The organism is Streptomyces tropicalis (genome assembly GCF_029269835.1).
Taxonomy (GTDB): Bacteria; Actinomycetota; Actinomycetes; order Streptomycetales; family Streptomycetaceae; genus Streptomyces; species Streptomyces tropicalis.
This window is the reverse complement of record NZ_JARJBB010000012.1, coordinates 1-112339: the sequence shown is the minus strand read 5'-3', so window position 1 is coordinate 112339 and position 112339 is coordinate 1. Positions and strand designations below refer to the sequence as shown.

Genomic DNA, 112339 nt, shown 5'->3' with positions numbered 1-112339 from the left:
CCTCACCAGCACCTTCGGCAGCGGCCGGGTCGCCTTCTGGGGCGACAGCTCCCCGATCGACGACGGCACCGGGCAGTCCGGGAACACCCTGTACGACGGGTGGAACGACCCCACCGCCACCGACGCGCCCCTCGCCCTCAACGCCACCGCGTGGCTGGCCGGTTCGGGAACCACCGGCGGCGGCGGAGGCGGCACCTGCACCGCCGCACAGCTCCTCGGCAACAACGGCTTCGAGTCGGGCAACACCGTCTGGAACGCCTCCAGCGGCGTCATCTCCAACGACACCGGAGAGGCCGCCCGCACCGGCTCCTACAAGGCGTGGCTCGACGGCTACGGCGCCGCCCACACCGACACGCTCGCCCAGACGGTGACCGTCCCGTCCGGATGCACCAGCGCCACGCTCAGTTTCTACCTGCACGTGGACACGGACGAGACGACCACCTCGACGGCCTACGACACCCTGAAGGCACAGGTGCTCGACAGCAGCGGGACGGTGCTGTCGACGCTCGCGACCTACTCCAACCTCAACGCGGCGAGCGGCTACACCCAGCGCAGCTTCAACCTCTCCGCGTACGCGGGCCAGACGGTGACGGTCAAGTTCACCGGCACCGAGGGCTCCACCCTCCAGACGTCGTTCGTCGTCGACGACACGGCGCTGAACGTCGCCTGAGGCACCCCCGGGGCGGGCGCGCCCGCGCCCGCCCCACCGGGGCCCGCCCGCCGTGCGGCCGACGGTGTGTCAGAGGGCCGCCGTCCGGCGCTCGAACACCACGTCCCGCGCGGTGTCCAGTGCGGTCGCCACCGGGCCCAGCAGCACCGCGTCCTCACCGAGCCGGCTCGGGGCGACCTCGGGCCGGAGCGGCGTGAGCGTGCGCAGGTGCCCTCCGCACCGGCCGCAGCAGCAGGTCCGGGCTGCGGCCCAGCCCACCGCCGAGGACGGCGAGGTCCGGGTCCAGCACCGCCGCGGCCGCCGCGACCGTGTACGCGATCCGCTCGCCCTCCGGCCGGAGGGCCTCCCGTGCCGCCGCCTCGCCCCGGCGGGCGGCCCCGAAGACGTCCTTCGCGGTGAGCTGCCCGGTCATGCCGAACCGCCGCGCCGACTCCACCACGGCCTCCCCGGACATCGCGTCCTCCAGCCGCGCCGGCGTCCGCGGTCCGGGCGACGGCGGGAACCCGATCTCCCCGGCCGGCCCGTGGGCGCCCGCGAGCAGCCGCCCCTCGCTCACCACGCCCGTGCCGAGGCCGGTGCCGATCATCAGGCGGACGAACAGCCGGCTGCCCGCGCCGGCGCCGTACGCGTGCTCCCCGAGCGCGGCCAGGTCGGCGTCGTTGTGCACCTCCAGCGGCACGCCCAGCTCGTCCCGGATCCGGTCGACGAGGCCGGCGCGGCCCCAGCCGGGCAGGTGCATCGTGTACCGCACCCGCCGCTGCCGCTCGTCGTACACCCCGGGCGTGCCCGCCACCGCGTGCACCACCTCGTGCGCGCGGGCGACGGACCGCGCCGTCCCGACCACCAGGTCCGTCAGCACGCCCGAGCCGCGCACCCGGTTGGGCACGTCGGGGCGGGCGACGACGGTGCCTTCCAGGCCGGTGACCGCGACCCGCAGCCGGCCGCGCCCGATGTCGATCCCCAGCACCCTCGTGGCTCCACCCGTTCCCGGGCGCCGTGGCCTTCGGCGGCTGGTCCGTGATCTACGGCTGCGCGGACCGCAACTCCCCGGGCCGCCACCCCGTCGAGTGGTCGCCGGCCCGGCTGGCCCTCGGCTGCGCCGCGTTCCTGGTCTGGGCCCGCCGGGAGAAGGTGTGGCCGTTCGGCCCGAAGGAGATCACCGAGGAGTACCTGTCCGCGCCCGCCCCGCACGCGGAGCCCGCGGCCACTTGAGGGCCCCAGCCGCCGCATGACGACCTGACGTCGATGCGCGGCAGCGGGCGTCCGTTCCCGCCAGGGGCCGGGGCTCGCCGGCCGCCGGCCCGGCCGGGCCGGTCCGCCGTGCGGACCGGCCCTTCGTGCGTCCTCCCCGGCGAGCCGGGGGCCGCGGACTACGGCCGCGGCGTGCTCCGTGCCACCGTGCCCGCACACAGCAGCCCCAGGATCAGGGCCAGGGCGCCGATGACGATGTTGTTCACGACGACGCCGGTGTCGGGGCGGGTGCCCACGATCCACGGCGCCACGACCAGCCAGATCCCCATGGCGCACATCGCCCAGCTCAGGCCGTACATCCGGGCCGGCGCGGTGGTGAAGCCGAGGGCCAGCAGGCCGATCGCGATCCCCATGATCAGGTTGTGGGTCGCGAGCGCCGGCTGGCTCGCCGTGTAGTGGAGGATCCACGGGGATGCGGCGCAGTAGAGGCCGAGCAGGAACACCGGTCCGTCCACGAGTGCCACATCGCGGCCGCCGAGCATGCGGGCGTACCGCTCCCGCATCTCGGTGACGTCGGGATGGGTGCTGATGTCACCTCTGCCGTGCGAGACGTTGGCCATGGTTCGTCTCCTTCTGAAGTGCAGGCCTGACCGCTGGTGATGCGGTGTGCGGTGAGCGCCGCGCATCCCTATTTTGCTCTTATTTCCCTTTTATGTGTAGAGGTCGGCGAGGTTCCCGCCTCCCGAGCCGGAAACACGGCGGCCCGAGCTGCCACGGCGTCAGCAGCCCGCCCGCCCGGACTCCCGGCCCCCGCCCGGCCGGACCCCGGCGAGGAGCCCGAGGAAGATCGATCCTGCGCCAATCCGCGCCCGCGGCAGCCACGGATTACCCCCGACAGGCCCGGTTCGTGGAGGAGACGCAATGGCTCATACGGTGAGGAAGGGCCCGCACGGCCCGCAGGGGCGCCCCGGCGACGAGGGCGGCACACGCCGCCGCACCGCCGTGGTGGGCAGCGGGGTGGCGGGCCTGACCGCCGCGTACCTGCTCGCCCGCACCGGCCACGTCACGCTCTACGAGGCCGACGGCCGCCTCGGCGGCCACGCCCACACCCACGCCCTGACCTCCGCCGACGGCCGCGTCCACCACGTCGACTCCGGCTTCATCGTGCACAACCGGCGCACCTACCCGCACCTGCTCCGGCTCTTCGCCGAACTCGGCGTCGACACCCAGGAGTCGGAGATGAGCATGTCGGTGCGGTGCGAGGGCTGCGGCCTGGAGTACGCGGGCGCCCGCGGCCCCGCCGGCCTCCTCGCCCGGCCGCGCAACGCCCTGCGCCCCGCCTACCTGCGGATGCTCACCGAGGTCCCCGCCTTCCACCGCGCGGCCCGCGCGCTGCTCGCGCGCGGCGCCGACGACACCTACACCCTCGGCGCGTTCCTCGACGACGAGGGCTTCTCGCCCTACTTCCGCGCCCACTTCATGACCCCCGTCGTCTCCGCCGTCTGGTCCTGCGACGCCGCCACCGCCGCGCGCTACCCGGCCGCCTACCTGTTCCGCTTCCTCGACCACCACGGCATGCTCTCGGTCACCGGCTCACCGGCGTGGCGCACGGTCACCGGCGGCTCCCGCAGCTACGTGGACCGCATCGCCCGGCGTCTGCAGACGGTGCGCACCGCCGCCCCCGTCCGCGCCGTCCACCGGCATCCCGACGGCGCCACGGTCACCACCGGCGACGGCACCACCGCCGACCACGACGCCGTGGTGATCGCCGTCCACCCGGACCAGGCGCTCCGGCTGCTGGCCGACGCCACCCCGCTGGAGAAGGAGGTGCTCGGCGCCTTCCGGTACTCGCGCAATCCCACCCTCCTGCACACCGACACCGCCCTGCTGCCCCGCGCCCGCGGCGCACGCGCCTCCTGGAACTACCTGATGCCGTCCTGCGGCGCCGACGCCGGGCACGTCCGGGTCAGCTACGACATGAACCGCCTCCAGCGCCTCGACGCCCCCGAGACCTACGTCGTCACCCTCGGCGGCGAGGACCGCGTCGCACCCGACCGCGTCCTCGCCCGCATGACGTACGAACACCCCGTCTACACCCCCGAGTCGGTCGCCGCGCAGGCGCGGCTGCCCGAACTGCACACCGCCGTCACGGCCTTCGCCGGCGCCTACCACGGCTGGGGATTCCACGAGGACGGCTGCCGCTCCGGCGTGCGGGCCGCCGAAGCGCTGGGGGTGCGCTGGTGACGGCCATACCCGCGCTCTACCCCTGCACCATCGCCCACGTCCGCACCGCACCCCGCCGGTACACCCTGCGGCACCGCACCTACCTGTGGCTCGTCGACCCCGACCGGCCTCCGCGCCTTCCCCGGCTGCTGCGCCCGCTCGCCCGCTTCGACCCCCGCGACCACTTCACCGGCGACGGGCCCACCCTGCGCGCCGGACTCGACGCCTTCCTCGCCGGACACGGCGTCCACCTCGCGGGCGGACCGGTCGCCATGCTCACCCACGCCCGCGTCCTCGGGCACGTCTTCAACCCGCTCACCCTGTACTGGTGCCACGACCCGGAGGGCGCCCTGCGCTGCGTCGTCGCCGAGGTCCACAACACGTACGGCGAACGCCACGCCTACCTGCTGCACCCCGACGGGGCCGGGGCCGCCCGCACCGACAAGGAGTTCTACGTCTCGCCGTTCTTCCCCGTCGACGGCCACTACCGCATGCGGCTGCCGCTGCCCGGGGACCGGCTGGACCTGACCGTGCACCTGGACCGGGAGGGCGGGCGCGCCTTCACCGCCACCGTGCGCGGCACCCGGCGCGCGGCGACCCCCCGCTCCCTGCTCCGTCTGGCGCTGCGCCACCCCTGGTCCACCGCCGCCGTCTCGGCCGGCATCCGCCGCCACGGCATCCGCCTGTACCTGCGGGGACTGCCCGTGCAGCCCCGCCCCCGCCACCGCACCCCGGAGAACGTGACATGACGACAGTCGAGCCCCGCTGCAGCACCGACGGACCGGTCGGCGCCGTGGACCCGGCCCGCTGGCCCGACGTGGCCGCGCCGCCCGCGTCCTCCCCGCTGCGCACCGCCGTCACCGCCGCCGTCGTGCGCCGGGCCCTGGAACGGCTGCCCCTGCGGGTGCGCTTCGCCGGCGGCGGCACCGCCGGAGCCGGCGGCCCGCTGCTGGAGGTGCACGACCCCCGGCGCTTCCACGGCCGGATCGGAGCCCACGGCCTGATCGGCTTCGGCGAGTCCTACATGGCCGGCGAGTGGGACGCCCCCGACCTCGTCGGCGTCCTCACCGTGCTCGCCGCGCACGCGGCCGACCTCGTCCCGGCCCCGCTCCAGCGGATGCGCGGACTGTGGGCGCAGCGGCAGCCGGCCGCGCAGCGCAACACCCCCGAGGGGTCGCGCACGAACATCAGCCGCCACTACGACCTGTCCAACGACCTGTTCGGGGTGTTCCTCGACGACACCCTCACCTACTCCTCCGCCGTCTTCCGCGGCTTCCCCGCCGACCAGGACCTGCTCGCGGCCGCCCAGCACCGCAAGATCGACCGGCTGCTGGACCTGGCCGGGGTGGCCGAGGGGACCCGGCTGCTGGAGATCGGCACCGGCTGGGGCGAACTGGCGATCCGGGCCGCCGCCCGCGGCGCCCGCGTCACCTCGCTCACCCTGTCCCGGGAGCAGCGAGCCCTGGCCCTGGAGCGGGCCCGCGCGGCCGGGGCCGCCGACCGCGTCGACGTCGCCCTGTGCGACTACCGCGAAGCCCGCGGCACCTACGACGCCGTGGTCAGCGTCGAGATGATCGAGGCGGTCGGCGCCGAGTTCTGGCCCGTCTACTTCCGCACCCTCGACGAGCGCCTCGCCCCCGGCGGCCGCGCCGCCCTCCAGGCCATCACCATGCCGCACGACCGCATGCTCGCCTCCCGCGACACCCACACCTGGATCCAGAAGTACGTCTTCCCCGGCGGGCTCCTCCCGTCCGTCGAGGCCGTCGCGGAGACCGTCCGCGACCACACCCGGCTCACCGTCGCCCGCCGCGACGCCTTCGGCGCGCACTACGCCGAGACCCTGCGGCTGTGGCGGGAGCGCTTCACCGAACGCGCCGACGACGTCGCCGCCCTCGGCTTCGACGCGACCTTCCGGCGCCTGTGGACCTTCTACCTGGCCTACTCGGAGGCCGGGTTCCGTTCCGGCTACCTCGACGTCCAGCAGTACCTGTTCACCAAGGAGGACTCCGCCCGATGACCACCGCCCGCACCCCCCGGCCCGACGCCCCCCGTGGTCTGCGCCCGGGAGCCGCCCACCGGCTCGCCACCCTCGCGCGGGACGCGCTCGGCGGCCCCCTCCCGGTCCGGCTGCGCGCCTGGGACGGCAGCGAGGCCGGACCGGCCGACGGCCCCGTGGTCGTCCTGCGGTCCCGGCGCGCCCTGCGCCGCCTGCTGTGGGAACCCGGCGAACTGGGCCTGGCCCAGGCGTACGTGACCGGCGAGATCGACGTCGAGGGCGACCTGGCCGAGGGCCTGCGCACGATGTGGGCGGCAGCCCGGGAGCGTGGCCTGCACGCCCCGGCGCCGTCCGCCGCCCGACGGGCCCGCGCCCTCGGATCCGCGGTGCGCCTCGGCGCCGTCGGGCCCCGCCCGGCCCCGCCCGCCTCCCAGGCCCGCCTGCGCGGCGGCCTGCACAGCCGGGCCCGCGACCGGGCGGCGATCAGCCACCACTACGACCTGTCCAACGACTTCTACCGGCTGCTCCTCGACGAGTCCATGGCCTACTCGTGCGGCTACTGGACGAGCGAGGACCCCGGCCTCGCCCCCGCCGAGGCGCAGCGCGCCAAACTGGAGCTCGTCTGCCGGAAACTGGGCCTGGAGCCCGGCGCCCGGCTGCTCGACGTCGGGTGCGGATGGGGCGCGCTCACCCTGCACGCCGCCGAGCACCACAAGGCACGCGTCACCGCCGTCACCCTTGCCGCGGAACAGGCGGCGTACGTCCGCGACCAGGTCCGCGCACGCGGCCTGGAGGACCGGGTCGAGGTGCTCTGCCAGGACTACCGGGACATCACCGGCGGCGGCTACGACGCGGTGTGCACCATCGAGATGGGCGAGCACGTCGGCGACGCCGAGTACCCGGCGTTCGCCGCCGCGCTGAGCCGGCTGGTCCGCCCGCGCGGCCGGGTCCTGGTCCAGCAGATGTCCCGGGGCCGGACCGCACCGGGCGGCGGTGCCTTCATCGAGGCGTACATCGCTCCCGACATGCACATGCGGCCCCTCGGGGAGACCGTGGGACTCCTGGAGGACGCCGGTCTGGAGGTCCGCTCGGTGGAGTCCCTGCGCGAGCACTACGTCCGCACCGTCCAGGCGTGGCACCGCACCCTGGAGGAGCGCTGGCCCGAGTTCGTGGCCCTGGTCGGCGAGGAGACGGCGCGGGTGTGGCGGCTGTACCTGGTCGGCGGGGCGCTCGCCTTCGAGGAGCGGCGCATGGGCGTCGACCAGATCCTCGCCGTCCGCCCCACCCGCGAGGGCCGCGGCGACCTGCCCGCGCCGCCCGCCGGCTGGTACACGGGGCTGGAGGAGCGGTGACCGGCTTCCCCTGGGGCGCGTTCGCTGCGAACCTCGCCTGGGCCGCCGCGGCCGCCCTCGCCGTCCTCCTCGTCACCTTCGCCGTCGCGGTCCGCAAGGGCGTGCACCGGGTGGTCGACACGGCCTGGGGGATCGCGTTCGCGGCCGTCGCCCTGGTGACGTACACGGCCTCGGCGGGCCACGGAGACAGCGGGCGCCGCATCCTCGTCACCGTGCTGACGGCCGTGTGGGGGCTGCGGCTGGCCGCGCACATCGCGCGGCGCGGCCGCGGCCACGGCGAGGACCCCCGCTACGAGGCGATGCTGGCGAAGGCCCCCGGCAGCCGGAACCTGTACGCCCTGCGCATGGTGTACCTGCTCCAGGGTGCCCTGGTGTGGGTGGTGTCGCTGCCGGTGCAGGCCGCGCAGTACGTGCCCGGACCGCTCACCGGCGTGGCCGCCGCCGGGACCGCGCTGTGGGCCCTCGGGCTGGTCTTCGAGGCGGTCGGCGACGCCCAGTTGGCCCGGTTCAAGGCGGATCCGGCGAACCGGGGCCGGATCATGGACCGCGGGCTGTGGGCCTGGACCCGGCATCCGAACTACTTCGGCGACTTCTGCGTCTGGTGGGGCCTGTTCCTGATCGCCTGCGAGTCCGGCGCGGCCGCCGCCGTGTCCGTGGTCTCGCCCCTGGTGATGAGCTTCCTGCTGATCCGGGGGAGCGGCAAGCAGTTGCTGGAGCGCCACATGGAGGACCGTCCCGGGTACGCCCAGTACGTGGCCCGGACCAGCGGCTTCCTCCCCCGGCCGCCCCGCCGGACCACCTGACCGGAGCGCCCGGCACGACGGAGGGGCCCGCCGCAGTCCGCGGCGGGCCCCTCGCGTCCCCTGCCGGGTCCGGGGCCGGCCTGCCCGGCCCGTACCGGCTCAGGCGGGCAGGTTCATCAGCGCCAGCGGCGCGGACGTCGGCGCTCTCGAACCACCCCGCGGCTCCACGGTGATGCCCATGGCCGAGGCACCGTCGACCGGGCCCTGCATCACCACCGTCTGGCTGGCCCGCTGCGGATCCATCAGACCCGCGGAGCGCATCGCCCCGCCCTCGGCGAACCACAGCTGGTACACCTTGCCCGGCGGCGGCGCGGCCATGTCGGACGCCACGAACACCGCACGGTCGCGGCTACGGGACACGACGACCGTCCCGCCGGCGCCGCCCGCGAGACGGGCGGTGCGGGAGCGGGCGTCGGGCGCCGCGAGCACCGCCGCCACCTCGTCCGCCCGCTGCGTCTCCTGTCTGGCCGCGGCGCGGGCGTCCTCCGCCCGCTGGTGCTGCCACACCGCGGTGCCGCCGAGAGCCGCCGCCGCGGCCACGCACGCGGCCAGCGCCCATCCGGACAGCCGGCGCGCCCGCAGCGCGGCGCGGGCCGAGCGGACGGCGGGCGACGTGTGCGGCGCATCCTGCCGGACCCCGCCGATGCGCCGGAGCACCTCGTCCTTCATCGCGGGCCGCGCGGGCGCCGTCACGGCGAGGCCGAGGCGGGCCGCGGTGGCCGCGAACTCCTCGACCTCCCGGGTGCAGGCCTCGCAGTCGGCGAGGTGCCGCTCGAAGGCCACCCGCTCGTCGTCGGGCAGGGAGTGCAGGGCGTAGGCACCCGTCAGCGTGTGCAGATCGGCCGTGATCATGCGGTCACCCCCAGGCAGTCGCGCAGGCGGATCAGCCCGTCCCGCAGGCGGGTCTTGGCCGTGCCGAGCGGCAGCGCGAGCGCCTCGGCGACCTCGCGGTAGGTCAGCCCCCGGTAGTACGCCAGGGTGACGGCCTGCCGCTGGATCTCCGTCAGGGTGCGCAGGCAGCGCCGCACCTGCTCCCGCTCCAGGTGGGCCTCCACCTGCTCGGTGACCTGGTCGTACTCGGGGGTGCGGTCCAGCAGGGCGGCCTTGTGCTCGCGGGCGGCCGCGGCCTCCGCGGAGCGGACCCGGTCCACCGCGCGCCGGTGGGCGAGGGTCAGGATCCAGTTGATCGCGGTGCCCCGGTCGGCACGGTACCGGGCGGCCGTGCGCCACACCTCGACCAGCACCTCCTGGGCGACCTCCTCCGACTGGGCCCGGTCGCGCAGCACACTGCGCACCACGCCGAGGACGGGGCCCGCCACGACGTCGTAGACCGAGGCGAAGGCTTCCTGGTCGCCCAGGGCCACACTGCTCATCAGTTCCTGCAGATCCGGCTCGGACGCCGGATTCCTGCCGATGTACACGGCTTCCTTCACGAGGTGGGTCCTTCGGGTGTGCGACATGGCCGGGCGTAATCCGAGGCCGCGGGCACGGCGGATTGGTCCGGGAGGGAAGAGGACGCAAGGGTGACCGTCCGCCCCTCGTCCGGTCCGTTTCCCTGGCGGCGGGCCCGGTGGATGCACCGGCCGGGGTCCTCCCGCCAGGGAATGGTCGCGCACGGGCCGCGCGGCACGTGTGGTTCCTCCCGCGCCGGGTAACCGGCGGGGGCGATTCCCGGACTCGCATCGATTCTGCGTCGTACAGTCGGCGCCATGGAGGTGCCTCCCATGCAGCAGACCGCCGCGGACCGGCCGGCCCGGGCGGACAAGCCGCCGCCGGCCGGCGAGGCGGGGCTGACCACGGGTGCGCTGGCCCGCCGGCTCGGCGTGTCGCCCACCACCCTGCGCTCCTGGGACCGTCGTTACGGCATCGGCCCGGCGGTGCGTGCCGACGGCCGCCACCGGCGCTGGACGCCGCGGGACGTGGAGACGCTGGAGGCGATGTGCCGGCTCACCGCCTCCGGGGTCCCGCCCGCCGAGGCGGCCCGCGCCGCCCAGCGGACGGCGGCACCCGCGGCCCCGGAGACGGCCCCGGCCGTCCCGGTCGCCCCCCGGCCGGTGGCGGCGGCGCGCTCGCGGGCGGCGGGCACGCTTCCCCTGGGTGACGTGCGCCAGGAGTGCCGGGGCCTGGCCCGTGCCGCCGTACGGCTGGACGCACCGGCCGTCGAGCAGCAACTGGGCGCCGCGGTCGAGGAGTACGGCGTCGCCGTCGCCTGGCAGGAGGTGATGGTCCCGACCCTGCACGCCGTGGGCCGCAAGTGGGCCTCGTCCGGCGACCGGTACGTGGAGGTCGAGCACCTGCTGTCCTGGCACGTCTCCACCACGCTCCGCCGCTTCACCCCGCCCCCCGCTCCGGCGGGCGACGCGGCGGCCGACGGCCCGGTGCTGCTGGCCTGCGCCCCCGGCGAACAGCACTCCCTTCCCCTTGAGGCGCTGAACGCGGCACTCGGCGAACGCGGGGTGCCGACCAGGATGCTCGGTGCGGCCGTCCCCGCCGAGGCGCTCGCCGCGGCCGTGCAGCGCCTGGGCCCCCCGGCCGTGGTGCTGTGGGCGCAGGCCCGCTCCACCGCGAGCCTGCCGCTGGCCCGGTACGTCGCCGGGACCGAGTGGGGCGTCAGGGGTGCACGCCGGCACCCGCTCGTGGTCCTCGGCGGACCGGGCTGGACCGGCCGTCCGGTCGCCGGTCTGCTGCGGCCCGGCACCCTGGCGGACGCCCTCGACGCGCTGTCCGCCGCCCGGGCGTCGGCATCCGGCGGGGCGCGCTGAGCGGACGCGCCACCGCCCGGTCCGGCCGCGCGCCGTCCCCCGACGCCACCCCGGGTACGCCACCCCGGCGACCGGCGACCGGCGACCGGCGACCGGCGACCGGCGACCGGCGATCGGCGACCGGCGACCGGCGATCGGCGACCGGCGACCGGCGGGTCGGAGGTCCGGCGGCCGCGCGACGGGCCGGTGCTCCGGCGACCGGACCGCCCGGCATCCACTCGGTCGGCGCATCCGGGGCGCCGCCCGGAGGGGAAACGATCGAGAAACGTGCGCCGCGGCGCACGAGAGCCCTCGCCCCGCGTGCCGCACGGGGCGCCCCGCACACGAAGGGTGGACCCCGTGCCCGCGACCGATTCCCCCGTGGACGTCCTGGTGATCGGAGCGGGGGTCGCCGGGCTGGCCTGCGCCCGCGACCTGCTCGGCTCGGGCCTCACGGTCCGTGTGCTGGAGGCGTCCGACGGGGTCGGCGGGCGGATGCGCTCCGACCGCGTCGACGGCTTCGTCGTCGACCGCGGCTTCCAGGTCTTCAACACGTCCTACCCGCAGGTGCGCCGGCGCCTGACGCTGCGCGACCTGTGGCTGCGGCCGTTCACGCCCGGTGTGCTGGTGCACACCGGCCGCGGGCGGCTGCGGTTCACGGACCCCACCCGCCGCCCGCGGACGCTGCCGGACCTCCTGCCCGGACGGCTCGCCGGCCCGCGCGACCTGGTCGCCCTCGGTCTCCTCTCCGGCCGGGACCTGCTGGCACCGGTCGACCGGATCAAGCGGGCGGCGGACCGCACCACGCGCACCGAGCTGGCCTCCGCCGGCTTCTCCGACACGTTCGTCGAACGGTTCTTCCGGCCCTTCCTGTCCGGCGTGTTCCTGGAGGACGAGCTGGAGACGTCCGGCCGGTTCTTCCACCTGGTGTGGCGCAGCATGCTCCGCGGCACCCTCTGCCTGCCCGCCGCGGGCATCGGCGCGGTGCCGCAGGCGCTCGCCGCGGCCCTGCCGTCCGGCACGGTGCACACCGGGGCGGCCGTCGAGCGGCTCACCGACGACGGGATCCTCCTGGCCGGCGGGGGGACGGCGGCAGCGCGCGCCGTGGTGGTCGCGACCGGCCCGGGGCCCGCCGCCGCGCTGCTGCCCGGCCTGGAGGTGCCGGCCACCCGGGTCGTGACGACGTACTACCACGTGGCGCCCTCCTCGCCGCTGGGCGAGCCCACGCTGCTCGTCGACGAGCAGCGCCGCGTGCTCAACACCTGTGTGCTCAGCGACGTCGTCCCCGGGTACGCGCCCCGTGGCTCCGCCCTCGTCGCGACGTCGGTGCTCGGCGGGGACGGCGAGGGCCGCGAGGGGGCGGTGCGGACGGCGCTCGCCGACCTGTACGCCACCGACACCGGCGGCTGGGAGCTGCTCACCGTCCGCACGGTCACCGACGCGCTCCCGGCGATGCCGCCGCCGCAGCCGCTGCTGCGCACCTCACGTGTCGCGCCGGGCCGTTACGTCTGCGGCGACCACCGGGCCACCGGATCGGTGCAGGGTGCGCTGGCCTCCGGGTCGCGGGCCGCCCGCGAGGTGCTGCAGGACCTGCGGCGCTGACCGCCGGACCCGCCCGCGCCGCGGGACCGCCGGACCGGGCCCGCCGGTCACGGCGGGCCGTCGCCGCGCTCCTTCTCCTGCCGCAGCAGCTCGTCGAGGTCCGCCAGGCGGTCCAGGCCCCGCACCGGACGCGCCGTGCGCGGATTGCGCTCCAGCCGGGCGCGGTGCCGGTGCAGGAAGGCCCAGTACCCGGCGGTGAAGGGGCAGGCGCGTTCCCCGACCCGGTCCGCCGGCCGGTACCTGCACCCCCCGCACAGGTCGCTCATGCGGTGCACGTAGGCGCCGCCCGAGGTGTACGGCTTCGTCGTCATCCGCCCGCCGTCGGCGTACTGGGACATGCCGACGACGTTCGGCACCATCACCCAGTCGTAGCCGTCGACGAAGCAGCGGTGGAACCAGTCCGTGACCGCCTGCGGGTCCCAGCCGCGCTGCAGGGCGTGGCTGCCGAGCAGCATCAGCCGCGGGATGTGGTGCGTCCAGCCGGTGTCGCGGACCTGCGCCAGGACGGTCGCCAGGCACCGCGCGCCGACCGCGTCGGCGTCCAGCTCCAGGAACCACTCCGGCAGCGGCTCACGGTGCCGCAGCGCGTTGCGGTGGCGGTAGTCGTCGCCGAAGTGCCAGTACAGCTGCCACACGTACTCGCGCCACCCCGCGACCTGCCGGACGAACCCCTCCACGCTGTTGAGCGGCGCCCGGCCGGCGCGCCAGGCGGCCTCGGCGCGCTCCACGCACTCGGCCGGGTCCAGCAGCCCCAGATTGAGCGAGGACGACAGCAGACTGTGGCTCATCACCGGATCCGCGGCCAGCATCGCGTCCTCGTGCGGCCCGAATCCGGCGAGCCGGTGCTCCACGAACCGGCGCAGCGCGGCCAGTGCCTCGCGGCGCGAGGCGGGGAAGATCCGCGGACCGTCGCGCCCGACGAACCGCACGCCCTCGTCGCGCTCCCACCGGTCCAGGTCCTCGCGCACCCCGGCGTCGATGTCGTCCTCGCGGGGTCGGTACGGCTCCGGTGCCCCCAGGGTGCGGGCCCCCCGGGGCGGCGGCTCCCGGTTGTCGTGGTCGAGGTTCCAGCGCCCGCCGGCCGGCGCGTCGCCGTCCATGAGCAGGTCGTGCCCGCGCCGCACCCAGCGGTAGAAGTCCTCCTGGAGCAGCCGCCGCCCACCGTGCCCGCCGGCCCAGGCACGGAAGTCGTCGAGCGGGACGAGGAAGCCGCGCGCGGGCAGCACGGTGACACCGTCGAGCGACCGCACGAGACGCAGCGCCGCGTGCGAGGTCGGGTGGTGCACCGTCAGCGGGCCGTCCCCGACGGCCTCCCGGAGCCCCTCGCGGTAGGTCTCCGCCCGTACGTAGCGGACCCGGTCGCCCAGTTCGGCGGCACGGTGGCGCATCGCGGACAGCACCAGGTGGGCCTTGGCCCGGTGGAACCGGCGGCGGCGGAGCACCGAGCGCGCCTCGATCATCACCACCGGTGCGTCCCGGCCGGGGCCCCCGCCGCCCGGGGCGAGGAAGTGGGGGCCGAGCTGGTCGCCGAAGAGCCAGTGGGGGACGGTCATCGGCGCTCCTCAGTCACGGCCGCGGGCCCGCTTGAAACGGGTCAGCCCCTCGGACAGGTCCACGACCGGCTCCGGGTAGCCGAGCGCCTCCAGGTCCGGTCCGCGCAGTTTCCACGGCTCGTGCACCGCCGGCCCCTCGACGGCGGCGAGTTCGGGCACCCAGCGCCGCACGTACGCCCCGTCGGGGTCGTGGCGCTTGGCCTGGGCGACGGGGTTGAGCACCCGGTTCGGCCGGGTGTCGGTGCCGGTGCCGGCCATCCACTGCCAGTTGAGCTGGTTGTTGGCGACGTCGCCGTCCACCAGGTGGGCCAGGAAGTACCGGGCGCCGACGCGCCAGTCCACGTACAGCGTCTTGGTGAGGAAGCCGGCGGTCAGCAGGCGGCCGCGATTGTGCATCCAGCCCTCGTGCAGCAGCTGGCGCATGGCCGCGTCGACGACCGGATAGCCCGTCCGGCCCTCCTTCCACGCCTCGACGTCCTCGTGCGCGGACCGTTCGGAGCGCCAGCGGTCGTGCTGGGTGCGGTAGTCGTCGGCGGCCGCGGCCGGCCGGGCGGACAGCACCTGCCGGTGGAAGTCGCGCCAGGCGAGCTGCCGCACGAACGCCTCCGCGCCCGGCCCGCCCGCCTCCCGCGCCCGGTGCACGAGTTCGACGGGGGAGAGCGTGCCGAAGTGCAGGTGGGGGGAGAGCCGGGAGGTGGCGTCGCCCGCCAGGTCGTCGTGGCGGTCCTCGTACGCGGCGATGCCCGAGCGCAGCCACGCGCCGAGCCGCTTCCTGCCCTCCGCCTCGCCGCCCCGGGCCAGCCCCTCGGCCACGCCGGTCAGGCCCGCGCGGGACGGCAGCTCCTCGGAGCCGACGCCGTCCGGCACGCGCACGGTCCGCGGCGCGCCGAGGGGGTCGCGCAGCTGCTGCTGCGCCCATTGGCGGAAGTACGGCGTGAACACGGCGAAGTGGTCCGAGGCGGACGGGGTGACCGCGCCGGGCGCCACGGCGGTGGTCACCGTCTCGTGCACGTGCAGCCGACGCCCGTCCGCCTCCAGGGCGCGCCGCAGCCGCTCCTCGCGCCGCTGGGCGTGGCGGCTGACGTCGGCGGCCAGGTGCACCTCGTCGGCGTCGGCCTCGGCGGCCACCCTGCACACCTCGGTGACGAGGTCGCCGGAGCGGAGCACCAGGCGGCCCCCGCGGCGCCGCAGTTCGGCGTCCAGGTCGTGCAGGCAGTCGGCGAGGAACGCCAGCCGGTTGGGGGCGGCGAAGCCGGCCGCGTCGACGGCCCGGTCCCGCACGAACAGCGGGACGACACGGCGCGAGCCGTCGAGCGCGGCGCGCAGCGGCGGGTGGTCGTGCACACGCAGGTCGGCGGTGAACAGGACGACCGAGACGTTCATGGTGCGGTCTTTCGGGGCGGTGGCGGACGGGGCGTCGGTGGGGTTCGGGTGTGCGGGGCGGACGGGCGGCGGGTCAGGGGACCGGTGTACGCGGTGCGGTGCGGGCCCGCGGCGCGGAACGGGCGGCCGCCCGCGCGATGTTGCGGGCCATGCCGCCGAAGACGACGGCGTGGAAGGGCGAGATGCTCCACCAGTAGGCGTGGCCGAGCAGCCCGTGCGGATGGAACAGCGCGCGCTGGTGGTAGCGGGTGCGCCCGTCGTCGTCCGAGACGGACATCTCCAGCCAGGCCAGCCCGGGCAGCCGCATCTCGGCGCGCAGCCGCAGCAGCCGGCCTGGCTCGATCTCCTCCACCCGCCAGAAGTCCAGCGAGTCGCCGACCCGCAGCCGTTCGGCGTCCCGGCGCCCCCGGCGCAGTCCGACCCCGCCGACCGCCCGGTCGAGCCAGCCGCGCAGCGCCCACGCCAGGGGGAAGGAGTACCAGCCGTTGTCCCCGCCGATGCCCTCCACGACCCGCCACAGGGCGTCGGGCGGGGCGTCGACGGCGAGTTCGCGCAGATCGGTGTAGAGACTGCCGCCCGCCCAGTCCGGGTCGGTGGGCAGCGGGTCGCTGGGGGCGCCGGGAACGGACGCCGACGACCACCGGGTGGTCACCTGCGCGTCCCGGATGCGCTGCAGGGCGAGCCGGACCGCGGTGTCGAACCCGAACGGGTGCCCCGGCGGGTCGGGCACGTACCGGACGATGTCGCGTTCGTGGCACACGACCTCGTGGCGCAGCGACTCGGTGAGCGGCCGGGCGATCGACGCGGGCACCGGGGTGACCAGGCCGATCCAGTGGCTCGACAGGCGGGGCGTGAGCACCGGCACGGGGACGATCACCCGCCGCGGCAGGCCCGCCACCGCCGCGTAGCGCAGCATCATGTCCCGGTACGTCAGCACGTCGGGCCCGCCGATGTCGAAGGCGCGGTTGACTCCGGCCGGCATGCGCGCGCTGCCGACCAGGACGCGCAGTACGTCCCGCACCGCGATCGGCTGGATCCGGGTCCGCACCCAGCTCGGTGTGATCATGACGGGGAGGCGTTCGGTGAGGTACCGGAGCATCTCGAACGACGCGGATCCGGAACCGATGATCACGGCGGCCCGCAGCACGGTGGTGGGCACCCCGGAGCCCAGCAGGATCCGCCCGACCTCCGCCCGGGACCGCAGGTGCGGGGACAGCTCCTGCTCCGGTACTCCGGTCGGGGTGAGGCCGCCGAGGTAGACGATGCGCCGGACGCCCGCGGCGCGGGCCTGCTCGCCGAAGACCCGCGCGGCGCGCCGGTCGGTCTCCTCGAAGTCGTCGCCGGTGCCGAGCGCGTGCACCAGGTAGTAGGCGACGTCCACGTCCCGCATCGCCGCGGCCACGGAGTCGGAGTCCGTGACGTCTCCGCGGACCACCTCCACGTCCGGTGCCCAGGGGTGGTCGCGGAGCTTGCCGGGGGAGCGGGCCAGGCAGCGCACCCGGTGCCCGGCCGCCAGCAGCTCCGGGACGAGCCGGCCCCCGATATAGCCCGTGGCACCCGTCACCAGGCAGCGCAGCCCCTCTCCCGTGTCCTCACCGTTCATCGGTCCCGGTCCTCCGCGTGTAGGCGCCTTTCGTGATCTCTTCCACCACGACCGTGCCCGCGGATGCGCGGACCGGCGCTTCTATAGGCTGATCGCGTGGCCACAGCAGACGACGCGCGGCGGAGCGCGGGCGGACCGGACGCCGGGGCGGGCGCGGTCGCGACCGGCCTCCCCTCCTTCGCGGTCCGGCTGCGCCGGATGAACGGCGAGATCAACCGCCTGGTGCAGGGGTTCGCGGGCGAGCACGGGCTGCACCCGACGGACGTGCAGGCGCTCGCCGCGATCCTCGACGCGGACGAGCCGATGACCCCGGGGCGGCTGCGCGACCGGCTCGGGCTGACCTCCGGCGCCGTGACGGCCTGCGTGGACCGGCTGGAACGGGCCGGGCACATCCGGCGGGTCCGGGAGAGCGCCGACCGCAGGGTGGTCCATCTGCACTACGCGCCCGAGGCGCGGGCGGCGGCCCGGGACCACTTCCGCCCCCTCGCGGAGGCGACGCAGGCCGCCCGGTCCCGCTTCACCGAGGTGGAGCTGGCGGTCGTGGTGCGCTTCCTCGACGCGATGAACGACGAGCTGACGCTGCGGCCCGGGTGCATCCGGCCCGCGGTCCCCACGGGAAGAGCCGGTGTCCTCTACGATCGCAGCCGAGATGTATCTCAATCATTGAGATTCTTTTCATTTGAGATGTCTGGGAACACGTGAAGGACGCATGTCCACCGGAGTCTGGAGAGAGATGTCCACCACCGCCCGTCGAGCCCGCTGGCTCCTGCCGTTCGTGCTGCTCGCGCTCTGGCTGGGAATCGGAGCCACCTTCGGCCCGTACGCGGGCCGCCTCGGGGAGGTCGCCACCAACGACCAGGCCGCCTTCCTGCCGCGCAGCGCCGAGTCCACCGAGGTCGCCGCCCAGCAGAAGGCCTTCCGCCAGGGCGGGACACTCCCGGCGATCGTCGTGTGGACCGCCGGCGGCGACGCCCCGGTCCGCGGCCGCCGGACCGCCGCCACCGCTGCCCTCGCCGCCCTCGACGGGTCCGCGGACGTCGCAGGCCGGGTGTCGCCCGCCCTGCTCTCCGCCGACGGCCGCGCGCTGGAGGCCGTGGTCCCCCTGCGCCCCGGCCTCGGCGACCGGCTCCCCGGCGCCCTCGACCGGATCCGCGCCGCCGCACACGTCCCCGGCACCACCGTCGTGCTGGCCGGGCCCGCCGCCACCCAGGCCGACCTCGGCGACGCCTTCGCCGGCATCGACGGCCTCCTGCTCGGCGTCGCCCTGGCGACCGTCCTGGTGATCCTGCTGCTCGTCTACCGCAGCGTGCTGCTGCCCCTGGTGGTCATCCTCGGCGCCGTGTTCGCCCTCGGTGTGGCCTGCGCCATCGTCTACGTCCTCGCCCAGCACGGCGTGGTGCGCGTGGACGGCCAGGTCCAGGGCATCCTGTCCATCCTCGTCATCGGCGCGGCCACCGACTACGCCCTGCTGATCACCGCCCGCTACCGCGAGGAACTCGCCCGCCGCGCCGACCGGTTCGCCGCAGCCCGGGCCGCGCTGAAGCAGTCCTGGGGCCCGATCGTCGCCAGCGCCGCCACGGTCGCCCTCGGCCTGCTCGCGCTGCTGCTCAGCGACCTCACCAACAACCGCGCCCTGGGCCCGGTCGGCGCCGTCGGCATCGGCTGCGCGGTCCTCACCGCCCTCACCTTCCTGCCCGCCGTCCTGGTCCTGCTCGGCCGCGCCGCCTACTGGCCCGCCCGGCCCCGCCCCGCCGAGGACCGCCGCGACGGCATCTGGCAGCGCGTCGCCCGGCTCGTCGACCGCTCCCCGCGCCGGGTGTGGGCCGTCGCCCTCGCCGGACTGCTGGCCTGTGCCGCCTTCGCCCCCACCCTCGCCTCCCGGGGCGTGCCGCTGGAGGAGATCTTCGTCAACGACGCTCCGTCCGTGGCCGCGCAGCAGACACTCGGCCGGCACTTCCCCGGCGGTTCGGGCAATCCCGCCGTGGTCGTCGCCGACGCCGGCCGCCTGGACCAGGTCCTCGCGGCCGCCCGGCGCACCGAGGGGGTGGCCGCTGCGACCGGCGTGACGGCGTCCGGGCGTCCCGGCGCCGCCCCGCTCGTCGTCGGCGGCCGGGCGCAGATCGACGTGACCCTGCGGTCCGCGGCGGACAGTGACACGGCCCGGCGGACCGTCGCCCGGCTGCGCACCTCCGTGCACGCCGTCCCCGGCGCACACGCCCTGGTCGGCGGGTACACCGCCCAGCAGTACGACACCCTGCGCACCGCCGAGCGGGACCGCACCGTCATCGTCCCGGTGGTCCTCGCCATCATCTTCGTCATCCTGACGGTGCTGCTGCGGTCGCTGCTCATGCCCGCCCTGCTCGTGGCCACCGTGGCGCTCAACTTCGTGGCCACCCTCGGCGTCTCCGCCCTCGTCTTCCGCAACGTGTTCGGCTTCTCCGGCACCGACCCGTCCGTACCCCTCTACGGCTTCGTGTTCCTGGTCGCCCTCGGCGTGGACTACAACATCTTCCTCATGTCGCGGGTACGGGAGGAGTCGCTGCGGCACGGCGTGCGCGAGGGGGTGCTGCGCGGGCTCGTCACCACCGGCGGGGTGATCACCGCCGCGGGCGTGGTGCTCGCCGCGACCTTCGCCGCCCTGGGGGTGATCCCGCTGGCGTTCATGGTGCAGATCGCCTTCATCGTGGCGTTCGGCGTGCTGCTCGACACCCTCGTGGTGCGGTCGCTGCTGGTGCCCGCCCTGGTCCGCGACATCGGCGCGCGCGCCTGGTGGCCCGGACGCCTCAGCCGCCCCCGCGGGACACCGGGGCACGACCTCGGGGAACGCGGTACGGCCGTGTCCGCCTCCGCCCCGGGAGGAGCCGACCCCGCGCGCTGAAGCTCGCCCAGGGAAGCCGCTCGTGTGCAGGAGGCGCTGTGCGTGGGCATGTTCGCGCCTGCCGAGGGCAGCCGGAATATACACGGTGCAGGGCGTGAGTTCCAGAGCACGGCCGAAGGCGGAGGTGGCGGGCGGTATGAGCGCGAAGGTGTTGGAGCGATTCCCCGCGGGAGCTCCCCGTGGATCCTGGCCGGCCGAGGAGTTCGCGGCACGGCGCCGGGCGGAGGGCGAACCCGCCACAGTGGTGATGGACTTGAAGGAGGACGCCTTCCTGGTCGTCGTGCCGGCTCCCGAGGACGACTGACCGCCCGGTCCTCCGGGGCGGCCGCCGGGAGGACCCGGCCGCCCCGGACCGGCATGCGAACGGGCCCCTGCCGGGGGCCCGTTCGCATGCCGGGCGACAGCGCGGCGCAGGAGGCCCCCGCCGAGCGCCCGCGACCGGCCCCCGCTCAGTCGCCCAGATGGGCGAGATGTGCCCGGCGGACCTCCGCCGTCTGGCCCTGCACCAGCAGGAACAACCCCTCGCGGGCCAGCCGCTGGGCCCGGCTCTCCAGAGCCATGGCGCGGCCGCCTCCGGCCACCAGCGCCGCCGTCGTCGCCGCCCGCATCAGGTCGTAGGACCGGGTCTTCAGCGCCAGCCGCTCCTCGATACGCTCGTGCGGCACCGGGTGGTCCGCCAGCGCGTACGCATCCTCCCGCACCGCATCGAGGCGGGCCCGCAGCGCCCGGGCCGCACCCGCCGCCTCCGGGACGTCCTCCACCAGGCCGAGCGCCGCGGACGCGACGCCGAAGACGGCCGGCGAGGCGTTCGTGTTGCGGGGCCGGTCGAAGTGGGCGAAATCCTCCTGCGGGGTGCGCAGCACCACCGAGTCCTCCGGCAGCCACAGGCCGTCGAGGCGCAGTGACACCGTGCGCGCGGCACTCAGCGCCGCGAGCCGCATCGGCTCCGAGGCGGCGAGTCCCGGCTGCTCGCGCGCCTCGCAGAACGCGAACACCACCTCGGCCGCGTCCGTCACCCCGGCCAGCAGCACCACGTCGTTCAGGCCCCACCCCGTGCACCAGGGCACCGTGCCCTCGAAGCGCCAGCCGCCGCGCTCGGCGATCGCCCGCACCGGCACCCGCGGGAAGGCGCGGACGTGCGCGAAGGCGATCCCCGACAGCAACTCGCCGGTCGCCAGCGGACGCAGCAGCCGCTCGCGCACGGGCCCGCCCGACGCCGTCAGCAGTTTCACCGGGGTGTGGTGCTGCGTCTGCACGAACCACGTCGAGCAGCACGCCCCGGCCAGGATCTCCGCCGTCTCGCGCACCACGGCGGCGGGCGTCGCGGACCCGCCGTACTCCACCGGCGCGCCCACCCCGAGCAGCCCGGACCGCTTCACCGCCTCGATGTGCGAGGCCGGTACGCCCTCCTGGTCGACACGCTCGGCCGCGGGGGCGAGCAGATCCGCGGCGAGCCGGCGGGTGCGGACGACGAGCGGATGCGCGGCCGGGGTCGCGGTGGCCGAAGAGGGCGAAGAGGTCATGGAGGGAATTCTCCCGATCGTGTCGGGCGAGGTGTCGATCCGGGGCCGCGCCGTTCGTGTAGGAGGTGGAACGACGGTACGACGCCGAGGAGGACGTCATGAAGCACTACCTGCTGAGCGTGATCCAGCCGAGCGAGGCCCGGCCGCCCTCGGCCGAGGCGCTGGCCAGGATCATGGGGGACGTGGAGGACTTCCACCGGGCCCTGAAGGAGGCCGGGGCCTGGGTGTTCGCGGGCGGCCTGGACGGCCCGGAGACCGCGACGGTGCTCCGGCCCGGGGGCGCCGAGGTGCTGATCACCGACGGCCCCTACGCCGAGGGCAAGGAGTACCTGGGCGGCCTGTGCCTGATCAAGGCTTCCGACCTGGACGCGGCGCTGGAGTGGGGCCGCCGGGCCAGCCGGGCCACCACCCTGCCCATCGAGGTGCGGCCCTTCCTCCACACGGCCGAGGAACAGGAGGAGGCGTCCCGCTGATGCCGGACGTCCAGGACGTCGAGGCCGTCTTCCGCAGCGAGTACGGCCGTGCCGTATCCGTCCTGGTCCGCTTCCTCGGCGACATCGACGAGCCCGTCCGGCAGTGCCCGCGCCCGGGCAGGCCGGGGCGTACCGGATCCAGGCGGCCATCCACGCGGTGCACAGCGACGCGCCGACGGCCGCCGCCACCGACCGGCACCGGATCCTGGACCTGTACGACCAGCTCACGGCGCTGGACCCCAGCCCGGTCGTCGCCCTCAACCGGGCGGTCGCCGTCGCCGAGGCCGAGGGCCCCGGCCCGGCGCTCGACCTGGTCGACGCCCTCGGCCTCGACGGCTACCACGTCTTCCACGCCGTCCGGGCCGGCCTGATGCACCGGCTCGCCCGGAACACCGAGGCCGTACACGCCTACGACGCGGCGCTCGCCCTGACCGGAAGTCCGGCCGTCCGCGCCCATCCGGCGCGCAGACGACGGGAGATCGAGGACCAGGGCGGCATCGCGGGGGCCGACGCCGCGGTGCCGGGCGGCGCGGGCGAAGCACGCGGCCGCGGTCCGGGGGCGTGCGACACTCCCGGGATGAGCGAACAGACGATCACCGCACAGGCCGCCGGCACGTGGACGCTGGGGGACCTGCCCGTCCGGCGCGTCGGCCTCGGCGCCATGCGCCTGACGGGCAGCGCGGCCTTCCACCTGGGTGTCCCGAGCGACCGCGCCCGCTCGCTCGCCGTCCTGCGCCGGGCGGTCGAACTCGGCGTCAACCACATCGACACCGCGGCCTTCTACTTCTCCGCGCTGCGCTCGTCCAACGAGCTGATCAACACCGCGCTCGCGCCGTACCCCGAGGACCTCGTCGTGGTCACCAAGGTCGGCCCGCACCGCGAGTTCTCGGGAGAGTGGGGCACCGCCGCCCGGCCGGAGGACCTGCGCGGCCAGGTCGAGGAGAACCTGCGCCAGCTCGGCCGCGACCACCTCGACGTGGTCAACCTGCGCCGGATGCGGCAGGACTCGATCGCCGAGCACTTCGGCGCCCTCGCCGACCTGCGCACCGAGGGCCTGATCCGGCACCTCGGCATCTCCGAGGTGGAGCCCCGCCACCTGGCCGAGGCCACGGCGATCGCGCCCGTGGTGTGCGTGCAGAACCGCTACGGGCTCGGCCTGCACTCCCCGCAGGGCGAGGAGGTGCTGCGGCTGTGCGGCGAACAGGGCATCGCCTTCGTGCCCTACTACTCGGTGGCCGGTCAGGGCGGCCCGCACGGCGCGACCGGGGAGCACGACGCGGAGGTGGCCGCTGTCGCCCGCGCCCACGACGCCACCCCCACGCAGGTCCGCATCGCCTGGACGCTGGGACGCGGGCCGCACGTGCTCGCCATCCCCGGCACCGGGGACCCGGACCACCTCGCGCAGAACGTCGCCGCGGGCGCGCTCCGCCTCACGCCGGACGAGACGGCCCGGCTGGACGAGCTGCACCGGGCACCGGCGGCGGTCGCGCGGGCATGACCCCGGCGGCGGGCGCCGGCGCCCGGGCGTGACCGGGGCGCCGGGAGGGCATCGACGTACGCTTGTGCGAATCGGGGCCGTCCTCGGCGGCGGCCCCTTCCATACTGGGCGTGCGGACCCGGCCGGGGATGCGGGCCCGGGTGACTACTATCGTGTAGACGGTCCGTGGGCCGTGGACGATGACGGGGTGAGGACATCCATGACCGACGCCAAGGACGAACGCCGCCCGGCGGGCGAGCTCGAAGCCAGCGTCATGGCCGTCCTGTGGGCCGCCGGCGCCCCCCGGACCCCCGGCCAGGTCCAGCAGGGCCTCGACGGCGGCCTCGCCCGCACCACGGTGACCACGATCCTGACCCGGCTGCACGACAAGGGCGTCGTGGCGCGCCGCCGCCAGGGCCGCGGCTACGCCTACTACCCCGTCCAGGACGCCCACGGCCTCACCGCCCGCCGCATGCACTCCGAACTCGACCGCGACACCGACCGCGAGCGGGTCCTGGCCCGCTTCGTGGCGCAGCTCAGCCCCGACGACGAGCGCATCCTGCGCGACCTGCTCGAACCGGGTGAGCAATGACCGCGCTGCTCCTCCTCCCCCTCCTGCTGCCGATCGCGGTACCGGCACTCGCCCGGCGCGCGCTGGACCGGCTCACCCCGGCGGCCGCGCTGTGGGTGATCACCGCTTCCGCGGTCGTGCTGGCGGGCTGCTCGCTTGCGGCACTGGGCGCCTTCGTCCTCATCGGCCTGCTCAAGCTGCCCGTCTTCGCCGCCCTCGGTGAACTCGTCCGCCCGCTGCCCACCGCCTCCGACCTGGTGGTCGTGCCCGCGGCCGCAGTGTCCGTCGGGGCGCTCGCCGTGTGCGCGTGCACGCTCGGCCACGCCGCGCTGCGGGAGTTCCGCGCCTTCCGCACCGCCCACACGGAGGCCGACCTGAGGCCGGCGGCGGGGGACCTGTGCGTCGTCGACTCGCCGCACCCGGACGCCTACGCGCTGCCCGGCCGCCCGCACCGCATCGTCGTGACCACCGCCATGCTGCGCAGCCTGGACGCCGCCGAGCGGGAGGCGCTGTTCGCCCACGAGCGCGCGCACAACCGCGGCGGCCACCACTACTTCCTGGCCGCCGCCGAGCTCGCGGCCCACTGCCATCCGGCGCTGCGCCGGGTGCGCGGCACCATCCGGCTGGCGGCCGAGCGCGCCGCCGACGAGGCCGCGGCCGCGGCGGTCGGCGACCGCCGGCTGACCGCCCGCGCCATCGCCCGCGCCGCGCTCGCCGGCCAGGAGTCACGCTCCGCGCGCCCCGACCTGGCCCCCGCCGCCGCCTCCGGCCCGGTCCCGCACCGGGTCAAGGCCCTCCTCGCGGCGCCGTCCGCCCCGTCCCGGGCCGCCCCGTGGATCGCGGCGCTGCTGCTGGCCTGCACGGTCGTCTCCTTCGCCGCATCCACGACCGGCATGCTCGACTTCCACCACCGGGTGGAGATCGCCCAGGGCGAAGACTCCCGCTGACCGGGGGGCGGGGCCTTTTGCCGGTCCGGATGCCGGAGGGTCCCCGCCGTCCGGTGCGGCGGTCCCGGCCTTCCGGGCGCGCCTGGTGCTGTGGCCGGAGGGGTCGACCGGCTCGCGACGCCCGGCCGGCACTTCGCCGCGTTGTCGCCTCACCCGAGTACCTCCCGTACGCGGGCGACGCTCCGTCGTGCGATGTTTCCCCCACAGCCTGAACGGCGTGGGAGGTGCCGCCTGCACCGGACGCCGCGGGCTTCCCGGCACATCTTTCCGGCCGCAGCACCAGCCGGCAGGACCGGTGCGCGGATCGCCCCCGACGGGACGGGTCCGTCTGACGTCCCCACGGGACCGATCCGGCCGCCGGCCCGACCCCGGGACCTTCGTGGCCCCGAGCACCGGCCCCCGCGCACCACCCCCCGGGGCCCCGCCGACGCACCCCGCCCCCATGCCGGGTCCGTACCGGAAGAGTGAACTGGCGTGTCCGTGGGTTTTACGTATAACCTCACCGGTCAACCGGCTCTCCCGAAAGGCTCCGATGAGACGCATCGCCCTGGTCACCCTCGTCGTCGACGACTACGACGAGGCGATCCGCTTCTACACCGAGGCCCTCGGCTTCCGGCTCGCCGAGGACGAGGCGCGGCCGAACGGCTCCCGCTGGGTCGTCGTGGAGGCGGACCCGGAGTCCGCGGGCGCCGGCACCGCGCTGCTGCTCGCCCGCGCCGGGAACGAGGCGCAGAGCGGCCGCGTCGGCGACCAGACCGGCGGCCGGGTCGGCTTCTTCCTGCACACCGACGACTTCGCCCGCGACCACGCCCGGATGAGCGCCGCCGGCGTGACCTTCCTGGAGGAGCCGCGGTACGAGCCGTACGGCACCGTCGCCGTGTTCCAGGACCTGTACGGCAACCGCTGGGACCTGCTCCAGCCCGCCGGCTGATCCGCCCCGCACCCCGCCCACCACCGCATCACCTGCCGAGGAATCGCCCCATGACCGCGCCCCGCATCGACACCGAGACCCTCCGCCGGCTGCCCAAGGCCGTGCTGCACGACCACCTCGACGGCGGCCTGCGCCCCGCGACCGTCGTCGAGCTCGCGGCCGCGGTCGGCCACACCCTGCCCACCACCGACCCCGGTGAGCTGGCCGCCTGGTACTACGAGGCCGCCAACTCCGGCGACCTGGTCCGCTACATCGCCACCTTCGAGCACACCCTCGCCGTGATGCAGGACCGCGAGGGCCTGCTGCGCACGGCGGAGGAGTACGTGCTCGACCTCGCGGCCGACGGCGTCGTCTACGGCGAGGTCCGCTACGCCCCCGAGCTGATGGTCGACGGCGGCCTGACCCTGAACGAGGTCGTGGAGACCGTGCAGGAGGGTCTCGCCGCGGGCATGGCCAAGGCGGCGGCCGCCGGCACCCCGGTCCGCGTCGGCACCCTGCTGTGCGGCATGCGGATGTTCGACCGCACCCGGGAGATCGCCGGCCTCGCGGTCGCCTACCGCGACGCCGGTGTGGTCGGCTTCGACATCGCGGGCGCCGAGGACGGCTTCCCGCCCGCCGACCACCTCGCCGCCTTCGAGCACCTGCGGCGCGAGAGCGTGCCGTTCACCATCCACGCCGGTGAGGCGCACGGGCTGCCCAGCATCCACCAGGCGCTCCAGGTGTGCGGCGCCCAGCGCATCGGCCACGGCGTGCGGATCACCGAGGACATCGTCGACGGCAAGCTGGGCCGGCTCGCGGGCTGGGTGCGCGACCGCCGCATCGCCCTGGAGATGTGCCCGACCTCGAACCTCCAGACCGGTGCCGCCACCTCGATCGCCGAGCACCCCATCACCGCCCTGAAGGACCTCGGGTTCCGCGTCACGCTCAACACCGACAACCGCCTGGTGTCCGGCACGACCATGACCCGCGAGATGGCGCTGCTCGTGGAGCACGCGGGCTGGGGCGTCGAGGACCTGCGCACCGTCACGGTCAACGCCCTCGAGAGCGCCTTCGCCCCGTTCGACGAGCGCGAGGCGATCATCCGGGACGTGGTCCTGCCGGGCTACGCGGCCGCGCTCTGAAGCAGCCCCCGGACGTAGGCGGCCTGTCCGACGTGCTGCAGTGCGTCGGACAGGACGCTGACCAGGCGGACGCCCAGGGTCACGGGCGGCTCCCAGCGCTCGTCCACGACCCGTTCGAGGTCCTTGGCCGTCATGGTGTGCAGGGCCGCGAGGGTCTGCTCGTGCACGGCGTCGTAGTAGCCGGTCAGCCGGTCCGCCGAGTCCACCCGTACCTTCGCGACCTGCGCGGAGCTGTGCCCGTACCCCGTGTCCCGGCGGCCCAGGCCCAGGGCGAACGCCTTCTCGAAGCCCTGCGCCAGCCACACCTGGTCGAGCCCGAACGCCCCGGCGACATGGTCGTCCTGCACCCGCGTGAGGTGCCAGACCAGCCAGCCGACGGAGTTGGCGTCGGGGGCCGGCCGGGCGGCCAGCCGGTCCGGGGCCAGACCGTCGACGGCGGCGTGTACTTCTTCCCGGATCCGGCCGAAGCCGTCGATGAGGACGTCCTTCGCATGCATGTGTCCACCATGGCGCATCGACCGGCCCCCCGCGTCCGCACGCCGGTCAGGCGGCCTCGGCGTCGTCCCAGGGCGGCGTGAGCCCCCCGGTCTCCAGCAGGGCGACCAGCGCCCGTGCGGCCGGACTGGTGGCCTGCTCGGCGGGCAGCAGCGCGACGGTCTCGTACGCGGTCCCGGCGGCCCCCTTCAGCGGGAGCGCGGTGAGCGAGGGCCGCTTGTGCCGGAAGTGCCGCGGGACGACGGCGACACCGAGGTTCTCGTCGACCAGGTCGAGCAGGCTGTGCACGTCGTTGACCTCCAGGGCCACCGTGCGGCGGACGCCCGCGGCGGAGAAGGCGGCGTCCGTCGTGCGGCGCGGCCCCCAGTCCGGGTGGAAGTCCACGAACACCTCCCCGGCGAGGTCCTCGGTGGTGACGGCCGCACCGGGCGCCGCGAGCCGGTGGTCGGGATGGCACAGGACGATCGGCGGCTCCCCGGCCAGCGCCACCGATCGCAACTGGTCGTTGTCCGCCTGCGTGCGGTAGGCGAAGGCGAGGTCCAGCCGCCCGGCCGCGACCTCCTCCGCGAGCGCCACCGAACCCGCCTGCCGGAGCCGGATCTCCACGTCCGGGTGCTGCCGCCGGAACGCCGCGAGCAGCGTGGCCACGTGCACGCCCGCGATGCACTGCTCGGTGCCGAGGGACAGCGTGCCCCGCAGCACGCCCTGCACGGCGGCCACCGCCTCGTGCGCCGAGCGCACCTGGGAGAGGATCCGCTCCGCCTCGCCGAGCAGAGCCCGGCCCGCCTCGGTCAGCGTGACCCGCCGGGTGGTGCGCACGAAGAGCGGCGCCCGCAGCTCCCGCTCCAGGGCCCGGATCGACGCCGACAGGCCCGACTGGGACACCATGAGCCGTTCCGCGGCCCGGGTGAAGTGCTGGTCCTCGGCGACGGCGACGAAGTGCTGGAGGTGGCGCAGTTCCATGACTGAGAAGCCTAACCGCTGAATTCCATCGGATTCTTCTGTTGGACGCATGCCCGCAGGTCGCGCGAGAGTGGGGGGCCGGTTCCCTCCCCGGAACCACGTCCCCGTGTGCCCACCCCTCTGGAGTCGCGTTGTACACCGCCCACCCCGACCGCTACGCGGACATGCCCTACCGGCGCACCGGACGCAGCGGTCTGAAGCTCCCCGCGCTCTCGCTGGGCCTGTGGCACAACTTCGGGCCCGACCGTCCCGTGCAGACCCAGCGGGCGATCCTGCGCAGGGCCTTCGACCTGGGCGTCACCCACTTCGACCTGGCGAACAACTACGGGCCGCCGCCCGGCGCCGCCGAGTCCGCGCTCGGCGACGCGCTGCGCGCGGACTTCCGGTCGTACCGCGACGAGCTGGTGATCTCCACCAAGGCCGGCCACCTCATGTGGCCCGGCCCGTACGGGGAATGGGGCTCCCGCAAGTACCTGCTCTCCTCGCTCGACCAGAGCCTGCGCCGCATGGGCCTGGAGTACGTCGACGTCTTCTACTCCCACCGCCCCGACCCGGACACTCCGCTGGAGGAGACCATGGGCGCCCTGCACTCCGCGGTGCAGCAGGGCAAGGCGCTCTACGTCGGCGTCTCGAACTACTCCGCGGAGCAGACCCGGCAGGCGGCGCGCATCCTCGGCGAGCTGGGCACCCCGCTGCTCATCCACCAGCCCCGCTACTCCATGCTCGACCGCCGCCCCGAGGACGAGGGCCTGCTGGACGCCCTCGACGAGCTGCGGGTCGGCTCCATCGCCTACTCCCCGCTGGAGCAGGGCCTGCTCACCGGTCGCTACCTCGACGGCATCCCGGAGGACTCCCGGGCGGCGGGCGAGAGCCCCTTCCTCTCCTCCGACGCCGTCACCGGCGAACTGGTCGGCCGGCTGCGCGAACTCGACGGGATGGCCCGGTCCCGCGGCCAGTCCCTGGCGCAGATGGCGCTCGCCTGGGTGCTGCGCGGTGGCCGGGTCACGTCCGCCCTGGTCGGCGCGAGCAGCCCGCAGCAGCTGGAGGACAGCGTCGCGGCCACCCGCAACCTCGACTTCGACGCGGAGGAACTGGCGCGGATCGACGCGATCGTGAAGGTGTGAGAGCGGTCCGTACGGCGTGAGCCCCGGACGGTGCGCGCGCCGGCCGGGGCGTTCGCGGAGGCGGCCGGGCGGCCCCCGCGATGCCGAAGTCATGGCCGCGGAGTGGATCAGGCGGCCGGGACCCGGTCCAGGAACCCGAGGACCTGCCGGATCCGCCCCTCCCCGTCGAGGGTGATCACGTCGAAGCCGCCGACGGGCGCCGAGCCGTCGGCGTCGTTCACCAGCTCCCAGGAGAACCGGGCCGTGTCGTGGTGGCCGTCGACGGAGCCGGCGAGCCGGAAGGAGAACCCGGGGAACCGCGCGTGCGCCGCCTCGATCACGGCGGCGATCCCCTCGTGCCCGCGGACCTCGGCGAGCGGGTCGGTGTATCCGCCGCCGTCGGTCCAGGCGGCGGCCACCGCCTTCGTGCGCGCCTGGGGCCCGCGGGCGTTCCAGGCCGCGAGGTAGCGGGCGACCGCCTGCTCGTGACGGTCGGCGCGGGCGGTGCCGGAGGTGGGCAGGGACATGGTCATCAGCCTCCAAGGAGGGCGTAGGCGCTGCCGGGGACCCGGATCCCCGGTGGCCGGTGATCCGATGGCTCCACCCTGCCGCGGCGGACGTGGAGCGTCGATGACCTCGCAGGTCATACCCGTGAACCGACGGACCGTGCGGTTTCGGCCAGAAGTATCCCGGAATATGCCAGGAGAGTGGCCGGAAAGTCGTGGTGACAGTGTTTCAGTAGTCAACATACTCAGAGTGAGGGATGCCTCACCGCACAGGAGCGGCCACGGAGAGCGAGGGCACACCCGGCAAGCGAGGGATGCGACGGGGGAGGAGCCGTGCACGACGAATTCCTGTGCCATGTCACCGCCTACGGCGTGTGCGGCGGCCGCCGCGTCGGCGTCCCGCTCGGCACCTACCGGGCGCCCACCCTGGCCCTGGCCCTGTGGTGGCTGCGCGACCGGGCCCTCTGGATCGCCGAGCGCCTCGATCCCGGTCCCGGCACCCCGCACGTCCCGCCGCACGCCCTCGTCCCCGTCCCGGACTCCACCCCCGACGTGCCCGGCATCCTGCGCACCTGGTGCGCCGACCCGCACCGTCAGGAACAGGTCGCGGACGCGCTGGCCGAGGGGCGGCTGGTCCGCTTCGCCGCCAGCGACGAGACCACCGAGTACGAGCTGATGGCCGAATCGGTCGACGCCCTCCGCATGCAGCGCACCCTCCCCGCGCTCGTGCTCCCCGTCGCCTGACCGGCCGCTCCACCCGGCACGGAAACCGGCGAATCGTTAGAATTCAGGCATGGCTGAGCGGCCGGTCGCGCCGACTGCGCCCGAGCTCGTCATCGAGACGGAGGCGGGCGCGACCGTGCTGGACCCGTCCCGCGCCTACCACCTCGGACGCGACCCCCTCAGCGACGTCGTCGTCGACGACGCCCGGGTCTCCTGGCACCACGCGGTCCTCCGGCCGGACGGCGGCCACTGGACCCTGCTCGACGACGGCAGCACCAACGGCACCTACGCCGACGGCCACCGCGTCCGTGCATGGGACGTCGGACCGGGCAGCGAGATCCGCCTCGGGAGCGCGGCCGACGGACCGCGCATCGTCCTCACCGGACGCTCCCCGGCGGTCCCCGACCGCCCCACGGCCCTCGCCCCCGCCGCACTCACCGGAGCCTTCCGCCGGCCCACCACCGTCCGGCCCCTGCCTGCGCGCACCCTGCGCATCGGCCGCGCCGACGACAACGACCTCGTCCTGGACGACCTGGTCGTCTCCCGCCGGCACGCCGAACTCCGTACCGGACCCGACGGCGGCTACGAGATCGCCGACCTCGGCAGCCACAACGGCACCTTCCTCAACGGTCAGCTCGTCCACCGGGCCCGGGTCGGCCCCGACGACGTCGTCGGCATCGGGCACTCGGCGTTCCGCCTGGTGGGCGGCGAACTCCAGGAGTACGTCGACACCGGCGAGGTCTCCCTCGACGTGACGGACCTCGTCGTCACCGTCGACCGGGGCCGCAAGGTCCTCCTCGACCACGTCTCCTTCCCGGTCGGGGAGAAGTGCCTGCTGGCGGTGGTGGGACCCAGCGGCTCCGGCAAGAGCACCCTGCTCAACGCCCTCACCGGTCAGCGCCCCGCCGACCGCGGCACGGTCCTCTACGACGGCCGCGACCTCTACCGCGACTACGCCGAGCTGCGCCAGCGCATCGGGCTGGTGCCGCAGGACGACATCCTGCACGTCCAGCTCACCGTCCGCCAGGCCCTGTCCTACGCGGCCGAGCTGCGCTTCCCCCAGGACACCGCCCGCTCCGAGCGGCGCGCCCGGGTCGAGGAGGTGATCGGCGAACTGGGCCTGCAGCAGCGCGCCGGGCAGCCCGTCCACAGCCTCTCCGGCGGGCAGCGCAAACGGGTCAGCGTCGCCCTGGAACTGCTCACCAAGCCCTCGCTGCTCTTCCTCGACGAGCCCACCTCCGGCCTCGACCCCGGCATGGACCGCTCCGTGATGCACACGCTGCGCGGCCTCGCCGACGACGGCCGGACCGTCGTCGTGGTCACCCACAGCGTCCTCAGCCTGGACGTCTGCGACCGGCTGCTGGTGCTCGCCCCCGGCGGCCGGATCGGCTACTACGGACCTCCCGACGAGGCCCTCGCCTACTTCGGCTTCGCCCACTGGCCCGAGGCGTTCGAGGCCTTCGAGCGAGACCGCGACCGGGACTGGGCCGGCGAGTACCGCGCCTCGCCCCAGCACCGGCGGTACGTCGTCGACGCGACCGCCCCGCCCCCGCCCGCCGGTTCCGGACCCCTCGCCCCCGCCCCGCCGCCCCGGCCCCGCAGCCGGAGCGCCCAGCTCGGCACCCTGGTCCGCCGCTACACCGCCGTGCTCGCCGCCGACCGCACCTTCCTCGCCGTCATGGTCGCGCTGCCGTTCGTCATGGGAGGCATGGCCCGCGCCCTCGCCGGCAGCGCCCTGACCCGCGAGAACGCCATGTCGGCGCTGCTCATCCTGTGCGTCGGCGCGGTGCTGACCGGGGCCGCCAACGCCGTCCGCGAACTCGTCAAGGAACGCGTGGTCTACCGGCGGGAGCGAGCCGTGGGCCTCTCCAGATCCGCGTACCTGATGTCCAAGGTGGTGGTCCTCGGCACGGTCACCGTGCTCCAGGCCGTCGTCCTCACCCTGGTGGCCCTGCTCGGCGTGGACCTCGGCGCCCCCGGCGGCCGGGGCGTGCTCCTGCCGCCGCTCGCCGAGATCACCCTGGCCGTCGCCCTGCTCGCCTTCACCGCGATGATGCTCGGCCTGCTCGTCTCCGCCGTGGTGCGCCGGGAGGAGGTGACGATGCCGCTGCTGGTGCTGCTGGCCATCGTCCAGGTCGTGCTGTGCGGCGCCCTGCTGGAACTGCACGGTGTGCCGGTCCTGGAGCAGCTGTCCTGGCTGGTGCCCGCCCGCTGGGCGTTCGCCGCGATGGCCGACACCCTGGGCCTCGCGCGCATCGTGCCGGGCCCGCTGACCGCGGACCCGCTGTTCCGCCACACCGCCGGGGCGTGGCTGGTCAACATGGCGATGCTCGTCGTGCTGTCGGCCCTGTGCGGATACCTGGTGTCCCGGCTGCTGCGCCGGCGCGAGCCCGCCGTGATGCGCAAGTGAGGACGGCGGTGCGATGACGACCCCGGGCTTCCGCCCCACCCACGTCGTCCCCGGCGAGGGGCTGCCCGCCTGGGATGCCCCGGACCCGGACCGGCCCACGGCGCCGCTCGACCCGCTGCTGCCGGTGCAGCTCGCGGAGCGGCGCGGCGACTGGGGCCGCGTGGTGTGCGCCAACGGGTGGTCCGCCTGGGTCGACGGGCGCCGCCTGGTCGCCGTACCGCAGGATCCGCCCGCGGCCGGCGGCCCCGCCGCGACGGACGACGACCCGCGCCCCCTCCTCGCGGACGCGGCGCGCGCCCTCACCGACTACCGCGCCGCCGTGGACGACCTCGCGGAGGGCCGGCTCGACGGGGAGGCCTTCCGCGCCCGCACCCGCGGACTGCGTCTCGGCCTCGTCCTCGACGGCGCCTCGATGTGGCTCTACGACACCCGGCAGGGGATGTGGGTGTACACGGACGGGACGCGGACGACCCCGTACGCGGCCGACCGGGCCCCGCGCGCCGCCGACGGCGACCACCCGGTCACCCAGGACCATCCGGCCACCCAGGACCGTCCGGCCGCCGCGGACCATCCGGCCACCCGGGTCGTCACCCCCGAGGGCGAGGTCTGATGGCGCACGGCACGAGCCCCTTCGCCGGACGTCCCCCCGAACCGGCGGGCCGGCGGATCGCCGGATACCTGCTGGAGCAGGAGATAGGCCGCGGCGGCATGGCCGTCGTCTTCCGCGCCCGCGACCTGCGCCTGGACCGGACGGTCGCCCTGAAGCTGCTCGCCCCGGAACTCGCCCGCAACGACACCTTCCGCCAGCGCTTCATCCACGAGTCCCGGGCCGCCGCCGCCATCGACCACCCCAACATCGTGCCCGTCTACGAGGCCGGCGAGACGGACGGCGTGCTCTACATCGCGATGCGCCACGTCCCCGGCGGCGACCTGCGGCACCTGATCGACGCGCAGGGCCCGCTGCCGCTGCCGGCCGCCCTGCGGATCGCCGCGCAGATCGCCTCCGCCCTGGACGCCGCCCACGCGCACGGCCTCGTCCACCGGGACGTGAAGCCCGGCAACATCCTCATGGCCGCGGGTACCGACAGCGACCACCCCGAGTACGCCTACCTGGCCGACTTCGGCCTGACGAAGAAATCCCTGTCGCTGACCGGGCTCACCTCCGTGGGGCAGTTCGTCGGCACGCTCGACTACGTGGCGCCCGAGCAGCTCTCCGGGCGGCCGGTGGACGCCCGCTGCGACGTGTACGCCTTCGCCTGCGTCGTCCACGAGATGCTGACCGGGCACCCGCCCTTCCGGCGGGACGACGACATGGCACTGCTGTGGGCCCACCAGTACGACGAGCCCCCGCCGCTGACCGCCGCACGGCCCGACCTCGCCCCGGCGGTCGACGCCGTGCTCGCCCGGGCGCTCGCCAAGCGTCCAGGGGACCGCCACGCGTCCTGCCTCGACTTCGTCGCCGCGCTGCGCGAGGCCGGCACCCGTCCCGCCGGCGCGACGACCGCCGCGGAGCCCCGCGCCGCTCCTCCGGGCGACCCGGCCGCGGAGCGTCCCCGGACCGCCGTGCCCGCCTCCGGCCCGGCGGCGCGTCCGCCCGGCCCGCCGCGCTGGGCCCGCCCGGTGCTCGGGCCCGCCTCGGGCGCCCCGGACGCCGCCTCCCGGTCCACCCGGCTGCACCATCCGTTCTAGAGCGGAGGATCGGGACGGCCGGTGGCGGCCGGAGCGTCCCGCAGCGCCGCCGCGATCACGTCGTGGACCAGGAACTCGCCCGGCCTCCGGTTCTCCTTGAGGTGTGGAAGGTCTTCGGGCCCGAACCAGTCGTGGGCGGTGTGCTTGGACCACTCCAGGGCGGGGCGGTCCAGGTCGCCGTCCACCTCGACGAGGAAGTCGGCCTCCCGCCGGGTGCCCGCGTCGTCGTCGCCGGTCCATACGGAGGTCCCGAGCAGCCGGCGGACCCGGCGCAGCCGCCGGCCCGTCTCCTCCGCGACCTCCCGCGCGAGGGCCTCCAGCAAGGTCTCGCCGGGCTCGACTTGACCGCCGACGACGTCCCAGCAGCCGGGGAGCAGCCGCCGGTCGGGGCCCCGCCGCTGGGCGAAGGCGCTGCCCCGCCCGTCGCGGACCACCGCTCCCACGGTCCAGGTCCCGCCCTCGGCGGGGACCGGGATCTCCACGCCGCCGTCCACGGTTACCTCGTGCTCGTTCTCCGCCATGCCCGTCACCGTAGGGCCGGGACGGGCCGCGGCGCGGGTTTCACCAAGGGCGGGCACCCGGCGGTGGGGCCCCGCCGGTCTCTCCGCGGCGCCGCACGGGGCGCGCGGCCAGGGCGCCGCACAGCCCGGCGACCATTCCCCACGCGACCGCGAGGCCCAGCGCGCTCCACACCTGCGGCCGCAGCAGCAGCTCCCCGGAGAGACCGCCGCCCGCGTCGCCGATGCCGAGCAGGGAGAGCCCGTAGTGGGCGGAGACCCGGCAGAGCAGGCAGATCGCCAGGACCGCCGCCACGAGGGCGACCGCCATGTGCAGCACATGCCGCGGGGCCCGGGTCCCCGCGGGGGAGCGGGCCGCCATCAGGAACGCGGCGCCCACCAGCAGTACCGCGTCGACGGCGACCAGCCACCACGCCCGCCCGTCGTGCGCGGCGAGCGTGCCCAGGTCGAGGGTGGACACGTCCGGCGTCCTCAGCACCTCGTCCAGCAGGTACGGCATGGGCAGGCCGAACGGTCCGTCAACCCGCCCGTGCCAGGCGGCCCCCATCCCGATCGTGAGCGCCGGCCACACCACGTTCGGCAGCCCGAGCAGGATCACCGCGAAGGAGTCCGCCGGGTGGCCGCGCCTCACCGCCGTGATCAGGGCGACGACGACGCCGAGCGCGACACTCACCAGCAACAGCGTGACCATGGCGTACGCCGCGGGACGCACCGACGCCTGGAACCGCAGCAGCCGGGCCGGCAACGGCGCGCCGCGCGCCACCATCAGCGCCAGCACCATCACTCCCGCCAGCCACACCAGCCCCACGGCGAGGGTGGCCGGCACCCGCGCGCGGAAGCCCACCTCGGGCGCGGCGCCGAGCAGGTCGCCGATGTCGCCGAGCACGCCGTTGCCGAGGTCGACGGAGAAGGTCTGACGCGCTCCGAGAGCCAGGCCCAGGAGCAGCAGCAGCCACACCAGGGCGATCCGGACCGCCCACCCGCCCAGCTCGCGCACCGAGGCCACCGCCCGGTGCCGCAGCGGCCGCAGGAACCCCGCCGCGACGACCAGCGCACCGGTCAGCGTCACCGACAGCGGCATCACCGTGATCCCGGCGTGCGAACGGGCGAGGGCGCCCGCGTCGCCGGACAGGGCGACGCTCCCGCCGACGGCCGTCACCACGGTCGCCGCGACCACGCGCGGGAAGGCACCGCCGGGCAGGGCCGCCGCACCCGCCGCCCACAGCCCGAGCGCGGCCACCACGCCCATGGAGACCAGCCCGGCCAGCGCCGTGGCGAGAGCCGGCAGCCAGCCGTGGTGGCGGGCGGCCGGCGGCGCGGTCGGGAGGGGCTGGCTCACGCAGCCACGCTAAGCAGCCGGAGGACGCACCGCCCCCCGGGAGGTCCGTCCGCGTCCCGCTTGCGGACCCCACCGCCCCGGGGCACACAATGGGATCATTGCGGCGAAAGCAGCATTCATCAGGTCATACGCCGCCCCGCGTCGACGTCGGGAGAGCTCGTGACCGTCGAACCGCCCGGCTCCGGCCGCCCCACCGGACCGCCCTCCGGTCCCCTGTCCGGACGGCCGTCCCAGCCCCCTCCCGGACCGCCCTCCCGGCCCTCCGGCGGCGGGGGCGGCACACCGGAGGAGCCCCGCCGGCCCTGGTGGTCGTCGGTGCCGAGGATGGCGCTGCTCGCCGCCGCGGTCGCGGCCGTGGTGGTCGCGGCGGTGCTCCTCACCACCTCCGGCGGCGGCTCCGGCGCCCGCGGCGAGGTCTTCCTCCAGCCCGCCGCCCAGACAGGCCCCGACCCCTTCACGGGGTCGACGGCGACCGCCTCCTCGGCCCCGCCGCCGTCCGCCGTCCCGACGGCGCCGTCCCAGCCCCCGAACGCGGTCCGCGGCGTCCAGGGCGGCGCCCCCGGTCTGTACGGCGGCACCCGCAACGTCTCCAGCTGCGACGTCGAGCGGCAGATCCGGGAACTGCAGGCGCAGCCGGCCAGGAACCGGGCGTTCGCGTCGGTCGCGGGGGTGCCGCCGGCCGGTGTCCCCGCGTACCTGCGCGGGCTCACCCCGGTCCAGCTGCGGCTGGACACCCGGGTGACCAACCACGGCTACCACAATGGCTCCGTCACCTCCTACCAGGCCGTCCTCCAGGCCGGCACCGCCGTCCTCGTGGACGACCGGGGCGTGCCCCGGGTCCGGTGCGCCTGCGGCAACCCGTTGACGCCGCCCGTCGCCCAGAGCGGCCCCACCCGCTACACCGGGCAGCGGTGGCCGGGGTACCGGCCGCAGGACGTCGTCGTGGTCACGCCGGCGCCGGCGGCCGTGAGGGAGTTCGTCGTCCGCGACGTCCACCACGGCGACTGGTTCGCCCGCCGGGCGGGCGACACGGGCGGCCGGGACCGTCCCGCTCCGGCGCCGCCGACCCCGTGGCCGTTCCCCACCGCCACGACGCTCACGCCGTCCGGCTCGCCCTCGGCCTCCCCCTCCGGCAGCGGCACGGGAGGATCCACGCCCCCGTCGTCGGCACCGGCCTCCTCCCCGGGTTCGTCTCCGCCCTCCTCGGCCGTCCCGCCGGGCTCCTCGGCCCCGCCCTCCTCCCCGCCGGCGCCGCCGTCCTCCGCAACCGGATCGCAGCCCCCGCCCTCCTCCGGACCCGCGTCGCCGCCCTCGCAGCCCGCCGGTTCGCAGTCGCAGCCCTCCGTGCCGCCGCAGAGCGCACCGCAGGCGCCCCCCTCGGTAACCGTGTCCTGAGCACGGACAGACGACGGGAAGATGGACGGGGGAAGGACGGGAGAAGGGCGGGCAGAGGGCGCGCAGGGGCGACGCGGGGCCGCCGAGGACTGCCCGGCGGCGGCCGGGGTACGAGACAGGGGCAGCACAGTCCGGCCCTCCCGGCCCTCCGAGAGAGACACGCATGATCGAGCAACTGGACGGGGCAGTGATAGCGACTGGTTTCGACGTACCCGTGGAACCGCTTCGGCAGGCGGCGCACTACACCGGCGAACCCGGGTGCATCGCCGAGGCGCGGTCCTTCGCGGCCGTCTTCCTGCGGCAGCTGAGGGCGGAGTGGTGCGCCGAGATCGACCGCCGGTGCGGCGAGGACGTGCTCCTGGTGGTCAGCGAGCTGGTCGCCAACGCGGACCGGCACAGCAACGGGCCGTACATCCTGGACCTGGAGGGCACGGACGCGGCCGTCACCGTCTGCGTGTACGACAGCAGCGCGGCCGTCCCCCGGCGCTTCCCCCGGGACCCGAACCGGGTCGGCCGGCACGGGCTGGAGATCGTGCACGTGCTGGCGTCACGGGTGACCGTCGAGCGGGTGCCGGTCGGCAAGTGCGTACGCGCCGTGGTGGACCTCGGCCGCTGACGCCGGGAGCAGAACACGCAGAAGGTGCCGTCCCCCGGGGGACGGCACCTTTCTGTCGTGCACGGGTGCCGTGCGCCGCCCGAACGGCGGCGGCCGGTCAGGCGCAGCCCAGCTCGCCCAGCATGCCCTGCCGCAGCCGGGCGATGATGCGCTTGATCAGCCGCGAGACGTGCATCTGCGAGCAGCCCAGCAGCTCGCCGATCTCCGCCTGGGTGGCCTCCTCCACGAACCGGAGGTGCAGGATCTCCCGGTCGCGCTCGCTGAGACCGGCCAGCAGCGGAGCCAGCGCGTGGAAGTCCTCGACGAGCCGCAGCCCGTCCTCCTCGACGCCGATGAAGTCGGCGAGCACCGCCTCGCCGTCCTCGGGTCCGTCGCCGGTGAGGGCGGCGTCCAGGGAGGCGGAGTTGTAGCCGTTGGACGCGATCTGCGCCTCCACCACGTCGCTCTCGGGGAGGTTCATCAGCGTGGCGAGCTCGGCGACCGTGGGGTCCCGGTCCAGACGACTGGAGAGCTCCTCGCGGGCCCTCGCCAGCTCGACGCGCAGCTCCTGCAGCCGGCGCGGCACGTGCACGGCCCAGGTGGTGTCGCGGAAGAACCGTTTGATCTCGCCCACGATGTAGGGGAGCGCGAACGAGGTGAACTCGACCTCGCGCGTGAGCTCGAACCGGTCGATGGCCTTGATCAGGCCGATCATGCCGGTCTGGACGACGTCATCCATGTCGTCGCCGCGGTTGCGGAAGCGGCCCGCGGCGAAGCGCACCAGCGACATGTTCATCTCGATGAGGGTGTTGCGCGCGTACTGGTGCTCGCGCGTGCCCTCCTCGAGTTCCGACAGACGCCGGAAGAAGTGACGGGACAGCTCGCGGGCGTCGCGCGGGGCGACCGTCCGGGGGTCTCCGACTCCGGGCAGCGCTCCGTCACCCGTCCAGGTCCCGCGGGCCTCCTCGGCCTCCGGTTCAGAGCGGATCACGGTGCTGTCCATTCCTTCTCCCGTCGTTCTCCTGCGAAAGTCTCGGTCGGCGTCTGCCGGCCGGGGCCCGCATGCGTCCGGCCCGCGGCTGCGGCCGGCCGTATCGCGCCCCCCGCTTCCCGGCCTTCCCAGAAGTATGCGCGTGTCATCCGCCGATGAGCGAATCGTCCGCACTCTGGACTCCCGCGGCCGCGGTGCGCACGGGAAGGGCCACCGACAGTCGCTGCCGCGCCGCGGCCAGGGCCGACGTCACGTCCCGGGTGCCGGTCGTCACGCACAGGGTGTACGCCGCGTCGTCCATGCGCCGCCGGATCTCCGGGCATCCGTCTCCTGCATGGAGGACGCGCAGGGCGTCGTACCGGGTGACGAGGTCGCGCAGCACCGCAGGGTGGGCCATCAGCACAGGATTCTCCCCATTCTCCGCGGCCGTGTCACGGCCCGCGGTCCGTGCCTGCGGATACCCGGAGTGACGGTGTGTACGCCCTGCGTGCGCGAGGTGGCGGAAAAGTGGGGGTTCGTGCAGACCGGGACGTTCCGGGCCGCCGGTCCGACCGCGCGCCCGGAGGCCGCCGCGGTCGCCGCAGGTGACGCGCCGTGGGCCGGACGCCGGCACGGCCCGGACCGGCCGCCGGACGTCCGCTCCGCCGGCCGCCGGACGTCCGCTCCGCCGGCCGGCGGGCGTCGCCCTGGACGGAACGGGATGGCCCGAATCCGTCGGCGGGGCGGTCGTGTGCTCCGCAACCACGCCCGGAATGCGGGTGATCCGCGCTTCACCCAGGGCGGAATGCCGTGCCCTTCCCTCTGCGGTCGGCACTCCTAGGCTGAACGCGTGACCAGCCAAGCGTCGAACGAAGCCCGCGTCCTGTGCCTGCGACCGCCGGCCGCACGGCAGGGGACCGCCCCGCCGCCGTCCGGCCGCCCCGGCCCCCCGCCCGGGGCGGCCCCGCGTACCGCGCCGCGGTCCGGCCCCCCGCCCGTGCCCGCGCGGGAACCGCTCTGGCGCGATCTCGTGGGGGACGTCCTGCGCCGCGAGCGGCGGGCCCAGGAACGCACGCTCCAGGACGTCGCCGACGCGGCCCGGATCTCCATGCCGTACCTGTCGGAGATCGAGCGCGGCCGCAAGGAGGCGTCGTCCGAGGTCCTGGCCGCGGCCGCGCACGCACTGGGGCTGGGTCTCGGCGACCTGCTCGCCCGGGTGCAGGGCGACCTGGTCCGCCTCACCGCCCGCACCCGGCTCCCCGGCCGGACCGCGCCGCAGGCCCACCGCGACGGCCTCTGCCTGGCCGCCTGACGCGGCTCCGGCCCCCGGCCCCGGTCGGGCCCAATCCGCGGGCCCACCGCCGGACCGGCCGACGCCCCCGTCCCGCGCCGCCCGTTCCGCGCCCCCGTCCCGCGCGCCCCGTCCCACGGCGCCCCGGTCCGGGAGTCCGGCGCCCAGGGGCCGGGTGTCCGGCGATCATCGCCCCCGGGTGTCCGGCCCCCGCACCCGCCGGTCCCGCGCGGCTTCTCGCCGCCGGGGGCCGGCGGGCGGTGTCACGCCGGGGTCAGGCGCCGGCTCAGGACCTCGTCGGCCAGGCCGTACGCCACCGCCTCCTGGGCGGTGAACACCTTGTCGCGGTCCATGTCCGCGCGCAGGGTGGCCACGTCGTGGTGGGTGTGCCGGGACAGCACCTCCTCGACCTGGGAGCGGATGCGGACCATCTCCCGCGCCTGGAGCGCCAGATCGGAGACCGTGCCCTGCCGGCCGCCGCTGGCCGGCTGCCCGAGCAGGACCCGCGCGTGCTCCAGCACGAAGCGCCGGCCGGGATCGCCGCCCGCCAGCAGCACCGCCGCCGTGGAGGCCGCCTGCCCCACGCAGAACGTGGAGATCGGCGACCGCACGAACGTCATCGTGTCGTAGATGGCCATGAGCGAGGTGAACGAGCCGCCGGGGGAGTTGAGGTACACCGCGATCTCGGACTCCGGGGCGGAGGACTCCAGGTGCAGCAGCTGTGCGATGACGACGTTGGCGACGCCGTCGTCGATGTCGGTGCCCAGGAAGACGATCCGCTCGTTCAGCAGCCGGCTGAAGACGTCGTAGGACCGCTCGCCCTGCGCGGTGCGCTCGATGACGTGGGGAATCGTGTAGGAGCCCATGTCACAGCCCCATCCGCGGACGGGACGAGGCCGGGCGGATGTCCGCAAGCGACTCCACGACCCGGTCCACCATGCCGTACTGCCGGGCCTGTTCGGCGGTGAACCACCGGTCCCGGTCGCCGTCGCGCGCGATGGTCTCCTCGGTCTGACCGGTGTGCTCGGCGGTGAGCCGCTCGATGGTCCGCTTGGTGAACTCGAGGTTCTCCGCCTGGATCTCGATGTCCGCGGTGGTGCCGCCGATCCCGGCCGAGGGCTGGTGCATCATGATCCGCGCGTGGGGCAGCGCGAACCGCTTGCCCCGCGTCCCCACGGTCAGCAGGAACTGGCCCATGCTGGCGGCGAATCCCATCGCCAGCGTCGACACGTCGTTGGGGACGAGCCGCATCGTGTCGTAGATGGCGAGCCCCGCGGTCACGGACCCGCCGGGGCTGTTCACGACCAGGGCGATGTCGGTGCGCGGGTCCTCGGCCGACAGCAGGAGCAGCTGCGCGCACACCCGGTGCGCCGACACCTCGTCGACCTGGGTGCCCAGGAAGACGATGCGCTGGGCGAGGAGCTGGGCGGCGAGATGGTCGTCGAAGGGGGTGGGCCGGGCGCTGCCCTCGCCCTCGTCGGCCCGGGGCGGGAGCACGGTGCGTGGCGTCATCGGATCTCCTTGTCGTGGCGGGGATGCCGTCGACTCCACTGTCGGCCGGGACCACGGTCCGCACGCCCCTTCTCTGCCCGCCGCAGATTCGCCACGGGCGCAACGCCGTCCCCCGAGGCCGCCGGGCCGCCGTCAGCCCTTCTCGCGCAGCTGCCGGAAGAAGGCCCGGACGTCTCCGACGAGCAGGTCCGGCTCCTCCATCGCCGCGAAGTGGCCGCCGCGGTCGAACTCCGTCCAGCGCACGATGTTCTCGGTCCGCTCCGCCCGGTGCCGCAGCGGCAGCTGCAGTTCGGCGGGGAACACGGCCAGCGCGGTCGGTGCGGTGGAGGGCTCCGCGGGGGCGGCGGCCCGGCCGGTGGCGTGCGCGCGTTCGTAGTAGATGCGGGAGGACGAGCCGGCCGTGCCGGTCAGCCAGTACAGCATCACGTTGGTCAGCAGCCGGTCCCGGTCCACGGCCTCCTCCGGTACCTCCTCGGAGTCGGTCCACTCCTGGAACTTCTCCACGATCCAGGCGAGTTGGCCGACCGGCGAGTCGGTGAGCGCATAGGCGAGCGTCTGCGGGCGGGTGGCGTGCAGGACCGCGTACCCGGCCCCCTCCCGCTCCCATGCCGTCCAGCGGCGCCAGGAGGTCAGGGTGCGCTCGCGCTCGGCGGGGTCCAGTGCGGCCAGCTCGTCCTCGGTCGGCTCGGTGGTCTGCTGCGCGCCCGGCAGCAGGTTCAGATGGACCCCGACGACCCGCTCCGGGTGGGCGCGGCCCAGCTCGCGGGAGATCGCCGCGCCCCAGTCGCCGCCCTGCGCGCCGAACCGCTCGTAGCCCAGGCGTCCCATCAGCTCGGCCCAGGCGTCGGCGACCCGGCCCGCCTCCCAGCCGCGGTCCCGGGTCGGCCCCGACAGCCCGAAGCCCGGGATGCCCGGCACGACCACGTGGAAGGCGTCGGCCGGGTCGCCCCCGTGCGCCGCCGGGTCGGTGAGCGGTCCGACGACGTCGAGGAACTCCACGAGCGACCCGGGCCACCCGTGGGTCAGCACCAGCGGGGTGGCGTCCGGTTCGGGGGAGCGGACGTGGGCGAAGTGGACGGTGGCGCCGTCCACCGTCGTGGTGAACTGCGGCCACGCGTTCAGCCGGGCCTCTGCCGCCCGCCAGTCGTACGCGTGCCGCCAGTGGTGCACCAGCTCGCGCAGGTACTCCGGGGGCACCCCGAGGTCCCAGCCCGCGCCGGGCAGTCCGTCCGGCCAGCGGGTGCGGTCCAGACGGTCGTGCAGGTCGTCGAGGGCGCTCTGGGCGACGGAGAGACGGAAGGGCCGGATGCCGTCGGCCGGCGGCGACGAGGGCGGTGACGTGGTCATGATGGCGATGCTAGGGCGCGGTGCCGCCCCCCGTGGCAGGCTTTTTCCCGGTACGCCGGACGGCCCTTCCGCGTCACCGCGCGGCCCGGCCGATGAGTTCCGGGCGCCGGACCGGTCGTCAGTGGTGACCGTGTCCCACGCTCCAGGAGGAACGCAGATGACCACCACCGAGCCATTCACCACCTGCCTCTGGTTCGACGGCCGGGCCGAGGAGGCCGCACACCACTACGTGTCCGTGTTCAAGGACGCGAGCATCGGGCGGATCGGCCGCACCACGGAGGCGGGCCCGGGCCCCGCCGGTTCCGTCCTCGTCGTCGAGTTCACGGCCAACGGGCAGCGGTTCATCGCGCTCAACGGCGGCCCGCAGTTCACCTTCAACGAGTCGATCTCGTTCCAGATCCACTGCGCGGACCAGGACGAGGTCGACTACTACTGGGACCGGCTCACCGAGAACGGCGGGCAGCCCGGGCCCTGCGGCTGGCTCAAGGACCGGTTCGGCGTGTCGTGGCAGGTCGTCCCGGACGGGCTCGTCGAGATGATCGGCGACCCCGACCCGGAGAAGGCGGCCCGCACCACCCGCGCGATGTACGCCATGGGGAAGCTCGACATCGCCGCCCTGCGCGCCGTCCACGCCGGCGAGTAGCGCCCGCGGCCGGCCCGTGAGCGGACCCGCGCACCCCGCCCCGCCCGGCCGGGGCCTCAGGACAGGTCGTCGACCAGCACGGCCGCACCGTCGAAGCGGCCGGCCTTCAGATCGCGCAGCGCCTGCGGCGCCCGGGAGAGCGGATAGGGGTGCGTGGTCGCGCGCACCCCGTACCGGGCGGCCAGCGCCAGGAACTCCCGGGCGTCCTGCCGGGTGTTCGCGGTGACGCTGCGCAGCTCCTTCTCGTAGAAGAGGTCGGTCTCGTAGCGCAGCGGCGGGACGTCGCTCAGATGGATCCCGGCGAGCGCGAGCACGCCCCCGCGGTCGAGGGCCCGCAGCGCGACGGGCACCAGGTCGCCCACCGGGGCGAAGAGGATCGCGCCGTCCAGCGGCTCCGGCGGCGCCGCGTACGCGTCCGAGGCCGACGTGGCGCCGAGGCCCAGGGCGAGCCGCCGCGCGTCCGCACCCCGGGTCAGCACATGCACCACGGCCCCCTCGGCGAGCGCCACCTGCGCGCACAGATGGGCGCTGCCGCCGAAGCCGTACAGGCCGAGCCGCCCGCCCGGGGGCAGCCCGGTCCGGCGCAGCGCGCGGTACCCGATGATGCCCGCGCACAGCAGCGGCGCGAGCGCCACGTCGTCCACGTCCTCCGGCAGCCGGTGGGCGAAGGCCGCCGGGACGGTCGTGTGCGTCGCGTACCCGCCGTCGGCGTCCCACCCCGTGTAGCGCGAGCCCGGGCACAGGTTCTCGGCGCCGCGCCGGCAGTGGGCGCAGGTGCCGTCGGTCCACCGCAGCCAGGCGACGCCCACCCGGTCGCCGGGCGCGAAGCCCGTGACGGCGGAGCCGGTGCCTGCGACCGTGCCGACGACCTCGTGGCCCGGCACCACACCCGGACGGCGTACCGGCAGGTCGCCCTCGGTGACGTGCAGGTCGGTGCGGCACACTCCGCAGGCGCGCACCCGGACGAGGAGTTCGTCGTCGGCGGGCACCGGCACGGACCGCTCCGCCAGCCGGAGGGGGTCCTCCTCCACCGGCCGCGGCCGGTCCACCGTCCACGCCCGCATCATGCCGTCCGCCATGCCGTGCCCCGTCCCGCCGTCGGCCACGCAGGCCGTCCACGTCTTCCAGTGTGGGACGGCGGACGGCGTTCGGCGCGCGGGCCGGGGACCGGATGGCTAGCGTGAGGGTGCGCAGACGCCACCGAGACCGGGAAGGGGGACGCAGCCATGGCGGTGCGACCCGAGGGAACACCCTGCTGGGCCGACGCGATGTTCAGCGACGTCGAGGGGGCCAAGCGCTTCTACGGCGAGGTCCTCGGCTGGACCTTCGGCGAGTCCTCGTCGGAGTACGGCAACTACACCCAGGCGTACGCGGACGGCAAGGCGGTCGCCGCGGTCGTCCCGCCGATGCCCGGCCAGGAGGGGCACTCGCAGTGGTGCCTCTACTTCGCCTCCCCGGACGCCGCCGCCACCGCCCGCCGGATCCGCGACCACGGCGGCGAGGTGCTGATGGAGCCGATGCAGGTGGGCGACTTCGGCACCATGTGCCTGGCCCGGGAGCCCAGCGGCGCCGTGTTCGGTGTCTGGCAGGCAGGCCGGCACGAGGGCTTCGAGGCGGTCGCGACGCCCGGCGCCTACTGCTGGGCCGAGGTCTTCACCCGCCGGCCCGACCGGGCGGACGCCTTCCTCGGCGGTGTCTTCGGCTACCGGGCGCGGCGCATCGAGGACGACGCGGTCGACTTCATGATGTTCGACGTCGGCGGCGATCCGGTCCTCGGCCGGATGCGGATGACGGAGGAGTTCCCGCCCGAGGTGCCCCCGTACATCAACGTCTACTTCACCGTCCCGGACTGCGACACGGCCGTCGAGCGGGCCGTCGCCCTCGGTGCGGTGCTGCGCTTCGGCCCGATGGACAGCCCCTTCGGCCGGTTCGCGGCGCTCACCGACCCGCAGGGCGCGAACTTCTCGGTGATCGACATCACGACGACCGGCGGCGAGATGCCCAGGACCACGGACGCCGCGGTCTAGTCCGGTCGCACCTCCCGGTCCGCCGTCCCGCCCCGCGTTCCGCGCGGGGCTTGACGGCGGCCGTCGTGCACGGTCCCGGCGGGCGGCGGCCCCGACCGTCCGTGGCATGATCGAGCCCATGCGTGAACGTGTGGTGGCCGCCTGCGACGGGGCCTCGAAGGGGAATCCGGGGCCGGCCGGCTGGGCGTGGGTGGTCTCCGAGGACGCCGCGACCCCGGCCCGCTGGGAGGCGGGGCCGCTCGGCACCGCCACCAACAACGTCGCCGAACTCACCGCCCTGGAGCGGCTGCTGACGGCGACCGACCCGGGCGTACCGCTCGAGGTGCGAATGGACTCCCAGTACGCGATGAAGGCCGTCACCACCTGGCTCCCCGGCTGGAAGCGCAACGGCTGGCGCACCGCGGCCGGCAAGCCGGTCGCCAACCAGGAGCTGGTGGTCCGGATCGACGAGCTGCTCGCCGGCCGCTCCGTGGACTTCCGCTACGTGCCCGCCCACCAGGTCGACGGCGACCCGCTCAACGACTTCGCCGACCGGGCCGCCAGCCAGGCCGCCACCGCGCAGCAGGCGGCGAGCAGCGACCTCGGCTCGCCGGAGCCGCCGCCCTCGCCCGCCGCCCCGGCGTCCGCCGCTCCGCGCCGCCGCGCGGGCGGCACCGCGACGGCCCGGCGCGACGGCGGCACCGGGACCGCACGCCGCACGGGCGGCGCGTCGTCCCGCACCATCAAGGCGAAGTTCCCCGGCCGCTGCGTCTGCGGCCGCTCCTACGCCGCCGGGGAGGACATCGCCAGGAACGACCAGGGCTGGGGTCACCCGGAGTGCCGCACGGCGGCGGAGTGACCGCGGGCCGGCTCAGTCGGTGTCGAAGGTGTAGTACCGGGTGTGGTCCAGCAGGTCCGCCGGGGTGACGTCGTTCCACGGCTTCATCGTCTCGTGCAGGTCCACCACGTTCGCGGTGCCCTGCACCGGCAGGTAGCCGGAGCCGGGGTGCCGGCGCTGCCAGGCCGCCCACAGCTTGTCGACGAAGGCGTGGTGCAGCCAGAAGACGGGGTCGTTGGGGGAGACCCCGGTGCCCATCTGGCCGCCGACCCAGACGTGGACCCGGTTGTGCAGGTTGACGCCGCGCCAGCCCTCCAGGTGGTTGCGGAAGCCGTCCGAGGAGCTGTTCCAGGGCGCGGTGTCGTACGCCGCCATCGCCAGCACCGACTCGACCTCGGCCGGGGTGGGCAGTTCGCGCACGCCCGTGCCTAGGGAACGGCGCAGGAACGAGCGGTTGTCGACGCGCACGCCTATCGTCCAGTTGCCGCCCGAGGCCGCGAACGGGCCGTCCATCACCCGCCCGTCCAGGCTGCGCCCGGTGCCGCCGAGGAAGTCGGGGGCCCACAGCGACGCGCGCGGTGTCCGGTCGACGCTCCAGTCCCAGTACGGCAGAGCCACCGAGGGGTCCACCGCCTGCAGCGCCTGCTCGAACTCCAGCAGGAATCTGCGGTGCCAGGGCAGGAACGAGGGCGAACGGTGCCCGGTCCGCTCGCCGTTGTCGGTGTCCCCCATGATGAAGGCGTTGTGCGTGGTGACGAAGGCGTCGTAGCGGCCGTTGCGCTTCAGCTCCAGCACGGCGGCGACGAACCGCCGCTTCTCGTCGGCGGTGAGGGCGGCCTGGTTCTTGCGTACGGTCATGTGCGCGGTACTCCGGATGTCGTGCGGGGGCGGTCAGTTGGCGGGGAAGGGCACGAGCTTCGCGCCCTGCAGCTCGTCCACCGCGGCCCGTGCGGCGGCGCGCGGGGTGGCCACCGGGTCGTAGTGGCTGACGACGCTGATCCAGGTGCCGTCCGCGTTCTGCATCACGTGCAGCTCGGCCCCGTCGACGAGGACGGTGCAGCCCATGCCGTGGTGGTGGTGACCGCCGTCGTTCGCGGGCCGGCCCTGTATCCGGCGCCCCCGGTAGACCTCGTCGAAGTCGAACGGGGCGGACGATCCGCCGTGGTGGTCGTGGTCCGCGGGCGCTCCGGCCGCGGACGCCGGACCCGCCGCGACCGCCCCGGCGCCGGCGGCCGCCGCGAGGGCGGCGGTGGCGGTGAGCGCGCGGCGGCGGCTGAGTTCGGGCATACGGGACCTCCAGGGTGTGTTCCGGTGGGGACCCCGCATATCTATCGGCGGGCCGGAGACGGGGAGAAATCGCCGGGAAGCGGTTGGCCGTCATCCGGACAATCACCCGCAAGAAGTGCAGACTTGAACGAAGATGATCTTGCTGTCGGGGAACCCCGCAGGCCGCGGAAGAGGGAATTCCTCTCTTTCGGGAGGGCTTTGGGCGCAGTCCTTCGCCCGGGGCCGCCCGCCGAGTGGCGCGGCTCACGCCGGAAGACTGACGCGATCGGCGGCACAGGAGAGGCCCCGATGACGGCGCCGGCACCACCCTCGCCCTGGAGGGCGCCGTCTGCCTGGCCGGGGCCCTCGCAGGGCGGGCCACCCTGCCGGACGCCCTCGCCGCCTACGAGCAGGAGCGCCGCGCCGCCCTGCTGCCCGTGCAGAGCGCCGCCCGCTACAGCGCCCAGTGGTACGAGGACCTGCCCCGGTACATCGACCTGCCCCCGCACCGCATGTTCGCCCTGCTCGGGCAGCGCCACTCGCCCCTGCTGCCCCACGTCCCGCCGCAGCTGTACTACGGCATGGAAAAGGCGGCCGGGCGGCTGGAGGCGCTGCGCCGGCTGAAGCGCCGGCGCGGCCCGCGCATCGCCCGCTCGGTGCACGCGCGGTCCCTGTCCGCCCGCGGCCGGGCGGACCCTGCGCGTTGGTGAATACGCATTCACCCAGTAAGGTGAATGCGTATTCACCTCGTATTCCCACCGCGCCGCCGCTGGAGTGCCGATGGAGCCGCCCGCCCCGATGCCCACCCCGGCCGACGGGGCGCCCGGTCCCACGCCCCTGCGCGACCGGCTCACCATCCCGGTGCTGGCGTACGGCGGCATCCTCATGGCCGTCATGCAGACGGTGGTCGTGCCCCTGCTGCCCGACCTGCCCCGGCTGACCGGCTCGTCCGCGGGCACGGTCTCCTGGATGGTCACCGCGACCCTGCTGTCCGGCGCCGTGCTCACCCCGGTGCTCGGCCGGGCCGGCGACATGTACGGCAAGCGCCGGGTGCTGACCTCGGCCCTGACCCTGATGACCCTCGGCTCCGTGCTGTGCGCCCTCTCCGCCGACATCGCCGTCCTCATCACCGCCCGCGCCCTGCAGGGCGCCGCGGCCGCCGTCGTCCCGCTGTCCATCAGCATCCTGCGCGACGAGCTGCCGCCCGAGCGCCGCGGCTCCGCCGTCGCGCTGATGAGCTCCACCGTCGGCATCGGCGCCGCCCTCGGCCTGCCCCTGGCCGCGCTCGTCGTGCAGTACGCCGACTGGCACACCATGTTCTGGCTGACCAGCGCCCTGGGTGCGCTCGGTGTGGCCGCGGTGTGGTGGGCGGTGCGGGAGTCGCCGGTGCGGGAGCCGGGCCGCTTCGACGTGCTCGGCGCCCTGGGCCTGGCCATCGGACTGGTGTGCCTGCTCCTCGGGGTCTCCCAGGGCGGCCAGTGGGGCTGGACCGGCCCGCGCGTCCTCGGGCTCTTCGCCGCCGCCGTCGCCGTCCTCGCGCTCTGGTGGCGCCGGCAGCTGCGCGCCGCGCGGCCTCTCGTCGACCTGCGGCTCGTGTCGCGCCCCCGGGTCGGCCTCTCCCACGTGGCCGCACTGCTGACCGGCTTCGCGTTCTACGCCAACACCCTCGTCACCGCCCAGCTCGTGCAGGCGCCGAAGGCCACCGGGTACGGCCTCGGGCTGTCGATCGTCGGCACCGGCCTGTGCCTGCTGCCGGGCGGGGTGACCATGCTGCTGTTCTCGCCCGTGTCCGCGCGGATCTCCGCGACCCGCGGGCCGCGCATCACCCTCGCCCTCGGCGCCGCGGTCATCGCCTGCGGGTACGTCGTGCGCATCGCCGACAGCCGCGACCTGTGGATGATCATCCTCGGTGCGACGGTGGTCGCCACCGGCACCACCCTCGCCTACTCGGCCCTGCCCACGCTGATCCTGCGGGCGGTCCCGGCCGCGCAGACGGCCTCCGCCAACGGCGTCAACGTCCTCATGCGCACCATCGGGCAGGCCGTCTCCAGCGCGGCCGTCGCCGCCGTCCTCGTGCACCACAGCAGCCTGCTCGACGGCGCCGCCGTCCCCACCCTGCACGGCTACCTGCTGGCGTTCGCCATGGCGGGCGCGGTCGCCCTCGCCGCCTGCGCGGCGGCGCTCTCCATTCCCGGCGACGCCGCGCCCCGCGGCACCCGGCGGGCCCGGGGCGGCACCCCGAGCGTGCGGGACGAGGCGCTGGAGGGAGCATGAGTGCCGTGAGGACTTCCCCCGGCACCCCAGCGGCCACCCACCCCGACGCTCCCGGCACCTCGGCGGCTCCCGCTGCTCCGGGCGATCCCGGCGAGGACGCCGCCCAGGCCGGCCCGGGGCGGCGGGACGCCGAGGCCACCAAGGCGGCCATCCTCCGCGCCGCACGTCACTTCCTCGCCCGGCAGCCACACGCCCACATCACCCTGAAGGCGGTGGCAGACCGCGCCGGCGTCAGCCCTCCGCTGGTCCTGAAGTACTTCGGCTCCAAGGACGCCCTCTTCGCCCGGGTCATGTCCTTCGAGGACGACACCGCCGCCCTGCTGGACGCCCCGCTCGACGCCCTCGGCCGGCACATGGTCCGCCAGGTCCTGGAGAGCCAGCGCGACCGCGGCGCCGACCCGGTGCTGCGGATCGTCTTCGCTCCCCTGCACGGCGCCCACGGCGAGGTCCTGCGCGCCAACTTCCGCGCCCAGGTGACCGAGCGCCTCGCCGCGCGCCTGACCGGGCCGGACACCGGGGTGCGCGCCGAGCTGGCCGTCGCCGCCCTGCTCGGCCTCGGCGTGATGTACGGCCTCGCCCGCGGACCGCACGTCCGGGACACCGCGGTCGACGACCTGGTCGAGCGCTACGCCCCCGCCGTCCAGGCCCACCTCACCCCCTGACCGCGCCCCCTTTCCGCCCCGCCCCGCCCCGGGCAACCGGCCGGACGACGCGCGGGCACCGTACCGGAGCGTGCTCCTCCGCCCCTCGGCCCGGCGGTGCCAGACTGACGCCATGGAAGAACGCGCATTCGGCAGGTGGGGTCAGCACGCGTCGGTGATCGGCCTCGGCACCTGGCAACTCGGTGCCGACTGGGGCGACGTGGACGACCGGAGGAGCCTCGCCGTGCTGGAGGCGGCGGCCGAGGCCGGCGTGACCTTCTTCGACACGGCCGACGTCTACGGCGACGGGCGCAGCGAGTCGGCCATCGCCGGGTTCCTCGGCTCCCGGCCCGACCTGCACGTGCTCGTCGCCACCAAGATGGGCCGGCGCGTGGACCAGATCCCCGAGAACTACGTCCTGGACAACTTCCGCGCCTGGAACGACCGCTCCCGGCGCAACCTCGGCGTCGACCGGATCGACCTGGTGCAGCTCCACTGCCCGCCCACCGTCGTGTACTCCCGCGACGCGGTGTTCGACGCGCTGGACACGCTGGTGGCGGAGGAGCGCGTCGCCGCGTACGGGGTCAGCGTCGAGACCTGCGCCGAGGCGCTGACGGCGATCGCCCGGCCCGGCCTGGCGAGCGTGCAGATCATCCTCAACCCCTTCCGGATGAAGCCCCTGCAGCAGGTGCTTCCGGCAGCGCGCGAGGCGGGCGTCGGCGTCGTCGCCCGGGTCCCGCTCGCCTCGGGCCTGCTGTCCGGCAGGTACACCGCGGACACGGTCTTCCCGGCCGACGACCACCGCACCTACAACCGGCACGGGGAGGCCTTCGATCAGGGCGAGACCTTCTCCGGTGTCGACTTCGCCGCGGGCGTCGAGGCGGCGGCCGAGTTCGCCGCGCTCGCCCCCGAGGGCTGGACCCCGGCGCAGACGGCACTGCGCTGGATCGTGCAGCAGCCCGGTGTCACCACCGTGATCCCCGGCGCCCGCACCCCGGAACAGGCCCGCGCCAACGCCCTGGTGGGCAAGCTGCCCCCGCTGTCCGACGCGACGCTCGCGGCGATCGAGGACCTCTACCGGCACCGGGTCAGGGACCAGGTCGAGCGCCGCTGGTAGACGCCGGGACGGCCCGGCACCGCGGTGCACGCCGACCGCCGCCCGGGGAGCACGGTCGCCCGGGCGCGGGGAACAGGCCGGGGGGACAGGACCTGTACGACACGAGACCGGGAGGACGACGTGACGGGCAGCGGGGACGAGACGGCACGGCACCGGGGACGCCACGAGACCGAGGAGGAGCGGGCCGACCGGATGTGGAGCGAGCTCATCCAGGAGGTCCGCGTCGCCCAGACCGGCGTGCAGATCCTCTTCGGCTTCCTGCTGACGGTCGTGTTCCAGCAGAAGTACGACTCCCTCGGCCCGGGGGACAAGGCCGTCTACGTCGTCACGGTCGTCCTCGGCGCCACCGCGACCGGCGCCCTCATCGGCCCGGTGTCGCTGCACCGGCTCGTCTCCGGACACCGCGTCAAACCCCAGGCGGTGCGCTGGGCCTCCCGGCTGACCTTCGTCGGACTGGTCCTGCTGCTCGCCACCATGACCGCGTCGCTGCTGCTGGTCCTCAGGGTCGCCACGCACAACTCCTTCGTGCCGTACCTGGTGGCGGCCGTGGTGGCCTGGTACCTGCTGTGCTGGTTCGCGCTGCCCCTCTGGGCCCGCCGGCGTCACCCCTCCGGCTGACGACCGGGACGGCGCGGCCGCTCAGCCGCCGTGCGGCCGGCTCTCCGTGAAGAGCTCGGCAAGGAAGTCGTCGACGCCTGCGTTCTCGGTCCCCGGCGCCACCACCCGGTGGGTCTGCCGCAGGAACGCGGCCACCGCCGGTGCCCATGCGAAGACCACGGCGTGGTGCCGGCCCGCCTCGGGGTGGGCGTCGCCGTGGAACTCCATGCGGACCTCCTGCCACGGGCCGTCAGGCTCGGGGGCGAAGCGCACGTCGCCGACGCCCACGGAGCGCACCAGTCCGTCACCGAGCATCTCCCGGTCCAGCTGCCATCGGGCCAGGATCCGGCCGTCGTGGCTGAAGGCCACCGTGACCGCGAACGGGTCGTCGGCGTCGTAGCTCAGGTGCGCCAGCACGGGGAAGCGGTCCGCCGCGCCGGACCGCAGCTGCACGACGAGGGACGTGTGCACGAAGGTGTTCACGTAAAGGGTCCTCCGAGGACATCAGGGCACAGAGCTCTCTACTACCCCTCACACGGCGGAGATGCTCGGGCGTCCGGGTGATTCTCCCCATGGTCCCCGGGGACCGGGGCGTGGGCGGTCAGACGGGCGCCGGGCGGAAGGTCCTCAGGAAGACCGTGAGCGCCCGGCGGTCGGCCGGCCGGGCGAAGTCCCCGGCGGGGGTCGTCCAGCGCAGCGAGAAGCCGCGGGTGCCGCCGAGGAGCACGCCGCGGCCGAAGGTGTGCACCTGTTCCTTCCCGGTGCCCGACAGCCACTCCATGTCGGCGGCCCGGTGCCCTTGGTAGGCCGCCGCGCGGATGGCGCCGATCCGCCGGTAGCCGGGGGTCTGCGACAGGCCGGGCTCGACGTCGTCGCGCCACACGGACACGGGGTCCGGCCCGACCCGGTCGCTGGAGGTCACGGCCAGGGTGCGGTCGTCCCCGGGGGCACCGAGGACCACCCGGTACGCGCGGTCGGTCACGTGCGTGGTGCGCACGGGCCGCCATCCGGCGGGCAGGGCGACGGAGAAGCCCTGCGGGGCGTCGTAGACCCGGAAGCCGGGCGGCAGTTGCGAGGCCGGCGGCGAGGCGGACGGCCGGGTGGGGGTGGACGGCTTCGGCGGACCGGCTGTGGCGCCGCCCGGCCCGCCGGGGGAGGGGCCGGCCGTGGTGCGGTCGGGCGCGGCAGGTCCCGCGGTGTCCGTGCCGGGCAGCCCGTGGGTGACGGCCAGCACCGCGACGGCGACCGTCAGGACGGCCAGCGCGGTGCCCGCGGCCAGGACCCCCCGGCCCCGGACCCGGCCGGCGCCCCGGGCGAACGCGCGGCCCCCGCGCAGCCGGGGCCGGACGACGTCCCGCGCGACGGTGTCCGGGTCCTCGTCGAGCACCCGGGTGAGGGCCTCCCGGACCACCGGGCGGGTCAGCCGCTCGGTGGAGCTCTTGCGCAGCAGCCCCTGCACCGCCTGGGTGAGCGGCCCGGCCCGGACCGGGCTGCGCAGCGGCAGCCGGTCCACGCCCCTGAGCGTGGCCTCGGGCCGGCCCCGGTCGCGGTACGGCGGGCGGCCCTCGACCATCGCGTAGACCATCGCGCCCAGCGCCCACAGGTCGGCCGCCGGCCCGATCCGCTCGTCGCGCGCCTGCTCCGGCGAGGCGTACGACGGCGCCGTGATCCGGGGGACGAGGGTGGCGCCCGCCAGGCCGAAGCCGGTGACGACGACACCGCCCTGCTCCCGCACGAACACCAGCCCGGGACTCAGCTCTCCGTGGGTGATGCCCTCGGCGTGCGCCGCCTCCAGCACGTCGAGCAGCTCCAGCCCGATCCTGGCCGCCCGCACGTAGTTGAACGCCCCTTCCTGCGCGAGCAGTTCACCGAGCGGGATGCCGTCGACCCACTCGGTGACCGTCCACAGGGCGCCGGCCTCCGAGATCGCGTCGACGACCGTGGCGACCCGGCCGGGACGCAGCAGGGCCATGGTCTCGGAGGTGCGCATGACCCGGGCGGTGACCCGGCGGCCGCCGTCCTCCGCGGCGTCCTCGGGGAGCAGGAGCTGGGTCAGCAGGCGGGGCCGGTCCGCCGCGACGTCCTCGCCGTACCAGCAGACGAGATTGGTCCCGCGGTGGACGGCCTCCAGCAGCCGGTAGCGCCCGGCGACCAACTCGTGTGCGGAGACGTGTGTGTCGGCCATGGTCATCCCTCGCTGAAACGCCGTTGCTGCACCTTTCCCAGTGGTACGACCGGAACCGCGGTATCCGTTCAAAGGACGGGCCGCAGACGCCGGTTCCTGCCTTTCATTCAAAAATTCCGTGCAGGTGTGCGAGGAAATCCGTGCGATCCCGTGCAGGGGGTGTGCGACCCGGCCGCCGGCCGCCGAGCCTGCTGCTCGGACGGCCGGCGGACCCGATCGGACCGGCCCGCGGAAGGATCGATTTCGCCCGCACGGCGCGCGGTCCTGATTTCCGCGGGGAATGCGCCGGGTCAAGGGGTTCCGGCCCACCAGTGGTAACCATCGGTAATACCGGAGCGGTGGCCGAATTCGACCTCTGCGGCCCCGGCATGGCGCAATTCCCGCGCGGCTCAGCGCAGTCCGAAGCGCTCGGTCCAGGACGCGACGTCCGCCGCGGTCGCGTTGCCGCCGCACACCACGAGGGCGATGCGTGCTCCGGGCCCGGCCCGCTCCACGACCCGGCGCGCCGCTGGCAGCAGGCAGCCCGCGGCGGGCTCGGCCCACAGCCGCCCGTGCTCGGCGAGTTCGAGGCAGCCCCGCACGGCCTCCGCGTCCGGCACCACGAGCACGTCGTGCACCAGCGCGGAGACGTGGTCGTACGTCAGGCGGGAGACCGCGGGGGCGCTGAGCGTCGTCACGACCGAGGAGAGCGGGACCGGCACCGGTCCGCCCGCCTTCAGGGCCGCGGACATCGCCTCGGCACCCGCGGTCTCCACGCCCCAGACCCGCACGCCGGGCCGGAGCGTGTGCAGGGCCGCGGCCACGCCCGAGACGAGCCCGCCGCCCCCGACGCTGACGAGCACGTCGGTGACGTCACCGGCGTCCTGCGCCAGCTCCGTGCCCACGGTGCCCTGACCGGCGATCACGACCGGGTCGTCGAAGGGGTGCACCAGGGTGAGCCCCTCCTCCCGCAACCGCGGCACCGTCGCGAACGCGGCCTCCATGTCGTCCACGAGCCGGACCACCGCGCCCGCGGCCTCCACTTCGGCGAGGGACCGGGCGGGCGCGGACCGCGGCATGACCACGGTCGCCTTCACCTGGAGGGCCGCGGCCATCACCGCGACCGCGATGCCGTGGTTGCCGCCGCTGACCGCGGCCACGCCCGCGTCCCGCTCCGCCCGGCCGAGCGACAGCAGCTTGGCGGTCGCGCCGCGCGCCTTGAACGAGCCGGTGCGCTGGAGCAGTTCGAGCTTCGCGGTCACCGGGACGCCCAGCAGCGCGGACAGGCCGGGGCTGGACACGGTCGGGGTGCGCAGGATGTGCGGTGCGATCCGCTCGGCCGCGGCGTCGATCTCCGGAATGCCGATCACGGCGTTCCACCTTTCCGGCGCGGGGGGTGGTGGTCCGCGCCGTCCCGACCCTGACCCGCGGGCGCGGCCCCGGTCAACCCGCTGCTGGGCGCGCCGCCCGGGTCACCGGGCGCGATCGGTGAGGAAGGCCGCCAGGGCGCGCAGTTCGCCGCCCGCCGCTCCGGCGAGCGGCACCGACGCGAGGGCGGCCGCCGCCTCCCGGACGTGCCGCCGGGCCTCGTCCCGGGCCGCCGCGGCACCGCCCGCCGCCTCGGCCAGCGCGGCCGCCTCGGCCGGATCCCCGTCCGCGTCCAGCAGCCCGGCCAGACGCCGGGCCGCGGGTCCCGGGGAGTCGAGGGCGGCCAGCACCGGGTACGTCTTCTTGCGCTCCCGCAGGTCGGCGTGGACGGGCTTGCCGGTGACGGCCGGATCGCCCCACAGGCCCAGCACGTCGTCGATCACCTGGAAGGCCGTGCCCAGGTGCCGCCCGGCCCGGTCCAGGGCGTCGGCCGTCGCGGGCGGCGCCCCGCCGAGCCGGGCGCCCAGGGCGGCCGCGCACCCCAGCAGCGCCCCCGTCTTCCGCTCCGCCATCAGCCGGTACTCGCCGGGCCGCACACGCTCCGGTCCCGTCCAGGGCCGGGTGGCGAAGACCAGGTCGTCGGCCTGCCCGCGCAGCAGGTCGCCCAGTGCCGTGGACAGCGTGCCCACGGCCGCGGCGCCGCCCGGGGCCCCGGCGAGCGTCTCGACGGCCAGCGCGAACAGGGCGTCGCCCGCGAGGACGGCGGGCCCGGTGCCGTAGGCACGCCACACGGCCGGGCGGCCGCGGCGGGTGGCGTCGCCGTCCATGATGTCGTCGTGGACGAGGGAGAAGGTGTGCACCAGCTCCACCGCGACCGCCGCCGGGACCCCGTCCCGTCCGGGCGCCCCGGCCGCCTCGGCCCCGAGCACGGCGAGCGCCTGCCGCACGCCCTTGCCACCGGGTGCGGCCACGGGTGCGGCCACGGACGCGCCGCCGGCCTCGCACCAGCCGAGCGCGTAGCGGGCCATCTCACCGACCCACGGATGCAGCCGTCCGACGGCCTCCCCGAGAGCCGGCCGCACCAGCGCCCGGCAGCGGTCCAGGACGGCGGGCGCTCCGGTCGCGACCGGAGGGGCCGGGGACACCGCGGTCATCGCGTGCCCCCCGCCCCGACGACGGCCGCGCCCGCGCCCGTGCCCGGGGTGCCCGAGCCCGAGGGGCCCCGGCCCGGCGCCGCGGTGCCGGTGCCCGCGCCCCGCATGCCCGCGCCCGTGCCCCGGCCCCGCGTCACGGTGGCCGTGTCCGGTGTGCCCGTGCCGTCCGTGCCCGTGTCCGGGCCGGTGAGCTCCTCCTGGGCCCGCTCCACCATCCGGCGCGCGTGCCGCAGGCCGATGCGGTCCATCGTGCGGGCCAGGTCGGCGAGTTCGGCGGCGGTCTCGGCGCGGTCGCGGCCGAGCCGGGCGAGCGACTTGGCCAGACCGAGGCGGGACAGGGCCTCGCCGCGCGGCTCGCCGATGGCGCGGAACTCCTCCAGCGCCCTGCCGTACATGTCCCGCGCCTCCGCGTACCGGCCGGCGCGGTGGAGCACGTTGCCGCGCATCTTGTGGTTGTAGGCCAGCGCGGCCGCCAGGTCCATCGCGCGGCACGTCTCCTCGGCCTCCGCCAGCAGCGCGAGCGCCCGCCCGGTGTCCCCGTCGCGCACGGAGACGACGTCCGCCAGTCCGCGCAGCGCCCAGGCGTGCCCGCGCCGGTCATCGGCGCCCGCGGCTATCCCGGCCGCCTCCTCGAACATCGCGTACGCGGTGTCGTACGACCCGGTGTTGCGGTGCATCTGCGCGATGCCCTCCAGGGCCCACACCGTGTGGCGGGCCTCGCCGCGCCGCCGCGCCTCGGCGAGGAGCTGCTCGTGCAGTCGGCCCACGGCCTCGTAGTCGCCCTGGATGCGGCCGGTCTCGGCGAGGCCGGCCAGCGAGTAGCCGCGGACCACGACGTCCCCGGCCCGCTCGCCGAGGGCGGCGGCGTGGCCGAGCAGCCGCCGGGCGAGCGGGAACGCGCCGCGCTGCCGGGCGAGGGTGCCGCCGCTCCAGAGCGCCCAGGCCATCGAGGCGGTGTCCCCGGCCCCGCGGGCGGTGCGGTAGCTCGCCTTCCAGGCGCGGTCCGCCTCCCCGATCTGGCCGAGCCGCCGGTGCGCCTCGGCCACCGCGAGTCCGGAACGGGCGGCCTCGCCCTGCTGCCCGGACCGTTCGGCGGCCGCCAACCGTTCTCTCCCGGCGGCCAGGACGTCGGTCAGGGAGGAGTTGACGGACAGGGAGGTGAGGGCGCCCTGGTACTCCGGGGCGAAGGCCTTGCCGTACATGCGCACCTTTCTATACACGCTATGTATACATGATGTGTATAGCGCGTCGGGAATCCGCCCCGGCCCCCGGAAGAGGGCGGGGCTCCGGTCTGTTGCCGATCAAGACGCCGGTGCGCGCGACCGGGTTGCCCGTGCGGCGCGGATCACGTTCCGAGGCGGGGTGCGGTCAGTGCTGCGCGGCCTTCTGCGGGCTCGCCTCACTGGGACGTACGACGGCGAACCCCTCCCCCCGCAGTGTGAGTTGGACCGCCTCGCCGGAACCGCCGCGCAGCATGGACCCCAGCGACTGCGAGCGGTGCAGCGACGTCTCCAGCCGGGCCGTCCAGCCGACCACGGCGTCGGTGTCCACGTGCACCGGCCGCTCCGGCGAGACCGGGATGACGAGCGGGGTGCCCTCGCACACCAGGCCCAGCGCGCCCTGCCCGGAGAAGACGCTGTTGAACAGGCCGCCGCCCGCCACGCCGGACCCCTTCACGGTGGCGATCCGGTACGCCAGGGAGGCGTCGAAGCACAGGACGTTGCGGCCGTTCACGGTGAACTCCTCGCCCTGCTCGATCTCCACCACGAAGCAGTTGCGCGCCTCGTGCGCGAACCACGCCTCGCCCTGCCCGCGCACGGACATCAGCGGCAGCCCCTCGCCCGTGACCGCACGCTTGAGCATCCCGCCCACGCCCTGGCCCCTGCGCTCGAAGCGCAGGTCGCCGCGGAAGGCCACCATGGAGCCCTGACGGGCGAACATCTCGCCCGCGACTCCGTACCGGATGCACTTGGGATTCTCGACGGACATGCCCGGCGCGGCCGCGGGCCGCACCACGTGCGCGCTGGAAAAGAGGTCACCCTTCATCCGGGCATGGTGGCCCGGAGCGATTGGTTCCGCCAAGGGTCACTGGGTCAGGTCGTCCGCGGCGGCCGTGCGGGGGAGCGGGGTGTCGCGGACCGTGCTGCGCCGGCCGCAGAACACGGACTCCAGCGTGCGCAGCATCGTCGCGTGCACCGCGCCGTTGTTCGACGTGGTGGCGACCGCGGTGAGGCTGCGGCGGCCGTCCTTGGAGGCGAACGCATAGGTGTAGAAGCCCTGGACGGCTCCGGTGTGCCCGTAGACCGACACCCCGCACGACAGGTCGCGCCGCCGCAGCCCGAGACCGTAGGCCTGACCGGTGCCCGCCGGCAGCCACCGCTCCATCTCCGCCCGCTGCGCGGCGGGCAGCAGCCGGCCGCCGAGCAGCGCCGACAGGAAGGTGTTCAGGTCGCGGGTGCTGGAGATGAGGGCGCCGGCGCTCTGCGCCCACGACACGGTCTGGTCGGTGGCGTCCACCAGGGCGGCGCCCTTGGCGTCCGGGGTGAGGTAGCCGTGGGCGTGGCGGCCGGGGATCCTCGTGTCCGGGTGCACGTAGAAGGTGTCCTGGAGCTTCAGCGGCTTGATGATGCGGTTCTCGTACTCGGTCCGCACCGGATGGCCCGTCAGCTTCTCGATGAGCAGTCCGGCCACCACGAAGTTGGTGTTGGAGTAGGCGTACGCGGCGCCGGGCGCGTTGGTGCGCGGGTGCTGCAGGGAGCGGGTCACCAGCTGGCGGTAGGTGAAGACCTTGGTGCGCACCGCCTCGAAGCCGGGGACGGTCTGCGCGAACATGTCGTTGGTGTAGTCGTACAGCCCGCTGCGGTGGCCGAGGACGTGCCGGACCGTGATCCGGTCGTCGGGGAGCAGGCCCGGCAGGTAGTGGTTCACCGGGGTGTCGAGCCGCAGGCGTCCCTCGGCGGCCAGTTGCAGCAGGACGACGGTGGAGAAGGTCTTGGTGACGCTGCCGATGCGGACCCGGTCGGCGGTGTCGATGACGGCCCGGGTGGCGCGGTCGGCGACCCCCTCCATGGCGCGGTAGACGGTCGCGTGGTCGTCCCAGGACAGGCGGTGGTCGTCGATCCTGGCCATCGCGCCGGGTGCCCCCTGCGCCAGCGCCGTGCGCAGCAGGCCGCCCAGGGCCGCGGTGTCGGGCGTGGGCAGCGCCGCCGGGGCCGCCGCCGGCCGCCCGCCGTGGTCCGCCGGGGCCGGTGCCGCCGGCCTGTTCCGGTCCGCGGCGTGGGCCGGGCCCGCCAGGAGGGCCAGCACCAGCGGTCCGAGCACCGCGCTCCTGCACACCGTTCGTGGGGCCATGTGCTGCGTCTCCCGTCCTTGTGTCCGCGCGTCGTCCGTGCGAGATCCATCACATCGAGGCAGGGGCAACCTTCTCGCATCCCGTCACATCTCCACAGTCGACACACAGTTGGTCGCTCGTTGATCACCGAGTGGGATCGATTGGCAAAGGATTGTCCTGTAAAGAACGTAATTGTTCGTTCGGTCTTTACATGCACATGACTGATCCTTCAGGGTTTCGCACCGGGGGCCCGACCAGCCCCCGCGGCGCCGTCGCGCCGCGCCCCAGGGCGGCCGGCCTGCCCGGCCGTCCTGCCGAGCGAAGGAAACCTCAAGAGTGCGCAAACCCCACATACGCACCATGGCGATAGCCGCCGCGGTGACGACGGCCGTGACCGGCCTGGCGGGCACGGCGCTCGCCACCACGGACACCGGCGCGGACCACACCGTCGCCTCCGCCGCCACCTCCGCCGGGGCCGTGGTGGCCTCCGCCCGCGCCGCCGCCTTCGCCCACGCGTCGGCCACCGGCGTCGGCCAGGGTGACGAACTGCAGGCCCAGGACGTGATGCTCGACCCCGAGGGTGCGCGCCACGTCCGCTTCATCCGGACCCACCAGGGCATGCCCGTCCTCGGCGGCGACCTCGTCGTCCACCTGGACCACGCGCTCGCCTACACCGGTGTCACCCGGGCCGCCGGCCACACCGTGCAGCCCGCCGCCATCCGCGCGAAGCTGACGCCGCAGCAGGCCGCCGCCAAGGCCGCCTCCGCCGCCGGCGGCGACGCCGGCACCGCGGAACTGGTCGTGGACGCCCGCGACGGCGCCTCCGCCCTCGCCTACCAGGTGCAGGTGACCGGCGACGCCACCGCCGAGGACACCGGCTCCCGGACCGTCGTCGTCGACGCCGAGACCGGCCGGGTGCGCAGCAACACCCCCGACAGCGACCAGTTCCTGTCGCCCAAGCTGCTCAGCACCCTGCGCAAGCACGGCGAGACACTGGATCCCGCCACCGGTGACGGCGCGCAGCCGTCGCCGCTGACCGCGCCCTCCGCGGCCGGGGCCACCCGCTACCCCTCGCCCGCCACGGGCACCGGGTCCTCGCTGTTCCTCGGCAAGGTCTCCCTGACCACCACCCGGACCTCCCGCACCGGCTACCTGCTCAAGGACCCCAGCCGCTACGGCACCGAGACCCGGGACGCCAAGAACAAGCAGATCGAGAACTTCGGCCGCGGCACGAAGTTCACCAGCTCCACCGACAAGTGGGGCAACGGCACGACCTCCAGCCGCGCCAGCGCGGCCGTGGACGCGCAGTACGGCATCACCAGGACGCTCGACTTCTACAAGAAGACCTTCGGGCGCAAGGGCATCGAGAACAACAGCAAGGGTGCCCAGGCCATGGTCCACTTCGGCACCAGGATCGCGAACGCGTTCTGGGACCCGACGTGCGACTGCATGCTGTACGGCGACGGCGACGGCCGGATGTTCAAGAAGCCGCTCGTCGTCCTCGACGTCACCGGCCACGAGCTGACCCACGGCGTCGTCGACGCGACCGCCAAGCTGGAGCCCACCCGGGTCGACGCCGAGGGCAACCAGTACGGCGAGCCGGGCGCGCTCAACGAGTCCCTCGCCGACATCTTCGGCTCCAACGTCGAGTTCTTCGCCAACAACCCGAAGAACCCGCCGAACTACCTGATGGGCGAGAAGCTCGGCCTGGCGCAGAAGTTCCTGCGCCGTCTCGACCATCCGTCGCTGGACAAGCTCGAGGGCACTATCGACTACTGGTCGCCCGCGGTGTACGACACCGAGGTCCACGCCGGCTCCGGTGTCTCCTCGCACGCGTACTACCTGCTCGCCGAGGGCAGCGGTCGCAAGACCATCGGCGGCGTCGCCTACAACTCGCCCACCTGGGGCGGGATGTCGGTCAAGGGCATCGGCCGCACCAAGGCCACGGCGATCTACTACCGCGCCCTGACCCGCTACATGGTCTCCTCGACCGACTTCCACGACGCGCGCCTCGCGACGCTGAAGGCGGCCAAGGACCTCTACGGCGCGTCGAGCACCGAGTACAGGACGGTGGACCGGGCCTGGGCCGCGGTCGACGTCACCGCCGCCAACACTCCGGCGGACCGTCACTGACGGACCGCCGCGACGGCGACCGGATGCCCCGCCCCGCGCGGGGCATCCGCACGGCCCACCGGGCGGGCGCCGAGCGCCCCGCCCGGTGGGCCGCCGCCCGGCTCAGCGCAGCGTGTCCGCCCAGTTCGCGGGGACCCGGCCCGCCGGACCCGGTACGGGCTGGTCGGCCGGATGGCTGAGCGGCGGCGCGAGCCCGGGCCCGGACGCCAGGAGTTCCTCCGTGGCGAAGTTCCAGAACCAGTCCTCGCCCGGCTCGAAGCTGCGGATCACCGGATGCCCGGTGTCCCGGTAGTGCGCGGTGGCGTGCCGCGCGGGCGAGTCGTCGCAGCAGCCGACATGGCCGCACTGCGCGCAGCGCCGCAGGTGGAACCACCAGCCGCCGGCCGCGTCGCACTCCACGCAGCCGGTGCCGCTCGGCGGGGCGGCCGGATCGATGCCGGATTCACTGGTCATACGGACTCCTCGGGCGTGAGCGGCGACTCGTCGGGAGCGGCCGCCGCGAGCGGCAGAAGCACCTGGAACCGGGTGTCGCCCGGCACCGAATCCACGCGCAGGCTGCCGTGGTGCTTGTTGACGACGATCCGCCAGGAGATGTCCAGGCCCAGACCGGTGCCCTGGCCCACCGGCTTGGTGGTGAAGAACGGATCGAAGATCCGGTCCCGGATCTCCGGCGGGACCCCCGGGCCGGTGTCCCGGAACTCCACCAGCAGCTGGTCCGCGTGGCGCGCGGTGCGGACCGTCAGCGTGCCCTCCCCGCCCGCGTCGCGGACGGCGGAGACCGCGTTGTCGACCAGGTTCGTCCACACCTGGTTCAGCTCCGCCGGGTAGGCGGGGATCCTCGGCAGCGTCCGGTCGTACTCCTTGACCACCTCGATGCGGCCGATCTTGCCCGACAGCATCAGCAGCGTGCTGTCCAGCAGTTCGTGCACGTCGGCGACCTGGTACGGGGCCCGGTCCAGCTGCGAGTACTGCTTGGCGGCGTCCACGAGGTGCGAGATGCGGGTCGTGGAGTCCGCGATCTCGTTCATGAGCAGCTCGGTCTCCACCGTGTAGCCGATCCAGCCCACGGCCCCCGGCAGGATCTCCGCGTCGACCGCCGCCGCGACCTGCTCCAGCCAGTCCACGTCCAGCCCGGCCTGCACGAAGGTCGGCGCCACCTGCCAGCCGTTGTCCAGGCCGTGGTCGTCGAACCAGTCGGACAGGGCGTCCTCCCGGTCGGTGGCCTCCAGCGGGCTGAGCGAGGGCGCCTTCGTGACCCGCTCCGCGGTGCGCTCCTGCAGCTCGATCAGGCCGGCCAGCGCGTCCCGGGAGAAGGTGCCCCCGGCGATCACCGCGAGCTTGTGGCGCATCCTGGCGACCCGCTCGCGCAGCGACGCCGTCGCCCGCACGGCCGCCGCCGCGGGGTTGTTGAGCTCGTGGGTGAGACCCGCGGACAGCGAGCCCAGCGCCAGCAGCCGCTCCCGCTGCCCGATCACCGCCTGCGCGCTCTTCGCGCCGAAGAACAGCCCCTCCAGCAGGTGCACCGCCATCGGGAACCACTCCTGCATGATGTCCGCGAAGGTGTCCGCCGGCAGCACGAAGAACCGCGTCGGCTCCGTCACGCGCAGGGAGTTGTTGTACGCCTGCCGCACCCGGTCCCCGAGGTACGCCTGCATGGCTCCCGCGTACGCCCCGCGCTGGGAGGTGCGGGTCACCTCCACGTCGTCGCCCCCGACCCGGCGGGACAGCACGACGGTGCCCTCCACCAGCACGTAGAAGCAGGTCGCGGGATCGCCCTCGGCGTACACCGGCCCGGCCTCGAAGCGCTCCACCCGGCCCTCGCTGCACAACCGCCCCAGCTGCTCGGGGGACAGCTTCTCGAAGAGGAACAGCGAGCCGATCTCCTTCGGGCTGCACGGCATCGGCCGCCCGCTCACGACGACACCCTCATGACTGCTCCAGGTAGCGGTGGACGAGCATCACGGCCATGGCTCCCTCTCCCACGGCGGACGCGACGCGCTTGGCCGACTCCGCCCGCGCGTCGCCCGCCACGAACACCCCCGGGACACTGGTCTCCAGGTGGTACGGCGGCCGGTCCAGCTCCCAGCCCGCCGGCGGCCGGCCGTCGGCGGTGAGGTCCGGCCCGGCCAGGATGAACCCCCGCTCGTCGCGCAGCACCGTGTCGCCGAGCCAGTCGGTCAGGGGCGCGGCGCCGATGAAGACGAACGTCCACTGCGCGTCGACGCGTTCGCTCTCCCCGCTCACCGTGTCGCGCAGCGTCAGCTGCTCCAGGCGGCCCGACCCGTGCGCGGCGTCCACGACCGTGTGGCAGCGCACCTGGATGTTCGGCGCCTCCTCGATCTGCTGCACGAGGTAGTACGACATGGACGCCGTCACCGACGGGCCGCGCACCAGCAGGGTCACCGACTTGGCCCCCCGCGACAGGTACATCGCCGCCTGTCCCGCGGAGTTGGCGCCGCCCACGACGTACACGTCGTGGCCCTGGCAGGACGCCGCCTCGGTGAGCGCGGAGCCGTAGAAAACCCCGCAGCCGGTGAGGTCCGCGGCGCCCGGCGCGCCGAGCCGGCGGTAGGACACGCCGGTGGCCAGGATGACGCTGTGCGCGGCCACCGCCGACCCGTCGGAGAACCGCACGGTCCGCGCCGCGCCGTTGACCTCCAGCCCGGTCACCTCGCGCGCGGTGAGGACCTCCGCGCCGAACTTCGCCGCCTGCCTGCGCGCCCGGTCCGTCAGCTGCGCGCCCGAGACGCCGTCGGGGAAGCCGAGGTAGTTCTCGATCCGGGAGCTCTGGCCCGCCTGGCCGCCGGTCGCCGACCGCTCCACCAGGACCGTCCGCAGCCCCTCGGACGCCCCGTAGACCGCGGCGCCGAGCCCGGCCGGCCCGCCGCCGATCACCACCAGGTCGTAGAAGTCGGCCGCCGGCGTCGTCGCCAGCCCCACGTGGGCGGCGAGTTCCGGCGGCTCGGGCTCGGCGAGCGGGGTGCCGTCCGGCGTGATCACCAGGGGCAGCCGCTGCCCGTCCTGCCGCGCCGCGGCGAGCAGCCGGCGGCCCTCCGGCTCGTCGGCGGAGTACCAGCGGTAGGGCACCTGGTTGCGGGCGAGGAACTCCCGCACCTCCGACGACCGCGCCGACCAGCGGTGCCCGACCACCTTGGTGCTCGGCACCGGCCGGTGGTCGCTCCTGCGCCAGGCATCCAGCAGCTCGTCGAGGACCGGGTAGAGCTTCTCCTCGGGCGGGTCCCACGGCTTGAGCAGGTAGTGGTCCAGGTCGACGACGTTGATCGCGTCGATCGCCGCGTCGGTGTCCGCGTACGCGGTCAGCAGCACCCGGCGCGCCCCCGGATAGACGTCCAGGGCCTGTTCGAGGAACTCGATGCCGTTCATCTGCGGCATGCGGTAGTCGGCCAGCAGGACCGCGACGAGCTCGCCGCGCAGCTTCAGCTCGCGCAGCGCCTCCAGCGCGGAGTCGCCGGACTCCGCGCGCACGATCCGGTACGACGCGCCGTAGCGGCGCCGGAGGTCGCGGGCGACGGCACGGGAGACCCCGGGATCGTCGTCCACGGTCATGATGACGGTCCGCGCCGGCTCCGCGGCCTGTGCCATACGTCTCCCACCCCGCCTGGTCGGTCGGGCGGCCCGGTGCGGCAGCGTCGCCGGGCCGATGTGCGCCCATCGTATGTTCGATCGCCCCGCTTCGCCCCGGCAGAGCGAAGGATCACGCGGGCGGGACGCGCTCCGGGCCCGGCGCGGCCGGCCCGTGCTCAGCCCGGTGTCGTCGGCTCCAGCGTCTCGCGCGCCTTCGGCAGGATCCTGCGGACGTAGTCCTCGACGGCGGTGTCCAGGCCGATGTCGTGCTGCGCCCGCTCGGACAGGTACCAGCGGTGCTCCAACAGCTGGTGGTACAGCTCGGCCGGCTCCATCGCGCCGCGCAGGACGGGCGGCACCGCCCGCACGGTGGGCCGGAACACCTCGCGCACCCAGCGGTGGGCGAGCACCTCCGGGCGGGCACCGCGCGGGCCGCTCCCGGCCGGGCGCCCGCCGTCCGCCGGGGCAGCGTCCGGCGCGTAGTCGTCCTGGGTGGCCATCCAGCTCTCCAGGTCGCTCAGCAGCCGCCGGGCCTGGTTCTCCTCGGTGTCCAGGCCGGTGAGCCGCAGCAGCTGCCGCTGGTGGTGGCCGGCGTCGACCACCTTGGGCACGAAGGTGACGGTGTCCCCGGTGGAGGAGGACTCGATCTGCATCTCGGCCACGTCGAAGCCCAGGTCGTTCAGCCGCCGTATCCGGCGCTCGATGTAGTGGTATTTGCCCGCCGGGTACACCGAGGTCCGGGTCAGCTCCTGCCACAGGCGCTCGTAGCGGGCGCAGATCTCGGCGCCGAACTCCACCGGGTCCACCGACGGGTGCAGCGCACCGGACGCCTCCAGGTCGAGCAGCTCGCCGCTGATGTTGACCCGGGCGAGGTCCAGGTCGTACTCCCGCTGGCCGCCGCTCAGCCGCGGGTGGAGCTCGCCGGTCTCCGCGTCCACGAGGTAGGCGGCGTACGCGCCCGCGTCGCGCCGGAAGAGCGTGTTGGACAGGGAGCAGTCGCCCCAGGCGAAGCCGGCCAGGTGCAGCCGCACCAGCAGCACGGCCAGCGCGTCCATCAGCCGGTGCATCGTCGCGGGGCGCAGCGTGGTCTCGAACATCGAGCGGTACGGCAGGGAACCGCCCAGGTGGCGGGTGATCAGCACCGGCTCCAGCGGTTGCCCGGCGGTGTCGGTGCGCCCGGTCACCACGGCCAGCGCGTCCACCGAGGGGATGGACAGCCGGTCCAGGTCGCGCAGCAGCCCGTACTCGCGCAGCGCGGGCCGCTCGGCGAGCTCCTTGACGGCGATCACCTCGGCGCCGGCCCGTGCGTAGCGCACGACGTGGCGGGAGATGCCGCGGGGGAGCGGCACGAGGTGCTCCTCGGGCCACTCCTCCAGCGGGACGTCCCACGGCAGCGCGAGCAGCAGCGCGGGATGCTCCGGATTGGTGGCGTTGATCTGCAGGGCCATGTCCCGACCCTAGGGCCTGTCGTCCGTCTTTCGTTCACGCATGCGTCGCTCACGCGTGCGGCGACGGGGTGCCGGAGTGTCCCGTGCCGGGGGAGCGGCCGTCCGCCAGAGCGATGTCGCGGGCCCGTCGCGCGGCCTGTTTCACCGAGCCGCGGTGCACGGGCCCGTGGCCGGGCAGCAGCACGTCGCCGTCGAGCCCCTCGATCAGGTCCAGTGAGGCGAGTGCGCGGGAGCGTTCGTGCTGGAACATGTCCGGCAGGAGTTGCGGGCCGGTCAACCGCGAGGTCGGGTGACCGCTGACCAGCGCGTCGCCGGAGACCAGCACGCCCGTCTCCGGCAGGTGGAACACGGTGTGCCCCCGGGTGTGGCCCGGCGTGTGCACGGGGACCGGCCGCCCGGGCAGGTCCAGCGGGCCCGATGTGGGGAAGGCCTCGGGGGCGGCGACGGGGAGGTGCTCGGTGCCGCCGGCCCGCAGCGCGCCCACCACCCAGGGCAGCACGCCCGGCCGCCAGGCGTTGCGCAGCACCGTGCCCACGGACACCTGGTCCAGGAAGTCGCGGCGGGCGTGCGGCACTTCGGCCTCGTGCAGGCGCACCGGGGTGCCGTGCCCGGCGCGCAGGTACTCGGCGGAGCCCAGGTGGTCGCTGTGGGCGTGCGTGATCAGCACCGCCTGCACCGCCTCCGGTGAACTGCCCACCGCGGCCAGCGAGCCGAGCAGTTGCCGCCGGTCGCCCGGATACCCGGTGTCGATCAGCGTGGCCGCGTCCCCCTCCGTCAGGATGATCCAGTTCGTGTGGGTGCCGTGCACCAGGTAGGTGCCGTCGGCGACGTGCTGCACGTCCGTCCGCATCGATGTCCCCGCTCCCGAGGTGGCCTGTCCGACCAGGACATCCCATCAGATCCGCGCGCCCCCGGACTCCGGGGAGGCGGCGCGCCGGTGTCTCACCGCCCACCGAGGGCGTCCCCCCGGCTCCGGCCTCAGCGCACCCCTGCCGGCCGGAACTGGACGCTGATGCGCGGGCCGGCCGCCCGCGTGGTCTTGGGGACGCAGTGCTCCCAGGTGCGCTGGCAGGAGCCGCCCATGACGATCAGGTCCCCGTGGCCCAGCGGGCGCCGGACGCCGGGACCGCCCCCGCCGGCCGGACGCAGCAGCAGATCCCGCGGCGCCCCCACCGAGAGGATCGCGACCATCGTGTCCTCGCGCGCCCCCCGCCCGATCCGGTCGCCGTGCCAGGCGACGCTGTCCCGGCCGTCGCGGTAGTAGCACAGGCCGGCCGTGGTGAACGGCTCGCGCAGCTCGCCGGCGTAGTGCGCGGACAGCGCCTCGCGGGCCTCGTCGAGCACCGGGTGCGGCAGCCGGGCGCCGGCCGGGTAGAAGCGGAGCAGCCGCGGCACGTCCACGACCTGGTCGTACATGGTGCGGCGCTCCGCCCGCCAGGGCACCTCGTCGGCCAGCCGCTCGAACAGCGCGTCCGCGCCGGACAGCCAGCCCGGCAGCACGTCGATCCACGCGCCGAGGCCGAGCCCGGTGCGGCGCAGTCCGGACAGCGGGGCGAGCCGCAGGTCGTCGGCCTGGTCGAACAGGGAGCCCTGGAGGTGGTGCACGGTCATGGCCTCAGCGTACTCCCGAATCGAAAATCTGTTCCCTTCAAAAGTTCGTCCCGGCCTTTCGATGCATTGCTGTATCGGATACATTTGCGTATCGAATCGGGAGAGGGGACCCGGCATGGCGGCGGAGGAGACGGCGCGGCGGGTCACCAGGCGCCGGGTCCGCACCCGGGCCAACCTGCTCGACGCGGCCTTCTCGGTCTTCGCCGCCAAGGGGTACGGCCGGGTGTCGATCGAGGAGGTCTGCGAGGCCGCCGGCTACAGCCGGGGCGCCTTCTACTCCAACTTCGCCACCCTGGACGAGCTGTTCTTCGCGCTGTACCGGCAGCGCGCGGACCTGATCGCCGACCAGGTCGCCGGGGCGCTCGCCGTCGACGGACCCGGCCTCGACGTGCCCGCCGCGGTCGACCGGGTCACCGAGGTGCTGCTGCTCGACCTGGACTGGCTCCTGGTCAAGACCGACTTCCTGGTGCACGCCGCCCGCGACCCGGCCGTGGCCGCCACGCTGCTGGAGCACCGGGCGCGGCTGCGCAGGGCCGTCGCCGACCACCTCGGACGGGCCCGCGGCCACACCGCGCTGCCCGCCGTCCTCGGCGACGCGGACGGAGCCGCCCACGCGGTCGTCGCGGCCTACGACGGCGTCACCACCCAACTGCTGCTGGACAAGGACGTCGCCCGCGCCCGTGCCTGGCTCAAGCAACTGCTCACCGCGCTCCTCACCGACGGCAGCGCGCACACCCCCGCATGAGGAACCGAGAAGGGAACGCGCGCATGGACGCGGACGTCATCGTCGTCGGAGCCGGCCTCGCCGGTCTGGTCGCGGCGCACGAGCTGACCAGCCGGGGCCGCAGGGTCGCCCTCGTCGACCAGGAGAACGCCGCCAACCTGGGCGGCCAGGCGTACTGGTCCTTCGGCGGGCTGTTCCTCGTCGACACCCCCGAGCAGCGCCGCCTGGGCATCAAGGACTCCTTCGACCTGGCCTGGAACGACTGGCAGGGCAGCGCGCAGTTCGACCGCACCGACGACGAGGACTCCTGGGCGGTGCGCTGGGCGCGCGCCTACGTCGAGTTCGCCGCCGGGGAGAAGCGGTCCTGGCTCCAGGGGCACGGCATCACGGTGCTCCCCACCGTCGGCTGGGCCGAGCGCGGGGACCTGCGGGCCGACGGTCACGGCAACTCCGTGCCGCGCTTCCACATCGCCTGGGGCACCGGCACCGGCGTCGTCGAGCCCTTCGCCGACCACGCCCGGCAGGCCGCGCGGGACGGGCTGCTCACCTTCCACCACCGCCACCGGGTCGACGAACTGGTCGTCGAGGACGGCGCGGCCCGCGGGGTGCGCGGCACGCTGCTCGCCGACGACGACGCCCCCCGCGGCGTCGCCTCCCGGCGCGAGGCCGTCGGCACGTTCGAACTCACCGCCCAGGCCGTCGTCGTCACCTCCGGCGGCATCGGCGCCGACCACGACATCGTGCGCCGGCACTGGCCCGAGCGCCTGGGCACCCCGCCGGCCCGGATGGTCACCGGCGTCCCCGCCTATGTCGACGGCCGCATGCTCGACATCAGCGCCGCCGCCGGAGTGCGCCTGGTCAACCGCGACCGCATGTGGCACTACACCGAGGGCCTGCAGAACTGGAACCCGATCTGGCCCGGCCACGGCATCCGCATCCTGCCCGGCCCCTCCTCGATCTGGCTCGACGCCCTCGGCCGCCGGCTGCCCGACCCGTGCCTCCCCGGCTACGACACCCTGGGCACCCTGCGGCACCTGCGCACCACCGAGGACATCGCCTCCCACGACCACTCCTGGTTCGTCCTCACCCGGAGCATCGTGGAGAAGGAGTTCGCGCTGTCGGGCTCCGAACAGAACCCCGACATCACCGCCAAGGACCGCCGGGCGGTGCTGCGCGACCGGCTGCTCGGCAAGGGCGCTCCGGGGCCCGTGCGCGACTTCCTCAAGCACGGCGAGGACTTCGTCGTCGCGGACACGCTGGAGCAGCTCGTGGAGCGGATGAACGGGCTGACCGGCAAACCGCTCCTGGACGCCGCCGGGGTGCGGCGCCAGATCGAGGCACGCGACCTGCAGATGGCGAACCCGTACAGCAAGGACTCCCAGGTCCAGGGCATCCGCAACGCCCGCCGCTACATCGGCGACCGGCTCGGCCGGGTCGCCGCCCCGCACCGGATCCTCGACCCGGCGGCCGGTCCGCTCATCGGCGTCCGGATGCACGTCCTCACCCGCAAGACCCTCGGCGGCATCCAGACCGACCTGGACTCCCGCGCCCTCGGCGCCGACGGGCAGCCGATCGAGGGGCTCTACGCCGCCGGGGAGGTCGCCGGGTTCGGCGGCGGCGGCGTGCACGGCTACAACGCCCTGGAGGGCACCTTCCTCGGCGGCTGCCTCTTCTCCGGGCGGGCGGCGGGACGGGCGGCCGCCCGGCAGACCGGCTGACGGCTCCGCCCGGCACACGGTCCGACGGCGCCGCCCGGCCCCGCACCCCGGGGCCGGCCGCCGGACCGGATGCGCCCGCACCGGGCGCCGCATAGCATGACCGCGTGGACACACGGAGTCACGGATGCAGCAGGCCGGCCAGGACCGTCGCGTGACTCTCCCCGGGCGTCCGGGACGCCGTCAGCAGCGTCACGGCCCCGGCGGCCGCGGACGCCTTGAGACCCGCCAGCAGCTCGGCGGCCGCGGGCTCGGCCAGCTCGGCCTCGTAGCGGCGCCGGAAGTCGTCGTAGGAGCCCTCGCCCGCGTGGTACCAGCGCCGCAGCTCGTCCGACGGCGTCAGCGCCTTCGGCCACTCGTCCACGCGTGCCTGCTCCTTGGAGACCCCGCGCGGCCAGAGCCGGTCCACCAGGACGCGCAGGCCGTCGCCGGGCTCGGGCGGGTCGTAGACGCGGCGCACACGGACACTCACGGTCGGGTCTCCCTCGGTCGCGGTCGGGTCAAGGGCGGAGCGTACTGTGCGTCGTCCGCGGCGCCGGGCGACGCGTCGGGACTTGACCCGATCAAGGGCGAATCCGGGACGGACGGCACTTACGCTGAGGTCGCCTGACCACCCGTCACCTCCCGAGGAGACCATGTGACGCCATCCCGGAAGCGGGCCGCCGGACGGTCCGCCGTCCTGCGCCGCGAAGCCGTGGTCACCACCGTGCCCTTCGCCCTCGCGGCCCTGCTCGCTGCCGCCGGACCGGCCGCGGCCGCGACGGCCGGCGCCCCCGGGGCGGGGGACCCCTACTTCCCGCTCGAGGGCAACGGCGGCTACCACGTCGTGCACTACGGCCTCACCCTGCGGTACGACCCGAAGACCCGGCACCTCGACGGACGGGCCGTGCTCACCGCCCGCGCCACCCAGCGGCTGAGCCGCTTCGACCTGGACCTGACGGGGATGAAGGTCTCCGGTGTCTCGGTCGACCACGTCAAGGCGGCCTTCCGGCGCGACGGGCAGGAACTCGTCGTCACCCCGCCCACGGTCCTGCGCGACGGCCGCGACTTCCGTGTCACCGTCACCTACGACGGCACCCCGAAGCCCGTCACCGACCCCGACGGCTCCCAGGACGGCTGGATCCCCACCGACGACGGCGCCTTCGTCGCCGGAGAACCCCAGGGGGCGATGACCTGGTTCCCCGCCAACGGCCACCCCACGGACAAGTCGTCCTACGACTTCACCCTCACCGTCCCGAAGGGGAGAACCGCCGTCGCCAACGGCGTCCTCCTCGGCCGGACCACGTCCGGCGGCACGGCCACGTACCGCTGGCGTCAGTCCGAGCCGATGGCCGCCTACCTCGCCACGGCGACCGTGGGCACCTTCGAGGTCGAGCAGTACACCACCCGCGGCGGTGTGCGGGTCTACAACGCCGTCGACCCCCGCGAGGCGGCCGCGGCCGCGCCCGTCCTGAAGAAGCTGCCCTCCGTCCTGGACTGGGAGAGCGGGCTGTTCGGGCCGTACCCGTTCCGTGCGGCCGGGGCGATCGTCGACCACGCCCCCTCCGTCGGCTACGCCCTGGAGACGCAGACGCGGCCGCTGTACGACTCGGCGCCGGACGTGAGCACCCTCGTCCACGAGAGCGCCCACCAGTGGTTCGGCGACTCCGTCTCCCTGACCCGCTGGAAGGACATCTGGCTCAACGAGGGCTTCGCGACCTACGCCGAGTGGCTCTACAGCGAGCAGCACGGCGGCGACAGCGCCCAGAAGTCCTTCGACGCCCTCTACGCCCGCCCGGCGGGCGACGCGCTGTGGGCCTACCCGCCCGGCGACCCGGGCGGCGGCGCCCACCTCTTCGGCGCGCCCGTCTACGCCCGCGGTGCGATGGTCCTGCACGAACTGCGCAAGGCCGTCGGCGACCGCATCTTCCACCGCATCCTGCGGACCTGGGCCACCACCCACCGCGACGGGCACGGCACCACCGACGGGTTCACCGCACTCGCGGAGCGGGAGTCCGGCAGGAACCTCGACGGGCTGTTCCGCACCTGGCTGTTCACCAAGGGGAAGCCGGACCGGGCCTGACCCGGTCGGCCGCGACCGTGCCGGCGGCCCGGCCGCGGGCCTAGGCCCCCCGGCGGCGGGTCGCCAGGCGCCGCTTCAGGGCGCGGCGTTCGTTCTCGCCCGTACCGCCCCACACGCCGATGGCCTGCCCGGTGTCCAGCGCCCACTGGAGGCACCGCTCCTGCACCGGGCAGCCCCGGCACACCGCCTTGGCCTGCTCGGCCTGCAGCAGCGCCGGACCGCTGGTACCGATCGGGAAGAAGAGGTCGGGGTCCTCGTCGCGGCACGCGGCGTGCTCGCGCCAGTCGTCCATGAGAAGTCACCTGCACATCGGTCGTCATCCGTCGTGAACGCGTACTCGACTTCGGGTGACCGGTCGATCCGCGGATAAAACCGCTGGGCCGGACGACATCGGACCTTCACACCATCCCCACACGGTCACTGCTCGCGCATCCCCCACGGGGAGCCGTACGCCGTCAGCAGGTCCAGGAACGGGCGGGCCGGGAAGGCCTCGGGGCCGAGGACGCCGGTGCCCGACCAGGCGCCGGTGGCGAGGAGTTCGAGGGCGACCACCGGATTGACGGCGGTCTGCCACACCACCGCCTGGCAGCCGTACTCCGCCATCGACCACTGGTTGTCGACGACGTGGTACAGGTACACCTCGCGCGGCGCGCCGTCCTTGGTGCCGCGCACCCAGGTGCCCGCGCAGGTCTTGCCGTGCATCCGCTCGCCCAGCGTCGCCGGGTCGGGCAGGCACGCGGCCACCACGTCCCGCGGCGACACGGCGACCGGCCCGTCCGGGCCCGGCACGGTGACCGGCTCCGTGCGGTCCAGCCCCAGCAGGTGCAGCGTCCTGAGCGTCTCCACGAACTCCCGGCCCAGCCCGTACTTGAAGGTCACCCGCCCGGCCTCGACCCAGCGCGGCACGAGCAGCACCTCCTCGTGCTCCACGTTCACGCACTCCACCTCCCCGATGCCCTCGGGGAAGTCGAAGACCTCCGGCTCGCTGAACGGCTCGGTGGTGAACCAGCCCCGCCCGGCCTCGTACACCACCGGCGGGTTCAGGCACTCCTCGATGGTGGTCCAGATGCTGAAGGAGGGGGCGAAGTCGTAGCCGTCGACGGTGAGGTTCGCACCGTCGCGGATGCCGATCTCCTCGATCTCGTCGAAGAGTTCGTCGGAGGCGTACCGGGCGAACACGTCCGACAGGCCCGGCTCGACGCCCATGCCCACGACCGCGAGGGCACCCGCCTTCTCCCAGTCGCCCGCCTCGGCGAACTGCTCGTCGCCGAGCATGACCCCGCACTCCTCGTACGGGCGCTCCGGATGGGGCCGCGACAGGGACATCGCCATGTCGAGGTAGGTCGCGCCGGCCGCGCGGGCCGCCCGGAACAGCGGCATCACGAAGCGCGGGTCGGTCGCGTTGAGCAGGGCGTCGCAGCGGTGCCGGGCCAGCAGGGCGGCCACCGCCGCCTCGTCGCCCGCGTCGACCTGCTCGGCCGTGAACCGGTCCTCGTCGCCGAGCGCGGCGACGGCGGCCTCGGCCCGCGCCCGGTCGTAGTCCGCGACGACCATCGCATCGAAGAACGGGCGGCGGGCGGCGATCCGGGTGACGGCGGTGCCGACACCGCCGGCGCCCACGAGCAGTACACGCATGACGGGAACTCCCTCTCGATCGGTGACGGGAATGCAGCGGAAGGCGACGGATGGAAAGAGACGCCTGATGTGGAGAAGTGCAGAAAAAGTCGGGAAAGGCAGGGAAGTACGGAGACGGCGAGGCTGTCCCCGGCCGCCGATCCAACGCCCCCGCCCCGTATAAGGTCAATGGTGTTGGCATAAGGCCCGCCCAGAGGAGGAGCCGGGATGCCCAAGCCCGTCGTGCCGGAGGAGAAGCGCCGCAGGCGCCGCCCCACCCGCAGCGGCACCGTGCTGTCCGAGAGCCTGATCGTGGAGACGGCGCTGCGGCTGCTGCGCGAGCACGGCAGCGCCGGGCTGTCCGCCCGCCGGCTGGGCCTCGCGCTCGACTGCGACCCGAGCACCCTGTACCGGTACTTCCGCGGCATGGACGACCTCACCCTCGCCATCGGCGACGCCCTCGTCGGGCAGGCCCTGCGGGGCTGGGGGCCGACGGGGAGCTGGCGGGCCGACCTGCGGACCGTGGGGCTGCGCATCCACGCCGCGTACGTCGCCCATCCCCAGGCCGCCCTGGTGACCGCGAACCGCGTCACCGGCCGCCCCCACGAGCTGGCCGCCGACGAGGCGGTCCTGGACGTGCTGCGCCGGGCCGGCTTCCCGCCCGCCGACACCGTGCGGATCTACCACGCCTTCATCGACCAGACCCTGGCCTTCGCCACCCTCGACGCCGCCTCGCTGGCCCTGCCGAGCGCCGCGCTGAGCGCCGACGACGCCATGTGGCGCTCCACCTACGCCCGGCTGCCCGCGGCCACCCACCCGCGCATCGCCGAGGCTGCCCCCCTGCTGGCGACCCGTATGGTCACCAGCGCCTACCCCACCGCCCTGGACATGCTGCTCGACAGCGCCGCCGCGCAGCTGGCGGCGCTGGGGGAGCGCACGGACTGAGCCCCGGCCCGGTACCGCCCGCCCCGCGCCCGGACGGCCGGTGCCCGCCACCCGGACCGCCCTGCGATAGTGAGGGCCGACCGAAAGATGTAACGAGCAACCAGGAAGCCCGTGGACACGAGCGAGAACACCGACGGCGGCACCGACGAGGCCGCCGTGCACCGGACCGGCGGGACCACCCGCGACCGGACCGCCCGGAGCGCGGCGGACGCCGCACCGGACCCGGATCCGGCCGCCCGGCGCGGCTGGCGCCGCTGGGCGATGGACACCCGCCCCCTGCGCCGCCCCGCCTACCGCCGGCTGTGGTCCTCCACCGTCGTCACCTCCGTCGGCAGCCAGCTCACCGCGGTCGCCGTGCCCAAGCAGATCTACGACATCACCGGCTCCTCCGCCTGGGTCGGCTACGCCAGCCTCGCCGGACTCGTGCCGATGGTCGTCTTCGCGCTCTGGGGCGGCGCGGTCGCCGACACCGTGGACCGCCGCAAGCTGCTTCTCCTCACCAACGGCGGCATCGCCGTCACCTCACTGCTGTTCTGGCTCCAGGCCGCCACCCGGCTCGACTCGGTCGGCGTGCTGATGGCGCTGCTCGCCGTGCAGCAGGCCTTCTTCGGCCTCAACTCCCCGGCGCGCAACGCCTCCATCGCCCGGCTGGTCCCCGCGGAGGAACTGCCCGCCGCCAACGCGCTGGGCTCGACGGTGATGCAGACCGGCCTGGTGGCCGGGCCGCTGCTCGCCGGCGCGCTGATACCCGTCATCGGGCTGCCCGTGCTGTACCTCCTCGACGCCGTCGCCCTGTGCGTCACCCTGTGGGCCGTGGTGCGGCTGCCCGCCCTGCCGCCGCAGCACGACGGGACCACCCGTCGCGCCGGCCTGCGGGAGGTCGCCGCCGGCTTCCGCTACATCTCCGGCCACAAGGTGCTGCTGCTGTCCTTCCTCGCCGACGTCATCGCGATGGTGTGCGGCATGCCCCGCGCCCTGTTCCCGCAGCTCGCCGCCGAGACGTACGCCCCCTGGGGCGAAGGGCTCGCGCTGGGGCTGCTGTTCGCCGCGATCCCGGTCGGCGCGGTGCTGGGCGGGCTGTTCTCCGGCACCTTCTCCCGTGCCCGCCGGCACGGCTGGATGGTGATCGGCTCGGTCACGGCCTGGGGTGCGGCGGTCGCCGGCTTCGGGGTGAGCCGCAACCTCTGGGTCGCCGTGGCGTTCCTCGCCGCGGGCGGGGTCGCGGACATGGTGTCGATGGTCTTCCGGGGCGCGATCCTGCTGTCCGCGGCGACGGACGAGATGCGCGGGCGGATGCAGGGCGTCTTCACCGTGGTGGTGGCGGGCGGCCCGCGCCTGGCGGACGTGCTGCACGGCACGGCAGGCTCGGCCTTCGGCCCGCACGCCGCGGTCGCCGGCGGGGGACTGCTGGTCGTCGCGCTGATGCTGGGCCTGGCGGCCGCCGTCCCGGCACTGCGCCGCTATCGGGTGTGACGAGGTCCCGGCGGGTCACAGGGTGCCGCGCCGGGGCAGGGAGTACTGCTCGAGCAGCTTGCCCCGGGTCATCTCCAGCCGGTGCGCGAGGACCTCGCAGACGGTGCGTACCAGCGACAGCCCGAGCAGCGGGTCCTCCACGCACAGTGCGAGGACCGGCGGCGCCTCGAACTCGTAGGCGCGCACCTGGCTGAACGCCTCGGCGCCGAAGTCCCACTGGTACGGCGGGAAGAGCCAGGACCAGCCGAGCAGGTCGCCCGCGCCGAGGCTCGCGACCGTCACCCGGCGCAGCGGCGTCACCTGCTGGTCCAGGTGGACGGCGCCGGAGCGGATGACCCAGAACCGGTCGGCGGTGCCGCCCGCCTCGAAGATCCGCGTGTCCTCGGGGAAGGAGACCTCCTTCGCGAGTTCCATCAGCCGCTCGCGCTGCATCTGGGGGAGGGCGGTCAGCAGCTTGATCGCTTTGGTCATGAGCAGGGCTCCTCACCGGCGACGGGTTCCGCGCATTTCCCTACGCCCATTTCAGCCGCTGCCGACGCCCCGGGCACCTCGGCGGGCGGGACCCCCGCGGGTCGGACCGTGACGCCTGTCCGCGGGCATGAAAAAGCCCTGGCTGGACGGGGGAGACCAGCCAGGGCCGTATGCGTCGGCGTACGGGGGACCGATGTGTCGACCCCGGCGCCGCGTATAGATGAACCGTAAACCATTAGGGGTCATGGGTCATACCCGGGGGCGGCGGTGGTGACTGGTCTCACCCTCCGCCCCGGCTGCTCCCGGGCGCGACGATCTCGTCCAGCACGCCCAGCACCGCCTCCAGGGCCAGGGCCCGTACGGCGGCCTCCTGCGCCGCCTCCGGATCGGTCGCGCCCACTTCGATCCTGCGCCCCTGCCACCTCCCCTCCTCCTCCCGGGCCCAGGACCTGGCCCGCTGGATGCGCCGCAACAACTCGTCCGAGTCCACCACTTCGGTCATGTCCTTCCCCTACCCCGCCCGCGGCGCCGCGATGGCTCGGAACCGCTCGTGGGCGGGCCGAGGTTTGGCCCGGGCCCGGACCGGTGACGGGAACAGGAGAGGCACGCGGTGCCCGCGCGGCGCGGGGAGTCCTCCGCAGCCGCCCGTGCCGCGGACGCGCACCGCCTCCCCGGTTCCGGCCGGGTCCGGCTTCCCTACGGCAGGCAGGGAGCGAGTACATGTGCGAGAGGCACAGGACCCACCCCGTCGTCACCGAACCCCACGCCGAAACCCGGGCGCCCGGGCCCGCCGGGACGTGCAGACCGGCCGACGCGCGGCGCGAGGTGGAGCGCGCGATCGACGCGTGCTGCCGCGCCGCCCGCACCCGCTGCGACGCCCATGCCGTCGAGGACGCCCAGCTGGTCGTCTCGGAGCTCACGACCAACGCGATCCTGCACGGCGGAGGCGTGACGGACTTCCACGTGGACGTCGTGGGACACGGTGTGCGCGTCTGCGTGAGCGACGCGAGCGACCGACTGCCGGTGACCCGCCCGCCCGTCGATCCGCGCGGCCGGCGGCGGGTCGACGGGCGCGGCTGGCCGATCGTGTGCCGGCTGGCACGCGACGTCCAGGTCTCGGACCTGCCCTCCGGCGGCAAGTGCATCACCGCCGTACTGCCGTTGTTCTGATCCCGGCACCCGTACACGGCTGCGGCCGATCCCGCCGGGCGCCCTCGCTCCCGTGCCCGCCGCGGCCCCCTCGACCGGCGGGGCCGGCCGCCCCGTGTGGCGGAAAAACATGGCCGGTGCACACGGATGACGGGAAGCGGAGTTTGTTCCCTCGACTCCAGGGCAGGCGGAAGTTCGTGCTTCGGACCGGAGGCGCGCCAGCGGGAGCGGCAGGACTGCTCCGGGCGGCCTTTCGGGTACGCCGGGCAGCTCCCCCTCCCGCGGTCATTCCCTGGAACCACCGCTCAGGAGCGATTCCGCATGCCCATTGATATGTCGACAAGCCGTCACGGAACAGCCGTGGACCGGAGCGCGGTCGGCCGGCGGTCCCACGACGACGCCCCCGACACCGCAGTCCTGTTCCGGCGGCTGGCGGCCCTGGAGGAGGGGCCCGATCGGGAGGCGGCCCGCGACGAGCTCGTGGCGGCCTGGCTGCCCATGGCCCACCGCATCGCGAGCCGCTTCCGCGACCGCGGGGAGTCCATCGAGGACCTCCGCCAGGTCGCTGCGCTCGGCCTGGTCAAGGCGATCGACCGGTTCGATCCGGACCGCGGGGCCTTCGAGAGCTACGCCGTCCCCACCATCACCGGAGAGGTCAAGCGGCACTTCCGGGACCGGATGTGGGCACTGAGGGTGCCCCGCCGCATCCAGGAGCTGCGCAACAAGGTCCGCGTCGCCCGCCGCGAACTGACCCAGGCCCCGGGCGCCCCCGAGCCGTCCGCCGCCGCCATCGCCGCCCACACCGGGCTCACCGAGGAGGAGGTCGGCGCCGGGATGGAGGCGCTGGAGAGCTTCAGCACCCTCTCGCTGGACGCCGAACTCTCCTCCGGCGGCGAGGGACAGAGCCTCGCCGACACCCTCGGCATCGCCGACTCCTCGTACGACGTCGTCGTGGACCGCGAATCGGCCAAGGAGGGGCTGCGCCGGCTCCCCGAGCGCGAACGCGCCATCCTCTACATGCGGTTCTTCGAGGACATGACGCAGAGCCGCATCGCCGACCGGCTCGGCATCTCCCAGATGCACGTGTCCCGGCTCATCACCCGCAGCTGCGCCCGCATACGCGACGAGGTGCTGGCGGAGCACACGGCCGCCGAGCGGCCCGCACGGCTCACCGGCGGCCCCGGCCGCCGGTGAGCCCGCCGGGACGTCCCTCGCCTCCGGCGGCCCCGCTCCGCTCCCGTCGCCGTGTGCAGGCGGTCCCGCGGGGACCCGCACCCCTGCCGCTGCCCGGACCCGCTCCCCGCGCGTCCGGGCAGCGCCGCGGGACGGCGACCGGAACACCCGTGCGCGGGACTCCCCGAGAGGTCCGTCCCCGAGGCCCCGGCTGCGACGCCCGGGACCGGCGAGCCCGCCCGCCGCACCCGCTCCGACCAGTCACTTCTGCCGTGAACCTGCTCCCGCGTCTGAATCCCGTCGGCCGGGGGAACACGGACGAGATGAACGAAGACGAGATTCCGCCCGACGGCCGGGCCGTGGAGGTGTACCTCGACCTTCTCCGCGTCCGGATGCCCGAGGAGGACTACGAGCAGCTGCTCGGAGTCGTCGACCCGGTGCTGCGCGCGATCCACGAGCGGGGCCCCGCCACCGTCGACTTCCCGCTGGAGGGCGCCCACGCACAGGGCCTGCCCCAGGAGATCCGGGACGAGGCCGCCCTGGTCATCGCCACCGCGGTGACCGGACGGCTCGACAACGAACTCGTCGTCCTGGACATCGACGAGACCGGCCCGGTCCGGGTCGTCACCGACGCCGCGACCGCGTCGGACCCGGAACGCCTGACCGAGATCGCCGACTACATCCGCGACCGGCACCGCGAGACCGAGGAACTACGGGGCATCGCCGAGGCGAGCGACCTTCCCGCCGACTTCTGACGGCCCCGCCGCGGACCGGGCGGCGCGCCGCACGGCGGCGCCCGGCCGGGAGCCGGGGGCGCTCCGCAAGCGCCGATGCCGCCGATGCCCCGGCCCGGCGATCCCGCCCGTCGTACGGGCGGGCCGGATCCGCACGGGCGTGATCAGGGCGTGCGGGTGGCGACCGGGGCGTGCAGCGGGCGCGCCAGGCCCAGGACCGCCTCGTCCAGCCGCTGGAGATGGCGCAGGACCCGGCCGGTGACCCGGTCGACGCGGGGGGAGCCGGGCCCGTCCGGCTCCAGCAGCGCGGCGATGCTCGGCCCGGTCTCCAGCTCCCCGTCGGCACGGCCGTCCCGGACCTGCGCGGCGATCACCGCGATGTTGTGGGTGATCCGGCCGCAGGCCCGCCGCAGCCGGGGGTCCGCCGCGATGGACGGATGCGACGGCAGCAGCTCCGCGGTCGCGGCCAGCGACCGCGCGTGGTAGGCGCACGTCTCCAGGAGCGCCACGACGTATTCCGCCGTACTGCGCCGCGAGCGCAGCGGGGTGATGGGGTGGGTCAGCGGCTGCGTGGCCGCCCGCAGGTCCCCGAGCGCCTGGTCCAGGTCGCGCGCCCGGTCCAGCAGGTCGACCGGGGGAGCCCCGCTGAGCTGGTCCACCGCCGCGCCCGCCACGTCACCCAGTCGGTCCAGCACCGTCACCAGCAGCTCGTCCGTCCGCCGGCCGGTGTGCACCGGCAGCACCAGCGCCGCCGCGATCACCCCGCAGGCCGCCCCCAGCGCCGTCTCCTCGATCCGCAGCACCAGCACCGACAGGCTGTACGTGTGCAGCAGGGTGTACAGCAGGCCCAGGGCCGCGGTGACGAAGAACGACATCAGTGTGTACGACAGCGGGGCGGTGTAGAACATCGCGAAGACGAACAGCAGCACCAGCGCCATCGCCGTCCACGTGTGGTGCCCGACGAGCCCCGCCAGCACGATGCCCGCCACGACGCCGAGCACGGTGCCCAGCAGCCGCCGGTAGCCCTTCACCAGGATCTCGCCCGTGGACGAGGTGTTGATGAAGACGATCCAGCACGTCAGCACCGCCCAGTACCAGCGCTGGCTGGACAGGAACTCCCCGCCGGCGATCGCCAGCGCGGAGCCCACGGCGACCTGGACGGCGGCCCGCGTCGTGGGCCGCCGGAGCCCCGTCGGCCCCTCCTCGCCGTCCTCCTCCAGCTCGGCGCCCTCGATGGCCGCGTTCTCGGCGTCCAGCTCCTCCCGGGACCTGGCCGTGGCCGGCGTGTCGTCCGATTCGTCCTGCGGGCCGTCCAGGGCGACCCTGAGCCCCATCACCGCCCGGGCCGCCTCGCCGATGCCCCGGAAGACGTCCTGCACGGCCGGCGGGGCGTCCGGCAGGTTCTCGCCGTCCCGGTAGCCGAGGAGCCGGTTGCGCACGTGGGACACCGCCGTGCCGCCGCTCTCCTCGACCGGCCGCAGCACCAGCAGCCGCAGCGCCCCGAGGTCCCGGTGCAGAGCACCGGTCGCCTCGTCCCGCACCGCCGGCCCGCCGCCGGAGGGCGCGGGCGCGCCGGGCAGGTGCAGGGTGAGCGTGTGCGCGCGCTCGCTGCTGCGGGCGGTCAGCAGGAGCAGTCCCAGCCGCTCGGCGGCGACCTCCGCACCCGCGATCCGCCGCTGCACCAGCCGCGCCACGCCGTCGTCGAGGGTCCCCTCCTCCAGCCGGCCCTGGATCATCATGGCCGTCTCGTGCAGCCGCGCCGTGCGCTCCCGGAGGTCCTCCAGGACCTTGTCCACCTCGTCGCGCCCGGCGTCGAGCAGCTCCAGCTGCGCCGACACCAGCTGCGCCAGCCGCACCCGGAACGCCTCGCGCAGCCGCTGCAGGATGCCCGCGGGCGTCTCCCACACGACCGCGAACCGGACGACCGCACTGGAGGCGAAGGCGACCGCGACGACCACGCAGAGCCCCGGCAGCGTCGCCGGGGAGGCGCCGACGAACAGGGACAGGAAGTACACCTGGAAGCCGATGAGGCCGAGCGCGGTGCCCCGGTCGCCGAACCGGCGGCCGTAGACCGCGCAGAAGATCAGCACCACGAAGAAGACGTCCCCGGCCACCACCCGCGTGTTCAGCAGGGCGCCCAGGGACAGCGACGCCAGGGCCACCGGCAGCCCGAGGGCCAGCGTGACGGCCTGACCGGTGCGCTGCTGCTCACGGATCGCGAAGGTGGCCACCATCGACGCGATCGCACCGGCCACCAGATGCGGCACGGGCGCGCCCAGCACGGTGAGCAGGACCAGGGTCAGGGCGATCGCCCCGGCCGTCCGCGATCCCGCGGCCAGTCTCAGCAGTCCGGGATCGGCCGCCGTGACCCGATCCTTCAGCCGTGCCCCGATGGACCCCTCCGCTGCCCTCACGCCGCCGTACTCTCTCCCGCTCCGCATGATCGTCCGCACTCCAGCATGGCATGCCGCCGCCGGAGCGCGGCAGGCGCCGTCCGGCACGGCGGGACCGTGCCGGACGGCGCGGGCGGCCGTGCCTCAGGACCGCTGGGGCTGCGTCCGTCCGACGTGCGCGCGCACCTGCTCCGGCGTCAGGTAGGCGTCCGTGTACTCGAAGTCCTTCAGCGTCGCCGGCTTGCGGGACTGGAAACCGGTGCGCACGAAGTCGTCTCCGGCGACCGCGTTGAGCATCCAGTTCGTCAGGACCCGGGTCTTGGCCACGTTCGTGCGCAGCGCCCCCAGGTGGTAACCGCGCGCCACGGCCTGCGCCGGCACGCCGTGCAGTTCGATGCCGAGCGGCTTGGAGACCGCGTCCTTCCCGCCCAGGTCGACGACCAGGCCGAGGTCCTTGTGCTCGTACGGCTCCAGCGGCCGGCCCCGCAGCGCCGCGATGACGTTGTCGGCGACCTTCCGGCCCTGCCGCTGCGCGTGCTGCGCGGTGGGCGGGCAGACCGCCCCGTCGCCCTTCGCCAGATCGGGCACGGCCGCGGAGTCGCCGAGCGCGAACACCCCGTCGTGGCCCGGCACGTTCATCTCCGCGGTGACCGCGAGGCGCCCCTTGACGGTCTCCGCGCCGAGGGTGGCCATCAGCGGGCTGGCCACCACCCCGGCGGTCCAGATCAGTGTCCGGGTGGGCACCACCCGGCCGTCCGTGAAGGTGACCTCCTCCGGACCGGCCTTGGCGATGGAGACGCCCAGCGAGATCTCGATGCCGCGGCGCCGCAGCACCTCCTGCGCGCTGCGGCCCAGCTTGTCGCCCAGTTCGGGCATCAGCTTCGGCGCGATGTCGATCAGGTGCCACTTGATCAGGCCCGGGTCGAGCCGGGGGTAGCGCTTGACCGCGGCGTGCGTCAGCCGCTGCAGGCAGGCCGCGGTCTCGGTCCCGGCGTATCCTCCGCCGACCACCACGAACTGCAGTCGCGAGGCCCGTTCGGCCGGGTCGTCGCTGGCGTCGGCCAGGTCGAGCTGCGAGATGACGTGATCGCGGATGTAGGCGGCCTCGGCCAGCGTCTTCATGCCGAAGGCGTGGTCCGTCAGGCCCGGGATGTCGAAGGTCCGGGTGACGCTGCCGGGAGCCAGCACGATGTAGTCGTACGGCTCGTCGACGAGGTGGTCGGTGATGGTGCGCACCACGCAGACCTTCGCCCTGAGGTCCACGCCGATCGCGCCGCCCGGGATGATGCGGGTGCGGTACTTGCTGCTGCGGCGCAGGGAGACGGCGATCGACTGGGGCGTCAGCACGCCGGAGGCGACCTGGGGCAGCAGCGGCAGGTAGAGCTGGTAGGAGAACGGCGTCACCAGAGTGACGTCGGCCTCGTCCGGGGCGAGTTTGCGCTCCAGGCGGCGGACGCACTCGACTCCGGAGAAGCCGGCTCCAACCACCAGGATCCTGGGTCGTGTCACGGTGTTCTTCCCTTCTGCGGCTCCAGGCGGTCTGCCTCGACGTCTTGCGCCTGCCCCAGGACCGCGCCCTTCGCACCTCATCGATCCCGGCCGTCCCACCGGTCGGACACGGAAGGCGGACGCATCCGCCCAGCACCACCATGCCCGCCGCCGGCAGCGGGCGCATCGGACGGCCCGACGCGCGGGACGGCACGAGAGCGTCCACGGCACCGCGGGGGAGGGGGTGCGGGCACGGCGCCGCAGGGGAGCGGGGCGGTTGTACGAGCACGGTGCTGCGGGGGGAGGCGGGAGCGTGGCGGCAGGCCCTAGAGTGCGGGCATGGGGGAGACAGCGCCCGGATCGGGTTTCCGCACACAGCACATCGCCGCCACCGACGTCCAGCGCCTGGTGGCCGCGCTCGATCTCCAGGACGCCGCGGCGGGCGTGCGCCGGCTGCGCTCCTGGACGCACGACACGCTCGCGCCGCGCTCCGGGCAGCGGGTGCTGGACGTCGGCTCCGGCACCGGCTCCCAGACCGTCCGGCTCGCGGACGCCGTCGGCCCGGAGGGGGAAGCGTGCGGCGTCGAGCCCAACCCGGGCCTGCGCGCCGTCGCCGAGGAGCGGGCGGCCGCCGCCGGCAGCCGGGCCCGCTTCACCGACGGCGACGCGCTCGCCCTGCCCGCGGCCGACGGATCGGTGGACCTGGTCTGGTGCGAACGGGTGCTCCAGCACCTCACCGAGGCGGACCGGGCGGTCGCCGAGATGGCCCGCGTGGTGCGCCCCGGCGGCCGGGTCGCGCTGCTGGACACGGACTGGGCCACCACGATCCTGCATCCGGGTGAACCGGAGGTGATGGCGGCCTACACCGCCGCCGCCGTCGCGGCCGCCGCCAACCCCTACGCCGGCCGCCGGCTCGCCGGGCAGCTGGAGGCGGCGGGACTGGTCGTCGAGGACCGAGGCGCGCAGGCGCTGCTGCAGGACCACCGTGCGGTGCCCTGGCCGCTGGTCCGCATGCTCGGGGCGTCCGCCGTGCGCCGCGGCCTGCTCACCGAGGACCAGCGGGACCGCGCCCACGCCGGTCTGGAGGAGGCCGCCGGACGCGGCGGCCTGCACATGTCCGTCACGATGTTCGCCGTGGTCGCCCGCCGCCCGTCGTGACGCCCCCGGACACCGCCGGTGCCGGGCCGGGGCCCGGGAGGACCTTCCGGGGCCCCGCGCGGCCGGCCCCGCGACCTACCCCGGAAGAGTCCGTGTATACCCCCGCCATCCGGGTAGCCCGACGTACATGACAAATGCGGCGGTCGAGGGGACCCGAGGTGGGCTGTGAACAGGACCCCGAGCATGGGCACCGGACCGCCCGGCAGGTGACCGACGCCGTGGAGAGCCTGGTGGCCCTCTGGTTCTCCGCGGCCGAGGAGGTCACCCCCGGGCTGCCGGCCCGTCAGCTGCTCGCACTGAAGACCCTCCGCCACCGCCCCGAGCTCAACCTCACCGCGCTGGCCGACCACCTCGGCATCGGGCTGCCCACCGCCAGCCGGCTGTGCGACCGGCTGGAGGCGGCGGGCCTGCTGGAACGGACGGTCCAGCCGCTCAACCGGCGCGAGGTGCAGCTCGTGGTGACCGCCCACGGACAACGGCTCCTCGCCGAGGTCACCGAGGGCCGGGTGCGCCGACTGGCGGACGTCCTCGCGCTGATGACGCCGGGTCAGTCCGCGGCCCTGCACCGGGGGCTCCTCGCCTTCGACCAGGCGCACCGGCCCCCGGCCCGGCCGCCGCGCCGGCCGCGACCGCCCGTGCTGTGAGCCGGTTCAGCTGCGGCCGGCCGCCCGCAGCCGCCGCGCGTCCCGGTCCTGCGGACCGGTGCCGCCGTCGATGTGGCAGAGCAGCAGGCACACGTCGTCGTCGCGCTCGGAGTCGCTGAGCAGCGGGCCGAGGATGCGGTCCGCCGACTCGTCCAGGCCGGCGTCCAGCTCCGCCGTCCCGAACGATCCGAGTGCCGAGGCGAGACGGGCGATGCCGGGGTCGATGCCCTGCGCCCGGCGCTCCACGAGGCCGTCCGTGTAGAGGGCCAGCGTCGCCCCGGGGGAGAGCGGGACCGTGTGGTCCCGGATCTGCTGCCGCAGCGGGATGCCCAGCATCGCGCCGGGCTTGTCGTCGAGGATCTCCACCCGCCCGTCGGGCAGCCGCAGCACCGGTGGCGGATGCCCCGCGGCCGCCCAGGTGACCGTCGGATCGTCCGGGTGGAACCGCGCGATGACCGCCGTGGCGTAGAGGTCGGGCTGGAGATGGTGCAGGAACGTGTGGAGCCGGGTCAGGAGCTGCCCCGGGCTGCCGCCGTCCACCGCGTACGCCCGCAGTGCGGTGCGCAGCTGGCTCATCATCACGGCCGCGCGCAGCCCGTGCCCGGTCACGTCGCCGACGACCGTGATCAGGCTCCCGTCGGGCTGCCGGAACGCGTCGTACCAGTCGCCGCCGATGTTGAGGCCGTGGGTGGCCGGCAGGTACCGTGCGGCCAGCCGCAGGCCGGGCGTGGTCGGCAGGTCGGTGAGCAGGGCGCGCTGCAGTGTCTCGGCGATGTCCCGGTTGTGCTCGAAGCGGCGCGCGTTGTCGATGGCGATGCTGGCGCGCCGGGTCAGCTCGATCAGCATGACCGCGTCGTCGGGGTCCCAGTGCTCGCCCGGAGGCGTCAGCGTCAGCACGCCGAGCGGGGCCCGCCGGGTGGGCAGCGGCATGCACAGCAGGGGGTGTGCGCCCCCGGCCGCGGACGCCGGCAGGTCGTCGACGCCGGGCAGCCCGCCGGGGTGGTCGGCGGCGTACTGCGGGCGCCCGGTGCGGGCCGCGATCACGGCGGCCGCGGGGTGCGGCGCGCTCCCGCCCCTGCCGTCCTCCTGCTCGAACAGCCAGACGTCGACGTTCCGGGCGTACTCGGGCACCAGCAGGTCGGGCAGCCGGCACACGATCTCGTCGTGGTTGAGGGAGGCCGTCAGCACGGCGCTGGCGTCCGCGAGGAACGTCAGCCGGCGGCGGGCGCTCTCCGCCTCGGTCCGTGCCGCGCGCTCGGCGGCGAACGCCTCGCGCTGCGCCCGTCCGGCCGCGTCCAGCTCGGCGTGCAGCGCGAGCACGCCCTGGTTGGTCTGGTGCAGCTCCTCCCGGTGGAAGGAGACCAGCTCCTCCTGCTCGGCGAGCTTCTCCAGGGCCACCGCGGTGTCCTCGTCGGCCCCGAGCAGCGCCTCGGCCAACGCGGCCGGGTCCCTGGGCACCTCGCCGTCGGCGCCGTCGGCGGTCCCCGAGCAGGCGACCGCGCTCCGCCACGGCTCCGCCCCGGTGGCGCCCGTGCCGTCGGCGGCCACGGTGGCGCGCAGCACCGGCGCGGCATCGGGGCCGGCACCGGGAGCGGTGATCTCCAGCAGGAGCTGCCAGGTCCCGCCCTTGGTGAGGCACTGCCGCAGCTGGGCGCTGAGGGCGGTGGCCAGGCGGCTCCGCTCCATGGTGGGCACGCCGTACGCGGCGGCGAGCCGCGCGGTGGCGATACGGGCCCGTGCCGCGTCGGTCACATTGGTGATCTGCCAGGTGCGCATCATGGGAGGTCCGTCGGGATCGGGGTCGGTGCTGCCGGTTCGGAGGCGGGGGCCGGGACAGCCCCGGTGGGGCATCATGCCTCCTCCCGGGGACGTGGGGGACCGGCGGCCCACGACGCCGCGGCGGCCGTGGCGCCGGCGCGGGGAGCGCTCTCGACCGTGAACCCGTGCGCCGTGCGCCGGGCCCCGCGGGGCCCCCTGCCCGGACCGCTGCCGGAGGTGCGGCCGTCGGCCGGCGCCCGCTCCACGCCGGCCGTGCCCTGCCCCTCGTCGCCGGAGGCGGGCCGCAGCCGGTGCGCCCGGTCGTCGGACACCCGTGCTGCCGCCGGCCGCCCGGCGCCACCGCGCACCAGCGTGTTCCGGGCCTGCTCACGGGCAGCGACCGGCTCGGTCTGCGCGACCAGCGCGTGCTGCGGCACCTGCTCCCCTCTCGTCCCGTGTCGTGCGGTGCATCGCTCCGAACCCGTCGGCGCAACGAGACGGCGATGAGACCTTTGCCGGGCGACAACTGTAGCCGCGGGCCCACCGCGGACGACAGTGTGTCCCTGCGGAGCGGTCCGGTCGGAGCACGCGGGCCGGCCCCCTGCACGGACGGCGCGTGCCTGGTCGGCCGCTACATCCCGGGCCGGTCGCCGAGCCAGTCGACGCACGCGACGAGGGCGTCGTCGTCCGGTTCCGGACGGCCGCGGTGGCCGGTCAGCTCCCGCAGGACCGCGGCGGGCACATCGGCCGCGGGAAGGAGCACGGTGGCGGCGATGGCCCGGCTCAGTGCCTGGTCCCCGTACGGCTCGCCGCCCGGCGCGGCCACCCCGTACACGCCGTCGCTGACGAAGATCAGCCGGTCGCCGGGGCACAGCGTGAACTCCTGGGCGACGTAGTCGGTCTCCTCGAACATGCCGAGCGGAAGCTGCTGTTCGAAGGGCACGGCGGTCACGGTGCGGTCGCGCACCCGCAGCATCCGCGGGGAGCCCGCGTCCACCACCTGCACCCGGCCGGTGGCGAGGTCCAGGTCCAGCAGCAGCACCGACAGATAGGACTGCCCCTGGTAATGCGCGTAGATCGCCTGGTCGGCGAGGGCGGCCTGGTCCGCGATCGGGATGCCCGCCCGGCGAGCGTTGCGCAGCGCGTTGATGCCGAGGTTGGTCAGCAGGGAGGCCTCGATGCCCTCGCCCATGCCGTTGGTCACGTACAGGATCAGCCGCCCGGCGGACACGGACCAGTCGAAGTTGTCGCCGAACACCGCGTACGCGGGCTCCAGCTGGGCGCCGAACGCGTACGCGGGCCCCGCGCAGGAGCGGGCCGGGAGCAGCTGCCACTGCATCTCCGCGGCGAGCGTGAGCCGGTCGGTGCGGCGGGCCTGCACGTACAGGTCCGTGTCGCGCTCGGCGACGACGACCTCGTGCCCCAGCGCGCGGGCCACCTCGGTCATCTCCTCCATCCACGGCGCGTCGCGCTCGGTCTCCGGGACCGTCAGGGTCAGCACACCGAGCCGGTCGCCCCGCACGGTGACGGGGAAGTGGGCCCGCGTGGTTCCGGATCCGGCGTCCTCCACGAAGGGCTCCTGCGCCCCGAACGCGCGGCCCGGCGCGCTGCTGTGCATGGGCAGGACCCGCCGCTCCTGCGGCTCCGCGGACACCGACTGCAGCACGGTCAGCCCGTAGTCGGCCATCAGGAAGTCGACGCTCTGCGCGGCGAACCGACGGCACAGCACCTCACGCAGGTCGTCCACCACCCGGTGCGGAGCCGCGGAGTGCAGGGCGTGCAGGGCGCCCTCGAGTCTGTTCACGGTGTCGGTCACGCCATTTCTCCTCAGCTGCGGCGACACGGAGACGGCGACACGGGGGTACGGGAGCGCCGCGTCCGCGCCGAGGGGCCGGACCCGCCGCTCCCATTCTGGTCCCTGTCACGGCCGCTGTCCCGCCACCGGTGAGCTGACAGCGCGGGGGAAGCCTGGGAGAGTGTGACCGTGACGTACTCCACCCCGCGCCCGCAGCCGCCCGAGGTGGCGCGCGTGACCTCGGAGGCGGCCGAGCTGCTGGAGGTCCTGTGGGGGCGCGCCTCGACGGCGCCGGTCTCCGCCTCCCAGCTGCGGGTGCTGTTCATCCTGGAGCACAACGAGGGCATCAACCTGCGCACACTGGCCGACACCCTCGGATCCACGCCCCCGTCGACGAGCCGGCTCTGCGACCGCCTGGAGGCCGTGGGCTTCGTCCGGCGGCAGACGGCCGCCACCAGCCGCCGCGAGGTGCAGCTGGAGCTGAGCCGCCGCGGGCACGCCTTCCTCGCCGACCTGCGGGCCCGGCGCGAGACGGCCCTGCAGTCCGTCCTGGAGCGGATGCCGGCGGCGCAGCGGGCGGCGCTGCTCACCGGCCTGGAGGCGTTCTGCGCCGTCGCGTCGGAGCGGATCCACCACGCCCACGCACCGGACGGCGCCCGCACGGCCTGACGACGGCCGTCCTCATCGCCTCCCGTGGGTGCTGCCCCCGCCGGACCCGGGCGCGCCGGCCCGGCGGGGCACCGGGCCGGCGGCGCGCGGTCCGCGGGGATCTCTCAGGCCTGCGGCTCCTCGGGCCGGTCGGACACCCGGTCGGCCAGGGCGAGCGCCTCGTCGGCGTCCTCCGACACCGGCACCGTGATGCTCACCCCCGTCAGATCGAGGATGCGCCGCACCGCGGGCGTGGGCGCGATGATGTGCACGCTGCCCGGTTTGTCGCGGACCTCCTGGTACACCCGGAGGATGATGTTCATCCCGGAGGAATCCATGAAGGGGACGCCCGACAGGTCGAGCAGGAAATGGCGACGGCCGTGGTGGAGCTGGTTCGCCAGATGGGCCTGCAACTCGGTCGCGGTGTCGACGTCCAGGTAGCCCTCCACCGTGAGCAGGGCGACGTCCGCCCGCGGCAGGGTCACCTCGACGGACAGGGGGTTCTGGGCAATGGGCACGGAATCCTCCAACAAGTGCTACGGCCAGGGCTGGTTCCCCGGCGGGCGCCTTCGATGCACGCCGACCCCGCACGGATGCGGTGATCAACCTCTCATCGGCGCCGGCGCGCGGTGAGCCGTCCGGACCGCAGGAGCGCGGGCCGCCTCGCCGACACCGGTCTCATGCCGTACCCCTCCGCCTGCGGGTCCCGTACTGCCCACCGCGCCCCGCGCGTACCCCCGAACGGCCCAGCCATTCCTGCCCGTGCCCGCCTCCGTGGCCAGGGGGTTCGACGTGACGCCGCGGGCGTGACACGGTGAGGGGGAGCCCCCGGGCCGCACACGGCCCGAACCCCCGTCAGAGAGGGGGGCCGAACGGATGGGCACACACGTCTCACTGAACCCCGGCGGCACCACCGCCACCCTCACGGTCGACACCGACATCGACGACCAGACCCGGCCCGATCTGGAAGCGGCCGCCGCGGCCCTGCCCGCATCGGTGTGCGACCTCACCCTGGACCTCGGCCGCGTCCGCTTCGTGGACAGCGCCGTCCTGCACCTGATCCTCGCCGTACGGGAGTGCCTGGGCCCCGACGGCGGCCGGCTGCAGGTCGCCGGCCTCGGCCGGCAGCCCAGCAGACTCATGGGCCTGGCCACCGACCTGTGGCCGGAGGCCCGTTGGGAGGAGTACCTCCCGGGTGCCCGCTGAGGTGTGCTGATCACGAACGTCGGCACCGTTCGTGATCAGCACACCCGTGTCCGCGACTGCGGCCGTCAGACGACCCGGATCCCCACGATGCAGGTGTCGTCGTCGGTGTCCGACCGGCTGTACGTCAGCAGGCGGTCCAGCTGCTGGTCCAGGGTGTGCGGCGCGTTGCGCGCCATGGCCAGCAGATGGGACATCGAATCCTCCATGGAGCGGTCCCGCCTCTCGATCAGGCCGTCCGTGTACATCAGCAGGGTGTCGTCGGAGGCGAGCTGCATCTCGCCCTCCTCGTACCTGGCCTCCGGAAAGGCGCCCAGCAGCACGCCCTTGACCAGCGGCAGCGGCGTGGCCTCCGAGCCGCGGACGAGCACCGGCGGCAGATGGCCCGCCCGGGCCCACCGCAGGGTGTGCCGCTCCGGGTCGTACAGGGCGCACACCGCCGTGGCGGTGCCCGCACTGGTCAGGTAGTGCGCCACCGTGTTCAGCCAGGACAGCAGCTGGCCCGGCCCGGCGCCGGTCACCGCCAGGCCGCGCAGCGCGTTGCGCAGCACGACCATGCTGGTGGCGGCATGTATGCCGTGCCCGGCGACGTCGCCCACGCACAGCAGCACCTTCTTCGACGGCAGCACCACGGCGTCGTACCAGTCGCCGCCCACCAGCTGCTCGGTCTCCGCCGGCTGATAGCGCACGGCGACCTGCAGGTCGGGCATCCGGAGCGGGGCCTGCGTCGGGGGCATGATCGCATGCTGCAACTGGAGGGTCAGCCGGTAGTGCTCGTCCGCCTGCTGCTCGGTGTGGGCCAGCTGGTCACGGGTGGCTGAGAGCGCCACCTCCGTCCAGTGCTGCGCCGAGATGTCCTGGTAGGCGCCGCGGACGACGAACAGCCGACCGTCGGTGTCGAGCACCGGCTCGGCGACGACCCGGATGTGGCGGGTCACCCCGTCGGGCCGCTGCAGCCGGAAGGCCGCGGAGGCCGGCCGGCGGTGGTGCAGCAGGGTGCGCAGGAACCGCCGGATGGCCGCGGCGTCGTCCGCGTGGGCATGGGCGGGCAGTTCCTCCAGGGGCACCGGGGCGCTCGTCGGGGGGCGCCCGTACAGACTGAACAGCTGACCGTTCCAGGTGATCTCGCCCGTCAGCAGGTTCTCCTCGAAACCGCCGATGCGGCCGAGGCGCTGCGCGTGCTGGAGCAGGCTGGCCAGCCGGGCCGTCTCGTCCTCGATGCGCCAGAGGAGGAGCACGCTGCCGCCGTGCCGGCTGATGCTGATGTCCGCGACCGTCGACAGCGGCACCTCGTCGACCAGCGCGGTCAGGTGCATGCGCTCCGCGCGGAACGGCTCACCCGTGGCGTACACCCGCTCGACGTGCTGGAACAGCTCGCTGCGCCCGGCGGCCAGGGGATAGGCCTCGAGCAGCAACGCGCCGCTGACCATGGCGCGCGGCCGGCCCGCCGGGTCGAGGAAGCGGGTGTTGACGTGCAGGATGCGGAAGTCCACCAGCTGCCCCGAGGCGTCGGTGTGCGGCACCAGGACCAGGGCCGGGTCGTGCAGCCCGTCGGCCAGGTCCATCAGCTCGGTGACGTCCGGCAGCACCCCCGGCTCGGTGGTGAGGACGTCGGGCAGCGTGTGCGTCTCCAGTGTGTGCGCACACAGCTCCGCCAGGGCCTCCACCTGGCGGACCACCTGCGGCGGCTGCGGTTCCAACGGCCTCGGCCAGGCGATCTCCAGTACCCCGTGGATACGCCCGCCCGTGCCGGTGGGCATGGATACCCGGCCGCCGTCCGGGTGGAGGTGCCGGCCGATGGTGGGCAGGCCGGTCTCGGCGAGCGAGGTGAACCACTGGCCGCTGCGCTCGGTCAGACCGCGCCGGGCGACGGTGTCCACCTCCGGCGGGACGTAGCGCCAGCGGGTCGCCTCGACCTGTGAGAAGCCGGCGCTGCCGGCCAGGGTGAGCGAGCCGTCGGGGTCGGCGGCCCAGACCGCCACGGCCACCGCGCCCAGCGGGCGCAGCGCGTGCTCCAGCAGGGAGTCGGCCACTGCCTGGGCGTCGTCCGCGGCCAGCGCCCCGCTCTCCGCGGCCCGCAGGCGAACGGCGGCCGACTCGCTGTCGGGCGCCGTCGTGGCGGTGAGGAATGCGTCCGTGACCTCCGTGACCCGGTCGCGCGCGGCCTGGTTGATGACCTCGACCGCGAACTCCAGCGGCGTCATCCTGGCTCGCCCGGTCAGCTCCGCGAGCTGCCGCGCGGCCTGTGCGGGGCCGCAGCCGAGGCGCTCGACCAGGATGCCCTTGGCCAGTTCGATCAGGGCCCGGCCGTCGGCCTCGGCCTGTGCCGACCGCACCTCGCCGCGCAGCCGCTCCACCGTCGCGGCCAGCCTGCCGACGGGGGACGTGGGGGAGGTCCCCGCCGGGGCCTGGGCGTCGGCCGGACGCCCGGGGGACACGGACGGTCCCGGCGGGCGCGACTCGGAAGCGGCCGGTTCGCGTGGCGGCTCGGACGTGGTCACGATGTCAATGCACCTCCGCTGGAGGACCCTGGGGCGCGACCCGGGCGGCGCCGGGGCGAGCGCGTCCCGGCGGCGGCCGCAGCAGGCGCCCGCACGTTCATGCGGACAACCGGCGCCGGACGCAGGCGATCAGGTCGTTGGTGTCGACGGGCTTGGTGACGTAGTCGCTGGCACCCGACGCCAGTGATTTCTCCCGGTCCCCGGGCATCGCCTTCGCGGTGACGGCGATGATCGGCAGATCGGCGTACTGGGCCATCTTGCGGATCTCCGCCATGGCGGTGTACCCGTCCATCTCGGGCATCATCACGTCCATCAGCACCAGCGCGATGTCCTGGTTGTTCATGAGCGTCTCGATGCCCTTGCGCCCGTTCTCCGCGTGCAGCACCCGGAAGCCGTACAGCTCAAGGATGCCACTGAGCGCGAACAGGTTACGGGCGTCGTCGTCCACGACCAGGACGGTACGGCCGACGAAGGTGTCGTCGACGGGCGGTGCGAGCTCCTGCGGTTCCTCGGCCCGCACCAGGGACAGGACGTCCCCGGGCTCCTCGGCCGACAGATGCAGGGCGATACGCTCCCGCAGCTCGTCCAGACTGGAGAGGAACTCCAGCGACCCGTCGTCCGAGTGCGACCGCAGCGCCTTCTCCCTGGCCGCGTCCGGGCGGTTCCCGCTGTGGATCAGCACCGGCACACCGGTCAGCGCGGAGTCGCCCTGCAGCGCCCGGAGGAAGCGGGCGGCCTCCGCGTCGGGCATGTCCAGGTCCAGGACGACGCAGTGGCACGGTTCGGCGGCCAGAGCGCCCGCGGCCTCCTGGGCGCCGACTGCGGTGATCACCTCCATCGAAGGCAGTGCGGAGCCGTCGTCCGGGCCGTGCCGGGCCACGTCCGCGACGACGCTCTCGGCGACCAGGGTCAGCAGCCCGCGCGGCCTCTCCTCCACGACCAGCAGGCGCCGCCGGCGCTGACCGGCCGTGCCCGGGCGATCGGGAGCCGCGGGGATCTCGGCCACCGTGGTCGCGCTGACGAGTTCGACCGGCTCCCTCTCGGCCACGCGCCCGCCGGCGAGCAGGTGCTCGAAGTCGGGACGGGCCACGGGCAGGAAGAGCGTGAAGGTGCTGCCCCGGCCGGGCGCGCTGTCGACGGTGACCGCGCCGCCGAGCAGGTGGGCGATCTCCCGGGTGATGGAGAGGCCGAGGCCCGTCCCGCCGTACTTGCGGCTCGTGGTGCCGTCCGCCTGCTGGAAGGCACCGAAGATCGACTCCAGGTGCTGCTCCTGGATCCCGATGCCGGTGTCCTTCACCCGGAACGCCACGACGGCGCCGCCGCGGACGACCCCCGGGGGGATCTCGTCCTCCGTCGCGGGCTCGATGCGCAGTTCGACACTGCCCTGCTCGGTGAACTTGACCGCGTTGGACAGCAGGTTCCGGAGGATCTGCCGCAGCCGGGAGTCGTCGGTGAGCAGGTCCGCGGGAGCGCCGGCCGCGGTGGCCACCGCGAACTCAAGTCCCCTCTGGGTCGTCATCGGCCGGAAGGTGGCCTCGACGTACTCGATGAGCTGACGCAGCGGGACGCGCTCCGGGCTGACGTCCATCTTCCCGGCCTCGACCTTCGACAGGTCGAGGATGTCGTTGATCAGCTGCAGCAGGTCGCTGCCCGCGGAGTGGATGATGCCCGCGTACTCGACCTGTTTCGGGGTGAGGTTGCGCGAGGGGTTCTGCGCGAGCAGCTGGGCCAGGATGAGCAGGCTGTTGAGCGGGGTGCGCAGCTCGTGGCTCATGTTCGCCAGGAACTCCGACTTGTACTTCGACGCCAGCGACAGTTGCTGGGCCCGGGCCTCCAGCTCCTGCCGCGCCTGCTCGATCTGCAGGTTCTTCGCCTCGATGTCGCGGTTCTGCGCCGCCAGCAGCGAGGCCTTCTCCTCCAGCTCGGCGTTGGAGCGCTGCAGTTCATCCTGCTGGTCCTGCAACTCGGCGGAGCGGGACTGCAGTTCGCCGGTCAGGCGCTGCGACTCGTCCAGCAGCTCGTCGGTCCGGGCGTTCGCCACGATGGTGTTGACGTTGACGCCGATCGTCTCCCGCAGCTGCTCCAGGAAGTCCTGGTGGGTCGGCCTGAAGGGGGTGACGGAGGCCAGCTCGATGACGCCGAGTACCTGGTCCTCGAAGAGGATCGGCAGCAGGATCAGAGCGGTCGGCACGACCTGGCCGAGTCCGGAGGAGATGGTGACGTAGCCCCGCGGCAGTTCGTCGACGACGATGGTGCGGCGGCTGCGCGCCGCCTGGCCGACCAGGGAGCGGCCGACGGAGAAGCGGGTGGGCAGCTCGTCGCCGTCCGGCCGCCCGTAGGACCCCACGAGCCGCAGCTGGGGGCCGGGCACACCGTCCTCGGCGAGGTAGAAGGCCCCGTACTGGGCCGACACCAGCGGCGTCAGCTCCTCCATGATCAGCTCGGCCACGACGGGCAGGTCGCGGTGGCCCTGCATCAGGCCGGCGATCCGCGCCAGGTTGGTCTTGAGCCAGTCCTGCTCCTGGTTGGCCCGGGTGGTCTCGCGCAGGGACCCCACCATGGAGTTGATGTTGTCCTTGAGCTCGGCGACCTCGCCGGAGGCCTCCACGGTGATCGAGCGGGTCAGGTCGCCCTCCGCCACCGCGCTGGCGACCTCGCCGATCGCCCGGACCTGCCGGGTCAGGTTTCCGGCCAGCTCGTTGACGTTCTCGGTCAGCCGCTTCCAGGTGCCCGAGACGCCCTCCACCTCGGCCTGGCCGCCGAGGCGTCCTTCGGTTCCGACCTCGCGGGCGACGCGGGTGACCTCGTCGGCGAAGGCGGAGAGCTGGTCGACCATCGTGTTGATGGTCGTCTTGAGTTCGAGGATCTCGCCGCGGGCGTCGACGTCGATCTTCTTCGACAGGTCTCCCTTGGCCACGGCGGTCGTCACCAGCGCGATGTTGCGCACCTGGCCGGTGAGGTTGTTCGCCATCGAGTTGACGTTGTCGGTGAGGTCCTTCCAGGTGCCCGCCACGTTGGGCACGTGGGCCTGGCCGCCGAGGCGTCCTTCGGTTCCGACCTCGCGGGCGACGCGGGTGACCTCGTCGGCGAAGGCGGACAGGGTGTCGACCATCGTGTTGATCACGTCGGCCAGCGCGGCGACCTCGCCCGCCGCCTCGACCGTGATCTTCCGGGACAGGTCGCCGCGCGCCACGGCGGTGGCGACCTGGGCGATCGAGCGCACCTGACCGGTCAGGTTCGACGCCATCACGTTGACGTTGTCGGTGAGGTCCTTCCAGGTGCCCGACACGCCCCGCACGTGGGCCTGGCCGCCGAGGCGTCCTTCGGTTCCGACCTCGCGGGCGACGCGGGTGACCTCGTCGGCGAAGGCGGAGAGCTGGTCGACCATCGTGTTGATGGTGTTCTTGAGTTCGAGGATCTCGCCGCGGGCGTCGACGGTGATCTTCTGCGAGAGGTCGCCCTTGGCGACCGCCGTCGCGACCTGGGCGACGTTGCGGACCTGGGCGGTCAGGTTGCCCGCCATGAAGTTCACCGAGTCGGTCAGGTCCCGCCACACGCCGGCGACACCGAACACCTTGGCCTGGCCGCCGAGGCGTCCTTCGGTTCCGACCTCGCGGGCGACGCGGGTGACCTCGTCGGCGAACGCGGAGAGCTGGTCGACCATCGTGTTGACGGTCTCCTTCAGCTGCAGGATCTCGCCGCGCGCCGGCACGTCGATCTTCTGCGACAGGTCGCCCTTGGCGACCGCCGTGGCCACCTGGGCGATGTCGCGGACCTGGGTGGTCAGGTTGCCCGCCATGGCGTTCACCGAGTCGGTCAGGTCGGCCCAGGTGCCCGAGACCCCCGGCACCTCCGCCTGCCCGCCCAGCGTGCCCTCGGTGCCGACCTCCCTGGCCACGCGGGTGACCTCCGAGGTGAACACGGACAACTGGTCCACCATGCCGTTGAACACGGTGGCGATGTCGCCCATGAGCCCGTCGGCTTCCTCGGGCAGCCGCGTTCCGAAGTCGCCGTCACGCACCGCCGTCAGACCGGCCAGGAGCTGCCTCAGTTCCTGGTCGCCCGGCAGGGTGTCGGCCACGTCGGTTCTGTCGCTGGTCATGCGCAACCTCGTCCCGCTCCCCAGGGCGTCCTCGCAGGGAGGACTCGGAATACTTGCCGGCCCTGCCCGGGCCCGGCGTGTCGTGTGTGCATTTCCGCAGTTCACGGATTTGCGCGATGAGGAAAATACGTCGAAGGCTAACCCATCAGGACCCCGCCGAACAAAACCCGGGGGCGGTATCCGCCGCGGGGGTAATGGTCGGCGCGCGTCCTGAATGGACGATGGGCAAAGGGGTATACAAGTTGACTTGCGACAATGCCCCGGGCGGCCCCGGTCTGCGGACCCGCAGAATCCGGTGACCGGCGCCGGCAGCGCCTGTCACAGGGGCGTCCCGGCGTGAGAAACGCTGCTGCAGGACGGCAGCAGGAGGACTCATGGTCCCGGAACGCACGTATGTCCACATTACCGCCAAAGCCTTTCAGCCTCTCCGCCGGAGCCGGACCGCCCTCGGCGGTGGTGCGCGTCGCCGGCGACCTCGGCTCCGGGACGCGCGGCCGGCTCGTGGACACCGTCACCTCGCTGCCCGCCCGGAGCCATGCCGCCCGGCAGCCCGTCTCCGAGCCGCGCCCGGACTTCTCCCGGCTCGACGGCGTCGGCTTCTCCGGCCTGTCCGCGCTGCTGCCGCTCCGGGGTCGCACCGAGGAGGCCGGCGTCGTGAGCCACCCGGACGCCCGGCCCCGTGCCGGAACGCCCGCTCGACATGACGGGCACCCTGGAACCGCTCGCCGCGCAGCCGGGCGAGGGGTCGAATGCCGCGGCCGGACCAGGGTAGTTGCGCTGTGGGAGTTCCGGCCCGAGCAGCGGGCCGGCGGTGCGTGACCCATCGGACCGGGGAGGAATCAACAGCGTGGCCATCGACGGAATCTGGTCGTACCCGCCGCAGGTCGGTCGTGTCGAGGGGCTGGACCTGACCGGCTTCAGCGTCGCCGCCGGCGACGGCACCATCGGGCACGTGGACCGGGAGGCCGACCACTTCGGCATGCGGCACCTGGTCGTGGACACCGGTGTCTGGGTGTTCGGCAAGAGCGTCCTGGTCCCGGTCGGGGTGGTCACCGGCATCGACACGGAGGAGCGCACCGTGCAGGTGGCCTGCACCCGCGGGGAGATCAAGGCGGCCCCCCGCTTCCTCGTCGACAGCGAGACGATGGACCCGGACTACCTGACCCGGGTGGGCGACTACTACCACCGGCTGCCGCCGCGGGAGACCACCACCGCCTGACGCGGCGACCAGGGCCGGCCCCGTCCCCGGAAGCGGCGACGGGGGGAACGGTGACCGCGACCGCGCAGGCGCTCCTATGCTGGAGCAGCCCACGGGACGCGTGCCGCGGCCCGGCGAGCCGAACAGGAAGAGTGTGCCGATGCCCGACGAGCGCGAGCCCGCCGTGTCGTCGTCCGTCCACGGGGATGCCTTCGTGGTGCAGGTCGGGGGCGACGTCGACAGCGAGAGCGCGCCCCGCCTCGCCCGTGCCCTGAAGGCGGGACTGCGGGCGGGGACCGCCCGCTCCGTGGTCGACCTGTCGGGCACCACGTTCGCGGACTCGGCCATCCTGCACGCTCTCCTCGAGGCCCAGCGGGCGCACCGTGCGCGCGGTCTGCTCATGGTCGTGGCGGGCCCGTTCGGCGACAGCGTGGAAAGGCTGTTCGGCGTGACAGGAACAGCGGGGTACTTCGTTCTCGCCGAGGACGTCGAGGCGGCGATGGAGGTGCCCCGGGCAGTGACGGACCGGTGACGCAGGACGAGCACATGGGCGCGGAGGGCCGCGCAGGACGCACGGGACCCGGGGACCAGGCCCGCACCGGCGGCTCCGACGGGACCGGGCCGCCCGGCGGCGCGCCCTCCGGGGCGGCGGCCGGCGGCCCGGTGACGACCGCCGCCACCGCGCGCGCGTTCGCGCAGGCGGTGGTCAGGGACCGCTGGAACTCCTCCTTCGGCAGGGCGCGCGAGGAGGACGTCATCGACCTCCTGCTGGTCGTCTCCGAACTGGTGACCAACGCCATCCGGCACGGCGAGGGGCTGACGGGCTTCGACGCGGTGCCGACGGCCGACGGCATCCGCCTCGCCGTCCACGACCGGAGCGACGTCGTTCCCCAGGTGGCCTTCGGTCCCGGCGACCTGCCTCTCGGGCACCAGGGCAGCGGCTACGGCTGGCCGCTGATCATCCGCCTGGCGCGGGAGATCGTCATCGACCGCCGGCCCGGCGGGGGCAAGACCGTCACGGTGCTGGTGCCGCTGCGCGCGGCGGACACGGCCGGGGGCGGAACGGGAGAGCCGGCGGTGCGCTAGGGGCGCGCCGCGCGGATCCGCCGCGCACCGCCGGCCGGCCCACCGGGTGGACCGGTGTCACCAGGGAAGGAAGACGTGCACGTCCTTGCCCTGGTCGTGCGGCACCACGCTGACCTGGTCGCACAGGGTGTGGACCAGGTGCCAGCCGATGCCTCCGCCGCCGCGGCTCGGGTGGAACGGCCGCGGCGAGGGCGTCGTGGTGCTGGAGTCGCTGAGGGTCACATGCACGCCGTCGAAGGTGCGGCGCAGGCCCAGTGAGAACGGCCCCGGTGCGTACTGCACGGCGTTCGCGGCGAGCTCCGTGACCACGAGCAGGATGTCGTCCCAGTGCTCGGGCGCCGTCGGCGGTGTGCGCCGTGCGAGCTCGTCGAGGAACTCCTCCGCGGCGAGGCGCGCACCCGTGACATGGTGCAGTTCCCCGGCGAAGCGGGCGGTGCGGCTGGGCATGCCCTCGGTGGCCGTGGTGTCGTCCCAACGTGGCTCGGTTGCCATCTCGCCTTCCCGGCCCGGCCGGACCGGCCGGGCTGTTGTCCTTTCTTTCCCTTGCGTCCCACTGTCTAGTTCCCATGGCCGCGCAGGCTACGCGTCGCGTTCCGGAGGGCCGGTACCCGGGGCGGGGGCGGTGCCCGTGCGCCCGGACCCCGCCCGTGAACGACGCACCCGGGCCGCGGGAGGTTGCGCGCGTCGGCCGGGAATTCCGGGCGGCACGCGGCACCCGAATTCTGGAATTCCTCATTCCACAACTCGCCGGAATGACGGACCTGCCCAGGGGCATTCGACAGATCCGGCCATCGAAACGGCCGTCCCCAAAAGGAGAAGACGATGACGGGTCACGGCAGTTCGCCCACCGCCCCATCCACCTCGCGCACCAACGGCCTCGCCGTGGCCTCCCTGGTGCTGGGCATCATCGGCGTGTTCCTCTTCAACATCATCCTCGGCCCGCTCGCGATCGTGTTCGGTGCCGTGGGTCTGCGGAAGGCGCCCGCCAAGGGCGGTGCGGGCATGGCGAAGGCCGGCATCGTGCTCGGTATCGTCGACCTGGTGGTCTTCGGTGCGCTGCTGGCGGTGTCCGCGGCCAACGGCGGCTTCCACTGGTACGTCGGCGGCTGACCCTCCCGGCCCCACCGCGCCCCGGCCGGCCTTCCCGCGGACCGGGGCGGTGGGCCGGGGCGGCCTGCCTGACGGGTGTCCGACGGTGCGGACGGGCCGGGTCGCGGTCAGCGGAAGACGTTGTCCGCGTCGTCCCAGTCGGCCGCCGGCTCCTGCGGCACCGGCCGCCGCGCCCGCCGGCTGCGCGCCTCGTACATCGCGTCGATCTCGGCGGCGTAGTGGCGCACGATGGCGTCCCGGCGCAGCTTCATCGACGGTGTGAGCAGCCCGCTGGCCACGTCGAAGGGCGCCGGCAGCACCCGGAAGACCCGGATCGACTCCGACGGCGAGACGGCGCTGTTGGCCGCCGCGACCGCCCGCCCGATCTCCTCGCGCAGGGCGTTCTCCTCCCGGGCCTCCCTCCCCGGGACGTCCGCCTGGAGCGCCAGCCCGGCCCGCCAGTGCGCCAGGAACTGCGGGTCCAGCGTGATCAGCGCGCCCACGCAGGGACGGCCGTCGCCGACGACCACGGCCTGGTGCACGAGCGGGTGCAGCCGCAGACGCTGCTCCAGGACGGCCGGCGCCACGCTCATCCCGCCGCTGGTGATGATGACGTCCTTCTTGCGGCCGGTGATCGTCAGATACCCCTCGCCGTCCAGGTGCCCGATGTCCCCGGTGGCCAGCCAGCCGCCGGGCAGGGCTGCCCGGGTCGCGCCCTCGTCGTTGACGTAGCCGTGGAACACCGAGGGGCCCCGCACCAGGATCTCGCCGTCGTCGGCGACCTGGATCTGGGTGCCCGGCAGGGGTCTGCCCACCGTCCCGGACTTCTCCCGGCCCAGCGGCTGCATGGTGATCCCGCCGGCCGTCTCGGTGAGCCCGTACCCGTCGTGCACGTAGATGCCGATGCCCTCGTAGAACAGGGAGAGTTCACGGCTGAGCGGCGAGCCGCCGGAGGTGGCTCGGACGACCCGTCCGCCCAGTGCGGCGCGCAGCCTGCGGTACACCGTCCGCTCGTACAGGGCGTGTTGGAGGCGCAGCTCCAGACCGGGGCCCGAGCCGCGGCCGAGCCGGCGGCGCTCCACGGCCGCCGCGAAGGTGCGCGCGGTGTCCGCCGCCCGCTCGAAGAGGGCGCCGCGGCCGGACTGCTGGGCCGTGCGCAGGAACTCCTTGTAGATCTTCTCGAAGACCGAGGGCACGGCGTAGAAGTAGGTCGGCCGGAAGGACCGCAGCGCCGACGCCAGCGACGCGTCGCTCAGGTCGGGCTCGTGGCCCATCAGGACACCGCCGCGGATGCACAGGCCCTGGATCATCATCCCGTACACGTGGGAGAGCGGCAGGAAGGCGAGGACCGCGGGCTTCTCGCCGGGGGGCGCGGCCGTGTGGCCCCAGCCGGCCAGCAGGGTGTCGCAGGGGCTGGCCAGGGCGCGGTGGCTCAGGGCGCACCCCATGGCGCGGCCGGCCGAGCCGGAGGTGTAGGCGACGACCGCCGTCGCGTCCGGCAGCACGATCCGCCGCAGCGAGTCGACCGTCGTGAGCGGCACCACCGCGCCCGCGTCGGCGAGGTGGCCGACCGCCCCGGTGTCCAGCTGCCACACGTGCCGCAACTGCGGCAGCGAGGCGCAGACGGAGCCCACCGTCATGACGCCCTGCTCGTCCTCGACCACCACTCCCACGCAGCCCGCGTCCCGCAGGATCCACGCGACCTGGTCGCGGGAGGACGTCGGGTACACCGGGACCACTTCGGCGCCCACGGCCCACAGCGCGTAGGCGAACACCGTCCACTCGTACCGGGTGCGCGCCATCACCGCCACGCGGTGCCCCGGGGAGATGCCGGAGGCGATCAGGCCGCGCGCCAGGTCGGCCACCTGGTCGCGGAGTTCGACGGCGGTGACCTCCTCCCAGACCGCGGAGGCGGGGCCGGAGCGGCGGGCCAGCACGGGCAGGGTCGGACGGATCTCCGCCGTCTCGAAGACGCTGTCGGCGAGCCCGCCGGTCGAGGAGGACACGGCAGGCGGAGCGAGGGCGACGTCGCGCATGCACTGCTCCTGGGTGTACGGAGGGTGATCACGCCGACGAGTACCGTTGTCGGCGCTGGTCGAATGTAGCCCAGGCGGGCGCGCGGGGTGCCCCGAACGGGGAAGTAGCCCCGTTTCGTGATCCCGACCGCGGACAGGGGCCGCCGACCGTGCCCGGCCCGCCGCCCCGGCCCGGTGCGTGCCGTGCGTCGGGGGCGCAGCGGGAGCGCGGTCAGGCCGGGGGACCGGGGGAGTCCGAGGGGCCGGGGGAGCACCGGTCGCCCGGGGGTTGTGGCACTCCCGGAGCCTCCTGGGTGAGCCGCACGCACAGGGCGACGACGTCCCGCAGGCTCCCGGTCCGCTCCAGCGACTCCCGCTGCACCTGAGCGCCGTTGCCGCGCCGCAGCAGTGCCGCGGCCGCCGAGCGCGCCGGGCCGAGGTCCCCCAGGTCCGCGAGCGCCTCGCCGACGTGGTCGAGCAGCGCCTCCACCGCCGTCCCGGCCGGCTGCCGCCGCAGGGTGACCGGGTGCAGCAGCTCACCCGCCAGGCCCGCCCGCGCCGCCTGCCAGGCGGCCAGCCGCAGCAGGCTCACGTCGTGGTCCGCGGGCGCCCGGCCCGCCCGCCACGCGCGCGCCGCGGTCTCCACCAGGCCGCGGGCGAGCGTGGCGAGGAGCCGGGCGGTGTCCGCGTGCAGGCACACGTCCGCGACCCGGATCTCCACCGTCGGGTAGCGCGCGGACAGCCGCGCGTCGAAGTACACCATCCCCTCGTCCAGCACGACCCCGGTGTCCACCATGTCCGCCACCAGCCGGTGGTACCGCTCGGGCGTCCCGAACAGCCCCGTCGGACCCGCCGAGGGCCAACGGCCCCACACCCGGCTGCGATAGCTGGCGTAGCGGGAGTCCCGCCCGTGCCAGAAGGGGGAGTTGGAACTGATCGCCAGCAGGACGGGCAGCCAGGGCCGGATCCGGTCCACGACCGCCACGGCCTCCTCGTCGGACTCCACGCCCACGTGCACATGGCAGCCGCAGACGAGCTGCTCGCGGGCGGCGATCCCGTACTGCTCCGCCATCCACCGGTAGCGGGGGCTCGCGGCGAAGGACGGGTCCACCGGCATCGGCGACGAGGCGAGCGCGGCCACCGCGCAGCCGGTCTCCGCGGCGTGCCGGGCCGCCTCCGCCCGGCACCGGGCGATCTCCGCACCGAGCGCGGCCATGTCCGTCTGCGGATGCGTGGCGAACTCCAGCATCTGGCCGAACAGCTCGCGTTCGAAGACGTCCCGGCCCGGGCCGTCCGCCTCGGCGCGGGCCAGCACCGCGCCGGACATCGCCCGTGGCTCGCCGGTGTCCGGGTCGACCAGGAGGAGCTCCTCCTCCACTCCGACGGTGCGCACCTCTCGCCGCCTCTCGTCCGTCCCGGTACCCCGGTCGGGCACCGGGCCGTACGACCCCGACTGCCCCGCCGCGGACCGCGGACACCCGCCCGGACCGGCGGACACCCGTCCGGACCCGCCGACACCCGTCCGGGGCGCCGGATCCGGCGCCCCGGACGGGTGCCCCCGCGCTCAGGCGCCGTACGGCGCGAGCCAGAGGGTGGCGAGCGGGGGCAGGGTGAGCCGGACCCGTCCGTCCTCCGGCTTCACCGGGTCCGGGTGGGTGACGTCGCCGCCGCCGTAGCGGGCCGCGTCGGTGTTGAGGACCTCCGTCCAGGCGGTGACCTCCCCGGGGACACCGAGCAGGTAGTCGTGCCGGACCACCGGGGAGAAGTTCGACACCGCCAGCAGCGGCACGCCCGCGGCGTCCCGGCGCAGGAAGGCGAACACGTTGTCGTCGGCGGCGTCCACCGCGACCCACTGGAAGCCCTCGGGACTGGTGTCGCGCTGCCAGAGCGCGGGCGTGGCCCGGTACACCGTGTTCAGGTCGCGCACCAGGTCCCGGACCCCGCGGTGGTCGCCGGCCGCGCAGTACCCCTCGTCGAGCAGCCACCACTCCGGCCCGTGCTCCTCGGACCACTCCCCGCCCTGGGCGAACTCCTGTCCCATGAAGAGCAGTTGCTTGCCGGGGTGGGCCCACATGAACCCCAGGTAGGCCCGGTGGTCGGCGCGGCGCTGCCACCAGTCGCCGGGCATCTTCGACACCAGGGCGCGCTTGCCGTGCACGACCTCGTCGTGCGAGATCGGCAGGACGTAGTTCTCGCTGTACGCGTACACCATCGAGAACGTCATCTCGTGGTGGTGGTACCGGCGGTGCACGGGCTCGTGGCTCATGTACTCCAGCGAGTCGTGCATCCAGCCCATGTTCCACTTCAGCCCGAAGCCCAGACCGCCGCGGTCGGTCGGCGCCGTCACCCCGCCCCACGCGGTGGACTCCTCGGCGATCGTCACCACGCCGGGCGCACGCCGGTACACGGTGGCGTTCATCTCCTGGAGGAAGCGCATGGCGTCCAGGTCCTCGCGGCCGCCGTACTGGTTCGGCGTCCACTGCCCGGAGTCCCGGGAGTAGTCCAGGTAGAGCATGGAGGCGACGGCGTCCACCCGCAGGCCGTCGATGTGGAACTCCTCGCACCAGTACACCGCGTTGGCGACCAGGAAGTTGCGCACCTCGGTGCGGGCGAAGTCGAACTCGTACGTCCCCCAGTCCGGGTGCTCCGCGCGCTGCGCGTTCCCGGGCTCGTACAGCGGGTCCCCGTCGAAGCGGGCCAGCGCCCAGTCGTCCTTGGGGAAGTGCGCCGGCACCCAGTCCATGATCACGCCGATGCCGGCCCGGTGGCAGGCGTCCACGAAGTACCGGAAGTCGTCGGGCGTGCCCAGGCGGGCGGTGGGGGCGTAGTACGAGGTGACCTGGTAGCCCCAGGAGGGGCCGTAGGGGTGCTCGGCGACCGGCATCAGCTCCACGTGCGTGAAGCCGAGGTCCTTCACGTACGCCGGCAGCTCCTCCGCCAGCCGACGGTAGTCCAGTCCGGGCCGCCAGGAGGGGAGGTGGACCTCGTAGACCGACAGCGGCGCCTCGTGCACCGGCACGTCCGCCCGGTGCGCCATCCACTCCGCGTCGTCCCACTCGTGGTGCGCGGCCGTCACCACCGACGCCGTCGCGGGCGGCTCCTCCGCCCGGCGCGCCATCGGGTCGGCCTTCAGGAACCGCCCGCCGTACTGCGAGGTGATCTCGAACTTGTACGCGGCCCCCTCGCCGATGCCCGGCAGGAACAGCTCCCAGACGCCCGCGGCGCCGAGGGAGCGCATCGGGAACGCGGTGCCGTCCCAGTACGAGAAGTCGCCGGCCACCCGGACGCCCCGCGCGTTCGGCGCCCACACCGTGAACCGGGTGCCGGTCACGCCCTGGTGGGTCATCGGCTCCGCGCCGAGCGCCTTCCACAGCTGCTCGTGCCGGCCCTCGCGGATCAGGTGCAGGTCCAGCTCGCCGAGGGCGGGCAGGAAGCGGTAGGGGTCGTGGACCTCCTGCTCCCCGGCGCCGCCCTCGCCGTACGCCACCGCCAGCGTGTAGGCGGGAACCTCGTCCAGGTCCAGCCGGCCCGAGAACAGCCCGTCGCCCTGCGGGACCAACGGGGTCCGCGCCCCGCCGGCCAGGACGGCCACGGACGTCGCGCACGGGCGCAGCGCCCGGAACACGACGCCGCCGGGCACCGGATGCGCGCCCAGCAGGGAGTGCGGGTCGTGGTGGGCGCCGGACAGCAGGCGCTCACGGTCGGCGGGGTCCAGGGGCGGTGCGGTCCGGACGCGTCCCGCGGGGGACGGGAGCGGGCCGGACGGCTCGGGGAGTGACGTGTCGCGCAGTGCCACCGGTTCATCCTCCTCTCACGGCGAGACGTTCGATCGCCGCCATCGGTACGGCGAGCCAGTCGGGACGGTGCCGTGCCTCGTACAGCACTTCGTACACGGCACGGTCCGTCTCGTAGGCGCGCAGCAGGGCGTGTTTCTTGCGGGGGTCCCAGCCGGAGCCGGAGGCGTAGCCGGCGCAGAACGCCTCCCGGCAGCGGCGCGCCCACTCCGGGCGCCAGGGGCGGCGCTGGCGGGCGGCGTAGTCGAAGGAGCGCAGCATGCCGGCGACGTCCCGCACCGGGGACTCGGGCAGGCAGCGCTCGGCGAGCGGACGGGACGGCTCGCCCTCGAAGTCGATCACGAACCACTCCCGCCCGGCGCGCAGCACCTGGCCCAGGTGCAGGTCACCGTGGATGCGCTGGGCGGGCGGTCCCGCGTCGCAGCTGGCCAGCGCGTCGAAGGCGGTGCACAGGGCCGCCGCGTGCGGGCGGAGCGCGGGCACCGCCTGCGCGGCTGCGTCCAGGCGCTCGGCCATCGCCGAGGCCGTCGTGGCGGTGTCCCGCAGCCGTCCGGTGGGGAAGGCGGTGGCGAGGGCCAGGTGCACCTCGGCCGTCGCCCGCCCCAGCTCGTGGGCCTGCGCGGTGAAGTCGTCACCGGTGGACAGTGCCCGCAGGGCCAGCGTCCAGCCGTCGGACGCGTCGGGCAGGAAGGGCTGGAGCACGCCGAGCGTCGCCGGCTGCGGCTGCGTCGTACGGAACCAGGCCACCGGCGCGGGCACCCGGGAGCAGCCCAGCCCGGCGAGCGCCCACGGCACCTCGAGGTCCGGGTTGACGCCCGGCTGGATGCGGCGGAACACCTTCAGGATGAACTCGTCGCCGTACACGATGGACGAGTTGGACTGCTCCGCCTCCAGCAGCCGCGGGGCCAGCCCGCCGGGCACGGACACGGCCCGGTCCGTCTCGAAGTGCAGCGGGCCCGCGGTGCCCGGGCGGCGCAGCCGCTCCAGCAGCAGCTGCGCCGAGCGGGGGTCGCAGAGCGCGTCGTAGACGGCGAGGCCGGCCAGCGGGCCCTCGGTGGCCCGGCCGATGAAGGCGCGCCGCAGCCGGGGCACCAGTTGCTCCCGCACACCGAGCAGCAGCTGGTAGCAGTCGGCGGGTTCGGGCTGGGACGTCCCGGCCGGCGCCGGGACGCCGCCGTGGCCCGAGGGGAAGCCCGCGTGCTCGGCGTGGACCAGCAGGTGCAGGCAGCCCGGGAACAGCTCCGTCATGGACAGCAGGCGCAGGTCGGTGACGGGCCGGTCCTTGCCCGCGAACCAGCGCTGGCGCGGCAGCCAGGCGCGCAGCAGACCGTCGAGCGAGGCCATGGGCCCGGCCAGGCCCTGGGCGCCCGGCTGGAGGATTGCGGTCTTCGGCATGGTCACGCCTCCTTTGGTCGGCCGCACGCTCAGTCCGGTCGGCCGGTCCGGATCGCGGCCCTGGTGAGCCGGAACCAGTAGAAGCCGTGCCCCGCGAGGGTCAGCAGGTAGGGGAGTTCGCCGATGGCCGGGAAGCGCACCCCGCCGATCAGCTCGACCGGGTGCCGCCCGCGGAACGCGCTCAGGTCGAGCTCGGTGGGTTGGGCGAAGCGGGAGAAGTTGTGGACGCAGAGGACGAGGTCGTCCTCGTGTTCGCGGAGGAAGGCGAGGACGGCGGGGTTGGAGGACTGCAGTTCGGTGTAGGACCCCAGTCCGAAGGCAGGATTCTGCTTGCGGATCTCGATCATGCGGCGGGTCCAGTGGAGCAGGGAGGAGGGGGAGGACATGGACGCTTCGACGTTGGTGACCTGGTAGCCGTAGACGGGGTCCATGATGGTGGGCAGGTAGAGGCGGCCGGGGTCGCAGGAGGAGAAGCCCGCGTTGCGGTCGGGGGTCCACTGCATGGGGGTGCGGACGGCGTCGCGGTCGCCGAGCCAGATGTTGTCGCCCATGCCGATCTCGTCGCCGTAGTAGAGGATCGGGCTGCCGGGCAGGGACAGGAGCAGGGCGGTGAAGAGTTCCATCTGGTTGCGGTCGTTGTCCAGGAGGGTGGCCAGGCGGCGGCGGATGCCGATGTTGGCGCGCATGCGGGGGTCCTTGGCGTATTCGGCCCACATGTAGTCGCGTTCTTCGTCGGTGACCATCTCCAGGGTGAGTTCGTCGTGGTTGCGCAGGAAGATGCCCCATTGGCAGTGGGTGGGGATGGCGGGGGTCTTGGCGAGGATCTCGGAGACGGGGTAGCGGGACTCGCGGCGGACGGCCATGAAGATGCGGGGCATGACGGGGAAGTGGAAGGCCATGTGGCACTCGTCGCCGCCGCTGCGGTAGTCGCCGAAGTAGTCGACGACGTCCTCCGGCCACTGGTTCGCCTCCGCCAGCAGCACGGTGTCCGGATACATCGCGTCGATCTCGCGCCGCACCCGGCGCAGGAACGCGTGGGTGGCGGGCAGGTTCTCGCAGTTGGTGCCCTCCGCCGCGTACAGGTAGGGCACCGCGTCCAGCCGGAAACCGTCGATGCCCAGGTCCAGCCAGAAACGGAGGGCTGCCAGGATCTCCTCCTGCACGGCCGGGTTCTCGTAGTTGAGGTCCGGCTGGTGGGAGAAGAAGCGGTGGAAGTAGTACTGGCCCCGGACCGGGTCGTGGGTCCAGTTCGACGCCTCCGTGTCGACGAAGATGATCCGGGCGTCGGCGTACTGGCTGTCGTCGTCGGCCCACATGTAGAAGTCGCCGTAGGGGCCGTGGGGGTCCTTGCGGGACTCCTGGAACCACGGGTGCTGGTCGCTGGTGTGGTTCATGACGAAGTCGATGATGACGCGCATGCCGCGCTGGTGGGCCGCGTCGACGAACTCGACGAAGTCGGCGAGGTCGCCGAACTCGGGCAGGACGGCGGTGTAGTCGGAGACGTCGTAGCCGCCGTCGCGCAGGGGGGACTTGAAGAAGGGCGGCAGCCAGAGGCAGTCGACGCCGAGCCACTGAAGGTAGTCGAGCTTGGCGGTCAGGCCCTTCAGGTCGCCGACGCCGTCGCCGTTGCTGTCCTGGAAGGAGCGGACGAGGACCTCGTAGAAGACCGCGCGCTTGAACCACTCCGGGTCCCGGTCCCTGGCGGGGGCGTCCTCGAAGATGTCCGGGACGGGTTCGTTGACAGTCATGGCGCGGTGGGCCCTCCGGTTCTCGGGGCGGGGGACGATCGCTGGACATGGAACACGTGGGCCGGCTGCCGGCCCGGTTCGAGGCGCACGTAGTTGGCCCTGCCCCAGTGGTAGGTCTCGCCGGTGAGCTCGTCGCGCACCGGCACCGACTCGTGCCGGTCCAGGCCGAGCTGCGGCATGTCCAACGAGACCGT

General features: G+C 74.5%; 103 protein-coding genes and 3 pseudogenes (1 of these 106 cut by a window edge). 52 read left to right on the top strand and 54 right to left on the bottom strand.

Annotation, left to right across the window (positions count from 1 at the left end):
- Positions 1–670 carry the 3' portion of a M6 family metallopeptidase gene (locus tag P3H78_RS22430; RefSeq protein ID WP_276110888.1) on the top strand. The gene continues 779 nt to the left of window position 1, outside the view, so only the last 670 of its 1449 coding nucleotides appear in the window; its start codon lies off the left edge, out of view; its stop codon occupies positions 668–670.
- Between the two features lie 69 nt (positions 671–739).
- On the opposite strand, the pseudogene P3H78_RS22425 reads toward P3H78_RS22430, so the two are convergent.
- Positions 740–1640, bottom strand: a pseudogene (locus P3H78_RS22425) (ROK family protein); the annotation flags it as partial.
- A gap of 26 nt (positions 1641–1666) precedes the next feature.
- Here P3H78_RS22425 and P3H78_RS22420 point away from each other — a divergent pair.
- A complete protein-coding gene (locus tag P3H78_RS22420; protein WP_438828014.1) occupies positions 1667–1882 on the top strand; it encodes a hypothetical protein in 216 nt (71 codons plus the stop codon).
- A gap of 158 nt (positions 1883–2040) precedes the next feature.
- Here the strand turns inward: P3H78_RS22420 and P3H78_RS22415 are convergent, their stop codons facing one another.
- Positions 2041–2481: an SPW repeat protein gene (locus P3H78_RS22415; RefSeq protein ID WP_276110887.1), complete on the bottom strand. Its 441-nt coding sequence runs from the start codon at positions 2479–2481 to the stop codon at positions 2041–2043.
- A gap of 301 nt (positions 2482–2782) precedes the next feature.
- Between P3H78_RS22415 and P3H78_RS22410 the strand changes: the two genes are divergently transcribed.
- Genes P3H78_RS22410 through P3H78_RS22390 form a run of 5 tightly spaced genes read left to right on the top strand, consistent with a single transcriptional unit; the run spans position 2783 to position 8235 of the window.
- On the top strand, positions 2783–4105 hold the full coding sequence (locus tag P3H78_RS22410) for an NAD(P)/FAD-dependent oxidoreductase (protein WP_276110886.1): 1323 nt from the start codon (positions 2783–2785) through the stop codon (positions 4103–4105).
- Positions 4102–4833 carry a DUF1365 domain-containing protein gene (locus P3H78_RS22405; RefSeq protein WP_276110885.1) on the top strand — a complete coding sequence of 244 codons (732 nt, stop codon included), beginning with the start codon at positions 4102–4104 and terminating at the stop codon, positions 4831–4833. Before P3H78_RS22410 ends, P3H78_RS22405 begins: the two co-directional genes overlap by 4 nt.
- Positions 4830–6101, top strand: a complete 1272-nt coding sequence (locus P3H78_RS22400) for a class I SAM-dependent methyltransferase (protein WP_276110884.1) — start codon at positions 4830–4832, stop codon at positions 6099–6101. Before P3H78_RS22405 ends, P3H78_RS22400 begins: the two co-directional genes overlap by 4 nt.
- A complete protein-coding gene (locus tag P3H78_RS22395; protein ID WP_276110883.1) occupies positions 6098–7432 on the top strand; it encodes a class I SAM-dependent methyltransferase in 1335 nt (444 codons plus the stop codon). Before P3H78_RS22400 ends, P3H78_RS22395 begins: the two co-directional genes overlap by 4 nt.
- On the top strand, positions 7429–8235 hold the full coding sequence (locus P3H78_RS22390; RefSeq protein WP_276110882.1) for a DUF1295 domain-containing protein: 807 nt from the start codon (positions 7429–7431) through the stop codon (positions 8233–8235). Before P3H78_RS22395 ends, P3H78_RS22390 begins: the two co-directional genes overlap by 4 nt.
- A gap of 99 nt (positions 8236–8334) precedes the next feature.
- Here the strand turns inward: P3H78_RS22390 and P3H78_RS22385 are convergent, their stop codons facing one another.
- On the bottom strand, positions 8335–9087 hold the full coding sequence (locus P3H78_RS22385; RefSeq protein ID WP_276110881.1) for an anti-sigma factor: 753 nt from the start codon (positions 9085–9087) through the stop codon (positions 8335–8337).
- Positions 9084–9668, bottom strand: a complete 585-nt coding sequence (locus P3H78_RS22380; protein ID WP_276110880.1) for a sigma-70 family RNA polymerase sigma factor — start codon at positions 9666–9668, stop codon at positions 9084–9086. Before P3H78_RS22380 ends, P3H78_RS22385 begins: the two co-directional genes overlap by 4 nt.
- Before the next feature lie 291 nt (positions 9669–9959).
- On the opposite strand from P3H78_RS22380, the gene P3H78_RS22375 reads away from it, so the two are divergent.
- Positions 9960–10997 (top strand): MerR family transcriptional regulator, encoded by a 1038-nt coding sequence (locus P3H78_RS22375; RefSeq protein ID WP_276110950.1) that lies wholly within the window; start codon positions 9960–9962, stop codon positions 10995–10997.
- Positions 10998–11336: 339 nt separating this feature from the next.
- Positions 11337–12578, top strand: a complete 1242-nt coding sequence (locus tag P3H78_RS22370) for an NAD(P)/FAD-dependent oxidoreductase (RefSeq protein ID WP_276110879.1) — start codon at positions 11337–11339, stop codon at positions 12576–12578.
- A 47-nt stretch (positions 12579–12625) separates the two neighbouring features.
- On the opposite strand, the gene P3H78_RS22365 is transcribed toward P3H78_RS22370, so the two are convergent.
- From P3H78_RS22365 to P3H78_RS22355, 3 genes are all read right to left on the bottom strand, one after another.
- Positions 12626–14131, bottom strand: a complete 1506-nt coding sequence (locus P3H78_RS22365; protein WP_276110878.1) for a cryptochrome/photolyase family protein — start codon at positions 14129–14131, stop codon at positions 12626–12628.
- A 9-nt stretch (positions 14132–14140) separates the two neighbouring features.
- A complete protein-coding gene (locus P3H78_RS22360) occupies positions 14141–15514 on the bottom strand; it encodes a cryptochrome/photolyase family protein (protein ID WP_276110877.1) in 1374 nt (457 codons plus the stop codon).
- A gap of 73 nt (positions 15515–15587) precedes the next feature.
- On the bottom strand, positions 15588–17117 hold the full coding sequence (locus tag P3H78_RS22355) for an SDR family oxidoreductase (protein WP_276110876.1): 1530 nt from the start codon (positions 17115–17117) through the stop codon (positions 15588–15590).
- Between the two features lie 96 nt (positions 17118–17213).
- Here P3H78_RS22355 and P3H78_RS22350 point away from each other — a divergent pair.
- From P3H78_RS22350 to P3H78_RS22340, 3 genes and pseudogenes are all read left to right on the top strand, one after another.
- A pseudogene (locus P3H78_RS22350) lies at positions 17214–17702 on the top strand (MarR family winged helix-turn-helix transcriptional regulator); the annotation flags it as partial.
- Positions 17703–17850: 148 nt separating this feature from the next.
- A complete protein-coding gene (locus P3H78_RS22345) occupies positions 17851–19995 on the top strand; it encodes an MMPL family transporter (RefSeq protein WP_276110949.1) in 2145 nt (714 codons plus the stop codon).
- A gap of 136 nt (positions 19996–20131) precedes the next feature.
- Entirely contained in the window at positions 20132–20299 is a 168-nt protein-coding gene (locus P3H78_RS22340; protein ID WP_498073051.1) for a DUF8839 family protein, read from the top strand.
- Between the two features lie 145 nt (positions 20300–20444).
- Here P3H78_RS22340 and P3H78_RS22335 read toward each other — a convergent pair whose 3' ends face one another.
- Complete coding sequence (locus tag P3H78_RS22335; RefSeq protein ID WP_276110875.1) at positions 20445–21518, bottom strand: acyl-CoA dehydrogenase family protein; 1074 nt, start codon at positions 21516–21518, stop codon at positions 20445–20447.
- Between the two features lie 98 nt (positions 21519–21616).
- Here P3H78_RS22335 and P3H78_RS22330 point away from each other — a divergent pair, with 98 nt between their 5' ends.
- The 6 genes from P3H78_RS22330 (at position 21617) to P3H78_RS22305 (ending at position 27038) form a co-directional block, all read left to right on the top strand.
- Positions 21617–21991 carry a YciI family protein gene (locus P3H78_RS22330; RefSeq protein WP_276110948.1) on the top strand — a complete coding sequence of 125 codons (375 nt, stop codon included), beginning with the start codon at positions 21617–21619 and terminating at the stop codon, positions 21989–21991.
- A 577-nt stretch (positions 21992–22568) separates the two neighbouring features.
- The gene (locus P3H78_RS22325; RefSeq protein WP_276110947.1) at positions 22569–23489 is read left to right on the top strand and encodes an aldo/keto reductase; all 921 of its coding nucleotides are present in this window, start codon (positions 22569–22571) and stop codon (positions 23487–23489) included.
- A gap of 199 nt (positions 23490–23688) precedes the next feature.
- On the top strand, positions 23689–24060 hold the full coding sequence (locus tag P3H78_RS22320) for a BlaI/MecI/CopY family transcriptional regulator (RefSeq protein WP_276110874.1): 372 nt from the start codon (positions 23689–23691) through the stop codon (positions 24058–24060).
- Positions 24057–24986: a M48 family metalloprotease gene (locus tag P3H78_RS22315; protein ID WP_276110873.1), complete on the top strand. Its 930-nt coding sequence runs from the start codon at positions 24057–24059 to the stop codon at positions 24984–24986. Before P3H78_RS22320 ends, P3H78_RS22315 begins: the two co-directional genes overlap by 4 nt.
- A gap of 532 nt (positions 24987–25518) precedes the next feature.
- Positions 25519–25917 carry a VOC family protein gene (locus tag P3H78_RS22310; RefSeq protein WP_276110872.1) on the top strand — a complete coding sequence of 133 codons (399 nt, stop codon included), beginning with the start codon at positions 25519–25521 and terminating at the stop codon, positions 25915–25917.
- Between the two features lie 50 nt (positions 25918–25967).
- Positions 25968–27038: an adenosine deaminase gene (locus P3H78_RS22305; protein ID WP_276110871.1), complete on the top strand. Its 1071-nt coding sequence runs from the start codon at positions 25968–25970 to the stop codon at positions 27036–27038.
- Here P3H78_RS22305 and P3H78_RS22300 read toward each other — a convergent pair.
- Together P3H78_RS22300 and P3H78_RS22295 are read right to left on the bottom strand one after the other, a co-directional pair.
- Entirely contained in the window at positions 27020–27535 is a 516-nt protein-coding gene (locus P3H78_RS22300; RefSeq protein WP_276110870.1) for a mycothiol transferase, read from the bottom strand. The two genes, P3H78_RS22305 and P3H78_RS22300, sit on opposite strands and share 19 nt — an antisense overlap.
- A 46-nt stretch (positions 27536–27581) precedes the next feature.
- Positions 27582–28496 (bottom strand): LysR family transcriptional regulator, encoded by a 915-nt coding sequence (locus P3H78_RS22295; RefSeq protein WP_276110869.1) that lies wholly within the window; start codon positions 28494–28496, stop codon positions 27582–27584.
- A gap of 131 nt (positions 28497–28627) precedes the next feature.
- Here P3H78_RS22295 and mgrA point away from each other — a divergent pair, with 131 nt between their 5' ends.
- Positions 28628–29620: an L-glyceraldehyde 3-phosphate reductase gene (gene mgrA / locus P3H78_RS22290; protein ID WP_276110868.1), complete on the top strand. Its 993-nt coding sequence runs from the start codon at positions 28628–28630 to the stop codon at positions 29618–29620.
- A gap of 107 nt (positions 29621–29727) precedes the next feature.
- Here the strand turns inward: mgrA and P3H78_RS22285 are convergent, their stop codons facing one another.
- Entirely contained in the window at positions 29728–30126 is a 399-nt protein-coding gene (locus P3H78_RS22285) for a nuclear transport factor 2 family protein (protein WP_438828018.1), read from the bottom strand.
- 312 nt (positions 30127–30438) lie between these two features.
- On the opposite strand from P3H78_RS22285, the gene P3H78_RS22280 reads away from it, so the two are divergent.
- The 4 genes from P3H78_RS22280 to P3H78_RS22265 are packed head-to-tail and all read left to right on the top strand — an operon-like array spanning position 30439 to position 34927.
- Positions 30439–30849: a hypothetical protein gene (locus P3H78_RS22280; RefSeq protein WP_276110866.1), complete on the top strand. Its 411-nt coding sequence runs from the start codon at positions 30439–30441 to the stop codon at positions 30847–30849.
- A gap of 49 nt (positions 30850–30898) precedes the next feature.
- Positions 30899–33238: an FHA domain-containing protein gene (locus P3H78_RS22275; protein ID WP_276110865.1), complete on the top strand. Its 2340-nt coding sequence runs from the start codon at positions 30899–30901 to the stop codon at positions 33236–33238.
- Between the two features lie 13 nt (positions 33239–33251).
- A complete protein-coding gene (locus tag P3H78_RS22270) occupies positions 33252–33848 on the top strand; it encodes a hypothetical protein (protein ID WP_276110864.1) in 597 nt (198 codons plus the stop codon).
- Positions 33848–34927 (top strand): serine/threonine-protein kinase, encoded by a 1080-nt coding sequence (locus P3H78_RS22265; protein WP_276110863.1) that lies wholly within the window; start codon positions 33848–33850, stop codon positions 34925–34927. The genes P3H78_RS22270 and P3H78_RS22265 overlap by 1 nt, the downstream gene beginning before the upstream one ends.
- Here the strand turns inward: P3H78_RS22265 and P3H78_RS22260 are convergent.
- Entirely contained in the window at positions 34924–35448 is a 525-nt protein-coding gene (locus P3H78_RS22260) for an NUDIX hydrolase (RefSeq protein ID WP_276110861.1), read from the bottom strand. The genes P3H78_RS22265 and P3H78_RS22260 overlap by 4 nt on opposite strands.
- A gap of 40 nt (positions 35449–35488) precedes the next feature.
- On the bottom strand, positions 35489–36784 hold the full coding sequence (locus P3H78_RS22255) for a streptophobe family protein (RefSeq protein WP_276110860.1): 1296 nt from the start codon (positions 36782–36784) through the stop codon (positions 35489–35491).
- 159 nt (positions 36785–36943) lie between these two features.
- On the opposite strand from P3H78_RS22255, the gene P3H78_RS22250 reads away from it, so the two are divergent.
- Together P3H78_RS22250 and P3H78_RS22245 are read left to right on the top strand one after the other, a co-directional pair.
- Entirely contained in the window at positions 36944–38179 is a 1236-nt protein-coding gene (locus P3H78_RS22250) for a DUF6777 domain-containing protein (RefSeq protein ID WP_276110859.1), read from the top strand.
- A gap of 163 nt (positions 38180–38342) precedes the next feature.
- Entirely contained in the window at positions 38343–38795 is a 453-nt protein-coding gene (locus tag P3H78_RS22245) for an ATP-binding protein (protein WP_276110858.1), read from the top strand.
- A 97-nt stretch (positions 38796–38892) separates the two neighbouring features.
- Here P3H78_RS22245 and P3H78_RS22240 read toward each other — a convergent pair whose 3' ends face one another.
- Together P3H78_RS22240 and P3H78_RS22235 are read right to left on the bottom strand one after the other, a co-directional pair.
- On the bottom strand, positions 38893–39777 hold the full coding sequence (locus P3H78_RS22240; RefSeq protein ID WP_276110857.1) for an RNA polymerase sigma factor SigF: 885 nt from the start codon (positions 39775–39777) through the stop codon (positions 38893–38895).
- Positions 39778–39910: 133 nt separating this feature from the next.
- Positions 39911–40168, bottom strand: a complete 258-nt coding sequence (locus P3H78_RS22235) for a DUF5133 domain-containing protein (RefSeq protein WP_276110856.1) — start codon at positions 40166–40168, stop codon at positions 39911–39913.
- Between the two features lie 426 nt (positions 40169–40594).
- Here P3H78_RS22235 and P3H78_RS22230 point away from each other — a divergent pair, with 426 nt between their 5' ends.
- Positions 40595–41056: a helix-turn-helix domain-containing protein gene (locus tag P3H78_RS22230; protein ID WP_276110855.1), complete on the top strand. Its 462-nt coding sequence runs from the start codon at positions 40595–40597 to the stop codon at positions 41054–41056.
- Positions 41057–41298: 242 nt separating this feature from the next.
- Here P3H78_RS22230 and P3H78_RS22225 read toward each other — a convergent pair whose 3' ends face one another.
- From P3H78_RS22225 to P3H78_RS22215, 3 genes are all read right to left on the bottom strand, one after another.
- The gene (locus tag P3H78_RS22225; RefSeq protein WP_276110854.1) at positions 41299–41901 is read right to left on the bottom strand and encodes a ClpP family protease; all 603 of its coding nucleotides are present in this window, start codon (positions 41899–41901) and stop codon (positions 41299–41301) included.
- Between the two features lies 1 nt (position 41902).
- Positions 41903–42547 carry an ATP-dependent Clp protease proteolytic subunit gene (locus P3H78_RS22220; protein WP_276110853.1) on the bottom strand — a complete coding sequence of 215 codons (645 nt, stop codon included), beginning with the start codon at positions 42545–42547 and terminating at the stop codon, positions 41903–41905.
- Positions 42548–42679: 132 nt separating this feature from the next.
- Entirely contained in the window at positions 42680–43894 is a 1215-nt protein-coding gene (locus P3H78_RS22215) for an epoxide hydrolase family protein (protein ID WP_276110851.1), read from the bottom strand.
- 157 nt (positions 43895–44051) lie between these two features.
- Here P3H78_RS22215 and P3H78_RS22210 point away from each other — a divergent pair, with 157 nt between their 5' ends.
- Complete coding sequence (locus tag P3H78_RS22210; protein WP_276110850.1) at positions 44052–44537, top strand: VOC family protein; 486 nt, start codon at positions 44052–44054, stop codon at positions 44535–44537.
- Between the two features lie 56 nt (positions 44538–44593).
- Here the strand turns inward: P3H78_RS22210 and P3H78_RS22205 are convergent, their stop codons facing one another.
- Complete coding sequence (locus P3H78_RS22205; RefSeq protein ID WP_276110946.1) at positions 44594–45601, bottom strand: zinc-binding alcohol dehydrogenase family protein; 1008 nt, start codon at positions 45599–45601, stop codon at positions 44594–44596.
- 162 nt (positions 45602–45763) lie between these two features.
- On the opposite strand from P3H78_RS22205, the gene P3H78_RS22200 reads away from it, so the two are divergent.
- Together P3H78_RS22200 and P3H78_RS22195 are read left to right on the top strand one after the other, a co-directional pair.
- Complete coding sequence (locus P3H78_RS22200) at positions 45764–46564, top strand: VOC family protein (protein WP_276110849.1); 801 nt, start codon at positions 45764–45766, stop codon at positions 46562–46564.
- 106 nt (positions 46565–46670) lie between these two features.
- A complete protein-coding gene (locus P3H78_RS22195; RefSeq protein WP_276110848.1) occupies positions 46671–47402 on the top strand; it encodes a ribonuclease H family protein in 732 nt (243 codons plus the stop codon).
- Between the two features lie 12 nt (positions 47403–47414).
- Here P3H78_RS22195 and melC2 read toward each other — a convergent pair whose 3' ends face one another.
- Positions 47415–48239, bottom strand: coding sequence for a tyrosinase MelC2 (gene melC2, locus P3H78_RS22190; protein ID WP_276110847.1), 825 nt, complete (start codon positions 48237–48239; stop codon positions 47415–47417).
- Between the two features lie 33 nt (positions 48240–48272).
- Positions 48273–48668, bottom strand: a complete 396-nt coding sequence (gene melC1, locus P3H78_RS22185) for an apotyrosinase chaperone MelC1 (RefSeq protein WP_276110846.1) — start codon at positions 48666–48668, stop codon at positions 48273–48275.
- A gap of 290 nt (positions 48669–48958) precedes the next feature.
- Between melC1 and P3H78_RS22180 the strand changes: the two are divergent.
- The 5 genes and pseudogenes from P3H78_RS22180 to P3H78_RS22160 all read left to right on the top strand — a co-directional run.
- A pseudogene (locus P3H78_RS22180) lies at positions 48959–49357 on the top strand (FAD-dependent monooxygenase); the annotation flags it as partial.
- 70 nt (positions 49358–49427) lie between these two features.
- Entirely contained in the window at positions 49428–50921 is a 1494-nt protein-coding gene (locus tag P3H78_RS22175) for an MFS transporter (RefSeq protein WP_276110845.1), read from the top strand.
- On the top strand, positions 50918–51583 hold the full coding sequence (locus P3H78_RS22170; protein WP_276110844.1) for a TetR/AcrR family transcriptional regulator: 666 nt from the start codon (positions 50918–50920) through the stop codon (positions 51581–51583). Before P3H78_RS22175 ends, P3H78_RS22170 begins: the two co-directional genes overlap by 4 nt.
- Positions 51584–51695: 112 nt before the next feature.
- Entirely contained in the window at positions 51696–52679 is a 984-nt protein-coding gene (locus P3H78_RS22165) for an aldo/keto reductase (RefSeq protein WP_276110843.1), read from the top strand.
- A gap of 192 nt (positions 52680–52871) precedes the next feature.
- Positions 52872–53297, top strand: coding sequence for a DUF6328 family protein (locus P3H78_RS22160; RefSeq protein WP_276110945.1), 426 nt, complete (start codon positions 52872–52874; stop codon positions 53295–53297).
- Between the two features lie 21 nt (positions 53298–53318).
- Here the strand turns inward: P3H78_RS22160 and P3H78_RS22155 are convergent, their stop codons facing one another.
- The 7 genes from P3H78_RS22155 to P3H78_RS22125 all read right to left on the bottom strand — a co-directional run bounded on the left by P3H78_RS22155 (position 53319) and on the right by P3H78_RS22125 (position 61313).
- Positions 53319–53759: an SsgA family sporulation/cell division regulator gene (locus tag P3H78_RS22155; RefSeq protein ID WP_276110842.1), complete on the bottom strand. Its 441-nt coding sequence runs from the start codon at positions 53757–53759 to the stop codon at positions 53319–53321.
- A 118-nt stretch (positions 53760–53877) separates the two neighbouring features.
- Complete coding sequence (locus P3H78_RS22150) at positions 53878–55467, bottom strand: serine/threonine protein kinase (RefSeq protein ID WP_276110841.1); 1590 nt, start codon at positions 55465–55467, stop codon at positions 53878–53880.
- 383 nt (positions 55468–55850) lie between these two features.
- Positions 55851–56810 (bottom strand): pyridoxal-phosphate dependent enzyme, encoded by a 960-nt coding sequence (locus P3H78_RS22145; protein WP_276110840.1) that lies wholly within the window; start codon positions 56808–56810, stop codon positions 55851–55853.
- A gap of 102 nt (positions 56811–56912) precedes the next feature.
- A complete protein-coding gene (locus P3H78_RS22140) occupies positions 56913–57962 on the bottom strand; it encodes a polyprenyl synthetase family protein (protein ID WP_276110839.1) in 1050 nt (349 codons plus the stop codon).
- Entirely contained in the window at positions 57959–59164 is a 1206-nt protein-coding gene (locus P3H78_RS22135; protein WP_276110838.1) for a tetratricopeptide repeat protein, read from the bottom strand. Before P3H78_RS22135 ends, P3H78_RS22140 begins: the two co-directional genes overlap by 4 nt.
- Positions 59165–59330: 166 nt before the next feature.
- The gene (locus P3H78_RS22130) at positions 59331–60008 is read right to left on the bottom strand and encodes an AIM24 family protein (RefSeq protein WP_276110837.1); all 678 of its coding nucleotides are present in this window, start codon (positions 60006–60008) and stop codon (positions 59331–59333) included.
- A 39-nt stretch (positions 60009–60047) separates the two neighbouring features.
- The gene (locus tag P3H78_RS22125; protein WP_276110836.1) at positions 60048–61313 is read right to left on the bottom strand and encodes a serine hydrolase domain-containing protein; all 1266 of its coding nucleotides are present in this window, start codon (positions 61311–61313) and stop codon (positions 60048–60050) included.
- 340 nt (positions 61314–61653) lie between these two features.
- Between P3H78_RS22125 and P3H78_RS22120 the strand changes: the two genes are divergently transcribed.
- Positions 61654–63426, top strand: coding sequence for a M4 family metallopeptidase (locus tag P3H78_RS22120; RefSeq protein ID WP_276110944.1), 1773 nt, complete (start codon positions 61654–61656; stop codon positions 63424–63426).
- A 102-nt stretch (positions 63427–63528) separates the two neighbouring features.
- Here the strand turns inward: P3H78_RS22120 and P3H78_RS22115 are convergent, their stop codons facing one another.
- The 6 genes from P3H78_RS22115 to P3H78_RS22090 form a co-directional block, all read right to left on the bottom strand.
- The gene (locus P3H78_RS22115; protein WP_276110835.1) at positions 63529–63879 is read right to left on the bottom strand and encodes a UBP-type zinc finger domain-containing protein; all 351 of its coding nucleotides are present in this window, start codon (positions 63877–63879) and stop codon (positions 63529–63531) included.
- Positions 63876–65327, bottom strand: coding sequence for an ATP-binding protein (locus P3H78_RS22110; protein ID WP_438828017.1), 1452 nt, complete (start codon positions 65325–65327; stop codon positions 63876–63878). Before P3H78_RS22110 ends, P3H78_RS22115 begins: the two co-directional genes overlap by 4 nt.
- A gap of 25 nt (positions 65328–65352) precedes the next feature.
- Entirely contained in the window at positions 65353–67029 is a 1677-nt protein-coding gene (locus P3H78_RS22105; protein WP_276110833.1) for an NAD(P)/FAD-dependent oxidoreductase, read from the bottom strand.
- A 158-nt stretch (positions 67030–67187) separates the two neighbouring features.
- Positions 67188–68459, bottom strand: coding sequence for a DUF4032 domain-containing protein (locus P3H78_RS22100; RefSeq protein WP_276110832.1), 1272 nt, complete (start codon positions 68457–68459; stop codon positions 67188–67190).
- A 49-nt stretch (positions 68460–68508) separates the two neighbouring features.
- Positions 68509–69309: an MBL fold metallo-hydrolase gene (locus tag P3H78_RS22095; RefSeq protein ID WP_276110831.1), complete on the bottom strand. Its 801-nt coding sequence runs from the start codon at positions 69307–69309 to the stop codon at positions 68509–68511.
- Between the two features lie 128 nt (positions 69310–69437).
- Positions 69438–70070, bottom strand: coding sequence for an alpha-ketoglutarate-dependent dioxygenase AlkB (locus tag P3H78_RS22090; RefSeq protein ID WP_276110830.1), 633 nt, complete (start codon positions 70068–70070; stop codon positions 69438–69440).
- 115 nt (positions 70071–70185) lie between these two features.
- Between P3H78_RS22090 and P3H78_RS22085 the strand changes: the two genes are divergently transcribed.
- Positions 70186–70815 (top strand): TetR/AcrR family transcriptional regulator, encoded by a 630-nt coding sequence (locus P3H78_RS22085; protein WP_276110829.1) that lies wholly within the window; start codon positions 70186–70188, stop codon positions 70813–70815.
- A 23-nt stretch (positions 70816–70838) separates the two neighbouring features.
- Complete coding sequence (locus tag P3H78_RS22080) at positions 70839–72512, top strand: FAD-binding dehydrogenase (protein WP_276110828.1); 1674 nt, start codon at positions 70839–70841, stop codon at positions 72510–72512.
- 118 nt (positions 72513–72630) lie between these two features.
- Here P3H78_RS22080 and P3H78_RS22075 read toward each other — a convergent pair whose 3' ends face one another.
- Positions 72631–72981: a DUF488 domain-containing protein gene (locus P3H78_RS22075; protein ID WP_276110827.1), complete on the bottom strand. Its 351-nt coding sequence runs from the start codon at positions 72979–72981 to the stop codon at positions 72631–72633.
- 165 nt (positions 72982–73146) lie between these two features.
- On the opposite strand from P3H78_RS22075, the gene P3H78_RS22070 reads away from it, so the two are divergent.
- Positions 73147–74571 (top strand): M1 family metallopeptidase, encoded by a 1425-nt coding sequence (locus P3H78_RS22070; protein WP_276110826.1) that lies wholly within the window; start codon positions 73147–73149, stop codon positions 74569–74571.
- A gap of 40 nt (positions 74572–74611) precedes the next feature.
- Here the strand turns inward: P3H78_RS22070 and P3H78_RS22065 are convergent, their stop codons facing one another.
- Both P3H78_RS22065 and P3H78_RS22060 read right to left on the bottom strand, forming a co-directional pair.
- Positions 74612–74863, bottom strand: a complete 252-nt coding sequence (locus P3H78_RS22065) for a WhiB family transcriptional regulator (protein WP_276110825.1) — start codon at positions 74861–74863, stop codon at positions 74612–74614.
- Positions 74864–74988: 125 nt separating this feature from the next.
- Positions 74989–76206 (bottom strand): saccharopine dehydrogenase C-terminal domain-containing protein, encoded by a 1218-nt coding sequence (locus P3H78_RS22060; RefSeq protein ID WP_276110824.1) that lies wholly within the window; start codon positions 76204–76206, stop codon positions 74989–74991.
- A 207-nt stretch (positions 76207–76413) separates the two neighbouring features.
- On the opposite strand from P3H78_RS22060, the gene P3H78_RS22055 reads away from it, so the two are divergent.
- Together P3H78_RS22055 and P3H78_RS22050 are read left to right on the top strand one after the other, a co-directional pair.
- Positions 76414–77130 carry a TetR/AcrR family transcriptional regulator gene (locus tag P3H78_RS22055; RefSeq protein WP_276110823.1) on the top strand — a complete coding sequence of 239 codons (717 nt, stop codon included), beginning with the start codon at positions 76414–76416 and terminating at the stop codon, positions 77128–77130.
- 156 nt (positions 77131–77286) lie between these two features.
- Entirely contained in the window at positions 77287–78603 is a 1317-nt protein-coding gene (locus P3H78_RS22050; protein WP_276110943.1) for an MFS transporter, read from the top strand.
- Between the two features lie 15 nt (positions 78604–78618).
- Here the strand turns inward: P3H78_RS22050 and P3H78_RS22045 are convergent, their stop codons facing one another.
- Together P3H78_RS22045 and P3H78_RS22040 are read right to left on the bottom strand one after the other, a co-directional pair.
- On the bottom strand, positions 78619–79074 hold the full coding sequence (locus P3H78_RS22045) for a cyclic nucleotide-binding domain-containing protein (protein WP_276110822.1): 456 nt from the start codon (positions 79072–79074) through the stop codon (positions 78619–78621).
- Positions 79075–79354: 280 nt separating this feature from the next.
- Positions 79355–79576: a hypothetical protein gene (locus P3H78_RS22040; protein WP_276110821.1), complete on the bottom strand. Its 222-nt coding sequence runs from the start codon at positions 79574–79576 to the stop codon at positions 79355–79357.
- Between the two features lie 218 nt (positions 79577–79794).
- Here P3H78_RS22040 and P3H78_RS22035 point away from each other — a divergent pair, with 218 nt between their 5' ends.
- The 3 genes from P3H78_RS22035 (at position 79795) to P3H78_RS22025 (ending at position 82151) form a co-directional block, all read left to right on the top strand.
- A complete protein-coding gene (locus P3H78_RS22035; protein ID WP_276110820.1) occupies positions 79795–80244 on the top strand; it encodes an ATP-binding protein in 450 nt (149 codons plus the stop codon).
- Positions 80245–80544: 300 nt separating this feature from the next.
- Positions 80545–81417: a SigB/SigF/SigG family RNA polymerase sigma factor gene (locus P3H78_RS22030; protein ID WP_276110819.1), complete on the top strand. Its 873-nt coding sequence runs from the start codon at positions 80545–80547 to the stop codon at positions 81415–81417.
- A gap of 302 nt (positions 81418–81719) precedes the next feature.
- On the top strand, positions 81720–82151 hold the full coding sequence (locus tag P3H78_RS22025) for a hypothetical protein (protein ID WP_276110818.1): 432 nt from the start codon (positions 81720–81722) through the stop codon (positions 82149–82151).
- A 143-nt stretch (positions 82152–82294) separates the two neighbouring features.
- Here P3H78_RS22025 and P3H78_RS22020 read toward each other — a convergent pair whose 3' ends face one another.
- Both P3H78_RS22020 and P3H78_RS22015 read right to left on the bottom strand, forming a co-directional pair.
- Positions 82295–84571: an FUSC family protein gene (locus P3H78_RS22020; RefSeq protein WP_438828013.1), complete on the bottom strand. Its 2277-nt coding sequence runs from the start codon at positions 84569–84571 to the stop codon at positions 82295–82297.
- 96 nt (positions 84572–84667) lie between these two features.
- Complete coding sequence (locus tag P3H78_RS22015) at positions 84668–86032, bottom strand: NAD(P)/FAD-dependent oxidoreductase (RefSeq protein ID WP_276110816.1); 1365 nt, start codon at positions 86030–86032, stop codon at positions 84668–84670.
- 318 nt (positions 86033–86350) lie between these two features.
- Here P3H78_RS22015 and P3H78_RS22010 point away from each other — a divergent pair, with 318 nt between their 5' ends.
- Both P3H78_RS22010 and P3H78_RS22005 read left to right on the top strand, forming a co-directional pair.
- Positions 86351–87169 carry a methyltransferase domain-containing protein gene (locus P3H78_RS22010; RefSeq protein WP_276110815.1) on the top strand — a complete coding sequence of 273 codons (819 nt, stop codon included), beginning with the start codon at positions 86351–86353 and terminating at the stop codon, positions 87167–87169.
- Between the two features lie 206 nt (positions 87170–87375).
- Positions 87376–87813: a MarR family winged helix-turn-helix transcriptional regulator gene (locus tag P3H78_RS22005; RefSeq protein ID WP_276110814.1), complete on the top strand. Its 438-nt coding sequence runs from the start codon at positions 87376–87378 to the stop codon at positions 87811–87813.
- A gap of 6 nt (positions 87814–87819) precedes the next feature.
- Here P3H78_RS22005 and P3H78_RS22000 read toward each other — a convergent pair whose 3' ends face one another.
- The 3 genes from P3H78_RS22000 to P3H78_RS21990 all read right to left on the bottom strand — a co-directional run bounded on the left by P3H78_RS22000 (position 87820) and on the right by P3H78_RS21990 (position 91387).
- Complete coding sequence (locus tag P3H78_RS22000; RefSeq protein WP_276110813.1) at positions 87820–89592, bottom strand: PP2C family protein-serine/threonine phosphatase; 1773 nt, start codon at positions 89590–89592, stop codon at positions 87820–87822.
- A 71-nt stretch (positions 89593–89663) separates the two neighbouring features.
- The gene (locus tag P3H78_RS21995) at positions 89664–90008 is read right to left on the bottom strand and encodes an ATP-binding protein (RefSeq protein WP_276110812.1); all 345 of its coding nucleotides are present in this window, start codon (positions 90006–90008) and stop codon (positions 89664–89666) included.
- Between the two features lie 194 nt (positions 90009–90202).
- Positions 90203–91387, bottom strand: a complete 1185-nt coding sequence (locus P3H78_RS21990) for a PP2C family protein-serine/threonine phosphatase (protein WP_276110811.1) — start codon at positions 91385–91387, stop codon at positions 90203–90205.
- Between the two features lie 162 nt (positions 91388–91549).
- Between P3H78_RS21990 and P3H78_RS21985 the strand changes: the two genes are divergently transcribed.
- Positions 91550–92035, top strand: coding sequence for a MarR family winged helix-turn-helix transcriptional regulator (locus P3H78_RS21985; RefSeq protein ID WP_276110810.1), 486 nt, complete (start codon positions 91550–91552; stop codon positions 92033–92035).
- Positions 92036–92139: 104 nt separating this feature from the next.
- Here the strand turns inward: P3H78_RS21985 and P3H78_RS21980 are convergent, their stop codons facing one another.
- Positions 92140–92532: an STAS domain-containing protein gene (locus P3H78_RS21980; protein ID WP_276110809.1), complete on the bottom strand. Its 393-nt coding sequence runs from the start codon at positions 92530–92532 to the stop codon at positions 92140–92142.
- Positions 92533–92890: 358 nt separating this feature from the next.
- Here P3H78_RS21980 and P3H78_RS21975 point away from each other — a divergent pair, with 358 nt between their 5' ends.
- A complete protein-coding gene (locus P3H78_RS21975) occupies positions 92891–93220 on the top strand; it encodes an STAS domain-containing protein (protein WP_276110808.1) in 330 nt (109 codons plus the stop codon).
- A 65-nt stretch (positions 93221–93285) separates the two neighbouring features.
- Here the strand turns inward: P3H78_RS21975 and P3H78_RS21970 are convergent, their stop codons facing one another.
- The gene (locus P3H78_RS21970) at positions 93286–95655 is read right to left on the bottom strand and encodes a SpoIIE family protein phosphatase (RefSeq protein WP_276110807.1); all 2370 of its coding nucleotides are present in this window, start codon (positions 95653–95655) and stop codon (positions 93286–93288) included.
- A gap of 160 nt (positions 95656–95815) precedes the next feature.
- Complete coding sequence (locus P3H78_RS21965; RefSeq protein ID WP_276110806.1) at positions 95816–99820, bottom strand: hybrid sensor histidine kinase/response regulator; 4005 nt, start codon at positions 99818–99820, stop codon at positions 95816–95818.
- 453 nt (positions 99821–100273) lie between these two features.
- On the opposite strand from P3H78_RS21965, the gene P3H78_RS21960 reads away from it, so the two are divergent.
- The 4 genes from P3H78_RS21960 (at position 100274) to P3H78_RS21945 (ending at position 102104) form a co-directional block, all read left to right on the top strand.
- Entirely contained in the window at positions 100274–100639 is a 366-nt protein-coding gene (locus P3H78_RS21960; protein ID WP_276110805.1) for a hypothetical protein, read from the top strand.
- 28 nt (positions 100640–100667) lie between these two features.
- Positions 100668–101039 (top strand): PRC-barrel domain containing protein, encoded by a 372-nt coding sequence (locus P3H78_RS21955; RefSeq protein WP_276110804.1) that lies wholly within the window; start codon positions 100668–100670, stop codon positions 101037–101039.
- A 139-nt stretch (positions 101040–101178) separates the two neighbouring features.
- Entirely contained in the window at positions 101179–101550 is a 372-nt protein-coding gene (locus tag P3H78_RS21950) for an STAS domain-containing protein (protein ID WP_276110803.1), read from the top strand.
- Complete coding sequence (locus P3H78_RS21945) at positions 101547–102104, top strand: ATP-binding protein (RefSeq protein ID WP_276110802.1); 558 nt, start codon at positions 101547–101549, stop codon at positions 102102–102104. Before P3H78_RS21950 ends, P3H78_RS21945 begins: the two co-directional genes overlap by 4 nt.
- A gap of 57 nt (positions 102105–102161) precedes the next feature.
- On the opposite strand, the gene P3H78_RS21940 is transcribed toward P3H78_RS21945, so the two are convergent.
- Positions 102162–102596, bottom strand: coding sequence for an ATP-binding protein (locus tag P3H78_RS21940; RefSeq protein WP_276110801.1), 435 nt, complete (start codon positions 102594–102596; stop codon positions 102162–102164).
- A gap of 330 nt (positions 102597–102926) precedes the next feature.
- On the opposite strand from P3H78_RS21940, the gene P3H78_RS21935 reads away from it, so the two are divergent.
- Positions 102927–103214 (top strand): DUF4190 domain-containing protein, encoded by a 288-nt coding sequence (locus tag P3H78_RS21935; RefSeq protein ID WP_276110800.1) that lies wholly within the window; start codon positions 102927–102929, stop codon positions 103212–103214.
- A gap of 107 nt (positions 103215–103321) precedes the next feature.
- Here P3H78_RS21935 and P3H78_RS21930 read toward each other — a convergent pair whose 3' ends face one another.
- The 6 genes from P3H78_RS21930 to P3H78_RS21905 form a co-directional block, all read right to left on the bottom strand.
- Entirely contained in the window at positions 103322–105229 is a 1908-nt protein-coding gene (locus P3H78_RS21930; protein ID WP_276110799.1) for an AMP-dependent synthetase/ligase, read from the bottom strand.
- Between the two features lie 211 nt (positions 105230–105440).
- On the bottom strand, positions 105441–106601 hold the full coding sequence (locus P3H78_RS21925) for a glutamate--cysteine ligase (RefSeq protein WP_276110798.1): 1161 nt from the start codon (positions 106599–106601) through the stop codon (positions 105441–105443).
- A 171-nt stretch (positions 106602–106772) separates the two neighbouring features.
- A complete protein-coding gene (gene glgB / locus P3H78_RS21920) occupies positions 106773–109004 on the bottom strand; it encodes a 1,4-alpha-glucan branching enzyme (RefSeq protein WP_276110797.1) in 2232 nt (743 codons plus the stop codon).
- 4 nt (positions 109005–109008) lie between these two features.
- The gene (locus P3H78_RS21915; protein ID WP_276110796.1) at positions 109009–110397 is read right to left on the bottom strand and encodes a maltokinase N-terminal cap-like domain-containing protein; all 1389 of its coding nucleotides are present in this window, start codon (positions 110395–110397) and stop codon (positions 109009–109011) included.
- Positions 110398–110426: 29 nt separating this feature from the next.
- Positions 110427–112145 carry a maltose alpha-D-glucosyltransferase gene (treS, locus tag P3H78_RS21910; RefSeq protein ID WP_276110795.1) on the bottom strand — a complete coding sequence of 573 codons (1719 nt, stop codon included), beginning with the start codon at positions 112143–112145 and terminating at the stop codon, positions 110427–110429.
- A partial coding sequence (locus P3H78_RS21905) for a hypothetical protein (protein ID WP_276110794.1) occupies positions 112142–112339 on the bottom strand: 198 nt, incomplete at its 5' end. The genes P3H78_RS21905 and treS, both read right to left, overlap by 4 nt.

Bases quoted from the DNA above. Each gene is read 5' to 3' on its own strand.
- P3H78_RS21965 (WP_276110806.1), bottom strand. From the start codon at position 99,820: ATGACCAGCGACAGAACCGACGTGGCCGACACCCTGCCGGGCGACCAG.
- P3H78_RS22245 (WP_276110858.1), top strand. From the start codon at position 38,343: ATGATCGAGCAACTGGACGGGGCAGTGATAGCGACTGGTTTCGACGTA.
- P3H78_RS22195 (WP_276110848.1), top strand. From the start codon at position 46,671: ATGATCGAGCCCATGCGTGAACGTGTGGTGGCCGCCTGCGACGGGGCC.
- P3H78_RS22120 (WP_276110944.1), top strand. From the start codon at position 61,654: ATGGCGATAGCCGCCGCGGTGACGACGGCCGTGACCGGCCTGGCGGGC.
- P3H78_RS22135 (WP_276110838.1), bottom strand. From the start codon at position 59,164: ATGTACGGCAAGGCCTTCGCCCCGGAGTACCAGGGCGCCCTCACCTCC.
- P3H78_RS22210 (WP_276110850.1), top strand. From the start codon at position 44,052: ATGACCACCACCGAGCCATTCACCACCTGCCTCTGGTTCGACGGCCGG.
- P3H78_RS22055 (WP_276110823.1), top strand. From the start codon at position 76,414: ATGCCCAAGCCCGTCGTGCCGGAGGAGAAGCGCCGCAGGCGCCGCCCC.
- P3H78_RS22320 (WP_276110874.1), top strand. From the start codon at position 23,689: ATGACCGACGCCAAGGACGAACGCCGCCCGGCGGGCGAGCTCGAAGCC.
- P3H78_RS22025 (WP_276110818.1), top strand. From the start codon at position 81,720: ATGAACGAAGACGAGATTCCGCCCGACGGCCGGGCCGTGGAGGTGTAC.
- P3H78_RS22130 (WP_276110837.1), bottom strand. From the start codon at position 60,008: ATGAAGGGTGACCTCTTTTCCAGCGCGCACGTGGTGCGGCCCGCGGCC.
- P3H78_RS22270 (WP_276110864.1), top strand. From the start codon at position 33,252: ATGACGACCCCGGGCTTCCGCCCCACCCACGTCGTCCCCGGCGAGGGG.
- P3H78_RS21950 (WP_276110803.1), top strand. From the start codon at position 101,179: ATGCCCGACGAGCGCGAGCCCGCCGTGTCGTCGTCCGTCCACGGGGAT.
- P3H78_RS22240 (WP_276110857.1), bottom strand. From the start codon at position 39,777: ATGGACAGCACCGTGATCCGCTCTGAACCGGAGGCCGAGGAGGCCCGC.
- P3H78_RS22095 (WP_276110831.1), bottom strand. From the start codon at position 69,309: ATGCGGACGGACGTGCAGCACGTCGCCGACGGCACCTACCTGGTGCAC.
- treS (WP_276110795.1), bottom strand. From the start codon at position 112,145: ATGACTGTCAACGAACCCGTCCCGGACATCTTCGAGGACGCCCCCGCC.
- P3H78_RS21930 (WP_276110799.1), bottom strand. From the start codon at position 105,229: ATGCGCGACGTCGCCCTCGCTCCGCCTGCCGTGTCCTCCTCGACCGGC.
- P3H78_RS22415 (WP_276110887.1), bottom strand. From the start codon at position 2,481: ATGGCCAACGTCTCGCACGGCAGAGGTGACATCAGCACCCATCCCGAC.
- P3H78_RS21935 (WP_276110800.1), top strand. From the start codon at position 102,927: ATGACGGGTCACGGCAGTTCGCCCACCGCCCCATCCACCTCGCGCACC.
- P3H78_RS22285 (WP_438828018.1), bottom strand. From the start codon at position 30,126: ATGTCCCTGCCCACCTCCGGCACCGCCCGCGCCGACCGTCACGAGCAG.
- P3H78_RS22205 (WP_276110946.1), bottom strand. From the start codon at position 45,601: ATGCGGGCGTGGACGGTGGACCGGCCGCGGCCGGTGGAGGAGGACCCC.
- P3H78_RS21915 (WP_276110796.1), bottom strand. From the start codon at position 110,397: ATGCCGAAGACCGCAATCCTCCAGCCGGGCGCCCAGGGCCTGGCCGGG.
- P3H78_RS22160 (WP_276110945.1), top strand. From the start codon at position 52,872: ATGTGGAGCGAGCTCATCCAGGAGGTCCGCGTCGCCCAGACCGGCGTG.
- P3H78_RS22355 (WP_276110876.1), bottom strand. From the start codon at position 17,117: ATGAACGGTGAGGACACGGGAGAGGGGCTGCGCTGCCTGGTGACGGGT.
- P3H78_RS22295 (WP_276110869.1), bottom strand. From the start codon at position 28,496: ATGGAACTGCGCCACCTCCAGCACTTCGTCGCCGTCGCCGAGGACCAG.
- P3H78_RS22265 (WP_276110863.1), top strand. From the start codon at position 33,848: ATGGCGCACGGCACGAGCCCCTTCGCCGGACGTCCCCCCGAACCGGCG.
- P3H78_RS22365 (WP_276110878.1), bottom strand. From the start codon at position 14,131: ATGACCGTCCCCCACTGGCTCTTCGGCGACCAGCTCGGCCCCCACTTC.
- P3H78_RS22260 (WP_276110861.1), bottom strand. From the start codon at position 35,448: ATGGCGGAGAACGAGCACGAGGTAACCGTGGACGGCGGCGTGGAGATC.
- P3H78_RS22325 (WP_276110947.1), top strand. From the start codon at position 22,569: ATGAGCGAACAGACGATCACCGCACAGGCCGCCGGCACGTGGACGCTG.
- P3H78_RS22225 (WP_276110854.1), bottom strand. From the start codon at position 41,901: ATGGGCTCCTACACGATTCCCCACGTCATCGAGCGCACCGCGCAGGGC.
- P3H78_RS22385 (WP_276110881.1), bottom strand. From the start codon at position 9,087: ATGATCACGGCCGATCTGCACACGCTGACGGGTGCCTACGCCCTGCAC.
- P3H78_RS22020 (WP_438828013.1), bottom strand. From the start codon at position 84,571: ATGCGGAGCGGGAGAGAGTACGGCGGCGTGAGGGCAGCGGAGGGGTCC.
- P3H78_RS22010 (WP_276110815.1), top strand. From the start codon at position 86,351: ATGGGGGAGACAGCGCCCGGATCGGGTTTCCGCACACAGCACATCGCC.
- P3H78_RS22110 (WP_438828017.1), bottom strand. From the start codon at position 65,327: ATGCCGTGCAGCCCGAAGGAGATCGGCTCGCTGTTCCTCTTCGAGAAG.
- P3H78_RS22200 (WP_276110849.1), top strand. From the start codon at position 45,764: ATGGCGGTGCGACCCGAGGGAACACCCTGCTGGGCCGACGCGATGTTC.
- melC2 (WP_276110847.1), bottom strand. From the start codon at position 48,239: ATGACCGTACGCAAGAACCAGGCCGCCCTCACCGCCGACGAGAAGCGG.
- P3H78_RS22040 (WP_276110821.1), bottom strand. From the start codon at position 79,576: ATGACCGAAGTGGTGGACTCGGACGAGTTGTTGCGGCGCATCCAGCGG.
- P3H78_RS22000 (WP_276110813.1), bottom strand. From the start codon at position 89,592: ATGATGCGCACCTGGCAGATCACCAATGTGACCGACGCGGCACGGGCC.
- P3H78_RS22220 (WP_276110853.1), bottom strand. From the start codon at position 42,547: ATGACGCCACGCACCGTGCTCCCGCCCCGGGCCGACGAGGGCGAGGGC.
- P3H78_RS22080 (WP_276110828.1), top strand. From the start codon at position 70,839: ATGGACGCGGACGTCATCGTCGTCGGAGCCGGCCTCGCCGGTCTGGTC.
- melC1 (WP_276110846.1), bottom strand. From the start codon at position 48,668: ATGCCCGAACTCAGCCGCCGCCGCGCGCTCACCGCCACCGCCGCCCTC.
- P3H78_RS22375 (WP_276110950.1), top strand. From the start codon at position 9,960: ATGCAGCAGACCGCCGCGGACCGGCCGGCCCGGGCGGACAAGCCGCCG.
- P3H78_RS22310 (WP_276110872.1), top strand. From the start codon at position 25,519: ATGAGACGCATCGCCCTGGTCACCCTCGTCGTCGACGACTACGACGAG.
- P3H78_RS22345 (WP_276110949.1), top strand. From the start codon at position 17,851: ATGTCCACCACCGCCCGTCGAGCCCGCTGGCTCCTGCCGTTCGTGCTG.
- P3H78_RS22315 (WP_276110873.1), top strand. From the start codon at position 24,057: ATGACCGCGCTGCTCCTCCTCCCCCTCCTGCTGCCGATCGCGGTACCG.
- P3H78_RS22140 (WP_276110839.1), bottom strand. From the start codon at position 57,962: ATGACCGCGGTGTCCCCGGCCCCTCCGGTCGCGACCGGAGCGCCCGCC.
- P3H78_RS22090 (WP_276110830.1), bottom strand. From the start codon at position 70,070: ATGACCGTGCACCACCTCCAGGGCTCCCTGTTCGACCAGGCCGACGAC.
- P3H78_RS22360 (WP_276110877.1), bottom strand. From the start codon at position 15,514: ATGAACGTCTCGGTCGTCCTGTTCACCGCCGACCTGCGTGTGCACGAC.
- P3H78_RS21940 (WP_276110801.1), bottom strand. From the start codon at position 102,596: ATGGCAACCGAGCCACGTTGGGACGACACCACGGCCACCGAGGGCATG.
- P3H78_RS22275 (WP_276110865.1), top strand. From the start codon at position 30,899: ATGGCTGAGCGGCCGGTCGCGCCGACTGCGCCCGAGCTCGTCATCGAG.
- P3H78_RS21975 (WP_276110808.1), top strand. From the start codon at position 92,891: ATGGGCACACACGTCTCACTGAACCCCGGCGGCACCACCGCCACCCTC.
- P3H78_RS22170 (WP_276110844.1), top strand. From the start codon at position 50,918: ATGAGTGCCGTGAGGACTTCCCCCGGCACCCCAGCGGCCACCCACCCC.
- P3H78_RS22340 (WP_498073051.1), top strand. From the start codon at position 20,132: ATGAGCGCGAAGGTGTTGGAGCGATTCCCCGCGGGAGCTCCCCGTGGA.
- P3H78_RS22035 (WP_276110820.1), top strand. From the start codon at position 79,795: ATGTGCGAGAGGCACAGGACCCACCCCGTCGTCACCGAACCCCACGCC.
- P3H78_RS22100 (WP_276110832.1), bottom strand. From the start codon at position 68,459: ATGGCCCTGCAGATCAACGCCACCAATCCGGAGCATCCCGCGCTGCTG.
- P3H78_RS22400 (WP_276110884.1), top strand. From the start codon at position 4,830: ATGACGACAGTCGAGCCCCGCTGCAGCACCGACGGACCGGTCGGCGCC.
- P3H78_RS22410 (WP_276110886.1), top strand. From the start codon at position 2,783: ATGGCTCATACGGTGAGGAAGGGCCCGCACGGCCCGCAGGGGCGCCCC.
- P3H78_RS22085 (WP_276110829.1), top strand. From the start codon at position 70,186: ATGGCGGCGGAGGAGACGGCGCGGCGGGTCACCAGGCGCCGGGTCCGC.
- P3H78_RS22330 (WP_276110948.1), top strand. From the start codon at position 21,617: ATGAAGCACTACCTGCTGAGCGTGATCCAGCCGAGCGAGGCCCGGCCG.
- P3H78_RS22300 (WP_276110870.1), bottom strand. From the start codon at position 27,535: ATGCATGCGAAGGACGTCCTCATCGACGGCTTCGGCCGGATCCGGGAA.
- P3H78_RS22065 (WP_276110825.1), bottom strand. From the start codon at position 74,863: ATGGACGACTGGCGCGAGCACGCCGCGTGCCGCGACGAGGACCCCGAC.
- P3H78_RS22175 (WP_276110845.1), top strand. From the start codon at position 49,428: ATGGAGCCGCCCGCCCCGATGCCCACCCCGGCCGACGGGGCGCCCGGT.
- P3H78_RS22305 (WP_276110871.1), top strand. From the start codon at position 25,968: ATGACCGCGCCCCGCATCGACACCGAGACCCTCCGCCGGCTGCCCAAG.
- P3H78_RS22215 (WP_276110851.1), bottom strand. From the start codon at position 43,894: ATGACCACGTCACCGCCCTCGTCGCCGCCGGCCGACGGCATCCGGCCC.
- P3H78_RS22395 (WP_276110883.1), top strand. From the start codon at position 6,098: ATGACCACCGCCCGCACCCCCCGGCCCGACGCCCCCCGTGGTCTGCGC.
- P3H78_RS22165 (WP_276110843.1), top strand. From the start codon at position 51,696: ATGGAAGAACGCGCATTCGGCAGGTGGGGTCAGCACGCGTCGGTGATC.
- P3H78_RS22125 (WP_276110836.1), bottom strand. From the start codon at position 61,313: ATGGCCCCACGAACGGTGTGCAGGAGCGCGGTGCTCGGACCGCTGGTG.
- P3H78_RS22060 (WP_276110824.1), bottom strand. From the start codon at position 76,206: ATGCGTGTACTGCTCGTGGGCGCCGGCGGTGTCGGCACCGCCGTCACC.
- P3H78_RS22150 (WP_276110841.1), bottom strand. From the start codon at position 55,467: ATGACCATGGCCGACACACACGTCTCCGCACACGAGTTGGTCGCCGGG.
- P3H78_RS22105 (WP_276110833.1), bottom strand. From the start codon at position 67,029: ATGGCACAGGCCGCGGAGCCGGCGCGGACCGTCATCATGACCGTGGAC.
- P3H78_RS22030 (WP_276110819.1), top strand. From the start codon at position 80,545: ATGCCCATTGATATGTCGACAAGCCGTCACGGAACAGCCGTGGACCGG.
- P3H78_RS22335 (WP_276110875.1), bottom strand. From the start codon at position 21,518: ATGACCTCTTCGCCCTCTTCGGCCACCGCGACCCCGGCCGCGCATCCG.
- P3H78_RS22045 (WP_276110822.1), bottom strand. From the start codon at position 79,074: ATGACCAAAGCGATCAAGCTGCTGACCGCCCTCCCCCAGATGCAGCGC.
- P3H78_RS22115 (WP_276110835.1), bottom strand. From the start codon at position 63,879: ATGACCAGTGAATCCGGCATCGATCCGGCCGCCCCGCCGAGCGGCACC.